Here is a 114245-nt window from a genome sequence, read left to right as displayed (position 1 = left end):
TCGACCGCGTGCCCAACCTCCCCGGGCAGAACAGTTAGGGCGCGTTCGGCTCGCTTGCGGCGCTCGAGCAGCCACTCGGGGTACAGCGACCCTTGCCGGAGCTTGGGGACCGCGACATCGAGGGTGCCGACGCGGGTGTCGAGGTCGCGGTGTCGGTAGCCGTTGCGGGAGTTGACCCGCTCCGAGGAGCGTTCGCCGTAGCCGGCGCCGCACACCGCGTCGGCCTGTGCGGAGAGCAGCGCGTTGACGAAGGTGGTCAGCAGGTCCCGCATCAGATCCGGGGATGAAGCGCCCCAGGTTCTCTGCCGGTCCTATACGGGTTGCGGCTCTCTGTTGAGAGTCGCGTAATGGGCCTGCTCGAACTCCACGGGAGTCATCATCCCAAGGGTCGAGTGCAGGCGTCTGTTGTTGTACCAATCAACCCAGCCGGCGGTGGCGTACTCGACGTCGCCGATGGTCCGGTAGGGACCCTGGTGGAAGATCGTGGTGCGGATGCACTCGGTCTTGTAGAGGCCGATGATGCATTCCATCAGGGCGTTGTCGTAGGCATCGGCAACAGTGCCGATCGAGGGCCGGATCCCTTCGTCGGCGAGGTGCTCGGTGAACGCGATCGCGGTGTATTGAGAGCCGGCGTCCGCGTGGCCGATCAGCTCGCCGGGCACGATCGGGTGGCCCTCGCGGCCGCGCTGCCACAGCGCCATTCGCAGCGGGATGTCGACGAGCTCCACGGCCTTGGTGGAGTCGATGTTCCACGCCACGATCCGCTGAGCGAAGACGTCGAGGATGAAGGCGACGTAGACGAACCCGGCCCACGTCCTGACATAGGTGAAGTCCATGACCCAGGTCCGGTTCGGCGCCACCGCGGTGAAGTCGCGGTCGAGCAGATCGCCAGCGCGGTTGCCGTCCTTGCCCGGGATGGTGGTCCGTATGCCCTTGGAGCGTCGAACCCCTTGCAGGCTTAGCGATCGCATCGCCCGATCCACCGCTCCCGGCGACGCATCGAGGCCGTGGCGGCGCACTGAGGTGATCATCTTCCGGCGCCCGTAGAGCCCTTCGGGGGTCATCCTGCGGACGCCTTGGTGGTCGACCTGCCACACGATGTCACGAACGGCGTTGATGACGCCTGCGTCGCTGACGACCCTGGGAGCGGGCGTGCGGTTGACGCGCGCCCACTCCCGATACGACCTCGCGGCGACCTGGCAGCCCTGCTCGCGCAGGACCCGACAGATCGACTCGACCGCGTGGCCTTCGGCTCGTAGCTCGTCGACGAACGCGACGATCAACGATTGCGGGGGTCGAGTTCCCCCGCGAAGAAAATCGAGGCCCGACGCAGGATCTCGTTGTCCTCCTCGAGCCGACGGACCTTCGCCTTCAGTTCCTTGATCTCAGCCAGTTCCTCCGACGTGGCCCCCTGACGCTGCCCGCCGTCGATCTGGGCCTGCGCAGCCCAGCGGCGAACCGTCTCCTTGCCCAGCCCCTCGCGGCGGGCGACGGCCTCAGCAGCCGCGGTCAGCGACGGGTACTCCGGCAGATGCTCCAGCACCTGCCGCACGCACCTGGCCTTCACCGCGGGATCGATCTTCTTCGGCATGCTGCTCATCCTCCTGGACTCAAACAGGAGCGGCATCAAACCTGGGGCGCTTCAGGATGCTTGGGACAGCTGCTCGTTCAGGAACTGGGCAGGGTCGATACTGGGCATGGCGGTCATCGGTGTGGTCCTTCTTCGAGTCGGTTTTCGCAGATCACTCGAAGGATCACCCGGTGGCCGTCTCTACGTCGGTAGGGACTCACTCACCGGGGCTGCTCGTACACCACTCTGCTGGACTCCACTGCGTCGTCCCCTTGCCCGGCATATCGCGAGTGTGAAGCCGGGCGCCACGACGCAGAGGATGCTTCGTCTCAGACTTTGCCGTCCCAGATGGCAAAGGTTCTGTGCGTAGATGTCATGACACCCGCGTAATCTCGGGTGTCATGACATCTACTCTGAGTAGTCCCCTCGGCGGCTCCCGATGAGCGCCTTCCGACGTCACCGCCACGCTCGCCGTGACGCCATTCGGGGACTGCTCGGCCTGCTTCTCGTGGTCGTCCTGGTCGCGGGAATTGTGTGGTGGCGCGGGGTGCCAGAGCCGGCCGACCCCGGTGTCGACACCTCAATGCCGATGACGTTCCAGCCGACGGTGGCGTTTGTCGGCGACTCCTACACCGGAGGGTCCTCGATGGGCGGCGTCGGAGCCGACGGTTTCCCGCAGGTGGTGTGTCGCGAGCTGGACTGCCATCCGATCCTCTTCGCCGTCGGCGGGTCCGGCTGGTGGCGCAAGAGTAAGGAGCGCATCACGTTCGGCGACATGCTCGACGACATCTGCAAGGCACTCCCGCAGGTGGTGTTCGTCGCGGGCGGCGCGAACGATGCCGACGGCCCCCCGGCCGTTGTCGACGACGGGATGGAGCAGTTCTTCGACAAGCTCGAGAAGTGCCTCCCGGCCGACACCGAGTTCGCGATCACCTCGCCGTTCTGGCGCGATGCCCCGATCCCTGAGGTTGAGCGACTGGCCGACGAGCTGGAGGCTCAGGCGGAGGAGCGGGGCTGGGACTACAAGTACATCTCCACCCTGTTCGCTGGCGTCGAGCACTCCTACATCGGCGAGGATCTGACTCATCCCGACGACGCCGGGCACCGTTACATCGCCGAGAATCTGGTGCCATTCCTGGCGCCGTTGATCCCGGAGCCGATGACCCTGACTGAGATCAGGGAGCGCGAGGAGAGCGTGTCCCGTCGCGGTTAACTGATCTTCTGGAGGACGGCGGTCTCGATCTTGCAGATGTTGCTTGCCGAGGCGGTGCCCCACTGAGCGGTGATCTTGAGGTCGTTGGCAATGGTGGTGTTCACGCCGATCTGCTTCGACGTCGCGGTCTGCACCTGGGAGGCGCTCGGCATCATCGACTGTCCGTGGACGGTGCCGTAGGCCGTACCCCCGGAGCCGGTGGAACGGATGACGCGTTCCAGTTCCGCCCACCACGCCTTGTCGGTCTGGGCGCCGGTCGCTGAGCCGTAGGACAGCGCGCCAAGGCTGGTGCCGCCGAGGCGTGCGCGCATGGTGAGGGTGCCGGAGGTGGCTTGGTTGTCGGTGTAGCCGGTGACGCGGAGGCGGTAGACCTCACCGGCCACCAACTCGCCCACACCGAGAGTGTGGACGTAGAGGTCGGTCTCGGTGGTGGTGTTGGTGACGGTGACCTCGGTCCCGCTGATGTCTTCGGCCAGCGGCGGGGTGCTGCCCTGTGGCCCCGCTGGGCCGACGGCGCGGCGGGGCGGGTCGGCGGGCAACAGGCGGGCGATGCGTGAGGTCAGCCAGTCGGCGAGGTAGTTCTGGCCCGCGAGTGTGGGGTGGGGCAGGTTGGCGCCGTTGATGTAGGTGTCGGCGTTCCCGTTCCCGGCGGGGCTGCTGGCGTTGCCGGAGCCGGTGAAGATCGGGTCCGTCAGCGTGTCGACCAGGGCGTCGGCGTACCCGTTGGCTCCGGCGAAGATCGCGTCCTGCACCGTGTTCCAGGTGGCGAGGCTGGTCGACTGCTCGACGAAGGGCCCAACGCAGATCAGCACCGCGTCGGGCAGTCCGGCGCGCAGCGCGGACCAGAACGCGGCCGAGGCGGTCTGGATGTCGCCTGCCGAGGAAGACCCGTCGTTGCGGCCGCCGGCCACGATCACGAGCTGCGGGGCTAGGTCGATGACGTCGTTCGTGAGGCGGTCGGCGAACTTCACGTTCCCGCCGGTCCCGGGGTTGATGTACCCGGTGCCGCCGACGCCGGACTCGATGAGGTTCTCGATGCCGAGGTGGCGGCCGAGGTGGCGGGCGTACCCCATGAGGGTCTGGTTCGCGCCCTGGGTGAAGGAGTCGCCGAGCACAACGCCGGTCGGGCCTTCAAGGGCGGGCTTGTAGAAGTAGTCAGCGGCGACGGCGCGGACTCCGGCGAAGGCACAGCCGAACTGCTCGACGGTGATCTCATGCAGGGTGCCGTCCAGGCCGGTGACCTTCACCCACCGCTGACCGGCGGTCAGGGTGAGCATCTGCTCGGCGGTGAACTGCCCATCGACTGAGATCCGGGCGTTCCCGCCGGTCCCGGCCGAGAGTAGTTCGACCTCGAAGTCGGTGGCGTCGGTGATGAACCGGATCGGGTGTGAGGGGTTCGTGGTGTTGGTGACCGTCTTGTGTGACGAGACGACGGAGTTGTACCAGGGGAACGAGTTGGTCGGGTGGACGGTGATGGAGTCCCCGCCGCCGATCGAGTCGACGCCGAGGTAGAGGAAGGGGGCGTCCGGGTCCACGGCAGTGCCTGCGCCACCGCCGCCGACCCTGGGACGGTGCCAGGTGCCGCCAGCGAGCGTCGCTGAGGTCTCGACCGTGACCGTGGGCGGCTCGGTCATCACGAGGTCGGCGTCACGGACGCGAGCGGCGGTCTTGATCGACGCAAGCGAGGCCGAAAGACTCGAGGACAACGATCGAGGCGCTGTCAGCCGGGTGGCCGACGCCAGGGCAAAGGGCTACCCCGCCCCGTCGCGGTCGCCTGCGACACTGAGGGCAACCGGTTTGGCACAGTCTGCGCACCCCAGGCGTGCACGCATCCGATCCGCCATATCAAGGATTGGGTGCCCCGGCGGACCATCGTGTTGGACCTCTGCTGACCCGAAGTGCCGTCCGCACTACCGCGGTGCTCGGATCGGCGACTTGGTTCTGCGCAACGAGGGCGATGGTGTTCGGGCTTGTTCGGAGTCGACGAGACCGACCGCCGGTGACGCACGGGCACGCCATGCTCAGCGGGTGCTCCCCACCCTGCGCCTCGCGCCCCGCTCCCGCCGTGGTCCCCGGATCGCCGGAGGGCTCGGCACCCTCGCCCTGGCGCTCCTCCTGCCGGCGCTCGCCGTCACGCCCGTCTCGGCGGATACGCCGATGGCAGTCCCGGGCTTCGAGCACGTCGACGTCGACCTCGAGCGGCCGACGCAGATCCACTCCGACGCCGCGGGGAACCTCTACGTCTACGACATGCCGCGCAACCTCATCCTGCGCATCACCCCCGCCGGGCTGACCAGCGTCGTCGTGGGCAACGGCGAGCAAGGCCTCATCCAGGCGGGGCCCGCCACCGCGACGCCGCTGGGGTGGATCGAGGACATGGCCGTCGGTCCCGACGGCACCCTCTACCTCGTCGACCACACCGCGTACGCCGTCGCCGTGGTCTCCCCGGCGGGTGACCTGCGGCTGGTCGGGGACCGATGGGGGACGACGAGCGGGATCGGCGTCGACGCCGCGGGCAACATCTACGTGGCCGACTGCGGCCGGGACGCGATCAGCCGGATCAGCCCCGACGGGACGACCACGGTGCTGCTCGACCGGGCCAGCGGCGTACCGGGATGGCGCGAGCAGTTCCACCCCGAGACCATCGAGGTGACCCCCGACGGGTCGGTGATCGTCGAGGACACCGGCAACTACGTGCTGGACCGCATCGCCCCCGACGGCACCACCACCATCGTCGCCGGCACCGGGGATGAGTGGGACCGGCCGCTGCCCGGCCCCGCCACCGAGACCACCGTCTACGTCCAGTCCATGACCGCCGCCCCGGACGGCACGTTGTACTTCCTCGGGCACGCCGAGGGCATCGGACGCATCACCCCCGACGGCGACCTGAGCCTGCTGCGCCTGCCCAAGGACGAGGACGGTCTCTCGGTGCGCGGCTACAGCATCGGGATGGCCGTCGACGGTCGCCTCGTGCTGCGGATCCTCGACGAGCCGGGGCTGTGGCTCGTCGACCCCGACGACCTGACCACCTACGACCCCCGGGTCCCCGAGGACCCGTGGGGCGGCAGGACGATGCCGACCTTCGGCAGCGGCTACCAGACGAGGGTCACCGCGGGCCGGACCTGGCGCGCGAACGTCGGCCTGTACGACGACGAGACCGGTCAGCCGGCCACCGGCACGGTCCACCTCGTGGTCAAGGGGAAGGCCCTGCCCCCCGTCGAGCTCGTCGACGGTGCGGCGAGCCTGAGGACGAAGCTGCCCTGGAAGCGCGGCACCCACACGGTCGAGGCGTACTACTCCGGCGACGAGTCGTTCCTCGAGAGCCGGCGGTCCTTCGAGGTGGAGGTCCTGAAGCGGAAGAAGCGCCACAGGTGACGGGTCCCGGTGCCCGCTCGTGAACTCGGACCGGGGGAGGGACCCGGCCGGTAGGGTGCCCCGGACGCCTCGAGATCGGTGGTGCAGTGAGCGACGTCGGTGAGCCCGCGCACCGGATCGGTGTCGCCAACCTCGACGCCGTCGAGCAGACCCGCACCTGGCTGGCGCTGGGTGGCCCCCAGGCCACCCGCACCCTCGTCGGCGCACTGCGTACGGCGCTGCTGCTGGCCGACACCGTGGTGCTGGACCGCAACCAGGTCTTCGAGGGCGTCTTCTTCATCGCGATGACCCCCGACCGGCTCGCGTGGGAGCTGGGGCTGCCCCCGGGCGCACCGCTGCCGCTGAGCGTGGGGCTGCTGAACAACGCCGAGGCCTCCCTGTGGCCGCGCCAGCAGCCGCCGTGGCTGACCGAGCACGGTGGGTCGTGGGCACTGGACGAGGCCGCCGTACGCGACCTCGACCGCAACTACCTCGCCGTCCCCGGCGACCGGCAGCGGGTCTCCTCCCCGATGATCGCCCTCACCGGGCGCTACGACGGCCAGGTGGCCGACGGCGGCCTCAGCGTCAACGCCCCCGCGCCGTCGCCGGCGTGGCAGGAGCAGACCGACCCTGCGTTCCTCCCGCCCCACCTGTGGTCGCGGGAGCCCCGCGACGACGTGCTCGCCGCCGAGACCATCCGGCGCGGCAGACTGGCGTGGCTGGAGGCGATGAAGACCGGCCGCGTGGCCGTCGAGCCGTGGGCCCGCGCCGCCCTGCAGATGGGTCCCGCGCTCGAGCGCGCCCTGCCCACGGACCCCGCCGTCCGGCGCCTCGCCATCGAGCTGCTGGCGCTCGAGGAGATCGTCGGGCACACGGAGGAGTGCGGCTGCGTCCACGCCGACCTCTCCCCGAGCACGAACGCCTCGGGCACGGACGCCTCGCGCGACGTCACGGCGTCCAGCGGGGTCTGCGGGCGTCGCCACGTCGGCCGGCGCTCGCTGCTGGTGCGCTGGCTCGACGGGCTGGACGTCCCCGAGCTGAGCCCGCCGCGCATGGGCTCGGCCTGGGAGGGCGCGACGTACGAGACCCGGGAGGCGGCCTTCCGGTGGTGGAGCACCGCCTACTACGACGCGATCTGCGAGCGCGACGGGCTGCGGATGCTGAACCTGCACGGGGTGGGCGCCGCCACCGGGGCCGAGGCCGCGCTCGAGGTCGCCTGGGGGCTGCGCCGCCCCGACCCCAGCCGCTGGGAGCGGGCCCGCTCCCGGCTCTCGCGACGCTCGGGCGGTGAGCAGGGCGACCTGGTCGTCGAAGGCGAGATGGTGCGGCACCTGCGCGACCTCGGCCCGTGGAAGTTCGCCTCACTGCGCGAGCAGGACGTCGTCGACCGGACCGAGCTGTGGAAGCGGCCCCGCAACCGCGACATGTTCGAGCTGGCGCTCGCCGTGCGCGAGGCGGCCGACCAGCACGAGAAACGGCTGCGGCGCATCGTCGTCGACCTGCGCCGGCTCCTCGTCGTGGCCGTGATCGCCGCCGCGTTCGCCTTCAAGGACGCCGGCTTCCTCCCCGACCGCGGCGGCCCTGTCGTCGCCTTCTGGCTGGTGCTCGGCATCCTCGCCGGCTTCCCCTGGGACGCCGCCCGGTCCCTGCTGACCATGTCGCCCGGCGACCTCGAGTCGACCCTGAGGATCCGCGAGTGACCGGCATCGGCGACCCCTCGTCGGGGGAGTGGCGCGTCGTGTGGCGCGGCGCCGGCGAGCGCCTGTTCGTCGAGCGACAGCACGGCAGCGACCACCCGCGGCACCGGTTCCGCTCCAACGGGCCCGGCGACGGCGCCGTCGTCATCGTGCGTGACGACGACGGGCGGGTGCTCCTGCTCGAGATCCACCGGCACGTCCTCGGTCGGACCCTGCTCGAGCTGCCGAGGGGGCAGGCCGAGGCCGACGACCCCGACCCGGTCACCACGGCCACGCGCGAGCTGCTCGAGGAGTCCGGGCACACCATGACCGGCGGACGGGTGCTCGGTCAGGTGTACCCGGACAGCGGCCTGTCCGGCGACGCGGTGCACGTCGTCGTCGCCACCGGGGTGACCCGCGGCTCGGCCGACGCCGCCGAGTTCCCCGTGCAGCACTGGCTCGACGCCGACGAGCTGGCTGCCGCCGTACGACGGGGGGAGCTGCGGGACGGCATCAGCCTCGCCGCCCTCGCACTCCTCAGGGCAACCGGAGCCTGAGGGTCACAGCGGCTCGGGCGGCATCATCACCGAGCGGCCGTCGGGGCCCATGGCCGGGAACGGCGCGGTGGCGCGCTTGAGGAGCCGACGGGCCTCGAGGTCGACAGCGGTCTCCGCCGCCGTGACCGGCAGGCCGGTGGCGGCCGACAGGTAGTCGCGCAGGCCGCGGAACTGCTCGACCTGGTCGACGCGGATGTGGCAGCCGCGCGACCGGCTGTCGGTGCGGTGACGGCCCTTGCCCACCTGGAACCTGACGGTCAGCTGGCCCAGGCCCATGGTGCCGGGGACCCGAGGGTCGGGCTCGCGCCAATCGATCCCGGTGATGTCGTCGACCGGCACCTTGGCCGTCGTGGACGTCGTGAAGGTCGGGTTGCCCCTCCGGTCGCGTCCGGTGACCCACCTGACGGCCTGGTTGGCGAAGTGCATCGAGTACGTCCTGCCGTCGAAGCGCTGCTCGATCGGGTTGTCCGGCATCAGTCGCAGCTTGCGCGGACCGTCGTAGGTGCGGACCTCGCCCAACCCCTCGAACGGCGGCAGCTGCGACAGCCCGAGCTTGGCGTAGGCCTTCTCCATGGTGGGGCCGGAGTCGTCACCGGGTGCCAGGTCGACAGTCGCGGGCGCCGCGAGCGGGGTGGCCGGTGCGGTCGGGGGTGCGGTGGCCGGTGGTGCCGTGCGGGCGGCGGCGGGGGTCGGGCTCGGTGCGGTGGGGAGCGGCTTGTCGCCGAGCACCAGGGCGGCGACCAGCAGGGCGCCGAGCAGCACCGCCCAGACGAACCCGATGACGATCCACACCAGCAGGAGGGCGACGAGGGTGACCGCGGTGCGGCGGCCGGTGAGCAGGGTGCGGCGCAGCACGGTGGCGGCGGGGCGGAGGGAGTCCATGGGCGTCAGCGTGGAGGCAATGGTGTCGCAGCGGGCGGTGCGCCGGGTTCCCGAACAAGTCCGAACGCGTCGGTCGCCGCCCTGGGGCGCCAGGTCGCCGTCGTACCAGGCCTGCTCGGTGGCGTGGTCTAGCCGTCCGGTGCGGCAGCGGCCCGCGGATGCGCACGCAAAGTAAAGTCCGCTCGTCCCCGTCGCCCCAGACCAGAGGTCCCTGATGCACCGTCGCCGGTCGGTCCGCGTGTTGTTGCTCCTGCTGGGGACCATGGTCGCCCTGGTGTCCGGTCTGGTCGCCACACCGGCCGTGGCGGCGCCCCCGGCGCCGCAGGTGGTGAGCTGGGCCGTCGACGGCAGGCAGGTGTTCGTCGACTACACCTACACGCCCACCGCGGGCGAGGACCTGCTCAGGTTCGAGGGCGTGATCGAGGTCGAGGGCCGACCCACCCGTGAGCAGGAGTGGCCGGCGGACACCCGGTGGCTGACCTGGGCGGACGGCCAGGCTGCGGACGGTGCACGGTTCACGATGTCGTTGCGGGCGGTCGACACCTCCGGGCCGGGGGAGTGGGCCGTCATCGAGGGCGCCCTCGGTGGTCGGCTCGCGGAGGCGCCGACCGGTCTGAAGGCCGCCAGCCGGGCACAGGACGACGTGATCGCCCTGTCCTGGGACCCGGCTCCCGGTGAGCCGGACGCCCGCTACGAGGTCGTGGTGCGCCTGGCCGTGCGGGGACCGTACGACGCGCAGCGGTTCGTCGTGGACGAGCCGCGCGCCGACGTACCCCACTCCCTGGGGCACACCCCGGGCAGCTTCGCGGTGAGGGCACTGACCGAGAGCGGGTACGGGTACCCGTCGCCGGAGCTGGAGTTCGTCCACGAGGACCAGTGGGCCGCGCCGGTGTGGATGCAGCTCAAGCCCCGGGCGGGTGGCTTCTTCGTGGCGTGGCGCAGCTTCAAGAAGAGCCACAAGACGGTCGGCCGGCCCGACTCGTGGCTGGTGGAGGTGGACGGGGAGCCCGTCGACTTCCAGACCGCCCGCACCAGGAAGGACACCGTCAAGGGCTTCGTGCGCGGCCTGACCCACGGCACCGAGCACGTGGTGACGGTGCGCGGCGTGACCGCCGCCTTCGGTCCGGGCCTGCCGATCTCCGCGACCGGGCGGACGTACGCCGCCCCCGAGCAGATGCCGGCGCCGCGGGTGAAGCCCGGACGGCGCGGTGGCGACCGGACCGTGCTCGTGTCCTGGGGCGACCCCTCCTGGGGCGAGGCGCCGCCGTGCTGCTTCCGCATCACCGCCGACGGCCGCGGCGCCGGCGGGGCGAGGACGACGATCCGGCGCTTCGTCGACGCCGAGCTGCGGCGTACGGACTTCGGGGTCGGGACGACGGGGCCGTGGCGGTTCACCATCGAGGCCAAGACCGGCAGCGGGTTCTCCCCGGTGTCCGCGGCCAGCGCGAAGGTGCGGGCGCGGTAGGTCGGGTCTCGACGCGCGCTCGTCGCTGGCGCTCCTCGCTGCTCGACCACCTGGGTGTGCGGTGGTCTCGACGCTTGCTCGACCACCTGGGGGAGGTGGTCAGAGGGTGTGGAGGGTCCTGAGGGCGGCGGCGACGCGGGGGACCTCGTGGACGCGGTAGATGCCGGTGCGGCCGAGGTGGGCGAGGACCGCGAAGAAGTGCTCGGCGGAGCGGACCTCCTCGCCCCACAGGTGGCGGGCCGCGGGGAGGGCGTGGCACAGCGGGAGGCCCAGCGCGCGCAGGCGGAAGGTCTCCAGCAGGACGTGGGACTGGTAGGCCACGCGGGCGTCCATCGTGGGGGCCCAGCGGAAGCCGAAGCCGATGCCCGGGTCGAGCGAGAGGCTGGTGACGCCGGCGGCGCGGGCCGCCGCGATGCGGGCCTCGAACTGCGGGGTCATGTGGGCGATCGGGTCCGCGCCCGGGTCGGCGTCGGGGTCGAGGTCGCGGGGGTGGGTGCCGCCGACGTGGCAGAGGATCACGCTGGCGTCGTACTGCGCGGCGAGGGCGAACATCTCCTCGTCGTGCGCCGAGCCGGTGAGGTTGAGGACCCGGGCGCCGGCTTCGAAGGAGGCCTTCACGACGCTGGGGTGGTAGGCCTCGACCGAGACGACGACGCCGTCCCGGGTCAGCCCCTCGATCACCGGGACCAGCTGCTCGACCTGCTGCTCGGCCGCGACGTCGGCGGCGTAGTCCTGGATCGACTCCGCGCCCACGTCGATGAGGTGCGCGCCCTGGGCGACCTGGAGCCGGCCGAGGCGCAGGGCGGCCTCGGTGCCGATGGCGACCGACTCGCGGTACCAGCTGTCCCTGGACAGGTTGACCACGCCCATGATGACCGGGTCGGTGTCGGTGTCGACCTCGCGGGCGGTGTCGGGGGTGGCGAGCCGGAACGGGGCGACCGGGGCGTCGAGCAGGTCGCCGTGCTCGGTCACCAGCGCCGCCAGGCGACGCAGGTCGATCACGAGTTCGCTCCTGCGTCCGCGCCGTCGTTGCTGCTGTCGCTGTCGCTGTCGCTGCCGCGGCCCGTGGCCTCGGCGGTGCGGGTGTAGCGCAGCATGAGGAACTCCTCGGCGGTCAGGACGTGCTGGAGCACCATCGCGCCCGGGTCGCTGACCATCGGCGTGCTCGGGGTGTTGTCGGTGCCGACCAGCATCGGGGCGATCGTGATGTCGGCCTCGTCCAGCAGCCCGGCCTCGGTCACCTGGTGCAGCAGGCCCGGCCCGCCCTCGCAGACGACCCGGCCCAGGCCGCGGCGGTGCAGCTGCTCGAGCACCTGCTCGGCGTCGACCTTCTCCCCGGGCAGCCGCACGACCTCGCAGCGCTGGCGGACGTCGTCGACCTTCGCCGGGTCCGCGGAGGAGGTGGTGAACACGATCGGGGTGACGTCGGAGTCGGTGAACCCGCCCGGGTCCAGCGGCAGGTCGAGGCTCCCGGACACCACGGCGAGCACCGGGGCCGGGGCCTGGCCGGCCTCGCGGCGTACGTCGGCGTCCTCGGCGCGCGCCCTCAGCGGGCCGTAGCCCTCGGCCTTCATCGTGCCGCCACCCACGAGGACGACGTCGGCGAAGCGGCGTACGGCGCGCAGCACCGCGCGGTCCGCGCCGCCCGACACCGAGCCGCTGAGCCCGTCGTCGCCCGCGGCCGCGCCGTCGAGGGTGCAGACCATCATCGCGCGGACGTAGGCCCGCTCGGTGGTGTCGGGCCACGGGTAGTGGTGGGAGAGGGCGTCGTCGTCGACCGGGCCCGGCTGGGGGCCGTGGATCATCAGCACGCCTGTGAATCTACGGGGGTGGGTCATGCCCGGCGGGGTGGTCCAGGCAGGGCGGTCCCTCAGGGCGGGTCGGGTCTCGTGGCTCGCTGCGCTCGCACCTCGACCGGCGGTGGTGGGTCGCTGCGCTCGCACCTCGACCGGCGGACCGAACGCGAAGTGCTACGCAGCGCTACACTCTGGGGGTGCGGATCATCACCCAGCGGGAGCTGCGCAACGACAATGCTGCGGTGATGCGTGACGTCGAGGCAGGGGAGTCCTTCCTGGTGACCAAGCACGGCAAGCCCGTGGCGCGGCTCGTCCCCGCGGGTGTCGACGAGCTGCCGGTGGCGCGCGAGGCGACCGTGCGTGGTGGATTCCAGGCACTGCCGCGAGTGCGTGTCGATCTGAGTACGGCCGAGGTGCTGGACGACCTGCGCGGGGAGCGGTGAGCACCTACGTCGACACCTCGGCGGCGGCGAAGCTGCTGGTCGAGGAGCCCCACTCGGCGGCCTTCGGTGCCTGGACCGACGACCACCCCGACGTGGTGGGGACCCTGTTGCTCGAGACCGAGCTCCGGCGTACGGCGCACCGGCTCGGTGTCGACCAGGGGGCCGTGAGCGAGCTGTTGCGTCGCTTCCGGCTCTTCGAGGTCACCGCGGGGACGTTGCGTGAGGCCGGCGCGCTGCCCGGTGCTCGGCTGCGCTCGCTGGATGCACTGCACCTCGCCGCCGCCCTGCGCTTGGGCTGCCAGGCGATCGCGACCTACGACGAGCGCATGGCTGACGCGGCACGTGAGCTCGGGTTCGACGTGGTGGCGCCGGGGGTGCCAGGCGGCGCGTGAGCCGCCGGGTCAGCGGAGCTCGCGGTCGCGGACGCAGTCGGAGCTGTCCGGGTCCCCCGACAGGCAGTCGCGGGGCAGGCTGACGTGCAGCACCCCGATGAGCGCGGTCGGGCCCACGAGGAGCAGGACCACCAGCCCGGTCCCGACGAGCCGGCGTCGGGGCGGGCGGACCAGCAGCGCGACGGCCAGGGCGAGGGCGAGCAGCACCCCGGCGTACCAGGCCCAGACGAGGGGCGGGTCGGCCGGGCCGCACATGAGCAGGGAGTACGGCGAGCCGGGCGCGGCCATCGGGCCCTCGTCCTCCCACTGCGGGCACGTGTCGTCGCGGGCGAAGAGCTGGAGGTCGGCGAGGAAGGCCGCGACGCAGCCGAGGAGGAGCGCGACGACGGTCAGGGCGCGCGGGAGGGTCCGAGACGGCATCGCGCCACCGTAGTGGAGGTCGACCGCACCGCTGGTCGTCTCCCCAGGGCCGCGGGCGCCTGAGTCTCGGCGCTGGGTTGTCGCCGGCGGCGACAGATCGGGCGCGGCTGTCGGTGGCCTGGGCCCGTGAGCGTGCCTGCCTTCTATGCCGAGCTGCGCGAGCTGCGGCTCGAGCGACTGCTCGACGCCTCGGTGGAGATCGTGGCCGAGGTCGGGTGGGACGCGCTGAGCATGACCGAGGTCTCGAAGCGGTCCGGGGTGCCGGGGCAGAGCATCTACAAGGAGGCCTCAGAGGTCGAGGACCAGCCGCGGGGACAGTGAACGCGAGACGCAGGTCATCATGGTCTTGCCGCAGGCCCGCTCCGCGCTGTTGAGCACCGCGTCGCGGTGGTCCGGGGTGCCCTCGACGACGTCGGCCTCGCAGGTGCCGCAGATGCCCTCCAGGCACGAGCCCAGCACGTCGACACCGGCCTCCTGGATCACCTCGAACACCGAGCGGTCCTCGGTGACGGTCACGGTGACGCCCGACTGCACGCACTCGACCTCGAAGGTGTCCAGCGCGTCGTCCGGGGCCTCGACCGTGGTCGCCTCGAACCGCTCGAGGTGCAGGGCGCCCTCGGGCCACGAGGCGCACCGCGACTCCACGGCGTCCAGCAACGGACCCGGGCCGCAGCAGTAGACCAGGGTGTCCTCGCGCGGGGTGCCGAGCACCGCGTCGAGGTCGAGCAGCCCGTGCTCGTCCTGCGGCCAGATGGTCACGCGCTCGTCGCCCTCGAGTTCCTCGAGGTAGGCCATCGAGGCGCGGGAGCGGCCGCCGTACAGCAGCTGCCAGTCCGCGCCGCTGGCCCGCGCCGCCCGCACCATCGCCAGGATCGGGGTGATGCCGATGCCGCCGGCGATGAACTGGTAGCGCGGAGCCTCCTCCAGGGCGAAGTGGTTGCGCGGCCCGCGCACCTGCAGGGTCGTGCCCTCGGTGAGCGTGTCGTGGACGAAGCTGGAGCCGCCGCGCCCATCGCGCTCGAGCAGTACCGCGACCGTCCACTCCCCGGGCTGGGCGGGGTCGCCGCACAGGGAGTACTGCCGGGTCAGCCCGTCGTCGAGCAGCAGGTCGACGTGGGCGCCGGGCTGCCACGCGGGGAGGGCCTCGCCGTCGGGGGCGGTGAGGGTCAGCTCGACCACGCCCTCGGCGGGGGTACGCCGCCGGGCGACCGTCACGTCGTGCAGCTCGGTGCCGGGGCGGGGCGTCTTGGCGCGCGGCGCCGGCTCCTCGGCGGGCGGGGTCTCGTGGCTCGCTTCGCTCGCACCGCGACCGGCGGGGGAGTCTTCGGCAGACCGGCGGTCGAGTCACATCTGGCGGTAGGGGCCCGGCTCGGGGCGCTCGTGGCCGTGGGGGGTGACCCGGACCATCATCGAGCTGTAGCCGCGCACGAAGTTCGACTGCACCCGCTCGGGCTCGGCCAGCACCTCGATGTCCTCGAAGCGCGCCAGCAGCTCCTCCCACAGGATGCGCAGCTGCAGCTCGGCGAGCCGGCTGCCCATGCAGCGGTGGGTGCCGATGCCGAAGGCGAGGTGGTGGCGGGCGTTGCGCCGGTCGATCACGAACGCGTCGGGGTCCTCGAAGCGGCGCTCGTCGCGGTTGGCGGCGGCGTACCACATCACGACCTTGTCGCCCTTGCGGATGAACTGGCCGTTCAGGACGGTGTCCTTCGCAGCGACGCGGCGCATGTAGGCCAGCGGGGTCTGCCAGCGCAGGACCTCGTGGATCATCTTCGGCACCAGCGAGGGCTCGGCGCGCAGCCGGTCGAACTGGTCGGGGAACTGGTTCAGCGCCAGCACGCCGCCGGACATGGAGTTGCGGGTGGTGTCGTTGCCGCCGACGACCAGGAGGGTCAGGTCGCCGAGGAACTCCATCGGCCGCTCGATGATGTCCTTGGAGTCCTCGGAGAGCTGCATGAGGGTGATCAGGTCGTAGCCCGGCTCCTCGCCCGCCGCGAGCCGCGCCGCCTTGTCGTGCCACAGTTCACTGAAGGCGCGCGCCACCTCGGCGGCCGCACGGTAGGTCTCGTCGATGTCCGGGGTACCGCCCGTGGCGCCGGCGCTGCCGGCCATCAGGTCGGTCCACTCCGCGAGCTTGCGGCGCTGGTCGTAGGGGAAGTCGAGCAGGGTGGCGAGCATGCGGGAGGTCAGCTCGATGCTGACCTGGCTGACCCAGTCGAAGGGCTCGCCGACGGGCAGGGAGTCGAGGACCTCCGCGACGCGGGCGCGGATGAGGGTCTCCATCTCCTCGAGGTTCTTCGGCGCCACCACGTCCTGGACCGCGGCGCGGCGCTCGTCGTGCCGCGGCGGATCGAGGGCGATGAACATCTCGATGTCCAGCCCCTCCGGCGGGGAGCCGAGCACGATCTGCGGCTCGGCGGAGAAGGTCTCGAAGTCCTTGTCGACGGTGACGATGTCGTCGTACCTCGTCACCGACCAGAACGGCCCGAACGGGCTCTCGGCGCGGAAGTGCACCGGGGCCTCGTCGCGCAGCCGGCGGAAGTAGGACTCCCACTTGCCCTGGCGCCACAGGAACGGGTTGCTCGTGTCGATCTCGGTCAGGTCGAGGTCCTCGACCTCGGGCAGCGGCGCCTCGGTGAAGCGCGGCTGGTCGTCACCGACCACCAGCCGCTTGGTGCGCTGGTAGAGGTGCAGCCCCTGGATCTGGCGCTGCATGGGGACCGTGACCTGGGCCTGTCGGACGGGCCTGGTCGACGGCCGGCCTGAGGACGGAATCCACGACTGTGTCGAGGATGCGCACGACGACCACCTACACGGGTTGAGGGAGCGAGTACGACGAAAGTAGAACAGACGTCCTCACTGACGAGAATCCCTAGCAGGTTGTCGCGGAGATGGCGCACGTCACCCCGCGGACGCGTCTCCTCGTGCCCGGCGCCCAGGCGAGGGCGGTGACCAGGTCGCGGGCCTGCTGGGCGCCGGGGGCGTAGCCGGGGGAGTAGGCGCAGCCGCGGTCGGTCAGGTCGCCGGAGCGCCGGTGCAGCTCCGCGGCGCACTCCTCCGGGGTGCCGCGCACCGCGAGGGTCTCGAGCATCCGCTCGTCGACCTTGGCGATCATCTCCATGATCGCGCCGGCCTTGGACGGCGCGTTGAGCTCGGGCTGGAGGTCGCCCCAGTCCTCGACGTCGAGGACGGGCCGGCGCGACGCCGAACGGACGGCGACCGGCGCGTCCAAGCGGTCGACGCCGATGACCGACACCCCAGTAGATACCCCCGAATCATGTGACGTTGTTTTGTGGTACGTTGTCTCGCGTCATAAGTCGAGGACGGAGATCAGATGCCTACCGAACTGCCCCCGCGCAGCCGTGTGACCATCATCGGCAGCGGCTTCGCCGGCTTGGCCACCGCCGTGCGCCTGAAGCAGGAGGGCCGACACGACTTCATCGTGCTGGAGAAGTCGCACGACGTGGGAGGTACGTGGCGCGACAACGACTACCCGGGCTGTGCCTGCGACGTCCCCTCGAACCTGTACTCCTTCTCGTTCGCTCCCAACCCGCGGTGGAGCCGAGCCTTCTCGCAGCAAGCCGAGCTGCACCGCTACCTGCGTGACACCGCTGTGCGGTTCGGCGTGATGCCCCACATCGTGTTCGACGCGGAGGTCCTCGGGGCGACGTGGATGGAAGACGACCAGGAGTGGGAGATCGAGACGCGCGCCGGAACTGTCCGGAGCCAGTTCCTGATCTCGGGTGCCGGGCCTCTCAGCGAGCCGTCCTACCCGGACGTTCCCGGGATTGAGGACTTCCAGGGCACGATGTTCCACAGCGCCCAGTGGAACCACGACCACGACCTGAGCGGCGAGCGCGTGGCGGTCTTGGGCACGGGGGCCTCCGCGGTGCAGTTCGTCCCGCACGTGGCGGAAGCGGCCCGTGAGCTCACCGTCTTCCAACGTACGCCGCCGTGGATCCTCCCGCGTCCGGACCGGAACGTCCCGGAGCTCCAGAAGCGGCTGTACAACACGGTGCCTGCCTTGCAGAAGGCAGTGCGGATCGCGGTCTACTGGCGGCAGGAGGCCATGCTGCCGGGGCTCGTTCACCGGCCTGGACTGCTACGAGCGGTCGAGAAGCTGGCCCTTGCCCACATGCACTGGAAGGTCAAGGACCCCGAGCTCCGCCGCAAGCTGACACCGGACTACAAGATCGGCTGCAAGCGGATCCTGATCGCGAACGACTACTACCCGGCGCTCACCCGGCCCAACGTCTCGGTGGTCACCGAGTCCGTCGAGCGGATCAACCCCCACAGCATCACCACCCGGGACGGTCGAGAGCACGCCATCGACACCCTCATCTTCGGGACCGGCTTCCACGTCACCGACACCTCGATCTCCGATCGGATTCGCGGTCGAGCAGGGGAGACGCTGTCCGAACGGTGGAAGGGAAGCCCTCAGGCCTATCTGGGGACCTCGGTGAGCGGCTTTCCGAACTTCTTCCTCCTGGTCGGACCGAACACGGGACCGGGTCACACGTCGGTGGTCTTCTACATCGAGTCCCAGGTCGCGTTCGTTCTCGATGCGCTGCGGACCGTCGATCGATCCCGCCTCTCGAGCATCGACGTACGTCGAGAGGTCGAGGACGACTTCAATCGCGAGATCGAGGAGCGGATGGAGGGCACGGTGTGGACGACCGGTGGATGCGGGTCGTGGTACCTCGACGCGAACGGCAAGAACTCCACCCTGTGGCCGGGCTTCAGCTTCGAGCTGCGCTGGCGGACACGCAAGTTCGATGTTGCTGCCTACACCACCCAGTCCGAGTCGTCCGCCACGGCAGTGGCGCGCGCCTCCTGACACCTCTGGCGCTGGGCTCGCCAGCGCGCAGAAAGGACGTTGTGATGAGGACTTTCGATGGCAAGGTGGCGGCAATCACGGGCGCCGCGTCGGGGATCGGCCGTGCACTGGCCGTCGACCTGTCCCGACGGGGTTGCGCCCTGGCGTTGTCCGACGTCGACGCGGCGGGGCTTGCGCAGACCCAAGCGCTGTGTCGCGACGGCGCGGCGGAGGGTACGGCTCTGGTGACCAGCGATGTCGTGGACGTGGCGAACCGAGCAGAGATGTCGGCCTGGGCCGAGTCCGTCGTGGGAGCGCACGGCAAGGCCAACCTGATCTTCAACAACGCCGGAGTCGCTCTGGGCTCGACGGTGGAAGCCATGACGTGGGAGGACATGGACTGGTTGATGGGGATCAACTTCTGGGGCGTCGTCCACGGGACCAAGGCGTTCCTGCCCCACTTGATCAGGTCGGGCGAGGGGCACGTCGTGAACGTCTCCAGCGTCTTCGGGTTGATCTCGGTGCCGACGCAGTCCGCCTACAACGCCGCCAAGTTCGGCGTCCGAGGCTTCACCGACGCGTTGTACATGGAACTGAAGGTCGCGCGGCATCCCGTATCGGCGACCACGGTCCATCCTGGCGGCATCAAGACGAACATCGTCAAGAATGCGCGCCTCCACGAGTCGTTGGGTGCCGCGGCTGACCTGGAGTCGACGCACGGGAGATTCCAGACCATCTCCTTGACCTCGCCCGAGAAGGCGGCGAGCGCCATCCTCACGGCTGTCCGACGCGATCGCCGCAGGGTCACCGTCGGCCCCGACGCCAAGGTGATCGATCTGTTGTCGCGGCTGCCCGCACCGCTGTACCAGCAAGCCCTCGTGCTCGGAGCACGGCGCGAGCTGACATGATCGCGAGGAGCCGCGTGTCGGGTTCGCGACGACCACGGTGCCGTGCTCGACAGTCAGCCTCGGCGCTCAGTCTGCTGGTGAGTCGTCGTCCCTCGCTGCCAGGCCCGCGGCGGGCCGGACATCTCCGCCTTCCCTACAATGGCTGACGTGAAGAGTGGCAGCAACGACCTGATGACCATCGACGCATTGGCGCTTGCATCGGGCATGACGGTACGCACTCTCCGATCGCACGCCTCCCGGGGCTTGTTGCCCTCGCCGATCATGCAAGGCCGCGTCGGTTACTACAACGGGTCACATCTGGCACGGTTGACCTTCATCAAGGAGATGCAGTCCGCTGGCTTCAGCCTGTCCAGCATCGAGCAGATCCTCGCCGGAGTTCCGGATGATGCCGGCGAGGCCATGTTGCACATCATCCGCGGGCTGTTGGCTCCCTGGGATGCCGAGCCCACCACCACCTACACCCCAGAACAGATCCTGAGCCTCTTCGGAGCCAGCGCCACGCTGGAGTCGTTGACCGAGTTCGGGGACCTGGTCGGGGCGGAGTTCGATCCCGACGGGAACGTCACGGTCACGGCCCCGGGGCTGCTGACGGCCGCAGCCGAGGCAGTGAAAGTGGGCCTGACGCCTCAGGGGGTCGCCGCAGCCGGCGAAGTCGTCGTCAACTCAGCGCGCGAGGTCGCGGCATGCTTCGTCCAGCTGTTCCGCGACAGCGTCTGGAGCCAGTTCGTCGAGGCTGGCATGCCCGAGGAGGACTGGAATCGGATCACCGGGATCCACGCGCGGCTGCAGCCGCTGGCCGTCCAGGCCTTCCTCAGCGCCTTCCAGGGTGCGATGACCCAGGAGGTCAGCTCGGCGCTCAGCGAGGAGCTGGGGTCGGGTGCCCACGATGTGGTGCAGCGGCTGCTGAGGGCCGATCTCGGTGCCCGCAACTAGCAGATCCGGGGTTCCGGGTCCCGGTCGGTGGCACCGACTGTGGACGGGGGAAGCCCCTCGCTCTGTCGCCTATGACTGACCACGACAGGGACGGGGACGACGGGCGCGCTGCCGAAGCGTGCCCGTCGTCCGCGCGATCCCGCTCAGATCGCGCTCGTCAGCTTCACACGCGGCCGCCCTGCTGACAGGCCGTGTGCGATCTCTGCGTCGTCGATGCGACGCCATGCCGGAAGATCCACGGAGTCGGGATGCCACTGGCGGAGCAGCTGACCCAAGTCCCCTGCAGGCGACACGGGTTCGAGAACGCCTGACGTCGCATCCTCGAGCACGCTGTTGACCGTCTCGCGCGCACACGTCTTGTTGGTGCCGATGAACCCGCGAGGTCCGCGCTTGATCCATCCGACGACGTAGGCCCCTGGCAGACCCTCGACCCGGCCGCGCACATGCGGCACGACGCCTCGGTCCGGGTCGAAGGGGAGACTCGCGATCGGCGAGCCCTGGTAACCGATGGACGAGAGGACCAGACCGGCGGGCAGGTGATCGGATGTGCCACCGGGCGGTGATCCGGGGCCGGCGCTGCGGATCTCGACCTCCTCCACCTGGTCTTGGCCGACGAACCGGTGCGGCGAGGACCAGAACTGAAGCACGATCCGCCTGGAGCTCGGCGCGGCCTGATGTTCGGTCGGCAGGCTCCGCAGCAGGTCAAGCTTGTGGCGAAGCTGCACGTCGGCCCACTCCGGGGCAGGCGGGATATCGCCTGCGACGACGACCTCGAGATCGCGTCGAGCCATGAGGCCCACCAACTCGGGCAGCGTGAACGCCGCGTGCTCCGGCCCTCTGCGCCCCAGCACCACGACCTCTTCGACCTTGCTCTGGCGAAGGGCGGCCAAGGCATGGTCAGCGATGTCGGTGCGGGCCAACGCGTCCGGATCGGTCGTGAGGATGCGCGCCGCATCGATCGCGACGTTGCCGTTGCCGACGATCACCACCCGGCGATGGCTCAGATCGACGTGGGCATCGCCATGGTCAGGGTGGCCGTTGTACCAGGCGACGAAGCGAGTCGCGCTGCTCACGCCCGGGAGATCGGCACCGGGTACCTGCAGGACACGGTCCTGCGACGCCCCGGTGGCGTAGATGACCGCGGAGTAGCGCGCCGCCAACTCCTCGTGGTGCACCGAGGTGCCCACGTCCACGCCCAAGGCGTAGTGAAACCCCGGCAGGTCCTCGATGTCGCGGAAGAGCTTGTCGACCGCCTTGGTCATCTGGTGATCCGGCGCCACCCCCGATCTGACCAGTCCGTAGGGGACGCTCAGACGGTCGTAGACGGCGACCTCCACCCCGTCCTGCTTGAGCAGCTCGTCCGCAGCGTAGAGACCTGCGGGGCCAGAGCCCACGATGGCCACACGCAACGGCTTGTTCGGGGGGTTCAGCCGGATCAATGTGGGGACGATGGCTTGGACTCGCCGCTGGGTGGCCGGATGCACCTCGTGGAAGAGGCGGTTGATCTCCACGAAGGGCAACTGGTCGACCGGGAGCCTGGTGTCGCGAGTGATCGCTCCGACCGGGCACGCCGCGACGCACGCGCCGCAGTCCACACAGGTCTTGGGGTCGATGTACAGCATCTCGGCCGACTCGAACAGCTCGTCATCCGGGTTCGGCTGGATGGCGTTGACCGGGCAGGCGAAGACGCAAGCGGCATCTCCACAGCACGCCTGGGTGATGACGTGGGTCACCGGCTCACGCCGCTCGGCGGAAGACGACCGCAGGCTCGCTGCGGAAACGTGACGGCCGGCCATCGATCTTGCACCAGCGCCACAACCGGCGAGACACCGGCGTCATGAGGCCACTGTCCTCGGCCAGCATCCGCACGTCGGCGAAGAGGTCGCGCAGTCGCTCCCGGGACTCCGGCGCCTGCCAGTACAGCTCCTTCATCACGTGGTCGGGGATGTCGAAGCGATCCCGGAAAGCCTTGGGCGGGACGAGGATGGCGTCGCCGAGGAACCGCATGATGAGCGGCAGAAGGGCCGCCGTGATGTGCCGCGCCTTCCGGCTGAGGTGGGGTGCACGAAGGCGCACGGCCTCGTGAGCGAAGGAGATGTGTCGGGCTTCCTCAGCGATATGGATCTCCATGACGCGTGACAGGACGGGCGGGAGCTCGGCGCCAGCCCTGAAGATCGACTTCTGCGTGTGGTCGATCGGCTCCTCGCCGGCAAGCACACCCAAGAAGAAGACCACCGGATACCGCGTGACCAGCATCGGCAGGACCGGTGCCAGCTTCCGCAGGATCCACGGCATGCCGTCGACGTCGGCGCCGATGCGGTTGACGACCTCTTGGAACATCTGCGTGTGGTGGCACTCTTCGGTGGCCTCGTGCATCAGGTACCGGTACTCCACCGAGCCGTTGGGCAGTGCGAAGACGTACTGCATGATGGACCGGATGAGCACGTTCTCGAACTGAAGGCCGACCTTGAGGATGTTCGCCTGGCGCCAGAGTCCGATCTCGATCTGCCGCTCCAGCGGCTGCTTGAGGTACCACTCGTGGCCGCCGAGCGGGTCCACCGCGGCAGGCAGGACCCATCGCTCGTCGTCCTGCCTGACCTGGAAGTCCTCGTCGTCCCACGGGATGTCCGCGAAGGCATCGAAGTGGCGGTCCACCGACGCCTGGCTCAGCGTGCGCAGCACGTCCTCGTAGTTCTCCTGGGTGACCTCAGTACTGAGTGCCTCGTTGAGGCTCATGGGCGTGAGACCGCGCCCGCTCTCAGGTGACGAAGAGCCGGGGGCGTGGTTGGCCAACTCGCGAGTTGACATGGTCTTCCTCCTCTGGGGACAGGTCTATGACGTGTTCGAACGTACCGCTAAATACTGTCACGCACAATGCTGACTAGTTTGTGGAAGGTGATTGACGTCTCTCCAGGCGTGTGACACCTTTTGACGTCGCACTAGAAGTCGTCACGTTCTGACGGGCGCACGAGGTTGCAAGGAAGGGACGGCACACGTGAAGACGCAGGTGGCTCTCGCCGGCTTGGGGATCGCGGTGGCACATCGTGCGGCGCGCGGCAAGGTGCTCCGGGCCAGGACGCAGCCGGACAGGGATCTCGTGAGCAACGGCGCTGGTCGTCCTGTGAGGCAGTCCTTCGTCCACGCGCCCGACGGAGCGCGGCTGGCGGTCAACGAGTGGGGTGACCCTCACGCCCCCGTCACTGTCGTGCTGCTGCACGGGTGGACCCTGTCGTCGCGCCTGTGGTCACGACAGATCGCCGTGCTCAGTCAGCATGCACGTGTCGTCGCCTACGACCATCGCGGCCACGGCCGGTCGGACCGTGGCCTCGCGGAGAGTTGCACGCTCGACCAGCTCGGGGCGGATCTCGCCGCCGTCGTGGACACGGTGGCGCCGGAGGGGCGGCTGGTGCTCGCGGGTCACTCGATGGGGGGCATGACCCTCATGCACCTGGCTGAGCAACGGCCTGCTCTCGTGGTCGAACGCGTGGACGGTGTCGTGATCGTCAGCTCCAGCGCCGGGGAGTTGTCCAAGTCGGACTTCGGCCTCCCAGGCCCCTTGGGAGTCGGCGTACGCGTCCTGGGACCCAGTGTCATGGCGATGCTCGGTCGCCTCGAGTCCTGGGCAGAACGACACGACGCTCTCGCCCCAGAGCTGTGGCTCGCCATCCGAGCGCTGTGCTTCGGACGAGGAGCCCCTGCCCATCTCGTGGACGAGATGCTAGCGGTGGTCCAGGACGTTCCGCTCGGGGTCGTCTCGGCGTTCTACGCCGGGCTGGCGCTGCATGACGGCACTCCCGGTCTGCGCGCACTGATGGACACCCCCACCACGATCCTGGTCGGAACCGAGGACCGGCTGACGCCGGTGTCCCACAGCATGCGGATCGCGAGGGCACTGCCCCAGGCCGAGCTGACGACCTTCGAGGGCGCGGGGCACATGCTCACCCTGGAGCGAGCCGACGAGGTGGCCGACGCGATCTGTCGACACATCAGCCGCAGGCCGGCGGCGGACGAGGCCGGTGACCACCTTGTCGCGCGATGACGGCGAGCCGATGGACGCTCGCCGGTGGGGGACGGTCCCGCTGCTGGCGGGCCCCGTGGGGGGACCTGGCCTGGTCTCGCCGGCGATGACTGCCACGCTCCGTGGCGTCGAGCCGGCGCGGTGGGACCGGTGACGCACCTCGTGCTGGCGCCGCTCGCCGGCGCCGGAGGGCTGTTCGCCATGTTCGTGGACGTCGCCCGTGCCACCTTCCGACGCCCCTTCGCCGCACGGGAGTACGTCGACCAGACGTGGTTCGTGGCGCGAGTCACCACCCTGCCCACCGCCTTGGTGGCCATCCCCTTCGGTGCGGTCATCGCCCTGCAACTGGGCAGCCTCACCAGACAGCTGGGGGCGCAGTCCTACACCGGTGCAGCCTCCGCATTGGCCATCATCCGGGAGGCGGCGCCGATCGCCACCGCGCTCCTCGTCGCCGGTGCGGCCGGGACCGCGATCTGCTCCGACCTGGGAGCCCGAAGGGTCCGAGAGGAGATCGATGCCCTCGAAGTCCTCGGGATCGACCCCGTCCAACGCCTGGTGGTGCCCCGGGTGCTCGCGGCCATCACGGTGGCGGTGCTGCTCAACGGCTTCGTTGCCTTCGTCGGCATCGTGGGCGGGTACTTCTTCAGCGTGGGACTACAGGGCAGCAGCGCAGGCTCGTACTTCGCCGGATTCGCCACGCTGGCTCAGTCCAGCGACCTCTACGTCGGAGCTCTCAAGGCGGCGATCTTCGGCCTGATCGCGGGTGTGGTGGCTTCCTACAAGGGCCTCACCGCCAGTGGGGGGCCCCAGGGCGTCGGTGATGCGGTCAACGCCGCGGTGGTGCAGACCTTCCTGTTGCTGTTCTCCGTCAATTTCCTGATCACAGCCGTGTACACCGAGATCGTGCCCCCGAGAGGTCGATGACCCATGGTCAGCGCTGCTCCTGCTCGCTCGAGACCAGGCATCCCCCGAGTCGCACGCCGAGCGATCGGAGGACTGGACGAGCTGGGAAGACTGACATCCTTCACCTGGGCGGTCGTGCGTGCCATGCCCCTCTCCATCACGCGCTATCGCATGGAGACCCTCCGCCTGGTGGGAGACGTCGCACTGGGCAGAGGCGCTCTGGCGGCTCTGGGCGGGAGCGTGGGTGTCGTGGTGGCGATGTCCTTCTTCACCGGCATCGAGGTCGGTCTCCAAGGCTACGAGGGGCTGGACCAGATCGGAGCCTCCGCCCTGACGGGCTTCATCTCGGCCTACTTCAACACCCGGGAGATCTCGCCGCTGGTCGCCGGCGTCGCACTCTCGGCGACGGTGGGCTGCGGGTTCACCGCGCAGCTCGGAGCGATGAGGATCTCGGAGGAGATCGACGCTCTCGAGGTGATGGCAGTCTCCCCGATCCCGTTCCTCGTCGCCTCCCGCGTGTGGGCCGGGATGCTGGCGGTGGTCCCGCTGTACTTCGTTGGCCTCCTCGCGTCGTACCTGAGCACACGATCGGTGGTGACGCTGGTCTACGGCCAGTCCGAGGGAACCTATGACCACTACTTCCACCTGTTCCTCCCGCCCGAGGACATCGCCTGGTCGGTCTTTAAGGTCCTGGTCTTCGCGGTGATGGTCATCCTCGTGCACTGTTGGTACGGCTTCACCGCCTCAGGTGGACCTGCGGGCGTGGGGATGTCCGTGGGACGCTCGGTCCGCTTCGCCATCGTCGCCATCGTCGTGCTCGACTTCCTTCTCAGCATGGCCATCTGGGGATCGACGACCACCGTCAGGATCGCCGGATGAGCAACTCCCGAGGCTCGATCCGCTACCCGCTGCTCGGACTCCTGGCCCTGTCCATGGGGGTCGCCGGAGTCGGCCTGACGTTCGCCAGCTACCAGAAGGTCTTCGCCGACACCGTCATGGTGGAGGTCCGACTGGAGAGGGCCGAGGAGCAGCTGGACCGGCAGGCGGACGTCAAGGTCAACGGCGTTCGGGTGGGCGAGGTCAAGGAGCTGTCACCCACTGCGGAGGGTGATGTCCTGCTGTCCGTCGCCCTCGACCGGGAGCTCGCCGCGAAGGTGCCCGCCGACGTCACGGCCAGGCTGGTGCCCAAGACCCTGTTCGGTGAGAAGTACGTCGAGCTCGTGCCCCAGGGCGCCGACGACTCCATCCGCGCCGGCACGGTCATCGCCCAGGACACGACTCGTCGTTCGGTCCGCCTCCAAGAGGTGTTCGACTCCCTCGACCCGCTCCTGCGCACCGTCAGGCCGGCGGATCTCAACGCTGCGACGTCGAGCCTCGCCTTCGCCCTCGCCGGCAACGGAGCCGACCTGGGCCGGACCCTGGACTCGGTGGCCGCGTACGCCGGCAGCGCCCGCACGTTCCTTCCCGATCTCGAGGCGGATCTCACGCTGCTGGCGGACGTGGCGGCCGTCTACGCACGAGTGGCTCCGCGTCTGCTCGGCATCACCGGGGACGCGGTCACCACGATCAGCACCGTGCGGGACGAGATCGGCGATGTGGCGGCCTCGCTCCGCGGAACCAGCGACGTCTCCGGGCGGGTGCGGGTCCTGCTGGAGGAGAACGAGGAGACGCTGGTAGGTCTGATGGAGAGTCTTCGTCCGACGTTGGCGCTGCTGGAGGAGTACTCCCCGGAGTTCGACTGCGTCTTCAACGGCGCCAAGCTGGCCATCCAGCGCATCTACGACGTCTTCGGGGGTGACGACGGCCCGTTCGTCATCCGCGGACGGCTGCGTCTCGGCCAGACCCGCGGCGTGTATGCCCGAGGCTTCGCTCCCAACGAGCCCCTGCAGGCCAAGCTCCTGGAGGACCTCAAGGCCTTCGGGCCATCGTGTCCGGTCGTGACCGACGAGGCGATCGGGGGCACACCCAACGCGGACATCCCCGCGCCGGCGTTGGCGTTGATCGGTTCCTATCGCGGACTGCTCGGACTCCCCGCTACTCCGCTTGATACGGGGCAGCAGCAGGAGCAGGAGCAGGAGCAGGACGGCGAGCGCGATCCTCTCCCCGGCCTCGATCTTCCCGAAGGCCTCCTGGACAGCCTCGACCTCCCACTCCCCGAGAGCAGCGCAGAGACCAGCGACGGCCTGCTCTCGCCCTTCTTCGACATGGTGGCGAACGTCACCTCCGGCCTGCGGACGAAGGAGGACCAGTGAGACCCCGCTTCCGGAGACCGCCGGCATCGACCCTGGGACTGATCGGCTTCCTCGCCCTGACCTTGGGGACGACCGGCATCCTGTTCTCCACCATCGCCGGCACCAATCCGAGAGACCCAGTGCCCTACCGTGCCGTGTTCGCCGACGCCACCCGGGTGGTTCCCGGCGACGAGGTGAGGATGTCCGGCGTCCGGGTGGGCCGGGTCCTTGACGTGGCGCTCGACGTCGACCAACGTGCCGTGGTCGAGTTCACGGTCGACGAATCAGTGCAGTTGCCCCTGCAGACGCGCGCCGAGCTGCGCTATCGCGATCTGGTCGGAGCCCGATACCTGAGCCTGGTCGTCACGCCAGGCACCGCGGCGGACGACCTGCTGCAGCCGGGCGGGACCATCCCGCTGGGCAGGACGAAGGCGGCCCTCGACCTGACCGTCCTGCTCGACGGTTTCCGACCGATCTTCAACGTCCTCGACCCGGAGCAGGTGAACCAGTTGGCCCTCCAGGTGGTGCGCACGCTGCAGGGTGAGGGCGGAACCGTCGCGTCGCTGGTCGCCAACACGGCCACCCTGACCCAGGATCTCGCTGAGCGCGACGTGGTGATCGGCCGCGTGATCGACAACCTGAACGTGGTGCTGGACACCGTGGACGATCGCGGTGACGGCCTGCGGGCCCTGGTCGACCAGCTGGGCCGATTGTCCTCCGGCCTCGCAGAGGACCGCCTCGTGATCGCGGGGGCCCTCGACGGGATCGCGGACCTCAGCGCGTCCACTGCGGACCTGCTCCAAGAGGCACGTCCTCCACTCACTCGAGACATCGCGTCGCTGCGTGCGGCTGCATCGGCCTTCGCCGACACCAAGGACCAATTGCAGGAGCTGGTGGACCTGCTCCCGATCAAGCTCAACTCCTTCACCCGGGCCGCAAGCTACGGCGGCTACCTCAACTTCTTCGTCTGCCAACTGGACATCACCTTGACACTGCCGAACACGCCGTCCATCACGGCACCTGGACTCCGCAACAACGAAGCGCTGTGTCGGCCATGAGGAGAAGGAACCTGCCACTGTTCGGTCTGGTCGGCATCATGGCGCTTGCCCTCATGGTGGGTGCTGGTCTGTCGGCTGGCCGGATCAATGGTCTCTTCGGGAAGAGAGAGATCGTCGTGGAACTGGCTCATGCTGCCGGGCTGAAGACAGGCGACCCCGTCAGGATCTCCGGGGTGAAGGTTGGAACGGTCAAGGACCTCGCTCTCACCGACGAGGTGGTGGCCGTCTCGCTCGAGGTCGACGACGGCGTCGAGCTGGGCGGCGCCACCCGCGCTGCCCTGAAGGTCGAGACGCTGCTGGGCACCGAGTACATCGCCCTGACGTCCGCAGGAACCGGCGAGCTCGAGGGCGGCAAGGTGCCGATCGAGCGCACCGAGGTGCCCTTCGACCTCCAAGCCGTTCTCGGTGGACTCACCCGGCGCGTGCAGGACATCGACACTGATGTCCTTGCAACCTCGTTCCGTGCCGTCACCGAGGTGCTGAATGGCGCCTCGCCCCAGACCCGGCAGGCGCTCGACGGTGTGGCGTCGTTGTCGCGCGTGGTCTCACGGCGCGATCAGGAGCTGCAGAACCTCGTACGCAAGTCTGCTTCCGTCACCCGGATCTTGGCGGATCGCTCGCAGACCATCAGCGCCTTGGTCCGCGACGCCGGCGCCTTCTTGTCGGTCTTGGAGCAGCGACGCCTGGCCATCGAGCGACTCCTCGACGCCACGCAGCGCCTGGCCCAGGAGATCACAGCCACCGTGAGGGCCACCCGTGAAGACCTCGGCCCTGCGCTGAAGGAGCTGCAGACCACGGTTGCGACGCTGCGCCGCAACAAGGGCGACCTGGAGGAGAGCGTGCGCTTGTACGCCCCGCTGTTGCGCTACTACACGACCGTGCTGGGCAACGGTCGCTGGTTCGACGCCGCCCTCTTCGGCCTGACCCCCCAGGTCTTCCCCGACCCCCCCCAGCAGGATGGAGCCGACCGGTGAGCATGGAGGAGCGGTGGGCGCGAGGCCGCAGGATCGCCGTGTTGCTGGTCGTGGGTGTCCTCGCGACCGCCGGAGCTGTGGCAGCCGCCCCCGCCGTGACCGGCAGCGGCGCCGAGTACCGAGCCGTCTTCCCACGGACCGTCGGCCTGTACGTGGGCAGCCAGGTGAGTGTGCTGGGGGTCAAGGTCGGCGAGATCACCGACCTCGAGCCCCAAGGGACCGCGGTCCAGGTGAGCTTCACCGTCGACGACGACCTGCGTATCCCAGCCCAGGCCCGGGCGGTCGTGGTCGCCCCCACGCTGGTCAGCGACCGTCGGCTGGAGCTGACGCCCGTCTACAGCGGTGGCCCGGCGCTCGAGCCGGACAGCGAGATCCCCTTGGAACGCACTGCTGTCCCGGTGGAGGTCGACGAGGTCCTGGAAGAGGTGCAGGACCTGTCCACAGCACTCGGCCCGCGTGGGGCGAACCGGGACGGAGCCCTCAACGATCTCCTCCAGGCGGGTTCACGGACCTTGAAGGGCAACGGTTCGCGGCTCAACGACACCGTGACCGAGTTCAGCCGCGCCGTCGCGACTGCCTCGGGGACCGGCAATGACCTCGCCTCGACCCTGACCAATCTTGCTCAACTGACCCGGGCGTTGGCAGCCAGTGATGCCCCGGTGCGCCGACTGGCCTCCACGCTGGAGGCAGTCTCCGGCAGCCTGGCGTCGCAACGTGACGCTCTGGTCGGAACGGTGGATGGACTTGCCGTCGCGATGCAGGAGGTCCGCTCGCTCGTGAGGGACAGCGGTCCGGCGCTGACGCGCAACATGGCTGGTCTCCTGGATGTCACCCGCACCATCCTCAAGGAGGAGCAGGCCCTGCGCGAGACACTCAACCTCGCGCCGGTGACGCTGCAGAACTTCATCGGGACCTTCGACCCGCAGACGTCCGCGCTCACCGCGCGCATCGCCGTCAACGGCACCCTGACGACGGACCCGAGCCTGGTGCTCTGCCAGCTCATCTCCAGCAACGGCCTGGGTCGGCTGTGCCCCATCGTCAACACGCTCGTCGATCCGGTGGAACCGTTGCTCCAGGGGCTGCCCCAGCCCCTCGGTGAGGGCGCCGAGCTCGGTGACGGAGTCGTCGAAGGCTCGGGAGGACGACGATGAGACGATGGCTGATGGTCGCCGTCGTGGCCGCGCTGACCACCAGCGGATGCTCACGGGCCCCCCAGCTCCAGGACGTGGGGCTACCGGGGTCGCGGGTCCAGGACGGCTACGAGATCTCCGCGGTCTTCGACGACGTCCTGGACCTGGTCCCGCTGGCGACGGTGAAGCTCGACGGCGTCAAGGTGGGAGTGGTCAGCTCCGTCGAGCTCGCCGACGACTACGCGGCCCGAGCGGTCCTGACGATCGAACCGGCCGCGGAGATCCCTCGACAGGCCACGGCCAGCATCGAGCAGACCAGCCTGTTGGGCGAGAAGTACATCGAGCTCGAGAGTCCTGCAGCCGGACCGCCGGATGCGATGAGGGAGGGGGAGGTCATTCCTCTGTCCAGGACGGGCGCCGGAGTGGAGGTGGAGACACTCCTCAGCGGGGCATCGGCCCTGCTCAACGGCGGCGGGATCGGCCAGTTGGAGGTCGTGACCCGCGAGCTGAACCTGGCGCTGCAAGGCCGCGAGAAGACTGTGCGGACCGGGCTGCGCGACCTGGACGCCGTGGTGGCCACCCTCAACGGCCGTCGGGGCGACATCGTGCGCGCCATCGACGGCCTGGACCAGTTCAGCAGGACCGTGGCCGCTGACCGCGGGGTGGTCGAGAGCGCCCTCGATGAGCTGCCCTCGGGCATCGAGGCGCTGGCGGGACAGCGGCGCGCCCTGACCCAAGCCCTCGCCGAGCTCGACGGCCTCGGTCAGGTGGCGAGCCGGGTCATCGGGCGCACGAAGGCCGACACGGTGGCCAACCTGCGCCTGCTGGACCCGATCCTCACTGAGATCGCCAAGGCAGCACCGTCGTTCTTCGACACCCTGGACACGTTGTTGACCTACCCGTTCGCCCGCAACATCTACGGCGGGATCGCCGGGGACTACGTGCAACTGTCGGGCGAGCTGGAGATCGACCTCGCCGCGCTGCTGCGCGATGGCTTCGGGCCCGGACCAGCGCTGGGTGACCCTGAGCCACGCATCCAGTGCGGCCAGTTCGGCTCCAACTGTGTGCGGGGACCCCTCACTCCGGTACCCGAATCAGCGGGTCGCACGAAGCAGTCGAGTCCGCCTCCCGACGTCATGGGCGGGCGCGAGCTGCTCGAAGGGCTTGGAGGTCTGGGGCGATGAGCCATGGTCGTTACCGCCTGCGTCTCCTGGTGTTCCTGGTGATCGCCTCGCTCGGTACCACCATCGTGGGCGTCCAGTACGTCGGGCTGGATCGCTACCTGTGGAACCGTCCCATCCAGGTGCGGGCCACCACCGCCCACGCCGGAGGCATCTTCCCCAACGCGGAGGTGACCTACCGGGGCGTGGCGGTCGGCCGGGTGGACGCTGTGGAGCTGACCGACGACGGGGTCTCGATCGTCATGGCGCTCGAGCCGGACAGCGAGGTCCCCCGCGATGTGCGAGCCGTGGTGGAGAACCGCTCCGCGATCGGGGAGCAGTACGTCGACCTGCAGCCGAACCAGGTCGGCGAACCGTTCCTGGCCGACGGCGATGTCATCGAGCGTGGGGAGACCGACATCCCGCCGCGTCTCGACGGGGTCCTGCTCAGCGTGCAGGAGCTCGTCGAGTCGGTGGACAGGCGGGCGCTGCGGACGGTGGTGGCCGAGGTCGGCAAGGGTCTGGGCGGGCTCGGCCCAGAGCTCAGGACCATCGTGGAGGAGACCGACAACATCGTCGAAGACCTCACCATCGCGCTGCCTGACACGCGTGAGGTCCTCAGTAACGGCCGCACCGTCCTCGGCACCCAACGAGACACCTCACGCGCCCTCGAGGCGTGGGCCCGGGACCTGGAGCTGGTGACCGACGAGGTCGCAGCCGCCGATGACTCGGTCCGGTCACTCATCCGGGAGACGTCGGCCACCCTCCCCGACGTCATCGACCTGGTGAAGGACAACGACCAGCAGCTACCGTTGCTCATGCAGGACCTGCTGACTGTCGGCGACATCGTCGAGGCGCGCCTGGACGGCGTGCGGGTCTTCCTCGTCGCCTTTCCCCGGCTCGTCCAGAACACCTTCAACGTGGTGCAGGGCGACGGCTTCGTGCACTTCGACGTGGCCTTGGACTACTCCAGCGGCGTGTGCACCTCGGAGGGGTACTCCGGCACGGTCAAGTCCGTGCAGGCCGAGCCGGTCGAGCAGTTGGGCAACCCGGACAAGCGCGCGAACCTGAACGCCTACTGTGCCGAGCCGCCTGGCAGCAGCACCACGGTGCGTGGATCGCAGAACGTCCCGAAGCTCCCCGGCGACACCTACGACCCGGCAACCCAGAAGGTGGACAACCCACGCCTGGGCAAGCTCGGCCCCGACGACGTACCGACTCGGTCCTACGAGGACGGTGGCCGCTCGGAGAAGAGCACCTACGCCTCTCTCCCCGGGTCCGTGGTGCTCAACCAGCGGACGGGGGTCGTCAGCGGTCCCGACGGTCCCCTGCTCGTCCTGGGGAGGATGGATGCACCGGAGAGCCAGGCCGTCAGCTGGCAGGACCTGTTGGTCGGCTCCCTGTCCCGGCGGGGGTCCTCGTGAGGTCGCCCAGGCTGCGTGCTCGACCGCTGGTGGTCCTGGTGGTGCTGGTGGTGGGGTCCTGCATGGTCGTCGCAGCGTGGAGTGGCCTGAGCCTGCGTTCCTCCACCCACGACGCCGACGACCGTGACGCCGCGCTCGAGGCTGCCCGCAGGGCTGCCCAGACCTTCACCACGTACGACTACCGAGAGCTCGACGGCAGCTTCGACGCTCTGCTGGCCCTGGGAACCGAGAACTTCCGTTCGAGCTTCGGCGAAGCGGTGAAGCAGCTGCGACCCATCATCAGGCGTGAGAAGGCGCGGTCGTCCGGCGAGGTCGTGGCGACAGCGCTCGGCGACTCCACTGGTGACGACTCCGTGATGGTGCTGGTGGCGATGGACGTGAGGGTGGACAACCGTTCGGCACAGCAGGGTGAGGAACGCCGGTTCAGGCTGCGGCTCGCCTTGCAGCGCATCGAGGGCGAGTGGCTCCTGGACGAGATTGCGACGGTCACGTGAAGCGAGTGGCTCAGCACGACTCCGAGAAGGAGGTCCGCGACATGCCCGGCCCGGGGCCCAGACAGGCTCAGGTCCTGTCCACGTGGCGAGTGGTGGTGACACTCCTGCTGGCTCTGGCGTGCGTCGGCACCGGTCTCCTGGCGCGGACTGCCGTCGAGGCGTCCACGCGCGAGGACCGACGCCAGGACGCTCTGGAGGTCGCGGAGCAGGCTGCCGCGGCGATCTTGAGCTATGACCACGCCCGGCTGGACGAGGACGTCGAAGCAGCCCGGGCCTTTCTCACGCCGAGCTTCGCTCGGGAGTACGCCGAGTACACCGGGTCGACAGTCGAACCGAGGGCCAGGAGGTACCGCGCCGTGCTCACGACCGAGGTACTGGCCTCCGGGCTGGAGACGATCGAGGGCGAGGAGGCCACGGTCCTTCTCTATCTCAACCAGACGACTCGCAGCTCGCAGCTGGTGGCGCCCAGGCTGGACGTCAGCACGGTCGAGATCAGACTCGTCTGGACCGACGGACAGTGGCTCGTGGCAGGTGTGGAACCGATCTGAGCCACGGCGACAGACTCGGCCGGGACGACTCGCGGGTGGTGTCACGGGTGCGCTCGCCTGCTCGAGCGTCGGGTGGGCGGAGGTCGAGGGCGATGGCGCCGACGATGGCGACGACCCAGATGCTCGCGATGGTGACCGCGCTGGTAGAGGTGCAGCGCCTGGACCTGGCGCTGCATGGGGACCGAGACCTGCGCCTGCTGGACGGCGGGCTGGACGGCGGGCCTGACGACGGAGTCGACGACCGTGTCGAGGATGCGCACGACGACCACCTACGCCGAGAGAGAGGGAGCGGGTACGACGGAAGGAGAACAGACGTCGTCGCTGACGACAATCCCTAGCAGTTTGTCGCAGAGGTGGTGCGCGTCACCCCGCGTCCTGTGCTCAGGCGAACTCAGTCGGGTCTGGTGAGGACGTCCAGCAGCTCGTGGTTGACGAACAGGAGCTCCCTGCCGACCTTGGTGTCACGAAGCAGGCCGGCGGTCACCAGGGCGTGCAGCCAGGTCGAGGCCGTCTGTCGCGAGACGTCGCAGCGCTCGGCGACGGTGTTGATGCGGCAGTAGGGCTGTTCGAACAGCACCGCCAGGAACCGAGCGTCGCGGCCGCCCGGTGTTGCAGTCCTGGCCCGCTCGGCGATGTCGTCCTGACAGGTGCGGATGGCGGAGATCTTCCGGGTGGTCGACGTGGCGGCGTCGTGCACCACGTCGAGCATGTACAAGACCCAGTCGGTCCAGGCGCCCTCCGCAGTGACCGCCCTGAGCAACCGGTAGTAGTCGTTCTTCCGCGCGATGATGGCGCGCGAGAGGTAGAGGACGGGGTCCTCGAGCAGGCCGGCCTCGATGAGCATGAGGATGTTGATGGCACGGCCTGTGCGTCCGTTGCCGTCGTGGAACGGGTGGATGGCTTCGAACTGGTAGTGCGCGACGGCCATCCGCACCAACGGGTCGAGGTCGTCCTCGGCGTGGACGAACCGCTCCCACTCCGTCAACTTCTCGCGGATCAGGTCGGCGCCCTCGGGTGGCGCGTAGACGACCTCACGAGTGGCGGGGTTGGCGATGCGGGTTCCCGGGACGGCACGCACCGCCATGTCCCGTCCGTGGAGCTCGGAGCAGATCGCGGCCGCCGTACCTGCTGTCAGTGGCCGGTGTCTGATGGAGGCGAGGCCTGCGAACAGTGCGCTCCGATAGCGCAACGCCTCCTTGGTCGCGGGGTCTCCTCCGCCCGAGTCGACGTGCTTGAAGAGCTCGTCGGCCGTGGTGACGATGTTCTCGATCTCCGAGCTCGCCTGTGCTTCCAGCAGTGGCAGGGCGTGGATGAGGATGCGCGGGTTCGGGAGCAGCTGCCCGGCCTGCGCCAGGGTGGCCAATGCGGCCCGCGCCTCGATCGTGGCCTTGAGGACGGCCTTGGGCTCCAGGTCGACGCCTGCCGGTGGCGCGGCAGGCAGCTCGTTATAGGGCCGGTCGGCATCCCATGGCATGTGTTGGCTCCTTCGACGCTTTCCCGAATCGTGTTAGAAAGCGAGCCAGAACTTAACACGTTCTGATGATGTGTCACCTGAGGTGACACATCACGCTCACCCCGTCACCGTCACCGTCACCGTCACCGTGACCAGGGCGGTGACCAGGTCGCGGACCTGCTGGGCACCGGGGTCGTAGCCGGGGAAGTAGGCGCAGACGCGGTCGGTCAGGTCGCCGAAGCGGCGGTGCAGCTCCGCGGCGCACTCCTCCGGGGTGCCGCGCACCGCGAGGGTCTCGAGCATCCGCTCGTCGACCTTGGCGATCATCTCCATGATCGCGCCGGTCTTGGACAGCGCGTTGAGCTCGGGCTGCAGGTCGCCCCAGCCCTCGGCGTCGAGGACGGGCCGGTACGCCGGGGTCGAGCCGTAGAAGGCGAGCAGTCCGCGCACGCCGAGGTCGGCGCGCTCCTGCTCCTCGGGCGTGCGGCCCATGGCGAGGATCGCCTGGGGGTAGACCTTCAGGTCGGTGGGATTCTCGCGGTCGCGCAGGCCCTCCTCGATCGCGGGCAGCGTGTTGCGCCGGACGTGGGTGTGGGAGTGGAACGGCATGACCAGCAGGCCGTCGGCGACCTGGGCGGCGGTGCGGGTCATCAGCGGGCCGAGCGCGCCGAGGAGCACCGGCGGGACGCCGTACGGGTTGGGGCCGGGGTTGAACGTGGGCGGCATGAGCGTGTGCCGGGTGAACTCGCCCTCGAACCGCAGCCGGGTGCCGTCCTGCCACGCGGTGAGGATCGCCTTCGTGGCGAGCACGGCCTCGCGCATGCGGGCGGCCGGGCGCGACCAGGTGGCGCCGTACCGGTTCTCGACGTGGGGCTTGATCTGGCTGCCCAGGCCCAGGCGGAAGCGGCCCTTGCTGAGCAGCTGCAGGTCGTACGCCGCGTGGGCCAGGTGCATCGGGCTGCGCGGCGTCGCGATCGCGACGTTGGTCATGAGGTCGACGTCGACCCCGGCCGTCGCGGCCGCGACCAGCGGGAAGAAGACGTCGTGGGGGCCCTCGAAGGTGAACAGCCCCTCCACGCCGGTCGTGGCGAGCTCGGCCGCGCGGGCGGCGGCGGTGTCGGGGCGGGCGTCGAGCTGGATGTCGAGGAGCACGGGGTGATCGTGGCAGAGGCGCGGGTCGGGTGTAGCGGGGTTCGCGGTGCGGTCGCGGGGGCGCTGTGGAGAGCCGGGTGCCGCACGTCTGGCTGCGGCGTACCGTGGAGGGCATGAGCCACCGGGCGAGCGACGACGAGGTCCGCGACCAGGCGCGCCAGGAGCGCGACGAGGTCGTGGATGTCGATCACGCCACGGCGATGGCGGCTCTGGACAAGATCCGGAAGCGGGACGCCGAGCTCCTCGAGCGCCTGGCCCGGTGAGCCGGCGGCGTACCGGTGGACGACTCGCGGGCCTGGGTGGGTGCCCGGCGGTTGTCGCCCCACCGGGTCTCGGCGACGGCTCGCTGGGACCCGTCCTCTCGGCATCGGATGCGGCTGGCGCCGAATCGTGCTCGAAGTAGCGCCGAGTCACGCTCGAAGCGGCGGCGGGTCAGCGTCGAGGTTGCGCCGGGTCAGCGGGGGGGGGGGAGGGTCGGGCGGCGGTCGAGGGCGATGGCGCCGACGATGGCGACGACCCAGATCCCGGCGATGGTGAGCAGGGCCCGCTCGAAGCCGGTCTCGCCGCCGCCGTACGCCGCCATCAGCGCGACGGAGACCGCCGAGCCGGCGGTGAAGCCGAGGTAGCGCAGCACCTGGTTGAACGCCATCGCCGAGCCGGTCTCCGCGGCGGGGACGTGGGGGACCATCAGCACCGCGAGGCTGGAGAAGGTGAACCCGGAGCCGAGGCCGCCGAGCGCCATCACCGCCAGCGCCTGCCACAGGTGGTCGTGCCACACCGCCAGCGCCAGCGTCGCGCTCATGAACATCAGGCTCCCCGCCGGCAGCAGGACGCGGTGGCCCACGCGCGCGAGCACGAGGCGGGCGAGCTGGTTGCCGATCACCGACATCAGGGAGTACGGCACGAGCACCATGCCGGCCGCGAGCACGCTCTCCCCGAGGCCGAAGCCGGGGGAGTCGGCGCGGACCAGGACGACGACGAGGGTGAGCAGGGAGTACATCCCGAGGCCGGCGACGACCGCCACCAGGTTGGGCGCGGCGATGCCGGGGCGCACGGCCAGGCGGAGGTCGACGAGGGGGAACCTGCTGCGCAGCGTGTACGCCGTCCAGCCGGCGAGACCGAGCACCCCGAGGGTCCCCAGGCCGATCGTCCGGCCGCTGGTCCAGCCCCACACCTCGCCCTCGGAGACCGCCAGCAGCGTCGCCAGCATCGCGACCGTCAGCCCCGCGGCCCCGACCCAGTCGACGCGGCCGCGCTCGTCGCCCGGGGCCGGTGGCACGAAGCGCCACGCCAGCACCAGGCTGAAGGTCGTCAGCACCGCGCCGAGCAGGTAGGCCGCGACCAGCCCGCCGAGCTCGGCCATCAGCGCGGTGAGGGGGTACCCCAGCCCCGCGCCCGCCACCATCGTCACGCTCAGCAGCGCGATCGCGCGGGAGGTCTGCTCCCCGGTCGTCTCGTCCCTGGCCACCGCCATCGCCAGCGGCAGGAGCGACATCCCGATGCCCTGCAGCGCCCGGGCCGCCACGAGCACGCCGAAGCTGCCCAGTGGCACCGACGCCGCGGCCAGGATCGTGCCAGCCAGGACCGTTGCCAGGCCCGCGAGGATGGTCGGGCGGCGTACCCTCCCCGCCGCGAAGCGGCCCACCACCGGGGTGCTCACCGCCCCCGCGAGCAGCGCGGCCGTCAGGCTCCACTGCGCGGTCGTGAGGCGGACGTCGAAGTGCTCGACCACGCTCGGCACCAGCGGCGCCCCGAGGCTGCTGGTGATCGCGGTGATCGTGGTCAGCAGGGCGAGGGTGGTGAGGAGGAGGGGGCGGGGCGCCGGCGGGAGGTGTGGTCTCGACGCCCGCTCGTCGCTGGCGCTCCTCGCTGCTCGACCACCGAGTGCGGCCGACGTCTGGTTGTCCACGTCAAGCACGGTAGGTGCTCAGGCCGGTGGGGGCAGTGTCCGCGGACCGCTCTAGGGTGATGGGGTGAGCGAGGACACATCTCGGACGGTCCCTCCGATGCTCTGGCAGCCCGAGCCGTGGGAGGCATCCCGGTTGGGCCGCTTCGCCCTGCGGCTGGAGGCCGACTACGGCGTCGACCTCGGCCGTGACTACGAGGCGCTGCGCACGTGGAGCCTGGAGCACCTCGACACCTTCTGGCTCGAGGTCTGGCGCGAGCTGCGGCTCCCCGCGGCGCCCGAGCCGACGGTGGCGCTGGCCGACGAGCGGCTGCCGGGAGCCGTGTGGTTCCCCGAGGTCACCACCAACTACGCCGAGGCGATGCTCGCGCTGCCCGGTCGCGCCGACGACGACGTCGTCGTGGTCTCGCGGTCCCAGTCGCGCGAGGAGCGGACCTGGACCGCCGCCGAGCTGCGTCTCGACGTCGCACGCGTCCGGGCCGGCCTGGTCTCGCTCGGTGTCGAGCGGGGCGACCGCGTGGCGGCGTACGCCCCCAACGTGGGGGAGACCCTCGTCCTGCTGCTGGCGACCGCCTCGCTGGGGGCGATCTTCTGCTCGGTGGCGCCGGAGTTCGGCACCCAGTCGGTCGTCGACCGGCTCGGGCAGATCGAGCCGAGGGTCCTGCTGGTCGTCGACGGCTACCGGTACGGCGACAAGCCGGTCTCCCGCGAGGCTGAGGTCGCCGAGGTGCTGGCCGCGCTGCCGACCGTGACCGGGGTGATCCACCTGCCCTACCTCGACGCCGCCTCGACCGGCCCGGCCGGCACCGCCTCCCGCCACACCGTGCTGTGGGCCGACCTGCACCCCGACCTGCGCGAGGTCGTGGCGTTCGAGTCGGTGCCCTTCGACCACCCGCTCTACGTGCTGTTCTCCAGCGGCACCACCGGGCTGCCCAAGCCGATCGTGCACGGCCACGGCGGCATCACGCTCGGCCACGCGGCGGCGCTGGCGCTGTTCACCGACCTGGGGCCGCAGGACCGCTTCTCGTGGTTCTCCACCACCGGCTGGATGATGTGGAACTACCTGGTCTCCGGGCTGATGGTCGGCTCCACGATCGTGCTCTTCGACGGCAACCCCGCGCACCCCTCGCTGATGGCGCAGTGGGAGCTGGCCGCCGAGACCGAGCTGACCTACTACGGCACGTCCGCGCCCTTCCTCATGGCCTGCCGCAAGGAGGGGCTGACGCCCGGGGCGTCGCTCGACCTCTCGCGGCTGCGCGGCATCGGCTCGACCGGCGCCCCGCTGCCTGCCGAGGGGTTCCGGTGGGTGCACGAGGCGGTGTCGTCGACCGCCCAGCTCGGCTCGATGTCCGGCGGCACCGACGTGTGCAACGCCTTCGTCGGCGCCACCCCGCTCACGCCGGTCTGGGAGGGCGAGATCTCCGCGCGGCTGCCCGGCATCGGGGTCGAGGCGTACGCCGAGTCCGCGCTCGGTGCCGGTGACTGGGCACCGGTGGTGGGTGAGGTCGGCGAGCTCGTCGTCACCCGTCCGATGCCCTCGATGCCGGTCGGCTTCTGGGGCGACGAGGACGGCTCGCGCTACCACGCGGCGTACTTCGAGGAGATCCCCGACGTGTGGCGGCACGGCGACTGGGTGACCGTGACCTCGCGGGGCTCCCTGGTGATCACCGGCCGCTCCGACGCGACGCTGAACCGCGGTGGCGTGCGGCTCGGGACCTCGGAGTTCTACCGCGTCGTCGAGGAGCTGCCCGAGGTGCGCGACTCGCTGGTCGTTCACCTCGAGGACCCCGCCGGCGGGGCGGGGGAGCTGGTGCTCTTCGTGTCGCTCGCGCCGGGGGTGTCTGCGTCCGAGGACCTGCCGCGCACGATCGCAGGGGTGCTGCGCCGCCGGCTCTCCCCGCGCCACGTCCCCGACACGCTGCAGGTCGTCCGCGCCCTGCCACGCACCCTGTCGGGCAAGAAGCTCGAGGTCCCGGTCAAGAAGATCCTCCGCGGCGCCTCGCCGGAGGACGTCGTGGCTGCCGGAGCCCTCGACGACCCCTCCGCGCTGGCCGACATCGCCGCCTACGCCGCCTCGCGGGGCTGATGCCTCTTCTGTCCCTGGCGTCCCAGGAGTCGCACTGCGGGGATACTCCGCATTCTTTTTCACCCTTACTGCGCAGTAAGGGTGAGATCGAATTCGTCGTATCCCGGCCGCACCCCATCTGACAGGCCCGCCTGTCTAGTCCGGTACGCCGCTGGCCGACCGAGCAGGGGAGTGACCCGCGACACCCTCGTGCCACGCGTGACCTGACAGTCGACTGACACCTCCGCGACCGGGTGGCCGACCCCGGTGGCGGCCCGGGGAGCGGTCGGATTGATACGGGCTCTTTACGGCCCGATACCCCCATGAGTACGTTCCGGCCCGGGTGGGAGACCCGTCCTCCACCCGTCGGCTGGGGAGGGAACCCACCTCGCTCGGCCGTGTGCTCCCTCCATGTCCGACCTCCCCCCACAGGAGCCCTCCGTGCTCGCTCGTCCCCTCCTGCGACGACCCCTGCCCAGACGCCTGCCGCGACCCCTCGCGGCGACCGTGGCCGCGCTCGTCGCCGTCCCCGGACTCGCCCTCCTCCCGATGGCCCCGGCCCATGCCGCCCTCAACAGCCCGACCGCCGGCTCGACCCAGTCCGGCGTCGTGTCGGTCCGGGAGGCGAACGGCGCCTCCAACAACTGCGTCGCCGGCCAGGGCTCGCCCTACACCCGCTTCCAGGTCACCCGCGCCGACGGCACCGTCGTCGGCTCCGACCAGCAGTCCGGCACCGGCGCCAAGACCTACGCCTGGTCCTCGGTGGGCCAGCCCCGCGGCGCCTACGTCGCCCGCTCCTGGACCCGCTCGGCGGAGAAGTCCGGGTTCCTCAACCTCGGCTGCAGCAACCGCTCGGAGGTCGCCCAGCCGACCGTCTCCTTCACCGTCGACAACCACGCCGCCGTCGCGCTGAGCCTGCCGGCCACCACGGTCACCGGCGAGGACCTCACCGTCGGCGTGCAGACCTCGATCGTCGGCAGCGGCGTCACCGGCCAGCCCCTCGGCGGCCGCGAGGTCACGCTGACCCTGCCCGGCGTCGAGGACGTCGAGCCGGTCGTCGTCGCCACCGACGGCACCGGTGCGGGCACCGCCACCATCGACCTCCCCGACCTCGCCACCGGTGAGCTCACCGTGGCCGCCGAGGTCACCACCGACGACCTCTACACCGGCGACGCGACCACCGCGACCACGCAGCTGACCGCTCGTGCCACCCACGTCTTCTACCGCGGCCACACCCGCGGCCAGCCCGGCACCGACGCCCAGCTCGTCGGCCGTCTCGTCGACGTGACCGCCGACTCCGACCGCTACGGCGAGCGGGTCCCCGGCCGCACGGTCGTCCTCGCCCTCGGCGACGACGCCGCCCCCGCAGTCACCGACGACGACGGCGACGCCCGCCGCCAGGCGCCGGTCACCGGAGCCTCCCGCGTCACCAGCGTCTCCGCGACCTTCCCCGGCGACGACGTGTACGCCGGCAGCTCGGAGACCCTGAAGTTCTACGTCGGTGATGCCGCGGCCGAGCCGGCCCCGGTCGTCGCCACGCCCGTCCAGGGCAACGCCACTGGCCTGGTCGGCTGGCTGGGGGGCCTGCTCGGCCCGGTGGTCACGATCATCGAGACGATCGTCTCCCCGGTCGAGAACGCCGTCGGCGTCCCCGCCGTCTCCGGGCTGCTCGAGGCGCTCGTCCCGACCCTGCAGGACGGCGCCGGCACCCTGGGCGCCGGCATCGACGAGGCCCTGGCGACCATCGACCGCGAGGTCCTCTCCCGCACCCCGCTCGGCGACCTGTCGAGCACCGCGCAGTACACCTGGCGCGCCGTCAGCATCGGCGAGGGCGGCGTCGTCCGACGCGAGGAGTTCGGGGCCGTCATCGGCGTACCCCAGCTCCTCGACGTCACCGGCGACGGCACCGCCGACCTGATCGCCAACATCCGCTTCTCCGGAGTCGGTCTCAGCAGCACCGACGGCTTCTCGGCCACGCCGCGGCTGGAGATCGTGCGGATCGGCGACGTCAGCCAGCAGCTGCCGCTGAGCCTGCAGGCCGTGCTCGACCTGGCCGGCGGTGAGGAGGAGTACCGCTTCGGCTACGACACCCGGGACTCCAACGCCCCGCGTGACTTCGCCGCCGACCTGGTCCTGGCCGACGGCGGGGTGACCCTCCAGGTCGCCAGCTCCGGCGAGGACGCCCTCGACGTGACCGGCGCGATCGTGCCGGCCGCCGCCGACGGCCAGCCCGCGACCACGCCCACGGAGCCCGCCGACCTCGAGGCCCCGCTCCCCGCGCCCCCCGCGCCGGCCGAGCAGCGCTTCGCGATCAGCTTCGACTCCGCGCCCTCGCAGGCCGCCATCGGTCTCGACCTCGGGTCGGACTCCCGGCTCGCGGCCCGCTTCAGCACCGACCGCCCCACGGCCGTCGGGCTGTCGATGACCGACGACTCCGGCGCCGACCGGGTCTTCCTCGCCGACGGGCTGATCGACGACGTCGACGGCGAGGTCGGCATCCTCGTGGACGGCGACACCGACAGCGGCCTGACCGCCGAGGTCACCAGCCCGACCGGGCTGGAGCAGCTGTCGCTGCGCGCCGTCGAGCTCGACGCCGGCCGTACCGCCTCCGACGTGCGCCTCGCGCTCACCGACGTGCCCGACACGGTCAGCTTCGCCCTCGACGCCGCCGGCGCCGGGGCGCTGACCGCCAGCGGCGCGATCGGCGTCTTCGAGGCCGGCTACGCGTCCGGTCGGGAGCTCGCGCTGCTCGACGACCCGGCGTACCTCCGCCTGGACCAGCTGGGTGACGCCTCGTCCGTGGCGCTGCGCCTGCCCGGCTTCGAGGGGCTCTCGCTGGACCTGACCGACGACCTCGCGATCGGCCTCACCACGGCGCCCACCCCGCTGCGGGCGCTGGCCGACCTCGACGGCCTCGAGCTCGACGCCCGCGTCCTCGACGCGCCGCACCGGCTCGACCTGGCCCTCGGGCGCGACGGTGCCGTGCGGATCGCCGGCTCCGACCCGATCTCCGAGGTCCTCGTGGACGCCCACGACGACGCCGGGATCTTCGACGGCTCCACGGACCTGTCCCTGCGCCTGGTCGACGTGCCCAGCCTGCTCGAGGTCGGCGTCAGCGACGGCGGTGTCTCCTTCGGCACCGGCGGCGAGCCGATCGGCCTGCTGGAGGTCTTCGCCGACAGCGGTACGCCGGTGGACCTGCCGGCCGACGCCGACGGCCTGGTCCTGCGCAGCTCGCCCACCGGCACCCAGGTCGCCGGCCGGGTCACCGGCCTGCGCACCATCTCGGCCTCGCTGGACGGCCTGCCCGAGGTGCTGCTCGACACGGTCGCGGGCAAGGTCTTCGGCATCGAGGTGGTCGAGACCGACGCCGGCGGCGCCGAGACCGGTCGTCTCACCGCGTCGATCGACCACCTCGTGCCGAACGTGCGGCTCGGGCTGGTCGACGACGGCTCCGGTGCGACCCGGCTGCGGTACTCCGCCGACGAGCCCACCAACGCGCTGACCTTCGACCTCGGCGACCTGAGCGGCTCCATCAGCAACCCGCTGCCGCGGGCGCTGGAGGTCTGCCAGGCCGGGGACGAGGCGTGCCTGCCCGAGGTCGGTCTCGCCGACCCCACCCTCGGGTCGGTGCGGCTGTGGGCCGACGAGACCACCACCCTTGACATCGTCGACCCCAGCGGCTCGATGAACGTCAACGGCCTGCGGCTGCGGGTGCTGGACCTCACCGGCTCGATCGACGGCGACACCGGCGGCCCGCTGTACCTCAACACCACCGAGTACGGCGAGGGCTGCGAGACCGGGTGCGCCCGGCCGATCGAGGGCGGCTCCATCACCTCCGAGCTCGACTCGGTGAAGCTGACCTTCGAGCCGGGCAACGGGTTCAACGCCGACCGGGCGCTGACCAACCTGAAGGTCGACAAGATCCTCGGCGTCCCGGTGGGGCTGTCGGGGCAGAGCGGGACCGGCGCGATCACCTGCGTGCCGGCGACCAAGATCCAGGTCAGGGTGCTGGACCTGCTCAACGTGTCCATCAAGGACGCGCTGTGCAACGTCCCGCGCACGAACTGACCTGAGGACCCGGCCCAGGCGCCGGGGTCCGGGGCAGGCGGCTCCCTCCGCCCGCTCCGCACCCCGGCGTCTCGGTCGCGTGCGGTGGGGTCACTCCTGTCCCAGGGGTCACATCGGCGGGGTACTCCGCATTACTTTTCACCCTTACTGCGCAGTAAGGGTGAGAAGTGATGCGTCGTAACCCGGCCGGCGCCCTCACGCAGCCGGCAGGCTCACGCGGAAACCAGCACCCCCGAGGGCCGCCTTCTCGTAGTCGATGGTGCCGTTGTTGGCGGTGAGCAGGTCGCGGACGATGTAGAGCCCCAGGCCCGAGCCGCGCTGGGAGCCGGTGCGGGCCTCCTGGGCACGGCTGTAGCGCTCGAAGAGCTGCGGCACGAAGCGCGGGGGCACCCCGGGGCCGTCGTCCTCGACCAGGATCTCGACCCGCCGGTCGTGGACCTGCGTGGTCACGCGCACGTGCGGTCCGCCGTACTTGCGGGCGTTGCCGATCAGGTTCGTCATCACCTGCTCGAGGTGCACCGGATCCACCCAGGCGACGGCGGGGACGAGCCCGGAGGTGTCCACCTCGAGCTCCTGCTCGTTCATCTCCGCCGCGCTCAGCGCCGCCTGCACCGCGGTGCCGACGGCGTCGCGCACGTCGAGCGCGGTGGGCCGGGCGGTCAGTCGCCCGGAGTCGATCGACTCGGTGGTCAGCGCGTTCTCCAGGAGGTCCACGATCGTCGTGGAGGCGCGCTCGATGCGCCGCGCGATCGAGGTGACCTCGTCGTCGTACGGGCCGGTCGACAGCAGCTGCGCGAACCCGGCGATGACCGACGCCGGCGTGCGCAGGTCGTGGGCGAGCATCGCGGTGAAGTCCTGCAGCGCCTGCACCTGCTTCTTGTGCGAGGTGATGTCGAGGATCTGGGAGATGAAGTAGAGCGGCTCGTCGTCGAGGCCGCGCACCAGCGCCACCGAGAGCAGCGCCCACACGGTGCGACCGGTGCGGGTGAAGTAGCGCTTCTCCATCTGGTACGACGTGATCTCGCCGGCGAGCGTCTGCTGCAGCAGGCCCAGGTCGAGGTCGAGGTCCTCGGGGTGGGTGATGTCCTGGAAGGTCATCGCCAACAGCTCGACCTCGTCGTACTCCAGCATCTGCAGCAGGGCGCCGTTGACCTGACGCCAGGTGCCGTCGAGCTCGACGATCGCCTGGCCGATGGGGGCGTGGGCGAAGGTGAGCTCGTTGCGGGCCAGCTGCTCGCGCAGGGCGCGCTGGTAGGCGCGGTCGCTCTGCTCCATGCTCCTCACCCACCCCCGGGTGTCCACGGGCCACGGTGTGGCCGTCCCTGGGGATCGTAAAGGTGGGGTCGGCGGCCGTCCCCGAAACCCCACCGCCTTCACTTTGCGGGGCGCCGGGGCGGGGAGTTGACCCCACCGTCACCCGTACGCCGCGTGCGGACCATAGGGTCGGTGCCATGCACCTCCTCGACTGCCCCACGCAGGACTACGCCTGGGGGACGGCCCAGGACATCCCGTTCTTCCTGGCGCGGCCCTCCACCGGGGCGCCGGTGGCGGAGGTCTGGATGGGCACCCACCCGCTGGGGCCGGCGATGGTGGCGGGTCCGCACGGGACGGTGCCGCTCTCGGACCTGGCCGGCGAGCTGCCGTTCATGATGAAGATCCTCTCCGCGGCCCGACCGCTCTCGATCCAGGTGCACCCCAACGCCGAGCTGGCCCGCAAGGGCTTCGAGGCCGAGGAGGCCGCCGGCGTCCCGCTCGAGGCGCCGCACCGGCTCTACAAGGACGCCAACCCCAAGCCGGAGATGGTCTACGCGCTGACCGCCTTCGACACCCTCGTGGGGTTCCGGCCGACCGCGGAGATCCTGCGGATCCTCTCGCCGCTGGACCACCCCGTCGCGCAGCGGATGGTCGACCAGCTCACCCGCAACCCCGGCTTCCACGGCATCGTGAAGATGCTCGAGCGGCTGCTGATGGAGCCGCCCTCGGTGCACGAGGTCCACCAGATCGTGGCGCTGTGCCACGCCCGCCTCGGGCTCGGCCTCGACATCAAGCGGGCCTACACCTCGGTCGTGGAGATCGCCCCCCACTACCCGGGCGACGTCGGCGTCATCGTCTCCATGCTGCTCAACCGGCTCACCCTGCAGCCCGGGGAGGCCGCCTACCTCGGCGCCGGCATCATCCACGCCCACCTCTCCGGCATGTGCGTGGAGGTCATGGTCAACTCCGACAACGTGCTGCGCGCCGGGCTCACCCCCAAGCACCTCGACCCCGCCGGCGTCGTGGCCAGCATCGACGCCGAGATGTCCCGCCTGGCCCGGGTCACCCCCGAGCTGGTCGGCGCCAGCGTCGACGTGTTCGAGCCCGGCGAGGGGGAGTTCGGCCTCGCGGTGGCCCAGACCTCACCGGCGGACCGCGACGGCGTGGAGCTGCCCGAGCTCGACGCCCGCATCCTGGTCTGCACCGGCGGCGAGGTCGAGCTGACCAACGCGCACGGCGAGACGCTGCGGCTGACCCGCGGCGCCGTCATGTACGCCGGCCCCGAGGACGGCGCCCTGCGCGTGCGTGGCACCGGCGAGGTCGCCCAGGCCTACCACCCCGCCCAGGAGGGCCGCCGCCGCCGGATGCTCGACCTGGTCTGAGACGCCGCGCGGGCTGGGCGGCCGGCTAGGCGACCGGGGTGCCCGTGGGCTCGTCGGCCACGGGCCTCGGCGCGCGCTCACGACCCAGCACCACCGCGGCGGCCAGCCCGGCGAGCACCACCAGGTCGAGCCAGTAGAGGACCCGGTCCAGGCTGAGGTCGGCCCGCAGGTCCATCAGCAGCGGCTGGTCGTTGACGTAGAGCAGCCAGCTGAGCAGGTGGTAGGCCGCCAGCGCGGCGCCGAGCACCCCCGCGAGGGTCCCGACGCGGGCCCAGGCGCCCGCGCGCCAGCGCTCCGCGCACACGATCGCGAGGGCGGCGTACGCCAGCACCCGCAGCACCTCGTGGACGAAGTACTCCAACGGCATCCCGAGAACCATGCCGTCAGGCTCTCACGGGGCTCAGCCGCGGGCGGCCTTGCGTGCCCGGCTGGCGATCTTGGCCCGGTCGTTCTGGTCGAGGATCACCTTGCGGATGCGCACGGAGTCCGGCGTCACCTCGACGCACTCGTCCTCGCGGCAGAACTCCAGGCACTGCTCGAGGCTGAGCTTGCGCGGCGGGATGAGCTTCTCGAAGTTGTCGGAGGTCGCGGACCGGATGTTGGTCTGCTGCTTCTCCTTGGTGATGTTGACGTCCATGTCGTCGGCGCGGGAGTTCTCCCCGACGATCATGCCCTCGTAGACCTCGGTGGTCGGCTCGACGAACATCGTGCCGCGCTCCTGCAGCGAGGTCATGGCGTACGCCGTCGCCGCGCCCTTGCGGTCGGCGACCAGCGAGCCGGAGTTGCGCGAGCGGATCTCGCCGGCCCACGGCTCGTAGCCCTCGGAGATGTGGTGGGCGATGCCGGTGCCGCGGGTCTCGGTGAGGAACTCGGTGCGGAAGCCGATCAGGCCGCGCGCCGGGACGACGAACTCCATGCGCACCCAGCCGGTGCCGTGGTTGGTCATCTGCTCCATGCGGCCCTTGCGGGTGGCCAGCAGCTCGGTGATCGCGCCGAGGTACTCCTCCGGGGCGTCGATCGTCAGCCGCTCCATCGGCTCGTGGACCTTGCCGTTGATCTCCTTGGTGACCACCTGCGGCTTGCCCACGGTCAGCTCGTAGCCCTCGCGGCGCATCTGCTCGACCAGGATGGCCAGCGCCAGCTCGCCGCGGCCCTGGACCTCCCACGCGTCGGGGCGGTCGGTCGGGAGGATCTTGAGGGAGACGTTGCCGATCAGCTCGGCGTCGAGGCGGTCCTTGACCAGGCGGGCGGTGACCTTCGAGCCCTTCACCCGGCCCACGAGCGGGGAGGTGTTGGTGCCGATGGTCATCGAGATGGCCGGGTCGTCGACGTGGATCAGCGGCAGCGCGACCGGGTTCTCCGGGTCGGCCAGCGTCTCGCCGATGGTGATCTCGGGGATGCCGGCGATGGCGACGATGTCACCGGGGCCGGCGACCTCGCCCGGCTTGCGCTCCAGGCCCTCGGTGATGAGCAGCTCGGAGATCCGGACGTTCTTGACCTCGCCGTCGCGGCGCATCCAGGCCACGGTCTGGCCCTTCTTCAGCTCGCCGTTGTGGATGCGCAGCAGCGCCAGGCGACCCAGGAACGGGCTGGAGTCGAGGTTGGTGACGTGCGCCTGCAGCGGCGCGCCCTCGGTGTACTTCGGGGCCGGGATCGTCTCGATGATCGTGCGGAACAGCGGCTCGAGGTCCTGGCTGTCCGCGGGGAGCGTGCCGTCCTCGGGCTGGGTGAGGCTCGCGACGCCGGCCTTGCCGGAGGCGTAGACGACCGGGAAGTCCAGCGCGTCCTGGGAGTGCGACTCGTCGAGCAGGTCCATGAACAGCTCGTAGGTCTCGTCGACGACCTCGGAGATGCGCGCGTCGGAGCGGTCGGTCTTGTTGACCACCAGGATCACCGGCATGTCGGCGTTCAGCGCCTTGCGCAGCACGAAGCGGGTCTGCGGCAGGGGGCCCTCGGAGGCGTCGACCAGCAGCACGATGCCGTCGACCATCGACAGGCCGCGCTCGACCTCGCCACCGAAGTCGGCGTGGCCGGGGGTGTCGATGATGTTGATCGTCATGCCCTCGGGGGCGGAGGGGCCGACGTACTTCACCGCGGTGTTCTTCGCGAGGATCGTGATGCCCTTCTCGCGCTCGAGGTCACCGGAGTCCATGACCCGCTCGGCGACGCCCTCGGCCTGGTGGGCGCTGAACGCGCCGGCCTGGTGGAGCATCGCGTCGACGAGGGTGGTCTTCCCGTGGTCGACGTGGGCGACGATGGCGACGTTGCGAAGCTGGGCGGAGCGGGTCTCTGGCACGGGCCACGAGTCTAGGTCCGCGGCGCGGATACGCCGATTCCACGCCGGACCGGTGGGCGCTCGGGCCCGGGTTCGTGCGGCGTACGGCGGCGTACTGGTCTCATGGAACTGGCGCTGGTCTCACGGAGTTCCGGTCGACCAGCGCCGGTTTCACCACCCGGGTGGTGAAACCGCCACCTCAGCCGGCCAGCGAACCGCCGAAGATCTGCCACGCCAGAGCACTCTTGGCGACCAGGCTCAGCACCAGGTAGGCCTTCTCTCCGAAGCCGTAGCTCGCCCAGGGGCCGACCCCGCGGTACTGCAGCCACTGGTTGAGGCCGAAGCTGGAGAAGAAGACGAACAGGCTCACCACGATGCCGTAGACGAAGCCCGGGACCTCTGGGGCGCCGGCGGTGCTGACCACGATCGCCACCCACGGCGCGAGCCCCACGACGGTGCCGGCCCAGAACGGCAGCATCGTGCGCACCGGCTCCCCGGGCGGGTTCACCGCCTCCTGGACCCAGCCGAAGAGGATCATCGCGACGTTGGCGCCGGCGATGGCGATGACCGCACTGATCTCGGTGATGCCGTTGTAGGAGGCGATGAGCAGGATCATCAGCGTCGCGCTGAGGGAGTACTCCACCCAGCGGAACCGGTTGATCCCCGCCCGCAGGTCGCGCTCGTAGAGCCCGCGCGCCAGCGTCGCCGTGAGCCCGTGGTCGACCGCCGCGAGCAGCAGGAACGCGGCCACGGCCCAGCCGATGCGGACGTCGAAGAGCGCCTCGCCCGCCGGCGGGGTGGTGCCCGGCGGGCCCTCGGGGAAGGTCTCGACCACGCTGATCGCGAAGTCGCCGGCCAGCAGCAGCACCAGCACCGCCTGGGCGGCGTGGAGCACGGTGAGGCCGATGTTCCACCGTCGCAGGGAGGCCAGCATCGTGTCGTCGGTGCCGGTCGCGGTGCTCGGGGCGCCGGGGGTGCCGGCGTGGGCGCCGGGTGTGGGGGTCATGGCCTATCGGTACCCATTTGCGGCGCGTTCGTGCAAGTGGCCACTTCACCCGCTCACATCGGTCCGCGAGGACCTACCGTCGCAGGATGGGAACTCCTCGGGTCGTCCTGGCCACCGGCGTGGTGGTCGGGCTGCTGGTCGGCACGCTCGCTCCGGCGTACGCCGGAGACGACCGGCCCCCGAAGGTCGGTCGCAAGAACCTGCCGACCGTGGCCCGCGTGGCGCAGCTCTACCCGGTGCTGGAGGGCGGGTCGCGGTTCACCACCCGTGGCGGTCGGCAGGTGCTCGCCCACGCGGCCGACGACTGCGTCGGGACCTCCCTGGTGGCGATGGCCGACCGCGGCACCCGGGTCAACTACGACACCGCCGACGAGCCCGTGCCCGCGGACGAGGACACCCCGCGGGTGGGCGGCTACCGCTTCGCCAGCGTCGCTGCGGCCAAGGCGGTGGTGACGGCCCTCGAGGAGTACGCCGAGCGCTGCGCCGGCCTGCACACCGACGCCGAGGACCACACCGCGGAGCTCACCCGGCTCGACGACCCGGCCCACGGCGACCAGGCGGTGGCGCTGCGCGTCGACGTCACCTGGCCCGACGACGGCGACGGCGGCGGCTACCAGTCCCTGCAGCTGGTCGTCCGCGACGGACGCTCCCTCAGCGAGACGGTCGTACGACGCGTCGAGGGCGTCCCCGACCTCGACACGGCGCTCGCGCTGAGCCGGGTCGCCTGGCGCCGGCTGCGCTAGACCGTCGGGCGGGACCGGTCCGCCGGGACCGTCGTTGCCCCTAGGCTGACGAGGGTGACGTTGGCTGGGGGGCCGCGTGATCACGCGCGGACACGAGCTCTCGCGTCGGCGGTGGCCGGCGCACTGGTGGCGACCTCGACGGTCGCCTCGATGACGGTCGGCGGGCTCGTCCCGGCCGCCGCGGACGACCCACCACCCGCAGCCGCCACCTCGTCGGGCCCCGCCGGGCCGATCGCGGTCGCGGTCAACAGCCGCGGGACGTCGTACGCCGGGTTCGCGCAGGGCCGGGGGCTCGTGCGCCTGGGGGCCGACGGGAAGGCCCGCCGGCCGCTCGCGGTGCCGGGGGAGAACCCCGTGAACGGGCTGGCCGTCGACGCCCGCGACCAGCTGTGGGTCGACGACGGCGAGCGCGTCTCGCTGCTGGACCGGCGGGGGCGCCTGGTGCGGACCTTCGCGCACCGCCCGGTGCTGGCCTGCCCTGCGGAGGAGGGGGACGCGCGGCGCTACGGCGACCTCGCGCTCGGCCCCGGCGCCGTCTACGTCGCCGACCGGTGCCGGGCGACGGTGTCGGAGTACTCCCGCTCCGGGGTGCTGCGCGCCACCGTCGTGCTGCCCGGGGGTACGCCGGCCAGCGGCCTGGCCTTCCTCCGCGCCGGCCAGGGGCGACCCGACCGGTTGCTGGTGACCGTCCCGGACCGTGCGCGGCTGCTGGTCTTCGACGCCTCGCGCTTCGGCGACGGCGCCCGCCCGCTGCAGGTGCGCAAGGTGCGCCGGGTCGGCGGCGGCGAGCGGCCCCAGCCGACCGGCGTCGTGGCCGACAGGTTCGGTCAGGTGGTCGTGGCCGACGCCGCCAACCAAGTGCTGCTCTTCCTCGACGGCGACAACGACTTCTCCCTCTACCGGGTGCGTGGCGTGCCCGGCCGCGGCGGCTCGGGCGTCGGGCGGCTGCGCAGCCCGGCCGCGCTGGCGCAGTCCGGGCAGGACGGCAGCGGCATGGCCGGCAACCTGTGGGTCGCCGACACCGGCAACCGGAGGGTCCAGCGCTTCGACGTGGGCTCCTACACCTGGTTCGCGCGGACGGTGCGTGCACCGGACGTCGAGCCGCTGGCGGTCACGCCGCAGCCGTGCGCCGGTGCGGTCTCGGTGCGGGTGAACGCCGGCGAGGCCTGGACGCGCACCCCGCAGGTGACGGTGCGGGTCGTGGCACCCGCGGACGCGACCGGCCTGACCTTCCTGGGCTCCGCGACCCCGGAGCCGGTCGCGCTGCGCGAGGACTGCGACTACGACTGGCTGCTGGCCGCCGGCAACACCGACGTGCAGGTGCGCATCGACGGCGGTGCGCGGGACGGCGAGGTGCTCAGCGACCGCATCGGGCTGGACACCCAGCCGCCCCGGGTGCGGTCGGCGTCGGTGCGCTGGGTACGCCGGGACCAGCGGTGGGAGCTGAAGGTGCGGGCCGTGGACCGGGCCGGCCCGGAGGGCACCACGGGGGCCTCCGGGATCAGTGGTGCGCACACGGTCCTGCACTCCGGGCGGCGCAACGGGTCGGCCGGGACGGTGCGGGTCGTCGACGGTCGGGCGGTCGGGCACACCCGGGACGGGCGGTCGCTGGCTTGGGTGCGGGTGCTGGACCGCGCCGGCAACGCCAGCGACTGGGTGCGGGTCGAGCGGCGCTGACGCGGCCGCCACCGGCTGGCCCGCCCCGGGGCCGGTGCGCCCGAGGGGTGAGCCGCGGGCGGCGTACCGTCGCAGGCATGGGGAACCTCGCCACGACCCGACGTGTGGACCTGACCGACCTGCTGCACTTCGTGCGGCCGCTGCACCACATGACGCTGGTGACGTTCCGCCGCGACGGGCGGCCGCAGCTCTCGCCGGTCACCGGCGGCGTGGACGGTGACGGGAAGATCGTGGTCTCGACCTACCCCGACCGCGCCAAGGCCGTGAACCTGCGCCGCGACCCGCGCTGCTCGGTCCTGGTGCACGGGCAGGAGTGGGACGACGCCTACGTGCAGGTCGACGGCGAGGCGGCCGTGCTCGACATGCCGTCGCAGGCGGCCGAGGACGGGCTGGTGGAGTACTTCCGCTGCATCTCCGGGGAGCACCCGGACTGGGAGGAGTACCGCGCCGCCATGCGCCGCCAGGGCAAGTCGCTGCTGCGGATCACCCCCACCTCCTGGGGTCCCATCGCCACCGGCGGCTTCCCGCCGGACCGCGCGCCGCAGGGCTGAGGCCCAGCCCGTCCCTCGCGGCCCCAGGGGCCTCAGGCGTCACATGGGTCACGCGCCGGGGCTACTCCGCATTCTTTCTCACCCTTACTGCGCAGTAAGGGTGAGAAGTAATTCGTCGTATCCCGGGGCCCTCAGCCCAGCGCGCGGTCGAGGGCGGCCTCGACGTGCAGGCTCGTGCAGGGGAAGACGGGGATGTCGGCGTCGGCCTGGCGCACGAGCAGCTCGAGCTCGGTGCAGCCGAGGATGACCCCGCCCGCGCCGGCGTCCCACAGGTCCTCGATGAGACCGACGACCGTACGCCGCGACTTGGTGACCACGCGGCCGTGCACGAGCTCGTCGTAGATGATCCGGTTGACCGTGTCGTGGTGGTCGGCCGGCGGCACGTGGACGGTCAGGCCGTGCGAGGCCAGCCGGTCGGTGAAGAAGGAGCGCTCCATCGCGAACGTCGTGCCCAGCAGCCCGACCTGGCTGACGCCGGCGGCCTTGCAGGCCTCGGCGACCACGTCGGCCAGGTGCAGCACCGGGATGCCCACGGCCGCCTCGACCTGGTCGAAGACCCGGTGGAACGTCGTGGTGCACAGCAGCAGGAAGTCCGCGCCCGCGCGCTCCACGCCCTGCGCGGCCTCGACCAGGATGCGCGCGACGCCGTCCCAGTCCTCGGCCTCCTGCAGCCGCGTGACCTCGGCGAAGTCGACCGACGACAGGATCGTCTTGGCCGACGCCAGGTCGCCGACCCGCTTCTCGACACCGGTGTTGAGGAGTTCGTAGTAGGCGGCGCTGCTCTCCCAGCTCATCCCGCCGATGAGTCCGATCGTCTGCACGGGCGGCAGTCTTCCACGCGTCGTACGACGGCGAGGCACGTGTCCGTGACCCGGCTGGGTCTCGACACGCCCGTCGCGACCTCGTCCCTCGGTCGCGGGGCTCGCTGGACCAGCACCGGCCCTCCACCGGACCAGCCCAACGCTTCGCTCAGGGCTGCCGGTGGACCTTGTGCTGGGCCGCCTGGGCGCGGGGGCGGATGACCAGCTCGTCGATGTTGACGTGCGGGGGCCGGGTGACGACCCAGGCGATGGCGTCGGCGACGTCCTCGGCGACCAGCGGCTCGCGGACCCCGGCGTACACCGCGTCGGCCTTCTCGCGGTCCCCGTCGAAGCGCACGAGGGCGAACTCGTCGGTGCGCACCATGCCCGGCGCCACCTCGCAGACCCTGATCGGCTGGTCGAACAGCTCCAGGCGCAGCGTCTCGGTGACCACCTGGGTGCCGTGCTTGGCGGCGGTGTAGCCCGCGCCGCCCTCGTAGGCGATCCGGCCGGCCGTCGAGCCGACGTTGCAGATGACGCCCGCGCCCGAGGTCTTCAGCGCCGGCAGCAGGGCGCGGGTGACGAGCATCAGGCCGATGACGTTGACCTCGTACATCGCCCGCCACTGCTCCGCGTCGGCCTCGGCGACCGGGGCCGAGCCGAACGCGCCGCCCGCGTTGTTGACCAGCACGTCCAGTCGCTCCCCGACGACCTCGGCGAGCGCCGCGACCGACTCCTCGGAGGTGACGTCGACGGTCAGCGGCGTACCCCCGATCTCCTCGGCCAGCGCCGTCACCCGCTCGGTGCGCCGCGCCGCGCAGTAGACGTGGAACCCCTGCTCGGCCAGGGCTCGCGCGGTGGCGGCGCCGATGCCGCTGCTGGCGCCGGTGACGACAGCGGTGCGGCGGGTGTCCGACTCGGTGTGGGAGGTCATGGCGCCATCGAACCACCCGGCCCCGGACGCTGCGGGGACGGCTCTGGTCCACCGGTCGCCGGTGGTGCACCATGGGGCAGCGCCCGAGCCGGGTCGGGCGCGGCCGTCATGGGGCGGCGGACGGGCCGAGCGGTCCGTCGCGGAGCGTCGGGAGGACGTGTGCGCGTGCAGGTCGGGACCGTGGTCAGCGGTGTGGGGGTGCTGGGTGCCGTGGCGTGGGTGGCGCGCTGGGCGACCGACCTCGACCCGCTGCTGTGGGTGGGCGCCGCGCTGCTGAGCGTCGTCGCCGTCGCCGCGGGTGCCGGCATGGTCAAGCCGGTGCCGCTGCGCGTGGTCGTCGGCGTGTGCCTGGCGCTGCTGTGCTGGTCGCTGGGTGCCGTGGCCGGACTCGACGGCGCCCCGGTCCGCGCCGGCGTCGCCGGCCTGGTGCTGCTGGTCGTCATCCCGGTCGCCTGGGAGCGGGTACGCCCGGTCGGCCCCGCGCCCGCGGCTGCTCGAGACAGCACCCGGGCCGGGCGGGCCGCCGGCGGCAGGCGGGCCGCCCCCGAGAAGCGCCCGGGCAGCCACGCCCGCTGAGCAGGCCGCCGTCCCGACGGCCGGACGCCCACCCCGGGGGTGGGAATGCCCCGGGGCGGTCCGGTGTTCACTGGTGCTGACGCCGGGTCCGTCCGGCGTCCACCTGTAGTCCAGCCCTGGGGGAGCCTGTGAGCCCTGATGTCGCCCGGCCCGTACGCCGGCTCGCGATGATCAGCCTGCACACCTCCCCGCTGGACCAGCCGGGCACCGGGGACGCGGGCGGCATGAACGTCTACGTCATCGAGCTCGCCCGCCGCCTGGCCCGCCAGGGCATCGAGGTCGACGTTTTCACCCGTGCCACCTCCTCCGCGCTGCCGCCGGTCGTCGAGGCCGCCGACGGGGTGCAGGTCCGTCACGTCCACGCCGGCCCCTACGAGGGGTTGTCCAAGGACGAGCTGCCCGGCCAGCTGTGCGTCTTCGCCCGCGAGGTGCTGCGCACCGAGGCCGCCCAGCCGCGCGGGCACTACGACGCCGTGCACTCCCACTACTGGCTCTCGGGCCAGGTCGGGGCGCTGGCCCGCGACCGGTGGGGCGTCCCGCTCGTGCACACCATGCACACCATGGCCCGGGTCAAGAACGAGTCGCTCGCCGAGGGCGACACCCCCGAGCCCGAGGCCCGGGTGATCGGCGAGCAGCAGGTCGTGGAGGCCGCCGACGTGCTGGTCGCCAACACCGACATCGAGGCCAAGCAGCTGATCAACCTCTACGACGCCGACCCCGGTCGGGTCGAGGTCGTCCACCCCGGCGTCGACCTCGAGGTGTTCCGGCCCGCCCCGCAGGCCGCGGCCCGCGCCGCGCTGGGCCTGCCCGCCGACGCGCAGGTGGTGCTCTTCGCCGGTCGCATCCAGCCGCTGAAGGCGCCCGACGTGCTGCTGCGCGCGGTCGCGGTGCTGCTCGAGCGTGAGCCCGCGCTGCGCGACCGGCTCGTGGTCCCCGTCGTCGGCGGGCCCTCCGGGTCGGGCCTGGAGCACCCGGAGTCGCTGGCCGAGCTGACGGCCGCCCTCGGGCTCGGTGACGTCGTGCGGTTCGTCCCGCCCGTGGCCCAGTCGCAGCTGGCGCAGTGGTACGCCGCCGCGACACTCGTCGCCGTGCCGAGCTACAACGAGTCGTTCGGGCTCGTCGCGGCGGAGGCGGGGGCATGCGGTACGCCCGTGGTGGCCGCGGCCGTGGGCGGGCTGCCCACCGTCGTACGCGACGGGCGCAGCGGGCTGCTCGTCGACACCCACGACGACGCCGACTGGGCACACGCACTGGGGCGGGTGCTCACCGAGCCCGGCCTGCACGACCGGTTGGCGGCGGGCGCGGCGGCGCAGGCGCGGGAGTTCAGCTGGGACGCGACGGCCACCGCGATGCTGGAGACCTACGAGCGGGCCCGGCAGCTGATGCGGGCGGAGGTGACGGCATGAGCCGGCAGGAGCGTGAGCAGGTCATCGAGGTCGTGCGGGGCTACCTCGCCGACAACGAGCTCGAGGCCGACGAGGTCTCCGACGGCGTCTTCTCCTTCGCGCTGCCCGGCGAGAAGAAGCTGCAGACGCCCGTCCGACTCGACGTCGGGCCGCACGCCCTGGGCGTGCACGCCTTCGTGTGCCGGCGCCCCGACGAGAACCACGAGCGCGTGTGGCGCTGGCTGCTCGAGCGCAACCTGAAGATGTACGCCGTCGCGTTCGCCTGCGACCACCACGGCGACATCTACCTCGACGCCCGGCTGCCGCTCGCCATCGCCACCCCCGAGGAGCTCGACCGGCTCCTGGGGTCGGTGCTGAGCTACGCCGACGACTCGTTCAACGCGATCCTCGAGCTCGGCTTCGCCTCCTCGATCCGCAAGGAGTGGGAGTGGCGCAAGCTGCGCGGAGAGTCCACCCGCAACCTCGAGGCGTTCCGCGGGTGGCTCGAGGCCGAGGACGCCGCGAGCGGGCCGTCGGGCGCCGCTCAGGGCTGAGCGCCTCGTCCGTCCCAGGGGCCCCAGGGGTCACGTCGGAGGGGTAGTCCGTATTCTTTCTCACCCTTACTGCGCAGTAAGGGTGAGAGAGAATGCGTCGTATCCCCGCCGCCTCACCCCACCCGACCCACCGGACCGACCCCACCACCGAGGTTCAGCTCGTGGGCGGGGACGGGGCGGCCGAGGTGGTAGCCCTGGACCAGCCGCACGCCGAGGGTCCGCAGGACGGCGGCCTGGGTCTCGTTCTCCACGCCCTCGACGACCACCTCGACGGGTGCGGTGTCGAGCAGGCCGAGGACGGCTCGCAGCAGGTCGAGGTCGGCCGGGGAGTCGTCGATGCGGCTGACCAGCGAGCGGTCGACCTTGACGGTGTCCACCGGCAGGTCCAGCAGCTGCCCGATCGAGGACCAGCCGGCACCGAAGTCGTCGATCCCCAGCCGCACCCCGAGGGCACGCAGCTCGTCGAGGGTCGCGCGCACCTCGCGGTCGCCGATCATCAGGTCGGTCTCGGTGAGCTCCAGCAGCAGTGCGGTCGGCGGGAGGTCGTGCCGGCTCAGTGCCCGCGCCACGGCGGTGGCGTACGACGGTGAGCGCAGCTCCACGGGGCTGACGTTGACGTGGACCGTCACGAACCGGTGCGACCGCCACCAGGCCGAGGCCTGTCGCAGGGCTCGGTCGAGCACCCACTGGCCGAGCGGGTGGATCAGCCCCGAGGCCTCGGCGACCCCGATCGCGTCGGTCGGGGTGACCATGCCGCGCTGGGGGTGGCGCCAGCGCAGCAGTGCCTCCACGGCCGTGACCCGGCCGGTGCGCAGGTCGCGGACCGGCTGGTAGGCCAGGGAGAGCTGGGTGTCGGGGTCGGTGAGGGTCTCGGCGAGGTCGCCGGTGAGGCTCAGGGCGCGCACCGCCGGGTGCTCGGCGGACGTCGGGTCGTGCCAGCGCACCCCGCCGGGGGAGCGGCGGTCGGTGTCGAAGACGGTCTGCCGCACGTCCTCCAGGGCCTGCTGCGGCGGGTCGCCGTCGAGGCCGCGCAGGCCGATCGTGACCACCGGCCAGACGCGCGCGTGGGTGGTGGTGACGAACCCCTGGCAGACCTCCTGCAGGGCCTCGCCCACCGCGCTGCGCTCGGGGCGGTCGCACACGACCGCCGCCAGGGCCCCGCCGAGCGGGGAGACCGCGAGCAGGTGGACCTCGTGGCCCAGCGTGAGCATCCGCTGCGCCAGGACCGAGGTGACGGTGCCGAGCACCTCGGCGCCGAGCACGTCGGCGATCTCGGTCGCGTTGCCCACCGACAGGGCGACCAGCACCGAGGTGCGGCCGCGGCGGGCGGCCTCCTCCTGCGCGCGGCGTACCTGACGCAGCAGGGTGCGGCCGTGGCCCGGCAGGGTGACGGCGCCGTCGTGGGGTCGCGGCAGCGGGACCACCGCAGCCGGCTGGGACGGGGAGAAGGGCACGGGGGCAGGCTGCGCGGGCGCGGCTCGGTGCGCGCGGCTCGCCTCCATCTGGTGCCCCCATGCATCGACGTATGGCATGACGGTCCCCGAACGACCGCCGAGGGACACAGTGACGGACCTCGAAACCTCCGTCTCCGGTCGTCTAGACCGGTGCGCCAGGTGTTTCAGGCGTGACGGATGTGACTGACGGGCAAGATTTTGCTTTGTCGCCCTGTCACTCCCGTGGGCCCCGGGGAGCCGCTCGTCCCGTCCGCGTGCGGAGCGGTCAGGCCAGTCCGGTGAGGGAGAGGTAGGCGCCCGTGACCGGGTCGCCGGCGAAGAGGCCGACGGCGGCGCCGAGCAGCATGAAGGGGCCGTGCGGGAGCCGGGCGCCGCGGCGCAGCCGGCCGGTGGCCAGCAGCAGCCCGCCCACCAGGGCACCCAGGACGAAGCCGGCCATCAGCCCGACCAGCGCAGGGCCGAGACCGAGCGCCCCGAGCGCGACCGCGAGCACGGGCGCCAGTGCCACGTCGCCGAGGCCCATGCCGCGGCCACCGGTGAGCAGCCACGCGCCGCCGTACACGCCGACCCACGCCGCGACGGCGACCAGCAGCTCCCACAGCGGCGCCGCGGGCGACGCTCCGAGCTGGTCGACGACGACACCGGGCAGCGCCAGCGCCAGGGCCACGCCGGAGATCGCGAACGGCAACCGCTGGTGCTCCAGGTCGATCAGCGCCAGGGCCACGCCCGCGGCGGCCACCGGCAGCACGGCCAGCGCGACGGCGACGTCCTGCAGGTGCAGGGCCACGGCGACGAGGAGCGCTGCGGTGCCGGCCTCGACCAGGGGGTAGCGCACCGAGATCGGGGTGCGGCAGTCGCGGCAGCGACCCCGCAGCAGCAGCCACGAGAGCACGGGGACGTTGTCGCGACCACGCACCGGCTGTCGGCACTGCGGGCACGCCGAGGGTGGGTGCACCACCGAGAGGCCCAGCGGCACCCGGTGCACCACGACGTTGAGGAACGACCCGATCGCCAGCCCGAGCGGGGCGACCAGCCCCACCACGAGCGGCCAGGGCAGGGTGGCGGTCATCGTCCGGTCACCCGGCCAGTCCGGCGGCGGCGAGCCGCTCGCGCTGGTCGGCGGGCAGCAGGTCCAGGAGCGGCTGCGGCAGCGCCGAGGGCACGCCGGCCCCGTCCGCGCCGGCCAGGTCCGCGACACCGGAGAGGTCGGAGAGGTCGCCGAGGTGGTCCAGGGGGGCGAGCAGCGCCCGGACCGAGCCCGCCGTGCGCACCAGGCCGAGCGCGGCCTCGCGGCAGGCGCGCAGCGCGGCCACCGGCTCCTCCAGGCGTACGTCGGAGACGGCCCGGGCCAGGTCCACCCCGTGTGCCCCCAGGGCCGGTCGGAGCACCTGCAGGTCGGCGGCCCACTGGGCCAGCACCGCCCCGGTGGCATCCCCCGTGGCCGCCAGCTCGCGCGACAGCGCGGCGTAGGCCGTCGACGCCCCGACGGGGGGCGCCACGGGCTGCCCCGGGCCCGAAGGGCCGGGCTCGAGCGGCGTGGACGGGTCGACCGGCGGCACCGCCGCCCGCTCGGGTGCGGGGTCGACGGGCTCGTCCACAGGCTGGGTCGAAGACGGGTCGGACGCCCCGTCCGGCACACGGCCGGCCGGGCGGTCGGACGGGCGGGCGACCCGCTGCTCGGCGTCCCACTCCGCCAGCGTGCGGGTGAGCACGTCGACCTGGCGTCGCAGCACCCGCACGTCGGGGTCATCGGCCTGCGGGGGCAGGGCCTCGACGTCCTCGAGGTCCCGCACCTCGGCCAGGCGGCGGCGGCGCACGGAGAGCACGAGGTAGGTCGAGAGCAGCACGGCGAGCACGCCCAGGCTGCTGGGGACCACCCAGGCGGCGAGCTCGGGGGTGAGGGACGGGGTCACGTCCGGTGTATCGGCCCTGGCCGAGCGGCTCTTGAGGGGCGGCTCTTGAGGGGCGGTCGGACCCGGCTGGGAGCGGGCTCAGCGCCCCAGCAGCCGGGAGCCCTCGCGGTGCCACTCGGCGGCCCAGCCGGCGACGTCGTCGAGGGCGAACGGCTCACCGAGCAGGTAGCCCTGGAACGCGCCGCAGCCCAGGCCGCGCAGCCGGTGCACGGTCTCGGTGGTCTCGACGCCCTCGGCGACCACCCGCACGTCCAGGCCGCGGGCGGCGCTGATCATGGCGCGGCACAGCCGCTCCGCGTCGGGGTCCGCGGCCACGGCCCGCACCAGGTGCGGGTCGATCTTGATCTCACGCACCGCGGGCAGCTGCCACAGCGAGGTCAGGGAGGTCTGCGCCGAGCCGAAGCCGTGCACGCTGACCCCGCAGCCCAGCTTCCTCAGCCCCTCCAGCAGCGCGGTGACCTCGGCGGTCGCGCGGGGCGCGGGCTCGGTGATCTCCAGGACCAGGTCGTGCGCGTGGACGCCGGACTCCTCCAGCAGCCGACCCAGGTCACCCAGCAGCCGGGTGCCCATCATGCTGCGCGCCGAGACGTTGACCGCGACGGTCGCGCCGGGGGCGCTGCGCTGCAGCGTCGGCAGGTCGGCCAGGGCACGGCCCAGCACCCACCGGGTCAGGTCGGCGATCACCGCGCTCCGCTCGGCGCGGGGCAGGAACAGGTCGGGCAGCAGCAGCCCGCGCTCGGGGTGCTGCCAGCGCACCAGCGCCTCGAAGCCGGTCACCGCACCGGTCCACCCGTCGACCTGCGGCTGGTAGTGGACCACCAGCTCCTCGCGCCGCAGCGCCCCGGCCAGCTCCTCGGGGCCGGTGCCGTCGGAGGTCGCCCGGTCGCCGCCGGGGCGGCGCCAGCGCTGGGGGGAGGACTTGGCGTCGTACATCGCGGAGTCGGCGGCCTGCAGCAGGTCGGCGACGGTGCGGCCGTCGTCGGGGTGGACGGCCAGGCCGATGGAGGGGGTGATCGACCAGCTGACCTCGTCGAGACGGATCGGCTGGGACAGCTCGGAGAGCAGGTCCTCCGCACGCCGCTCGAGGGCGGCGGCATCGGGAGCGGCGATGAGCAGGGCGAACTCGTCGCCGCCCAGTCGCACCGCGAGGTCCTCGCCGGCGGCGATGGCCCGGGCCCGCTGACCGATCTCGACCAGCACCCGGTCGCCGGCGTGGTGGCCCAGGGTGTCGTTGACGGCCTTGAAGCCGTCCAGGTCGAGCAGCAGCAACCCGGCCTGCCCGCCGGCCTGCTCGGCCTCGGCGATCAGCCGCGGCCCCTCGGCCGAGAGCACCTCGCGGGTCGCCAGGCCGGTGAGGGGGTCCAGCTGCCCGGCGCCGCCGGGCAGCAGGCGCATCAGCCGGGGTACCCAGCGCCGGCCGCGGACGGGGTCCCGGAAGGTGATCACCACCTGGTCCCACCCCCGCGCCCTGGCGACGAGCAGGAAGCAGACGCCCAGCAGCGCGACCAGGGCGACGGCGAGGACCGCCACCCGGTGGTCGGCCGCTGCGTCCATGTCATCCTGCCTGACTCGTCTCGTCCAAGGCCGGTGAGGGGACCGGCGGCGCGACGTAGGTCGCGCCGGAGATCGACATGGTCAGGTTAGAGGAGTCCCCGTCGGCGGAGAGGGAGACAGACCGTACGAGGAACGCGCGGTCCAACCGCTCCAGACCACGCAGCATCCGCCGGGCCTCGTCGTAGCCGCCCTCCAGCGTCATCGCGACGGTCTGCACCGCGAGGTCGGAGGGTACGGCGGCAGGGGCCGCGCCGGGGTCGGACCCGTCCTCCGTGGGGCTCGGCGGCGGTGCGGGCGCGGCCAGCGGTGCGGGGGCCGAGGGGCTCAGGGTCGTGATGTCACCGGGGGCGTAGCCGGCCTCGCGGGCGATCTCGCCGATCTGCTCGAAGAACCCGGGCTGGTCCGCGGTCGGGGGGAACAGCGCGGCGAGCCGCTCCTCGGCGCGCTCGGTGTCGCCGAGGTCCTCGGCCTTGGCCTGCAGCCGGGTCAGCTGCAGCGCCAGCAGTGCGGAGCGGTCGGCGGCGGCCTCGGCGGCCTCGCGCTGCTCCCCGACGTGGGCCAGCGTCGGCCCCAGGAGCAGCACCCAGCCCAGGGCCCCGGTGAGCAGCAGGACCAGCGAGCCGATGACGGCGGTGGCGGAGGTGGAACGGAGGTTCACTCGGACCCCTCCCCGGTGGTGTCCCCGGTGGTGTCCTCGGTGGTGTCGCCGCTGGCGTCCTCGGTGAGACCCGTGAGCGACGCGCGGTCGTCGTAGCGGCCGGTGAAGACCTTCGGCGTGAGGGCGACCGAGCCGCTGAAGGTGACCGACGAACCCTCGTCGGTCGTCGTCGTGGTGATGAACGGCTCGGAGAACTCCTTGGCAGCGGCCAGCTCGATCACCAGCCGCCCCACCGTGGCGCGGTCGGCGGCGGTGCCCGAGAGGGTCACGCAGCCGATCACCTCGAGCACCGCGAACGGGTCGGGACCGGGGCACCCGGCCGCCACCAGGCCGCGGGTGACCTCGCCGATCGTGCCGTCGGGGGCGATGGTGACCCCGACGCCGGTGGGCAGGTCGACCGAGAGCGACTCGATCCGCGCTCCGGCCGGGGTCGCGTCGGCCAGCGCCTCCAGCACCTGGGAGAAGGCGACGTCGGTGACCATCTGCTGCTGGACCGCGCGGGCCCGCCGGTCGACCCCGTCGACGTAGGTCTGCACCGGTGCCAGGTCGGCGATCCGGCCCTGCAGGCTCTCGGCGGTGGCCTCCTCGCCCCGCAGGTCGGCCTCCACCTGCGCCAGCACGACCCGCTCGTAGGACCAGGCGCCGGCGATGACGACCACCAGGGCGAGCAGCCCGAGCGCGAACCGCTGCCGCCAGCGGCGTACCCGCAGCTCCTCGTGGACCCACGGCGAGAGCAGGTTGACGCTGCTGACGACCTCGACCCGGGTGTCGGCGGGGGCCCGGTCCTTGAGGGTGATCATGCGATCGCCCCCAGGCAGAGCGCGGCCGGCACGACGTAGGCGTCCGACGGGCGCTCGGTGGCGTCGTCGGTGCCCTTGCCCCTGCCCCCGGGGGGAGTGGTCGCGCCGTCGACGACGGAGGAGAGCGTGAGCGGGCGGACCGGGAGCCCGAGCGTGCGGGAGCAGGTGTCGAGGAAGGACGGGTGGGCGGCACCCGCGCCGGTCACGGCGACCGAGCCGACCACGTGCTCTGCGTCGGAGTCGGAGTAGAAGTCCAGCGTCGCCCGGATCTCGTTCACCAGCCGGGTCGTGGCGTGCCGCAGCGTCGCCTCGTGCTTGATCGCCGCCTCACGCTTGAGCCGCTCGGCCTGGTCCCACTCCATGCCGGTCGCGGCGACCAGGGTGTGGGTGAGGCCGTCCCCGCCGAGACCCGCGGCCACCCGCACGAAGTGCGGCACGCCGGCGGTGTGGACGGCCACGGCGACCTTGTCCGAGCCGACGTCGATGACGGCCTCGGTCCGCGGGGGCGGCAGCTGGCCGGGGCGACCCTCGGCGGCGGCCTGGGCCAGTGCCTCGCGGCGGCTCGCGGCGGCCGCGGCGCGCACCAGGGCGAGGGGCGCCAGGTCGGCGGTCCGGGCGCGCAGGCCCGCGGCGCGGACGGCCCGCACCATCTCGTCCACGGCCCCGCGGGCTGTGGCGACCAGCAGGATGCGCACCATCCGACGCTCCTGGCCGGACTCGTCGCGCCGGGTGACCTCGCCGAGCAGCACGTGGTCGAGGTTGGCGTCGTCGACGGCGACCGGCAGCAGCTCGGCCACCTGGTAGCGCAGCGCCCGCTTGAGGTCGGCCGGCGGCATCCAGTCCAGCTCGATCTGGCGCACCAGCACCGACCCGCTGGAGACCCCCAGGCGGACCTCGCGGGTGGAGAACCTCCCTGCCCGCCACAGCTCCCGGCACGCCGCCGTCACCTGGTGCGGGTCGGCCACGACCCCGGTCTCGACCGCGCCACGGCCCAGCTCGATCGAGCCGTGCCGGCGCAGGGTCGGGTTCTTGCCGCGCAGCTCGACGGCTCGGACGGCGGTGCGCCCGATGTCGAGTCCGACGACGGTGCTGGCCATGGTGCTCCCTGCTGTGGGGTCGGGTGGTCGCCGGTGGGTCCGCGGCGGGTCTGGGTCGTTGCAGGGGAGGTGTCGGACCCGGGTCGGTGCGACTTGAGGGCTGCCGCGGACCGGTGCGGACCAGCGTCGTACCCGCGGTAGGTGAGGGGCGTCCTGGCGGTGGGACGGCGCTCAAGGTGCGGGTCGCGGCTGCCGAGACCCCCGGTGCCCGGGCCGCCACCCGGTTCACCCGGCCGCAGCCGGCACGCACACCCAGCACGCCCACCCAGGAGGAGCCGCCCATGGAGAGCGCACTGCGCGACCTGCTCCAGCAGGTGGTGACGCTGGACGCCTCGGACCTGCACCTGCGGGCCGGGGCGGTGCCGAAGGTACGCCGCTCGGGGGCCCTCGAGCCGCTGCCGGTGCCCGCCGCGGGACCCGACGACCTGGCCCGGATGCTCGCCAGCGCCATGACGCCCGACGTGCTGGCCACCTTCGAGCGCGACCTCGAGGCCGACTTCGCGATCGCCGCGGAGGGCATCGGCCGGTTCCGCGTCAACGCGTTCCGCTCCCGCGGCGCGGTCGGCGCGGTGCTGCGCCGGATCGGGGAGGACCCGCTGCCGCTCGACGCGCTCGGCATGCCCGAGGCCGTAGGGCGGCTGGCGCTGCGTCCCCGAGGGCTGGTGCTGGTGACCGGGCCCACCGGCTCGGGGAAGTCCACGACCCTCTCGGCGATGGTCGACCTGGTCAACCGGACCCGGCCGGTGCACGTGCTGACGCTGGAGGACCCGATCGAGGTCGTCCACCACGACAAGCAGGCCACGGTCACCCAGCGCGAGCTCGGCTCCGACACCCGCGACTGGTCCAGCGCCCTGCGCGCCGCGATGCGCCAGGACCCCGACGTCATCCTCATCGGCGAGCTGCGCGACGCCGAGACCGTGCGGGCGGCGCTGTCGGCCGCCGAGACCGGGCACGCCGTGCTGAGCTCGATGCACACCACCGATGCGCGGGAGACGGTGCTGCGGCTGGTGGAGTTCTTCCCCAGCCACGAGCAGCCGCGGGTGCGGGCCGCCCTGGGCGCGAGCCTGGAGGGGGTCGTCTGCCAGCGGCTGGTGCCGCGTGCCGACGGCGCCGGTCGGGTGTGCGTGGTCGAGGTCGGGGTGCGCGACGCGCGGTTCGCCGAGGCCGTGGCCGACCCCGACAAGACCCACGACCTGCCCGAGGTGCTCGCCGAGGGCAGCTGGTCGGGGATGCAGACCTTCGACCAGCACCTGCTCGCGCTGGTCCAGGCCGGGACCGTCGACGTGCGCACCGCGACGATGGCGGCCTCGAACCCGCACGACTTCGGTGTCATGCTGCGGCGTACCGGATGGACGCCTGCCCCGGAGGGAGCACGATGAGCGAGGACGCACCCGCGCTGGAGAGCCTCGGGCTCGAGGAGCTGCGGCAGTACCGTCAGCGTTTGCGTGACGAGGAGGACCGGGTCTCCTACTGGCGCCGGGTCGTCCACGCGCGGATGGACCTGCTCACCGCGGGCCGCTCCACCGCGGGGTCGATCTCGGTCGACGAGCTCGTCCGGGTGCTCGGCGACACCGGCACCGGCGCGGCCCGGACGGCGCTGATGCGCGTCCGCGCGGCCGAGCCGCTCCCCGACGTACCCGACCTCACCGAGGTGTGGGTCGCCCCGCGCTCCGCCGCCGACGCCGCCCGCCAGCTCGCCGCGCTCGAGCACGCCGAGCAGCAGCTCACCGGCTACCGCACCGCCCTCTTCGCCCGCATCGACGCCGCCGGGGTCGAGCTCATCCGCCGCTACCGGGCCGACCCCACCCTCGCCCTCTCCGTCCTCGGCTGACGACCCGGCGGGGGTCTCGACGCCCGCCTCGTCGCTGGCGCTCCTCGGCTGCTCGACCACCGTCGGGCACCCTCGGCAGGTGGTCGAGCAGCGAGCGCCAGCGAGCGGGCGTCGAGACCACCCAGCGGTCCCCTCAAGGTCGCGTACGCCGCAGCCGAGACCTCTCCCGTGGACACCGCCTCGCTGACCCGACCGGACGGCCGACCCGAGGGCCGGCGCGGCCCGGTGGTGGAGGAGCTGCTCGCCCAGGGCAAGGTCACCCCCGCCCAGGTCGAGGAGGCGCGGGCCCTGGCGGGTCCCGGCGGGGAGGTGCTGCCGGCCCTGGTGCGGATGGGCGTGGTGGACCGCGCCGAGCTGCTGCGCTGGGGTGCCGAGGCCAGCGGGGTGGACTTCCTCGAGCTGACCGACCTGCCGCTGGACGCCGCGGCGACCGCCCTGCTGCCAGGCGACTTCGCGCGCCGGGCCGGGATCATCCCGGTGGGCTGGCGCGACGGGGAGCTGGTGGTGGCCGCGCCGGTCCGCCTCGTCCTGGACCTGTCCCTCAAGGACGACGTGGCGCGACTGACCGGTCAGCGCGTCCGGTTCGCGCTGGCACGCTCCGCGGAGATCCAGCAGCGGCTGAACCAGACCTACCGAGCCGAGGGCGAGCTCGCCGACCTCAGCATCGACCTGTCCCACGACGTCGAGGACACCGACGACGACCTCGACACCTTCACCGAGGTGGCCGAGGACGCCCCGGTGGTGCGGTTCGTGAACCTTCTGATCACCCAGGCGATCGCCGACAAGGCCTCCGACATCCACCTCGAGCCGACCGAGAAGGACCTGCGGGTCCGTTACCGCATCGACGGCGTGCTGCGCGACGCCCACCGCGCCCCGCGGAGCATCCTCGGCGGGGTCGTGTCGCGGCTGAAGATCATGGCCGACATGGACATCGCCGAGCGGCGGATCCCCCAGGACGGGCGGCTCTCGGTCAGCCACCTGGGGCAGACCATCGACCTGCGCGTCGCGACCCTGCCGACGGTGTGGGGCGAGAAGGTCGTCGCGCGTGTCCTCGACAACTCCAACACCCGGCTCGGCCTGGCCGACCTGGGGTTCAGTCCCGGCAACTTCACGCGGTTCGAGGCGTCGTACACCAAGCCCTACGGGATGATCCTGGTGACCGGCCCGACCGGGTCGGGCAAGTCGACGACGCTCTACGCCACGCTCAACATCCTCAACCAGCAGCACGTCAACGTCATCACGGTCGAGGACCCGGTGGAGTACCGCCTGCCCGGCATCAACCAGGTGCAGACGAACCCCAAGGCCGGCCTGACCTTCGCCTCGGCGCTGCGCTCGATCCTGCGCTCGGACCCCGACATCGTGCTGATCGGTGAGATCCGCGACCACGAGACGGCCAACATCGCCGTCGAGGCTGCGCTCACCGGTCACCTCGTGCTCTCGACGCTGCACACCAACGACGCGCCGTCGGCGGTGACGCGGCTGGTGGAGATGGGCATCGAGCCGTTCCTGGTGGGCTCGGCGCTGGACTGCGTGGTCGCCCAGCGGCTGTGCCGCTCGCTGTGCGAGCGGTGCAAGGAGGCCTACGTCCCCGGTGCCGAGGCGCTCGCACTGGTGGGGTTCCCCGTCGAGCCGGGGGAGGCCGACGACCTGGTCCTGCACCGTCCGAAGGGCTGCTCGACCTGCGGTGGCACCGGCTACCGCGGCCGGATGGCGCTGCACGAGGTGATGCCGATCGACGAGCAGCTGGAGAAGCTCACGGTCCGTCGCTCCAGCGCCGACGAGATCACCCGGGCCGCGCGCGAGGGCGGGATGGGCTCGCTGCGGGAGGACGGCTGGCTCAAGGTCCGCCACGGCCGGACCTCGATCGAGGAGGTGCTCCGTGTCGTGGGGTGAGGAGTGGGCCCCCGAGGCCCCCGCGCCGCTGGTCGACCTCGACGCCCTGCTCCGGCACGTCGCGGAGGGCGGTGGCTCCGACCTGCACCTGACCGTCGGCGCACCGCCGACGGTCCGCGTGCGCGGCGAGATGACGCCCGTCCCCGGCACCGCGACGCTCACCGCCGAGGACCTCCGCGAGGCGTTGTACGCCGTCATGACCGAGCGTCAGCGCCAGGTGCTCGAGGAGACCCGCGAGCTCGACTTCGCCTACGCCGTCCCGGGGCTGGCGCGCTTCCGCGTCAACGTGTTCTGGCAGCGCGAGGCGGTCGGCGCGGTGATGCGGTTGATCCCGTGGCGGATCACGCCGCTGGAGGACCTCGGCATGCCGCCGGTCGTGGAGACCTTCGGCCACCTCAAGCGCGGCCTGGTGCTGGTCACCGGGCCGACGGGGTCGGGCAAGTCCACGACGCTGGCGGCGATGCTCGACCAGATCAACCGGACCCGGCGCGGGCACATCATGACCATCGAGGACCCCATCGAGTTCCTCCACCAGCACCAGGGGTGCCTGGTCAACCAGCGCGAGGTCGGGGCCGACACCAGGGACTTCCGCAGCGCGCTCAAGCACGTGCTGCGCCAGGACCCCGACGTCATCCTGGTCGGCGAGCTGCGCGACCTGGAGACCATCTCGGTCGCGCTGACGGCCGCCGAGACCGGCCACCTGGTGCTCGCCACGCTGCACACGCAGTCCGCGCAGGACACGGTGAGCCGCGTGGTCGACGTGTTCCCCTCCGGCCAGCAGCAGCAGGTCCGTACCCAGCTCGCCGCCACCCTGCAGGCCGTCGTGTGCCAGACGCTGGTGCCCACCGCCGACGGCACCTCGCGGGCGGTCGCGGCCGAGATCATGGTGTGCACGCCCGGCGTGCGCGCGATGATCCGCGACGACAAGCTGCAGCAGATCCCGGGCGCGCTCCAGGCCGGTGCCCGGCACGGCATGCAGACGCTGAACGCCCACCTCGCCTCGCACGTGCGGGCCGGGCGGGTCTCCCGCGAGGCCGGGCTCGAGCACTGCTCGGACCGCGAGGACTTCCTCTCCCTCGTCGGGTCGAAGAGCACGCTGGCCGCCGGGACGATGGTCTCCGGGAACGGCACCGCCGGAAGCAACGGCGCCGCGCCCGCGGTCGCCGCACCCACCTCCTCCTGGTCCTAGGGGTCGCACGCACGATGGGCACCAACACCTACGCCTACAAGGTCCGCGACACCACCGGCCGCTTCCGCGAGGGCAAGGTCCGCGCGGGCTCGGAGAACGCGGTCGCCGAGAAGCTGCTCGGGATGGGCTACGTCCCCCTCGAGGTACGCCGCACCGGCACCGGGCTGCAGAAGGAGATCTCCTTCGGCCGCAGGAAGGTCACCACCAAGGACCTCGCGATCGCCGCCCGGCAGCTGGCCACGATGGTCGATGCCGGTCTGTCGCTGCTGCGGGCGCTGACGATCCTCGGCGAGCAGGTCGAGAACCCCGAGCTGCGCCGGGTGCTGGTCAAGGTCCGCCAGGACGTCGAGGCCGGCCACAGCCTCTCCGCGGCGCTGGCGGCGGAGAAGCTGGTCTTCCCGCCGTTCATGATCTCGATGACCCGCGCCGGCGAGAGCGGCGGCTTCCTCGACGGGGCACTGCGCCAGGTCGCGGAGACGTTCGAGGCCGACGTGAAGCTGCGCTCGCAGGTGAAGTCGGCGATGACCTACCCGGTCGTCGTCTTCTGCATGGCGATCCTGATGTGCATCGGGATGCTGATCTTCATCGTGCCGATCTTCGAGAAGATGTTCACCGACCTCGGCGGCGACCTCCCGGCCCCGACGAAGGTGCTGGTCATGCTGTCGGAGTCGATGAAGTACGTCCTGCCGGCCCTCGGCGTGCTCGGCTTCGGCGCGGCGTTCTGGTGGCGCCGGCACGGACGCGACGACAACGTGCGCGAGGTCGTGGACCCGCTGAAGATGAAGCTGCCGATCTTCGGGCAGCTGACCACCAAGATCGCGCTGGCCCGCTTCACCCGGAACCTCTCCACGCTGCTCTCGGCCGGCGTCCCGGTGCTGGCCTCCCTCGACATCGTCGCCGACACCTCGGGCTCGGTCGTGATCGCACGGGCCGTCCACGACGTACGCAACTCGGTGTCGCAGGGCGAGACCATCGCCGGTCCGCTCGCCCGCCACGACGTCTTCCCGTCGATGACGGTGCAGATGATCGCCTCCGGCGAGGAGGCCGGCGCCGTGGACCAGATGCTGCGCCGGATCTCGCAGTTCTACGACGAGGAGGTGCAGGCGACCACCGAGGCCCTCACCTCGCTCATCGAGCCGCTGATGATCGCCTTCCTCGGCGTCGTCGTGGGGTCGATGATCATGGCGCTCTACATGCCGATGTTCTCGGTGTTCGACCTGATCCAGTAGGTCGCCCGGCGGGCGCGTCGGGCCGCGGGCTGCGAGGTTCGACTGATGTCAGTCCAACCTGTCGGTGTGCGGTCGAAGGTTCGACCGCACACCCGAAGGTCTGACTGGTGTCAGTCAGACCTTCCGGCCAGCCGACGCGTCCAGCCCCGGGTGGCGGTCCGTCCTCACCGACCCCGCAGTCGTCAGCGGTCGATCTCGCGGTAGTTCGTCAGCGTCAGCGTGGTGTCGACCAGGCTGGGGGAGAGGTTCTGCACGAAGCACTCGTCCAGGGAGATGTCGACGGTGCCGGTGAGGTCGATCTGGTCGGCGTAGATCGTGCCGATCATGTCCGCGTTGCCGTTGGCCTTGAAGACGTAGCCGTACGGCGCCCCCGAGGTCAGCACCAGGTTGGCCACCATGTCGTGGTTGCCGTTGAGCCGGGCGTCGCCGCCGACGATCACGATCACCAGCGACTGCACGGGGCAGCCGCTCACCGCGGGACGGGTCCAGCCGTCGAGGTCCTTGAGGTCGACGAGGCGCTGGTTGGCCGGTTGCCCCTCGAGGTCGAAGAAGACCACCAGGTGCGGGGCCGCAGCGGACCAGTTCGGGATCTGCCCCGAGGTGTAGGACGCGGTTGTGAAGTAGGTGCCGGTGGTCTTGGCGACCGCCCGCAGCGTGTCGAGCTGGGTGTCGGTGAACGGCTTCTCCGGGATGCTGAAGAGCGTCCGCAACGCCTTCTCGTCGCGGATCCACGAGCCGTCCACGTCGACGGTGCCGTCGCCGTCGAGGTCGCGCGCACCGTAGAACTCCGGGTACGACGTCACCGCACCCGAGCAGCCGGTCGAGCCCAGGGGCCCACCGGCCGCGTCCTGGTCGAAGTGGAAGTCGGCGTCGCTCGAGCAGGCAGGCGGGTGGATCGAGCCGTTGCTCGGGCCGCAGTTGCGGTTGGCCGCGTTGGAGGTGGAGATGTGCTGCGCCGAGTGCACGGCCGCCGGGATCTTGTAGGCGACGTCGGTGCCGGAGATGTTGATGTGCTTGCGCGACCACACGCAGCCGGTGGTGATGATGGACTCCTGGAACACCGCCCCGTTGCCGCCGCCGTGGAAGCTCTTCGCGAAGAGCGCCATCGGCAGCCCCAGCGGCCGCGTCCCGATCGCGACCTCGGCCTCGATCGTGCGGCGGCCGTCGCGCGCGACCCCGGTGGAGTGGATGACGTAGCGGCCCGGGTTGTGGGCCGGCAGCGGCGCCTTGGCCTCGACCCACACCCGGTACGACGCGCCGCCGGGCAGTACCACCGTGGTCGGGTTGCTCTCCGACCCGTAGCCGCCGCCGGGGCAGGTCGGCGAGCAGGCGATCGACCCCACGCCGTACGTGCGCAGGTGCGCCGAGGCCTGGGCCAGGCCCGCGTCGGCGGCGTCGAGGGCGGCGCCGGAGTCCTGCGAGAGCCGGGTTGTGCGCAGGTTGTTGACGGTGACCGTGAGGATGGTGGTGCCGACGATCATCACCAGCGTCGTGGCGAAGAGGGTGAGGATGAGCGCGGCGCCGCGGTCGCGCGGCTCCCGTCGGTCCACCGGCCGGGCGGTGCGGGTCATGCGGTGACTCCTCGGTTGCGCATGTCGGCCTGCACGGTGAAGCGGCGCTCGGTGTCGCCGTCCCTGACCAGCAGCTCGACGGAGACCAGGTCGATCAGTGGCAGCTCCGCAGCGTCGGGGGCGCCGTTCTTGTTGCCGATGGAGGACTGGTCCAGCTCCTGCCACGTGGTCGTGCCGTCCCCGTCCAGGTCCTGGATCCAGGCGCTGGAGCGCAGCCGGATGTCGGCGGCCACCACGCCCCCGGCGAGCACCTGCACGGTCGAGCCGCCGCCGGAGAGCGTGAGCTCCCGGGTGCTGGACTTCCAGGTGTAGGTGAGCCGCTCGGGGTCGGCGGGGTCGTCCTCGACGCTGCCGTCGCCGTCGAAGTCGACCCCCACGGTCAGCGACACGACCTTGCCGTCGGCGACCTGGGCGCCCGACAGCTCGGAGGCCTGGCGGAACTCCCGCGACATCCGCTCCACCGCGAGCCGTGCCTCGCCCACGACGTTGCCGGACTCGCGCACGTCGTCGGCGACCCGGCTGCTGCCCATCGCGAACCCGATCAGCACCGTGCCCAGCGCCGCGAACAGCGTCATCGCGACCAGCATCTCGATCATCGTGAACCCGCCGTCCCGCGGCGGGTCGTGGCGTACGTCGGGGGCGCCGGCGCCGGTGCGTGCGGTCATCGCCGGTCCTCCGCGGTGCAGCCGACCGACCCGACGGTCAACGAGAGCGTCGAGAGCGGGTCCACGACCCGGTTGCCGCTGCCGTCGAGCACGGGGGTGCCGTCGGAGGCCACCCGGTGCCGCAGCGGCACGGTGACGAGGTTGAAGACCGCCGGCACGCTGACGCGGGTGGTGCGACCGGCGGCGACCTTGGTGATGCCGCTGCTGACCCGGGCGACCGACCACGACTCGATCCAGGTCGAGAGCGGGGTGCCGCCCACCGAGAGCGTGCTCGGGTCGGGGAGGGCGGTGTCGCCGGACGCAGTGAAGGTGCCGGCGCCGACGGGGCTGTAGCCCGACCCGTTCCAGTACTGCAGACGCAGGTCGAACGCGGCCGTCGCGGTGAGGGCGGTCCCGTCCACCTCGCAGCGGGCGGCAGCGCCGGCGAGCTTGACCTTGACCAGGGGGTTGTCACCCGTGCCGCGGGGGAGGACGGCGATCTCGGCGGTGCGGGCGGTCGAGCACGCCCGGGCGCCCGTCGCCGTCGTACGCGCCCAGCCGCCGCCGGCGATGCGCAGCCCGTTGCCGGAGTCGGTGACGGTGCAGCCCGACCCGATGCCGAAGGAGAAGTCGGCGCTGCGCAGCCGGAGCAGGGGGTTCGACAGGCCCAGGGACGTGCGGAAGAGGGCCCCGCTGCCGGCGCCCATCCGCAGCGCGTAGCCCTCGCCGGTGCTCGGGGTCTTGAGCGCGACCTCGAGCGGGGTGGTGGGGCTGCCGATGCCGGGCAGGCCGCCGGTGGTGGTCGGGGTCCAGGTGGCGGTGCGGTCGCCACCGCCCCAGCAGACCAGGTCGCACCCGGCGGCGGTGAGCTGCCCGCCGGCGTTGCTGCTCCAGGTGGGGGCGGTGTCCGGCGGAGCGGTCAGGGCGGTGCGGGTGGCACCGCCGTTCTCCCCGGTCGCGGCGCTGGAGGTCACGCCCGCGGCGGAGACCTCCACGCGGCTGCCCGCCACCAGCGACGCGTCGAGGTGCACCAGCCCGCTGGAGACCGCCACCGCGTTGCCCTCGGTGTCGCTGGGGCCGGGCAGCATCGTGCTGGCCTCCATCGCGACGGAGTCCGAGGTGGCGCGCACCCGCGTGGTGGTCTGGTAGCTGCGGGAGACCTGGGTGTACGTCGTCACCGGCCGTGACGTGCTCGGCCGGTCGGCCATCACCGTGACCGTGAGCCCGACCTGGCCGCTGGCCGGCTGGTCCTTGCCGACGGTCTTGGTGTCGTAGGCGGTCACGGGGCTCTTGGGCTGGGGCGGCGTGGCGGCGTCGAGGAACTGGGTGTCCACGACCACGACGAACCCGGCGAGGTCCGGGTCCGGGGCGATGCCCTTGGCGGCGTACCCGCCCACCCGGCGCACCACCCGGTAGAACGGCCCGGACGCCGGCTCGTAGCCGCAACGGGCGCTGCCCGAGACGTAGCCGGTGCTCTCGACCGGCGGCGGCACCCAGCGCTCGCCGTCCCGGCAGGCGGGCGCCTGGGCGGGGGCGGTGAGGTCCTGGAAGTAGCGGTCGAAGAGGTCGACGTACTGCCCGGCGTTGGGCTGGACCTGGAAGGGCAGGTTGCGCAGCCGCTCGAGCTCCGAGGCGGCGAGCGCGCGGCCCTGGCTGCCGACGCGGGCGACGTCGTTGGCGCGGATGCCGCTGATGAGCTGGGGGAGGATCGCGACCATCAGGGTCATCACGATCCCGAGGGCCACGACGACCTCGACGAGGGAGAAGCCCTCGTCGGTCGTGGGCCGCCGGTCAGCTGACGGAGACACGGCCGGTGAGCCCCTCGACCTTGAGCTTGGTGCGGGGGCCGCCGTCGCGCTGGACGTAGAGCTGGCCGGGCGTGGCGGTGCCGCGGGAGGTGAACGTGACGCCCGGCTCGGTGTGGTCGGTGCCGTGCTGGAAGAGCGGCGCGTCGATGTCGACGCCGCCCGGCGCGGTGCGGGCGGCCTGCAGGACCGTCGTCGCGACGTCGCAGCGGCCCTCCAGCACGGTGTAGGTCTCCGCGGCGGCGTCGAAGCGCACGCAGACCGAGCCGCCGGTGGTCACCGCGCGCTGCTGGGCCTGGCGCATCTCGGCACGCAGCTCGGTGAGGAAGCCGTCCTGCTCGGAGGCCCTGGCCCAGCCCTGCCACCCGCTGACCGCGATGGCCATCAGGGTGCCGGCCAGCGCGATGGTCACGATCATCTCGATCATCGTGTAGCCCGCGTCGACGGGCGTGCGGGCACGGCTCACGGGAGGGGTCTCGGGGCGCTGACCTGCGGACTTGAGCGCGACACGCGCTGGTCTGGACCGGGCTCAAGACACGTCCCCGGTGCCCCGACGCCCTTCCTGGTATTCCTCGCCGTCACCTCGCGTGGCGGCACCCTCCCCCATCCCCGTCGAAACGGAGAACCCCCATGCGTATCCCCCAGTCCAAGCAGGACAAGGGCTTCACCCTCATCGAGCTCCTGGTCGTCGTGGTGATCATCGGCATCCTGGCCGCGGTGGCCATCCCGGTGTTCCTCAACCAGCGTCAGAAGGCGGTGGACTCGGGTCTCAAGTCGGATCTGAAGAACGCTGCGACTGCGATCGAGAGCTACGTCGTCGACAACCCGCAGGTGGCCATCCCCGGGGACACCGCGACTGACGGGGGCTCTGGGACGACCGTGCTGACCGACTTTAACGCTTCGCCGGGCAACATCATCACCGTCACGGCTGGCACGGCGATCGGCTCGTACAAGATCACCGGCGAGAACGCGAGCTCGAGTGAGGGGGCGGACAACTGCCTCACCTACGACTCGGAAGCTGGGGGGCTCCAGCCGGGCTGGGTTGCCTGCTGATCCACCGGTGGGGCGTCGTCAGGCGCCCGGCCCTCGGGTCGCCCCCGGCACACGCCGGGGGCGACCTGCCCCTTCCCGGCTCGACCTGACTCGGACAGGAACGTGATGAGCATCGAGCAGCACCCCGGCCCCCACCCCGAGCGGGAGCCCGCCCCTGCACAGACCCCGGTTCCCGCCGACGCCGGCGCGGCCCTGGCCCGCCTGCTGCACGGCCTCACGACCGCTGTCCTGGCGCTGCCGACCGAGGTGCCCCGGACTGATGACGACCCCGGGTCGGCCGAACCCGACGAGACCCCCGCGGCCCCGGTCCGCGAGCGGCGTACCGGCAGCCTGCTCTCCGAGCTCTCCTTCCTCGACGACTGACCCGACCGCGGCCGGACCCGCAGCCCAGGTCACAGGTCGGTCACCGAGGGCCCACCTCCCGCACCTGCGGCGCCGGCGCTGGTAGACAAGCCCCGTCATGACGACGGGGGAGCGGCTCGAGGCGAGCGAGGACCTGTGGGCGGCGTACCGCGCCGAGCCCACCGAGGCGGTGCGCCACCAGCTGGTGCTGCAGTACTCCCCGCTGGTGAAGTACGTCGCCGGCCGCGTGCGCGTGCACCTGCCGGCCACCGTGGAGTCCGCCGACCTGGTCTCCGAGGGCGTCATCGGGTTGATGGACGCCATCGACCGGTTCGAGCCGGAGCGCGGGTGGGAGTTCCCGACCTACGCCGTGCCCCGCATCCGCGGCGCGATCCTCGACTCGATCCGCGCCGCCGACTGGGTCCCGCGCTCGGTGCGCAGCAGGCTGCGGGCCGTCGACGAGGCGCGTACGACGCTGCAGCACCGCCTCGGCCGCAGCCCCGAACCCGAGGAACTGGCCGCCGAGGCCGGGCTGAGCGTGCCCGAGCTGCGGGGGCTCCTCGAGCGACCCACCCACGTCGCGGCCGCCGGTGACGACGAGCTCGCCGAGGTCGACGACTCCGGTCCCGCGATGGACGAGGCGTTCGAGGACGAGGCGACCCGCGAGACCCTGAAGTCCGCGGTCAAGCGCCTGCCCGAGCGTGACCAGATCATCGTGGCGCTCTACTTCTTCGAGGGGTTCACCCTCGCCGAGATCGGCCAGGTGCTCGACGTGACCGAGTCCCGCGTCAGCCAGCTGCGCACCCGGGCCCTCAAGGCGCTGCGCGAGGAGCTGGCCACCGCGCTCGCGGAGTAGGGGACGCGGCGGGATACGACGCACTACTTCTCACGCTTACTGAGCAGTAAGGGTGAGAAGTAATGCGGACTAACCCGCCGATCCGTCCCACACGCCCCACCAACCCCAGACGAAGCAGCAGCCTCACGCAGGGGCAGGAGCGTCGGCTCGCGCCCTGGGCTTGCGCCGGGCGACGGCCACGCCGACCAGGGCCAGCGCGCCACCGGCGTACGCCATGGTCGGGGGCGTCTCGCCGAGGGCGAGCCAGCCCATGACGATGGTGATCGGCGGGACGAGGTACGTCGTGACGCCGAGGTTGGAGGCCGACATGTGCTTGAGCGCGAAGGCGTAGGTCGTGAACGCGATCGCGGTGGGGAAGACCCCGAGGTAGACCAGCCACCAGACGCTGGAGGCCGGCGCCCCACCGAGCTCGTCGAGCAGGCTCGGCGCGAACGGCAGGCACACGACCGCGCCGACGGTGCAGGCCAGCCAGGTCACGTGCACGGCCTGCAGCCGCGCCACCAGCGGCTTCTGCAGGATCAGGCTGATGGAGTAGACGACCGCGGCGAGCAGGCACAGGAACACCCCGAGCACGTCGTGGCCGGCCGACTCGCTGGTCGAGACGCTGATCAGCGCCACGCCGCCGAAGGCGAGCGCGAGACCCAGCCCGAGGTACGCCGTGAAGCGCTCGTCGAGGAACACCGCCGCCAGCACGGCGATCAGCACCGGCGAGAGCTGGATCAGCATCGCGGCGGTGCCGGCGTCGACCCGCTGCTCGCCCTCGTTGAGCGCCACGTTGTAGACGCCGAACCACAGCACGCCGATGGCGACCAGCGAGACCCACTCGCGCCGGGTGGGGCGCGGCACGCCCCGGCTGAGCGCGACCACGCCGAGCACGGCCGCGCCGACGAGCAGCCGGCCCAGTGACAGCGGCCCGGCCGAGAAGTCCTGGCCGAGGTGCCGGATCGCCACGAAGGCGCTGGCCCACAACAGCAGGGTCGTCCCGACGGCCGCCAACGGCAGCCAGGTGGGGACGTCACCGGCGCCGGACGGGGCGGGTTGGGCGGGTGCCGGGGTCGCGGTCGATGTCATGGGTGAAGCCTAGGGACGCCCATGGACATCCGTCGCGCGGGTTTCGGTCGCGGATGTGCCGCCCGCGGCGGGGTGAGGCAGCCGGATCACGACGTACTGCAGGAGAATCGGCCCGAGAACCTGCAGAACGTCGTGGTCGGCGACGTCAGAGGTCCAGCTTGTAGCCCAGGCCCCGCACGGTCACGAGGTACTTCGGCTCGGACGGGTCCGGCTCGAGCTTGGCCCGCAGCCGCTTGACGTGCACGTCGAGGGTCTTGGTGTCCCCGACGTAGTCCGAGCCCCAGACCCGGTCGATGAGCTGACCGCGGGTGAGCACCCGGCCGGGGTTGCGCAGGAACATCTCCAGCAGCTCGAACTCCTTGAGCGGCAGCCGCTGCTCGGTGCCGTCCACGGTCACGACGTGCCGCTCGACGTCCATCCGCACCGGCCCCGCCTCCAGCGTGGAGGGCGACAGGTCCGGCTCGGTGCCGCGCCGCAGGACGGCGCGGATGCGGGCGACCAGCTCGCGGGGGGAGTAGGGCTTGGTGACGTAGTCGTCGGCGCCGAGCTCGAGGCCGACCACCTTGTCGACCTCGTCGTCCTTCGCGCTGACCATGATGACCGGCACGCTGGAGGTCGCCCGGATCTGCCGGCACACCTCGGTGCCGGGGATGCCGGGCAGCATCAGGTCCAGCAGCACGATGTCTGCCCCGTTGCGGTCGAACTCCGTCAGTGCGGTGTTCCCGTCCGCGGCAATGGCCACCTCGAAGCCCTCCTTGCGCAGCATGTACGCGAGGGCATCGCTGTAGCTCTCCTCGTCCTCGACGACCAGTACCCGTGTCACGGGCTGTCCTCCTGTGTCTTTCTCTCCGCTCCGAAGTGCTGGGGCAGCGTCAGGGTGAACGTAGAGCCCTGACCCTCTGCTGACCAGACCCGGACCTCGCCGCCGTGGGTGGCGGCGACGTGCTTGACGATGGACAGGCCGAGCCCGGTGCCTCCGGTGGAGCGGTGGCGAGCGGGGTCGACCCGGTAGAAACGTTCGAAGATGCGGTCCAGCTCGTCGGCCGGGATGCCGATGCCCTGGTCGACCACCGAGATGTCGACCGAGCCCTCGTCCACGCGCGTGGTCACCAGGACCGTCGAGTCGTTCTCGGAGTAGGACACCGCGTTGCTCACCAGGTTGCTGACCGCGGCCAGCACCTGCTGCTCGTTGCCGAAGACCTGCAGGTCGGAGGTGCCGCCGACCATCACCTGGATGTTCTTGGTCTCGGCGTCCATCCGGCTGGTGTCGACGGCGGTGGAGATCACGTCGTCGAGGTGGACGGCGACCGGGGCGTCGAGCGGGTCGTCGGCCTGCAGCCGGGAGAGCTCGATGATCTGCTGGACCAGCTTGCCGAGCCGCTCGGACTCGGTGAACATCCGGTCCGCGAAGCGGCGCACGGCCTCGGGGTCGTCGGCGGCGTCCTGCATCGCGTCCGAGAGCAGCCGGATCGCGCCCACGGGCGTCTTCAGCTCGTGGGAGACGTTGGCGACGAAGTCGCGGCGCACCTCCTCGACGCGCTTCTCACGGGTCCGGTCCTCGACCAGCGCCAGCACCAGCCGCGAGCCCAGCGGCGCCACGCGGGCCGTCACGTAGCGCGAGGGCACCCCCGGTCGGGCCATGAGCAGCTCGGTCTCCCGGATCTGCCCGTCCCGGCGTACCTTGCGGACCACGTCGGCCAGCTCGGCCGAGACCAGCTTGCTGCCCCGCACCAGCCCCAGCGCGTACGCCGGAGCAGACGCCTTGAGCACCTCGTCGCTGTCGTCGACGACCACGGCGCTGGACCGCAGCACCGAGAGCACCGTGCCGACCCCGTCGGGGACCACCGGCTGGGCGTACTCCGGGATGGTGCGCTGCTGCCGATCGCTGATGTGCCACGCCAGCACCGCGCCGCCGGCGACGATCGCGCCGATGACGGCTGCGAGGGCTGCCTGGAGCGTCGGGTCCACGGGGGGAAGCGTACGCACGGGTTTCACCCGGGGTTCAGCCGTGGACGCCGACGTAGGCAACGTTCACCCCGCGTTCACGGGTCCACCCCGTCCGGTCACCCGCCTCTCCTAGGGTGGGGCCCATGCGTGACGTCTTCCACGAGCAGCTCGACGCCGTCTTCGGCGACCTCGCCACCATCTGTGGGCAGGTCGAGACCGCGGTGTGCCAGGCCACGAAGTCCCTCCTCGAGGCCGACGTCGAGATCGCCGAGCAGGTGATCTCCGCCGACGTCGACATCGACCGGGCCCGCGTCGAGGTCGAGGAGCAGTGCTTCGAGCTGCTCTCCCTGCAGCAGCCGGTGGCCGGTGACCTCCGGGTCGTGGTCGCCGCCCTGCGGATGGTGACCGAGCTCGAGCGGATGGGCGACCTGTCCGTGCACGTCGCCAAGATCGCCCGGATGCGCGTCCCGGACGTCGCCGTGCCGGCCGAGATCCAGCCGACCGTCTCGCGGATGGCCGAGGTCGCCCGCGACATGGTGGCGCGGGTCGAGCAGATCATTGTCCACCGCGACGTCTCGGCGGCGATCGAGCTGGGCCGCGACGACGAGATCATGGACCAGCTGCGCCGCGCCAGCTTCACCCAGGTGCTCGGCGACGACTGGACCCACGGCGTCGAGGCGGCCGTCGACATCGCGCTGCTCGGTCGCTACTACGAGCGCATCGCCGACCACGCGGTCTCGATCGCCAACCGCGTCGTCTTCGTCGTCACGGGTGAGGACCCGCGGGCCGCGGCGAGCGAGGCCTGAGCGGAGGGTTCGCCGGGAGGTTCATCGGGGCGCCGATGGACCTCACGCACCCACGCCGCAGGTGCGTCGGCGCGCCGTGAGCTTCATCGGGGGGCCGCTGAACCTCCGCGGCGAGCCGAAGGTCTGACTGACGTCAGTCGAACCTTGCAGAGTGCGGTCGAAGGTTCGACCGCACAGCCACAGGTCTGACTGATGTCGGTCGAACCTGGCAGAGTGCGGTCGAAGGTTCGACCGCGAGGCAGAAGGTCTGACTGACAACAGTCAGACCTTCCCCCGCACGCCCTACTTGCCCTGGTTGGCGACCGCGGCGGCAGCGGCGGCAGCGGCGTCGGGGTCGAGGTAGCGGCCACCCTTCTCCACGGGGGAGAAGGCGTCGTCGAGTTCGTAGACCAGCGGCATGCCGGTGGGGATGTTCAGGCCGGCGATGTCCTCGTCGGAGATGCCGTCGAGGTGCTTGACGATCGCGCGCAGGCTGTTGCCGTGGGCGGCGACGAGCACGGTCTTGCCGGCGGCCAGGTCGGGGACGATGTCGGACTCCCAGTAGGGGACCATCCGGGCGATGACGTCCTTGAGGCACTCGGTGGCCGGGAGGTCCGGGCCGAGGTCGGCGTACCGCACGTCGGAGGCCTGGGAGAACTCGTCGTCGAGCTCGATCGGCGGCGGGGGGACGTCGAAGGAGCGGCGCCAGAGCATGAACTGCTCCTCGCCGTACTGCTCGAGCGTCTGCTTCTTGTCCTTGCCCTGCAGCGCGCCGTAGTGGCGCTCGTTGAGGCGCCAGGACCGCTTGACCGGGATCCAGTGCCGGTCGGCGGCGTCGAGCGCGAGCCCGGCGGTCGTGATGGCCCGGCGCAGCAGCGAGGTGTGCACGACGTCGGGGAGGATGCCGGCCTCGACCAGCTGCTCACCGCCGCGCTTGGCCTCACCCTGGCCCTTCTCGGTGAGGGGTACGTCGACCCAGCCCGTGAAGAGGTTCTTGGCGTTCCAGTCGGACTCGCCGTGCCGCAGCAGGACCAGGGTGTACGTCACGCTCAGTGCTCCCCGTCCTCAGAGCCCTCGGCGTGCTCCTCGTCGGAGTGCTCGCCCTCGGGGTGGTAGTTCTCGTAGCGACCGTCGGCGACCGGCTCGAGCGGCTCGCAGTCGTACTCCTCGCCGTCGGTCTCGCTGGCGTCGAAGCCGTCGAACTCGTCGCAGTCGGTCACGACCGGGACCTGCATCTCGACGGTCTCGCCGTTGTCGAAGGCCAGCTGGACGCCGACGAAGTTGCCGGCCTCGAACTCACCGGTGACCAGGATGCCGTTGCCCTCGGCGGAGAGGTTCTCGAAGCCCAGGCGCGGGATCTCGCGGGGCTCGAAGTCCTCGAAGGAGATCGTGGTGTCGCCGACGGGGCGGATCGCCTCGAAGGTGATCGCCTCGCTGCCGGAGTTGTTCGACAGACCGGCGATGAAGGTGCCGGAGCCGGCCGCCTTGGACACGATGACGGCGGAGAGCACGTCGACGGTGGCGTCGCGGTCGATGGGGCCGGCGGCCGGGGTGTAGACCCGGTCGGTGGCGTAGTCGAACCCGCAGGAGGACAGGGTCGTGGCCAGGGCGATGGCGCTGGCGGCGACCGCGAGCGAGCGGCGCAGATGCATGTCGGAAAGCCTTCGGGTCGTTCTGGATCCGGCGGCGACAGCCTAGCGGTGTCTAGGCGTGCAGGCCGACCAGGGTTCCGGTGATGATCATCCCGGCCGCCACGAGCGCCAGGTAGGTGGTCGTCAGGGCCAGCAGTCGGGCGGCGCCGATGCGCATGCCCAGCCGCAGCGGCAGGTAGGTCCAGCCGTCCTCGTGGTCGGCCACCAGCCCCCACAGCGAGGTCAGCAGGTGCACGCCGATGCCGAGGAGCGCCGCAAGCGCCGTCATCGCCGGCTGCGGGGCCGCCCCGCCGTCGTGGTTGCCCCAGCCGCCGAAGGAGAGGAACGCCGGGTAGAGCGCGAACGCCGCGGCCCACGGCACCCAGCTCAGCAGTCCGGTGCGCAGCGTGTAGTTGCCCAGCACGCCGATCGCCACGGACACCAGGTAGAGCAGGCCCGCGGTGATGCCGTTGGACAGCGAGAGCGGGACGAGGAGCAGGACGGCGCAGGCCACGGCGAACCACGCCGTGCCGGGGTCCAGCCGCCCGTCGGCCACGGGCTTGTCGGTGCGCCCGTGGCGGGCGTCGCGTCGGCGGTCGACCAGGTCGTTGTGCCAGCCCAGCAGGGCCTGGCCGACCAGGACGGTGACCAGCACCAGCCCCAGGTCGCGGGTCGGGCGGTCGGCCAGCGCGGCGGCGATGGAGAGCAGGAGGGCCGTGGCGACGGCCTGGCGCGGGTGCGCCGCGCGGACCAGGAGGAGCGGGGTGGCGTCGAGGAACCTGCGCCGCGGCACCGCCGGTGGCGGAGGGGGTACGTCGTCGTCGGCCGTCGAGGCGCCCGTGCGGCCGCCCGTGGAGCCGCCCGGGGGGCCGGTCGGCCGCTCGGCCTCGTCGGTCAGCGTCGTACCCCGTGGGGTGTCGGCGTCCGCGGAGGCCGCCGGGGTCTCCTCGGTGGTCGAGCCGACGTCGGTCCCCGAGGGGGTCGCCTGGCGGTCGCGTCGTCGCAGCCTAGGTCGAGCCATGCCCCGCAGTATGGCTGCCCGGGGCCCCCGGGACGCGCGTTTCCCCAGCACAGGGCGGGTTCCGGGCCGCCCGCGGGCCGGTGGCGGGGTCCCCCGTGGGGGTGGCCGGAGGCGGGCGCGCCGGGCTGTGACAGGGGCCTGCCAGCACGGCCTCGCGGCATCTGTCAAGCCCTTGTTAGCGCTCTGACCTGCACAAACGCGGTCCGACACGCCGAAAAGGCGTGTTAAGATAGCGGCCTAGGAAGGGGAACCTGACATATGACTTTCACCGTCGGCGAAACGGTTGTCTACCCGAATCACGGGGCCGCCATCATCGAGGACATCGAGATGCGGAAGATCAAGGGAGAGGACCGGCAGTACCTCGTTCTGAGGATCGTCGCACAGCAGGACCTGGTGGTCCGTGTGCCCGCCTGCAACCTGGACCTCGTGGGGGTCCGCGACGTCGTCGACAAGGAGGGCCTGGACCGCGTCTTCGACGTGCTGCGTGCCGCTCACGTCGAGGAGCCGACCAACTGGTCGCGTCGTTACAAGGCCAACCTGGAGAAGCTGCACAGCGGCGACGTCATGAAGGTGGCCGAGGTCGTCCGCGACCTGTGGCGCCGCGAGCGTGACCGTGGCCTGTCGGCCGGCGAGAAGCGGATGCTGGCCAAGGCGCGCCAGATCCTCGTCTCCGAGCTGGCCCTGGCCGAGCACACCAACGAGGACAAGGCCGAGGCCATCCTCGACGAGGTGCTCGCCTCCTGAGGCAGCCCTCACCACAGCAGCACTCGAAGCCCCCGGGACGGCCCCGGGGGCTTCGTGCTGTTCCGGGGCCTGGGACGTCATACGAGCAGCGGGAGGGGACGTCCGCTCCGCATGACGTCCGCGGGGCGGCTAGCGTGCAGGACGTGCTGTACGACGAGGACGGATCGCTCGGGGTCGTGGTCGAGACCGATCGCGGGTCACTGCCCTTCGTGCTGCTGCACGGCGAGGCGCTGGTCGCCTGCGCGGCCTGGGCGCTCGGGGAGGCTGGGGTCACCCAGGTCGACCTCGGCACCGGGTGGGCCGCGCTGGTCGAGGCCGAGGAGCCGGTGGTGCTCCACGACCCCCTGTGCCCGATGACGCCCGCGGACTTCATCGCCGCGTGCGTGGAGCGGTGCGCCGCGACGCAGGCGGTCGTCGTCGGCGTACGCCCCGTGACCGACACGCTCAAGAGCGTCGACGAGGACGGTGTCGTCGAGGGCACGGTGGACCGCGAGACGGTGCGCCAGGTGACCTCGCCGATCGTGCTGCCCGCCTCGGTCGTGGCGGCCCTGGAGGGGCTGCCGAGCACCGACTTCGCGACCCTGGCGACCGAGCTGGCCGCCCGTTACCCCGTGCTCACGATGCAGGCCCCGCCCGAGGGGCGTCGGGTCGGCGACGAGGACGACGTGCGCGTCCTCGAGGCGCTCACCGCGCGCTGAGCAGCGCCTCGGCCAGGGCGAGGTCCTCGGGCCAGGTGACCTTGAGGTTGGCCGCGGTCGACGACACGGCCACGACCGGCAGCCCGGCGTACCGCTCGAAGGTGGCGGCGGTGTCGGTGCCCTCGAAGCCGTCGTGCTCGGCGGCGCGGTAGGCCGCCAGCAGCGGGCGGGCGCGGAAGGCCTGCGGGGTCTGGACGCCGACGAGCCCGGGCGCCACGGAGGTGAGGTCGGCGCCCACCAGGGCGTGGGTCGGCGTGGCGGGCAGGGCGCCGCCGTGCCGGCGGGCGGTGGCGACCACGGCGTCGAAGAGGGCGGGCGCGGCCAGGGGCCGGGCTCCGTCGTGGACGACCACGACGTCGGTGCGTCCGGCCTCCACGTGGCCCGCGACCGCCCGCAGCGCGGCCCACTCCGAGCCGTGGCGCGAGGAACCGCCGGGGACCAGCGCCACCTCGGGGCCGCCGTCAGCCGGGAGGTACGCCGACAGCGCGGACGCGACCTCGTCCTGCTCGGCGGGCGCGGTCACCACGACCACCCGGTCGACGCCCGTGGCGGCCAGGGCGTGGGCGAGGGACCAGGCCAGGAGCGGCCGCCCCGCCAGCGGCAGCAGCACCTTGTTGACCCTTGCCCCGACCCGGTTGCCGGCCCCGGCGCCGAGCACGACCACGGTCACGCCGGGCCGCGGCGGGACCGGCGCTGCTGAGGGGGTCGCGGGCGCGGGGCAGGTCACCGGCGCAGGGTAACGGGCAGCCCCGGGAGGAGTTTTCACGGCTGTTACATGCAGAAACCTCGGTGGTACCCGGCGCCTCCTACGTTCGGATCGCGAAGGAGGTCCGATGCGCCACGGCAGCAGTGCGGTCCGCGGGGTGTCCCCGGGAGGACGGCCATGACCCCTCGGCAGCGTGACACCGAGGAGTGGCACGCCGTGTGCCGGCTCGACCAGCTCGAGGTCGAGCGCGGTGCCACCGCCCTGGTCCACGGGCAGGCGGTCGCGATCTTCAAGATGCCCGACGAGACGGTCTACGCGCTGGGCAACCACGACCCGTTCGCGAAGGCCTCGATGATCGCCAAGGGCATCGTGGGCCGCCGCGGCGACGTGCCGTTCGTCGCGTCCCCGCTGCACCGGCACGGCTTCGACCTGCGCACCGGCAAGTGCCTCGACGACGTGCACGTCTCGGTGCCGGCGTACGACGTGCGGGTGGTCGACGGGGTCGTCCAGATCGGGCACCGGAAGGCCGACGCCGCCTGAGCCGGCCGATGAACCGTGCCGATCAGCCGGCCGCCCGGGCCCGCTCGACGGCCGCCACGAGCTCGGCCGAGACCGCCTCGTCACGCTCCAGCGGCAGGTAGTGGCCCGCGCCCGGCAGGACCAGCATCCGGGCCCCGGAGATGGCCGAGGCCAGCCGGCGGGCGTGCGCGGGCGGGGTGAGCACGTCGGCGCTGCCGACCATCACCGTCGTCGGGACGTCGTCGAAGGCCTTCAGCCCTGCGGTGCGCTCGTGGCCCATGATGTCGCGGTAGAAGCCCGACATCGTGGCCGGCGAGCAGCTGACGAGCTGGTCGACGACGAGGCCGGCGTCGCGCAGCCGCAGCGGCGAGCCCATCAGGAAGCGGTTGACGATCATCCGCTCGATCGAGGGGGTACGACGCCGCTCGGCGCGGCTGAGCAGCCGAGCCCGGGTCGCGAGGACCCGCGGCAGCCGGGCGCGCAGGAACGGACCCATCTCCGGCAGTCCCAGGGTGACGGTGTCGAGGTGGCCGGAGGAGGTCGCCACGAGGACCAGGCCGGCCACGCGCCCGACCAGGTCGGGCCGCTCCTCGGGCAGCGCCATGATCGTCATGCCGCCGATCGAGTGGCCGGCCAGGACGAGCGGTGCCTCGCCGGCGTACGCGTCGACGACGTGGCCGAGGTCGCGGGCCAGCCGCGAGACCGTGCAGTCGCGCTCCGGCGCGACCTCGGAGCGACCGTGGCCGCGGGCGTCCCAGGTGACCCGCCGCAGGTCGGGTCCGTAGGTCGCCAGCAGGTGCCGCACCTGGTAGTGCCAGTCCTGCTCGTCGGCGGTCCAGCAGTGCGCCAGCAGCAGCGTGACGGGGGCGTCCTCGCGGCCGTAGGTCGTGACGTGCAGCCGGGCGCCGTCGTCGGCGAGGAGGCTGTGGGTGGCGGCGGTCATCGGGGCACCTCCGGTGCGGTGGGGGCGATGAGGGCGGTGGCGATGGCGGCGACCCCCTCGCCGCGGCCGGTGAGGCCGAGCCCGTCGGTCGTGGTGGCGCTGACCGTGACCGGGGCCCCGACGGCGGCGGAGAGCGCGGCCTCGGCCTCCGCCCGGCGGGGACCGATCTTGGGTCGGTTGCCGACCACCTGCACCGCGACGTTGCCGATCTCGAAGCCGGCGGCGCGCACCCGGCTCGCGGTCTCGGCCAGCAGCGTGGAGCCCGCGGCGCCGGACCACTCCGGCTCGCTGGTGCCGAAGTTCGAGCCGAGGTCGCCCAGGCCGGCGGCGGACAGCAGCGCGTCGCACGCGGCGTGGGCGGCGACGTCGGCGTCGGAGTGCCCCTCGAGGCCGTGGGTCTCCTCCGGCCAGGCCAGGCCGGCCAGGTGGAGGGGCACGCCGGGGACGAGCCGGTGGACGTCGGTGCCGAGGCCGACGCGGGGGAAGACCAGGGGGGATCGGTCGCTCACCCCGGGGAGGGTAGTCGTCACCGGACCGTCACACCTGCCGTCCCGGTCGGTGGAGCACCCTGCGTCATGATGGCGGCATGGCTCCCCGACCCACGCCCCAGCAGCGCGCCCTCGTGTGGCCGCTCGCGGGGCTCGTGGCCGGAGCGGCCGGCATGCTCACCAGCTACGCCGCCGCGATGGTGCTCACCATCCGCGAGGCGCCCGTCGTGGCGATCGCGGAGCTGGTGGTGCGGTCCACGCCGGGTCCGGTGGTCGCCTTCGCGCTGAAGTTCCTCGGCGCCTGGAACAAGACGCTCCTGCTCTCGGTCATGGCGGTCCTCACCGTCGTGCTCTTCTGGTACGTCGGTGCCTGGGCCCGTCGCCGGTGGTGGGTGCCCGTCCTCGTCTACTCGCTGATGGCCACGCTGGCGGCCGTCGCGGTGCTGCTCTCGTCCGACTGGTCCGGCGTGGACCTGCTGCCCGTGGCGGTCGGCTACGTCACCTGGCTGGTCGTGCTGTCCCTGCTGACCGAGCCGCTGCGGCGCGCCGAGGCGCCGCCGCGGTCCGAGCCCGGCCCGACCGACGCGGCGGCGTACGCACGGGGTCGGCGGCAGTTCCTCGTGCGTGCCGGGCTGCTCGGTGCGGCCGCGGTCGTCGCGGGCGTCGCCGGTCGGCTCGTCGGCAGCGGGCGACGGCACGTGGAGGAGACCCGGCGGCTGCTGCGCCTGGACGTGCGGGCGCCCCGGGTCCCGGTGGGTGCCCACCCCGACGTGCCCGGGCTCAGCCCCTGGCAGACCCCGGTCGAGGACTTCTACCGGATCCACACCGCCATCGTGGTGCCGGCCATCGAGCCCTCGGACTGGTCGCTGCGCATCCACGGGATGGTCGAGCGGGAGGTCGTGCTGGGCTACCAGGACCTGCTCGACCGGGGCCTCACCGACGCCTGGGTGACCCTGTGCTGCGTGAGCAACCCGGTCGGCGGACCCCTGGTCGGCAACGCCTGGTGGAGCGGCGTGCGCACCGCGGACCTGCTGGCGGAGGCCGGCGTGCTCGACGGTGCCGACGCGGTGCTGCAGACCTCGAAGGACGGCTGGAACTGCGCCACGCCGCTCGAGGCCCTGACCGACGACCGCGACGCGATGCTGGCGCTGGCGATGAACGGCAGCCCGCTGCCCATCGAGCACGGCTTCCCCGTCCGCACGGTCGTGCCGGGCCTCTACGGGTACGTGTCGGCGACCAAGTGGGTCGTGGACATGGAGGTCACCCGGTTCTCCGACGTCGACGCCTACTGGACCCAGCGCGGCTGGGGCGAGCTCGGCCCGGTCAAGACCGCCTCGCGGATCGAGGTGCCGCGCTCCGGCACCACCGTGGCCGCCGGCCCGCTCCGCGTCGGCGGCGTCGCCTGGCACCAGCACACCGGCATCTCCGCCGTCGAGGTCTCCCTCGACGGCGGGCCCTGGCAGCCGATGGAGCTGGGGCGGGTCCCCAGCGCCGACACCTGGGTGCAGTGGGGCGGCACCATCGACGTCGGCCCCGGCGACCACCTGCTGCGGGTGCGCGCCACCGACGCCGACGGGGTCGTGCAGACCCCGGTCGAGCGCGACGTGCTCCCCGATGGGGCCACGGGCCACGACCTGGTCGACTTCTCCGCCGAGTCGGCATGACCGCGCCCGGGCAGGACTTCGCCGGCCGCCGCGGGGCGGCGCTGGTCGTCGGCGGCAACGGAGGCATCGGCGCACGGGTCGCGGCGATGCTCGCCGAGCGGGGTGCCACGGTCGCGGTCACCCACCGTCGTACGCCGGCCGAGGGCGTGGCCTCCCACCACCTCGACCTGGGCTCGCCCGACGCGGCCGCGCAGGCCGCGCGGGTCGTGGCCGACGTGCTCGCCGAGCACGGGGGGCTGCACACGCTCGTGCACGCGGCCGGGCCGCACGTGCCGATGGTCCACCTCGGACGGGTCTCCGCGGAGGAGATGGCCGCCCAGCTGCACGACGACGCCGGCGGGTTCTTCACCGTCGTCCGCGCGGCGCTGCCGGCCCTGCGCGAGAGCCACGGCGCGGTCGTCGCGGTCACGACGGCCGCCACCACCCGCTTCCCCAAGCGCGACGGGCTCTCCTCGGCACCCAAGGCGGCCGTCGAGGCGATGGTCCGCGCCCTGGCGGTGGAGGAGGGGCGCTACGGCGTACGCGTCAACGCGGTCGGCCCCGGGATGCTCACCGACGGCATGGCCGCCCGGCTCATCGGCTCCGGCGAGCTCTCACAGGAGGCCCTCGACGTCACCCGCCGCAACATCCCGCTCGGCACCTTCGGCACCGCCGACGACGTCGCCGAGGCGGTCTGCTTCCTCGCCTCCGACCGCGCCGGCTTCATCTCCGGCCAGAAGCTCGACGTCGACGGCGGCTACGGGGCCTGATCGGTCGCCGGGAGGTCTCGACGCCCGCTCGCTGGCGCTCGCCGCTCGACCACCCGAGGGTCAGTCGCGCAGGACGTAGGCGGTGCCGGTGGAGGCGTCCAGCCACGCGCGCTCGAGCTGGCCGCGGTCGTAGGTGCGGCGCACGCCGGCGGGGGAGTCCGCGGCGGGGTCGTTGACGACCACGTCACCGTCGGCGGTGAAGCCGACCACCACGAGGAGGTGGCCGTTCGAGGCGCTGATCGGGGCGCCGGAGAGCTCGCCGGACCCGAAGGCGATCGAGACGATCACCGGCACGCCGTCGGCCACGAGCCGCTCGACCGCGCGCAGGTCCGGCAGGCGGGAGACGTCGGCCCGGCCGACCAGCCGGGCGGCGTACGCGACGTTGAAGGACCAGTTGCCGGTGCCGTCGTAGCCGTGGTCGAAGGTCGAGCGCGCGGCGTGGTCGACCCACGGGGCCGCGTGGCCCTCGGGGACCCAGGCGTAGTCCTTCTCCTTCGGCAGCGCGTCGTAGTAGCCCAGCACCATCGACACCGAGGTGGGCGAGCACCACGCCTCGCCGCCGTTGCCCCACTGCGGGTAGTGCCCCTGGTGGACCATCTGGCTGTAGCGCGGCACGTCCAGCACGGCGCCGCCCGCCCGGGCGACCTTGCCGGGCTTGGATGTCGCCGGGCTGCTGGAGGGGCGCCGCGACGTGGTGGCCGCGACGTGGCCGACGCTCGGGGGCTTGGTGCTCGCACCGGTACGCCGCAGCAGCGACACCCGCAGCCGCCAGCGCTCCAGGCCGGCCGAGGAGGCCGTGCGCCAGGTGTCGGTCGCGACCCGGGCGAGGTCGTCGTCCTGGCTGCCGAGGCTGGTGCGCTCGGAGTACCTGTCGCCGTAGGCCCAGCGACCCAGGCTGTCCCACGAGCTCTTGCGCCCCGAGGCGTCGCGTCCTCGCACCTCGACCTCGATCATCGAGTCGCCCGGCGTCTTGGCCTCCCACGACGCGACGAGCTCGGTGAACCCGAACCCGGGGCGGGCCCAGCGCGAGACCCAGCGCCCCACGTCGTACGTCGTGCCGTCGACCCGCGTCGTGGTGACGGGACTCTTCAGGAACACCCGACCCCGGCGTACGACGGTGCCTGCCGTGCGCCCGTCGACGAGCTGCTCGCCGGTCCAGCCGGTCAGGTCGCTCTGGATCTTGCCGGCCGCACGGGCCTCGGCCGGCGCCCCGGAGGCGAGGACGACCGGCGCCCAGGGGGCGGCCAGGGTGAGCACTAGGCCGGGGAGCAGGGAGGGAAGCAGGCGACGCACCGCACGAGGGTACGTCACTCCCGTCACATCCGTCACAGGTCGCGCGGGGGGTGGTCAAGGGGTCGCGGGCGCGGGCCCCGCGCGCGAGGGTTCGGCCCCACGGCCCGGGCGTCCCTACGATGGGCGGGTGAGCATCCGGCTGTACGACACCGCGACCCGCGAGGTCCGTGACTTCGTCCCCCTCGAGGAGGGGAAGGTCGGGGTCTACGTCTGTGGCCTCACCGTCCAGTCCGAGCCGCACGTCGGTCACGTGCGCTCCGCGGTGAACTTCGACGTGCTGCGACGCTGGCTGACCCACCGCGGCCTCGAGGTCTCCTTCATCCGCAACGTCACCGACATCGACGACAAGATCCTCACCAAGGCCGCGGCCCAGGGGCGCCCCTGGTACAACCTGGCCTACGAGATGAAGCGCGAGCTCGACCGCGCCTACGCCGCGCTCAACGTGCTGCCGCCGACCTACGAGCCAGCCGCCACCGGGCACGTCCCCGAGATGCTGGAGCTCATCGAGCACCTCATCGCCCGGGGCCACGCGTACGCCGCCGAGGACGGCTCGGGTGACGTCTACTTCGACGTGCGCAGCTGGCCGGAGTACGGCGAGCTGACCCACCAGCGGATCGACGACATGGAGGCGGCCGAGGACGCCGAAGCCCGCGGCAAGCGGGACCCTCGTGACTTCGCGCTGTGGAAGGGGTGGAAGAAGGCGACCGAGCCGGAGACCGCCGCCTGGCCGAGCCCGTGGGGCCCGGGGCGTCCCGGCTGGCACATCGAGTGCTCCGCGATGGCGGGCAAGTACCTCGGGCAGGCCTTCGACATCCACGGGGGCGGGGTCGACCTCCGCTTCCCCCACCACGAGAACGAGCTGGCCCAGTCCCGCGCGGCCGGTCACGGCTTCGCGTCGTACTGGATGCACAACGCGTGGATCACCACCGCCGGCGAGAAGATGTCCAAGAGCCTCGGCAACAGCCTGCTGATCCCCTCGGTGCTCCAGGAGCACCGCGGCATCGAGCTGCGCTACTACATGGTCGCCGCGCACTACCGCTCGATGGTCGAGTTTTCCTTCGAGGCGCTCGGGGAGGCGGCGGTCGCGTTCCGGCGCATCGAGGCCTTCGTGCAGCGTGCGGTCGAGGAGCTCGGCGAGCTGCCCGAGCCCGGGATCTCGTGCGCGGACTTCGTCGAGGCGATGGACGACGACCTCGGCACCCCGGCGGCGGTCGCCGCCCTGCACGAGGTGGTGCGCGAGGGCAACAAGCTCCTCGGCACCGCGAACCCCACCGCGCTGCGCGGCACCCTGGCCTCGGTCCGCGCGATGCTCGACGTGCTGGGCCTGGACCCGGCCGACCCCGCCTGGGGCCCGGCCGCGAGCGGCGACGAGCGGCTCACCGCCGTCGTCGACGCCCTGGTCTCCGGGCTCCTGGACCAACGCGCCTCGGCGCGCGCCGAGAAGGACTTCGCGACCGCCGACGCCATCCGCGACCGGCTCAAGCAGGCCGGCGTGGAGATCACCGACACCCCCGACGGACAGAAGTGGAGCCTCGCCTGATGGCAGGTAACAGCCAGCGCAAGGGCGCGATCAAGAAGACGGGGAAGGGCAACCCGACCGCCGGGTCCGGCGGCCGCGTGCGCCGTGGTCTCGAGGGCAAGGGCCCGACCCCGAAGGCCAAGGACCGCCCGTACCACGCGGCCCACAAGGCCGCGAAGCGCGCCGAGAAGGCCGGCCAGCGTCCCCGGCGCAAGACCAACGACGCCGAGTGGATCGCCGGGCGCAACCCGGTCGTCGACGCGCTGCGCGAGGGCGTGCCGGTCAACGCGATCTACGTGGCCGAGGGCGCCGAGCGCGACAACCGGCTGCGCGAGGCCTTCCAGCTCGCGGCCGACGGCGGGATCAGCCTGCTGGAGGTCAGCCGCTACGAGCTCGACCGGCTCACCCAGGGCGCGGTCCACCAGGGCCTCGCCGCGCGCATCCCGGCCTACGAGTACGCCCACCCCGACGACCTGCTCGAGCTGGCCGCCGAGGCGCGCGAGAAGCCGCTGATCGTCGTCCTCGACTCGGTCACCGACCCCCGCAACCTCGGTGCCGCCGTGCGCAGCGCGGCCGCCTTCGGTGCCCACGGCGTCGTCATCCCCGAGCGTCGCGCCGCCGGCATGACCGCCGCCGCGTGGAAGACCAGCGCCGGTGCCGCCGCCCGCATCCCGGTCGCCCAGACCGTCAACCTCACCCGTCAGCTCAAGGCCTACCAGGAGGCCGGCCTGATGGTCGTCGGCCTGGCCGCCGACGGCGACGTCGAGCTGCCCGCCCTGGACCTCGCCGACGGGCCGCTCGTGCTGGTGGTCGGCTCCGAGGGCGACGGGCTCTCCCGCCTCGTCGCGGAGACCTGCGACATGCTCGTCTCGATCCCCATGGCCAACTCCGTGGAGTCGCTCAACGCCGGTGTCGCCTGCGGCGTCGCGCTGTACGCCGTGGCGAGAGCGCGGGACTGACCGGGGTGAGCCCCACCCAGTCCGGCGCACCGGGGACCGAGGGCCCCACCCCCGACGGTGGCGCCGCCCCGGCCCACGGCGGGCCGGCCCGACCGCGCCGCACGCTCCTGCACCGCACCGGCCGGGGGCTGCACGGCCTGGCGCTGCTCGGTGCCTGGGCGGGGCTGGCGGTCCTGGCCGGGCTCACGCTGTTCCTCGGGTCCTCCCGCGAGCTGACCCTGGCCAGCCACGACGCGGTCGTCCAACCGACGCTGAGCCGCCACGTGGTGGTGCGCACCGGCCCGGTGCTGCCCGACCTGCGCCTGGGCTCCGGTGCTCCGCTGGGTGTCGACATCACCCTGGGCAAGACCGACGCGACCTCCACCGAGGAGCTGGTCGACCGCTACGCCGTGATCGCCTCGAGCCCCGAGGGCGCCCAGGCCCGGGTCCAGGAGGCGGTCGTCGACATGGCCACCCGGGCCGCGCTGCGCGGTGCCGCCGTGGGGGCGGTGCCGGTGCTGGTGTGGGTGCTGGTCGGGTCCGCGCGCCGGCGCGAGCTGCTCCGCGGCGTACCCACCCGGCGCGGCGCGGTCGCGGTCACCGCCGTGGCGGCGGTCGGGGTGGCGTGGTGGCAGCCGTGGACCCCCGACGTCGACCAGGTCGACGACGACCGCACCTGGGTCACGCTGGCGGAGTTCCTGGGTGACGACGTGCCCGTGCCCGAGGAGCTGGTCGGGGTGGAGGTCCGCGGTGACGTGACCACCAACCAGACCCGCCGCCTGGTCGAGAGCGCGGTCAACACCTACGAGAAGTCCCGCGGCTTCTACGCCGATGCCGCCGAGGAGGCGGGCACGCTGGAGCTGCGGATGCCCGAGGAGGACGAGACCGTCGTCGTCTTCGTCTCCGACCGGCACGACAACATCGGCATGGACCGCGTGGCGCGCGCCGTCGGCGACCGGGTGGGGGCCACCGCGGTCTACGACGGCGGCGACGACACCTCCACGGGCAGCACCTGGGAGGCCTTCTCGCTGGACTCGGTCAGCGCGGCCTTCGAGGGCTACGACCGGTTCGGTGTCGCGGGCAACCACGACAACGGCGACTTCGTGGCCGACTACCTCGCCGAGCACGGCTGGACGATGCTCGACGGCGAGGTCGTCGAGGGTCCCGGCGGCAGCACGCTGCTGGGGGTCGCCGACCCGCGCTCGAGCGGCCTGGGCAGCTGGCGCGACGAGACCGGGCTGTCCTTCGAGGAGGTGGGCGGCCGGCTGGCCGACGTCGCCTGCGAGGCCGGTGAGGACGGGGAGCCGATCGGCACGGTCCTGGTCCACGACGTCAACCTCGCCACCGAGACCCTCACCCGCGGGTGCGCGGACCTGGTGCTGGGCGGGCACCTGCACGTCGAGGAGGGTCCGGAGGCGATCACGGGCCCCGAGGGCCAGGTGGGCTACCGCTACACGATGGGCACCACCGGCGGGGCGGCGTACGCCTTCGCGCTGGGCAGCAAGCCGCGTCGGGTCGCCCAGATCACGCTGGTCACCTACCGCGAGGGGCGCCCGGTGGGCCTGCAGGCGGTCTTCCTGCAGACCAACGGCCGGTGGGACCTCGGGGACTACACCGAGCTGACCCGGCCGGAGGAGGCGGCGCCCGACGTGGAGCTCCCGACCCCGAGCCAGCGCCCCGACTCCGGCCCGGCGACCGGCCCGTCGCGTCCGGGCAGCTCGCCCGACCCGGGCGACGACATCGACTGACGCCGAGCCGGCGCATCAATACGCCGGTTCGGCGTGCCTGTCGTGCCGAGCCGGCGTATCAATACGCCGGTTCGACGTGCCTGTCGTGCCGAGCCGGCGTATCAATACGCCGGTTCGGCGGGGTGGGACCCATCGGGACACGGACTAGAACTTGTTCTCGTGACCTGCGTCACCTCGGCCCCCGTGGGTCGTTGAGCAGCCAACGCGTCCACGAGGAGGTCCGGTGTCCCGGTCCCGCACCAGGGTCGCGACGGCCTCCGTCGCGCTCGCCATGCTGCTGCTCAGTGCCTGCGGCTCCCAGCTCGCCCCCGGCGACGTGGTGGCCGCCGGTGGCACCACCGGCGGGGGAGGCGTGGTGGTCGGCGCCGACGGACAGCCGGTCGTCACCGGCGACGACGGCATGCCGGTCACCACCGGCACCGACCCGGGGACCACGAGTGGGGGTGACACGTCGGGGGGCGACACCGGCTCGGACTCCGGCCCCGGCCCCCAGGACGGCTCAGACCCCGGTCCCGAGGAGGGTCCCGACGGTCCGCCGGTCAAGGCCGGCTCCTGCGACGGGTTCAAGAACGGCCCGGGCATCACCGACACCACGATCACCATCGGCAACTCCTCGGACATCTCGGGTCCGGTGCCGGGGCTGTTCGAGTCCGCCCAGGACGCCACCAAGGCCTTCGTGGCCTACTTCAACAAGTCCAACCCCGACGGCATCTGCGGGCGCACGCTGGTGCTGAAGAACTACGACTCCCGCACCGACGACCCCACCGACCAGCGCAACCACGTCGACGCCTGCGAGAACGTCTTCGCGATGGTCGGCTCGATGTCGGCCTTCGACTCCGGCGGTGCCGCCGTCACCGAGGAGTGCGGGCTGCCCGACCTCCGCTCGGCCGGTGTCACCGGGGCGCGGCAGAAGTGCGCGACCTGCTTCGGTGCACAGTCGACGATCGCCGGCGAGGTCAACAACGTGGTGGCCGACCACGTCCTGAAGAACTTCCCCGACGCCGCCCAGAACGCCGCCTCGCTCTACATCAACGCCGGCGCCGCCGCCGAGAACGGCCAGCTGCAGCCCAAGGCCATGACCAAGCGCGGGATGCGCTTCACCGTCGTGCGCGGCATCGAGGTCTCGGAGTTCAACTACGCGCCGTACGTCCAGCAGCTCAAGGACGAGGGCGTCGGCTACGTCCAGATCACCGGCGCGATCCCGCAGTTCGTGCGTCTGGCCCAGGCGATGACGCAGCAGGGCTACGACCCGGACGTGTTCATGATCGACCCCACGGCCTACGAGCCGGACTTCATCTCCCAGGGCGGCAAGGACGTCGAGGGCGTGACGATCTACATGAACTTCGTGCCCTTCGAGGAGGCCTCCTCCAGCCCCGAGACGAAGCTCTACCTCGACTGGCTGCAGGCGACCAAGCCCGGCGCGACCCCGGACTTCTTCGGCGTCTTCTCCTGGTCCGCGGCGAGGCTGTTCGTCGAGACCGCCGCCAAGCTCGGCGGGGACCTGAACCGCGCGAGCCTCGTCGACGCGATCCGCAAGACCGACAACTGGACCGCCAACGGCCTGCACGCCCCGCAGCGCGTCGGGCCCAAGCACACCGGCGAGTGCTTCCGGCTGATCCAGGTCAAGGGCGGCAAGTTCGTCCCGCTGGGCAGCACGAAGTACACCTGCAACGGGATCACCACCGTCAGCTGACGCACCAGCCGCGGGTCCCGCGCCGTCGGCCGCAGGACCTCAGTAGTCGGTGGGGCGGTCGGTGAGGTGGCCGGTGGCGCGCTGCAGCAGCTCCCGCAGGGGTACGCCGCCGGGCGCATCGGGCGCGGGACCAGCCGTCCCCGGCGTACCGGCCCCCGGGGTGCCGGCCCACTGCCGGATCGCCCACCGCCACAGCGCGACGGCCACCGCGGCCGCGACGCCGGCCTGCTCGTCGGGCTCGCCGAGCCCGCGGCGCGCGGCGAGCCCGCGGGCGAGGGTGATCTCCCAGGCGGTGAGCGTGTCGGTGGTGCGGCCGCGCAGCGCCGAGGACGTCGCGACGGCGGCGGCCCGCAGGGTGACGCGGTGCCGCTCGGCCTCGAAGTCGATGGCGATCCCCTGGAGCGCGCTCACGGCGGCGGCCAGGTCGTCGGCGTCCGCGGGTGCCTCGCGCACCAGGCGGGCCAGTCGCTCGCGACGCTCGGCCCAGCCCATGTCGAGCACCTCCTCCTTGGCCGCGAAGTAGCGGAAGAAGGTGCGGGGAGAGACCTCGGCGCGCTCGGCGATCGCCTCCACCGTCGTCGCGTCGAAGCCGTCGCGGGCGAAGAGCACGAGCGCGGCCTCCTCCAGGGCCTGCCGGGTGCTGCGCTTGTGCCGCTCGCGACGGCCCGGAGGTGGGCCGGGCGAGGTCGCGCCGACCCCGGCACCAGTCGCAGGACCGGCCCCGGGGCCAGGCCCGGGACCCGCGGACGCGCCACCGGCGTCGGTCGGGTCGACGGCGCTCACCTCAGTCCCCGGACATGGCGGCCCGGACCCGCTTCTCCTCGGTCGGGACCTCGAAGGTCGCGGCCGCGCCGCTGCGCATCACCACGCGATCCAGGTCGCCGGTGAACGGGAACGGGGTGGCGTAGTCCGAGCACAGCGGGAGGCCGCGGTCGTGCCCGATCGTGAGCCCGACGGCGGCCGAGGAGAGCTGGGGGAGGAAGAACGTGCCGCGGACCGTGCCGGTCGCCACGACCTCCTCGTCGATGCTGAGGTCCAGGCGCTGCGGGCCGTCGGCGTCGGCGGGCCGGAAGTCCAGCCCGACCACGTGGCTGCCCGGCCCCACGGCCACCTCGGACTGCACCCGGTCGGTGTGGTCGAGCAGCGCGAAGCAGGCGGTGGGGCGGCCGTCGAGCAGGTAGAGCCCCCAGCCGCCCTGGGAGTCCCCGATGGCGGCGAGCACGCCCTCGGCGTGGGCGTCCGGCACGTCGAGGTGCGCACGCAGCGAGAACCCACCTCCGGCCGCCGGCAGCATCGGCTCGATGACCGGCGAGCCACCGGGGCGGTAGGTCGCCTCAGGCGGGGGCGGGAACTCGCCGGGGTGCAGGTGCAGCATGGAGTTCGGGAACTCGAAGAGCGGCAGCACCTGGTTCCGCCCGGCCTCGGCCCACCACAACCCCTCCATCCGCCGCACCAGGTCGGGGTGCTCGGCGGCGAGGTCGTGGTGCTCGGAGAAGTCGGTGCGCAGGTCGAAGAGCGACCAGGTGTCGGTGGCGTGGTCGAAGCTGCCGGTGAGGTGCTCACGCTCGCCGAACTGGTTGGCGACGTGGTCGGTCACCGCCTTCCAGCCGTCGAGGTAGAGGCTGCGCGAGCCCATCATCTCGAAGTACTGCATCCGTCGGTGCTCGGCAGCGTCACCGTCGCGCAGGCTGGCGAGGAAGGACGTGCCGTCCACGGGCTGCTGGTCCACGCCGTCCACGGCGTCCGGGACGGTGGCGCCGGCGGCCTCGATGATGGTCGGGAACAGGTCGACCGCGTGCGTGAACTGCCCGCGCACGGCACCCGGGTCCGGCACCGCCGAGGGCCAGCGCAGCACGAGCGGCGCCCGGACCCCGCCCAGCCAGGAGTAGCGCTTCCACAGCCGCAGCGGGGTGTTGCCCGCCCAGGCCCAGCCCCAGGGGTAGTGGTTGGAGGCGTCGTGACCGCCGAGGTCCTCGATCTGGCCGAGCGCGGTCTCCTCGTCGGGCTGCAGGCCGATCCAGCCGGCCGCCTCGTTGGGGGTGCCGGTCGGGCCGCCCTCGGCGCTGGCGCCGTTGTCGGACAGGATCATCACGACGGTGTCCTCGGCGACCCCGATCTCCTCGAGGAAGTCGAAGAGCCGGCCGAGGTGGTGGTCGGTGTGGGACATGAACCCGGCGAAGACCTCCATGTAGCGGGCGTAGAGCCGCTGCTGGTCCGCCGAGAGGGTGGACCACTCCGGCACCCACGCCGGGCGGGGCGTGAGCACGGTGTCCTCGGGCACCACCCCGGCGGCGGCCTGGCGGGCGAACACCTCCTCGCGGTAGGCCTCCCAGCCGTGGTCGAAGGCGCCGCGGTAGGGCTCGACCCACTCCGGCGCCACCTGGTGCGGGGCGTGGGCGGCCCCGGTGGCGAGGTAGGCGAAGAAGGGCTTGCGGGTCGTGGCCTGCTGCTGGTCCTGGATCATCCGGATCGTCTCGTCGACCAGGTCCTCGGTCAGGTGGTAGCCCTCCTCCGGCGTGGCCGGCGGGTCGACGTGGTGGTTGTCGCGCACCAGCTCCGGCGCCCACTGGCTGGTCTCGGAGCCCAGGAACCCGTAGTACTTCTCGAAGCCGACGCCGAGCGGCCACCGCTCGAAGGGGCCGGCGGCCGAGGTCTCGGTGCGCGGCACCAAGTGCCACTTGCCGACGGCCATCGTGTTGTAGCCGGTGTCCCTCAGCACCCGGGCCAGGGTCGCAGCGCTGCGGGGGAGCCGCCCGGTGTAGCCGGGGAAGCCGAGGGCGGCCTCCTCGGTCACGCCCATCCCGACCGCGTGGTGGTTGCGTCCGGTGAGCAGCGCCGCCCGGGTGGAGGAGCACACCGCGGTCACGTGGAAGCGCTGGTAGCGCAGACCCTGCTGGGCGACCTCGTCGATGCGGGGGGTCGAGATGCCCGAGCCGAAGCAGCCGAGCTGGGCGAAGCCCACGTCGTCCAGCACGATCATCAGCACGTTGGGGGCACCCGGAGCCGGTCGGGGGTAGGGGACCGGGCGGGACTGGGAGTCCAGGGCGGAGTCGACGACGTGCTGGGGCGGCAGCGGGCTCATGGCCGCACAGTAGGGCCGCGACCAGCGATCTGTCAGTCCTCTGACACTTTGAGCCGGCCCCGCGACCGAGAAGAACTAGAACGTGTTCCACCAGTCGAGACGGTCTATACGAGTCGGGGCGGCACACCTTTGCATGTGTGCGACGCGTCACCTTCCGATGTGGCGGTCGTTACCCAGTAGGACACGTTCTAGTTCTCACCCCTGGAGGTCAGGTGACCGTCGTGCGGTCCCCCCGCTTCGCCCCCCGCGCCCGGCGTACGTCGATGACGATCGCCGCGTCCGGCCTGGCCCTGCTCCTGGCCGCCTGCGGCTCCCAGCTCGACCCGAACGAGGTGGCCGTGGCCGGCGGGACCGTCGGCTCCGGCGGGGTCGTGGTCGGGGCCGACGGCGAGGTGATCAGCGCCGACGGTGGCACCAGCGGCTCGGTCGACGGCTCGACCGGCGGCAGCACCGGCTCCACCGGCGGTGGGTCGACGGGCTCCAGCGGCTCCGGCGGCTCCTCCGGCTCGGGCAGCGGCTCGGGCAGCGGGTCCTCCGGCGGCGACGACTCCGAGGAGCCGATCCCGACCGGCAGCTGCGACGGCTTCAAGAACTCCACCGGCATCAGCAACGACACCATCACCATCGGCAACGCCTCGGACATCTCCGGCCCGGTGCCCGGGCTCTTCGAGTCCGCCCAGGACGCGGTGAAGGCATTCGTCGCCTACTACAACCGCAGCAACCCCGACGGCATCTGCGGCCGCTCGCTCGCGTTGAAGAACTACGACAGCCGCACCGACGCCAGCGCCGACCAGCGCAACTACGTCGACATGTGCGACAACGTCTTCGCCGCGGTCGGCTCCATGTCGGCCTTCGACTCCGGCGGCGCGAAGACCGCCGACGACTGCGGGCTGCCCGACATCCGCTCGACCGCCGTCACGGGAGCGCGCTCCTCGTGCAGCAGCTGCTTCGGTGCCCAGTCCACCGTGGCCAACCAGTTCCAGAACGCCGTGCCGGACTTCTTGAAGAAGACCTTCCCCGAGGCCGCGCAGAATGCCGCGATGGTCTACCTCAACGCCGGTGCGGCCGGCGAGAACGGCCAGCTCCAGCCCAAGGCGATGAAGGCGCGCGGGATGAAGTTCGTCTACGAGCAGAGCGTGGACACCGCGGAGTTCAACTACGCCCCCTACGTCCAGGGCCTGAAGAACAACGGCGCCCGCCACGTGCAGTTCCTCGGGGGCATCCCGCAGTACGTCCGTCTCGCCCAGACCATGCAGCAGCAGGGCTACAAGCCAGACGTCTACGTGGTCGACCCGACCGCCTACCACCCCGACTACCTCAAGGGCGCCGGGAGCGCGGCCGAGGGCACGGTCGCCTTCATCAACTTCGTGCCGTTCGAGGAGGCCTCGAGCAACGCCGAGATGCAGCTCTACCTCCAGTGGCTGCAGCAGACGAAGCCGGGAGCCACGCCCGACTTCTTCGGGCTCTTCGCCTGGTCCGCGGCTCGGCTCTTCGTCGAGCAGGCCAGCGAGCTCGGCGGCAAGCTCACCCGGCCCGCGCTCATCCAGGCGATGCGCGGGGTCACGAAGTGGACCGCCAACGGCCTGCACTCCCCGCAGGAGGTCGGCCCGAAGCGCACCGGTGACTGCTGGCGCTTCGTCGAGGTCAAGGGCGGCAAGTGGGTGCCGATCGGCGGCACCAAGTACACCTGCTCCGGAATCACCGAGGTCAACTGATGAGCTCCTTCCTCGCCTTCACCGTCTTCGGTCTGGTCTCCGGCGCGGCGTACGCCATCGCCGCCTCCGGGCTGGTGCTGACCTACTCCACCACCCGGGTGTTCAACATCGCCCACGGTGCGCTGGGCATGCTGCTGTCCTTCGTGTTCTGGGACTTCAGCGTCCGCCAGGGGATGCCGACGCCGTTGGCGCTGGCCCTGGTGCTGCTGGTGGTGGCCCCGGCGATCGGCTGGTTCCTCCAGCGCTTCGTCGCCCGCGGCCTGGGAGATGCCCCGGTGTCGGTGTCGCTGGTGGTGACCGTGGCGATCCTGGTGGCGACGCTGGGCCTGGCCCAGCAGGTCTGGCCGCCGGAGGCGCGCTCGGTGCAGCCCTTCTTCGCCGGCACCTCCTACGAGATCTTCGGCTTCTTCATCACCGCCCACCAGGTCCTCACCATCGTGCTGTCCCTCGTCGTCGCGATCGGCCTGTACGCCCTGCTCAACCGCACCCGCATCGGCACCGCCATGCGGGCCTCGGTGGACAACCCCGAGCTGCTCAAGCTCTTCGGCGGCCAGCCGGAGCGGGTCGCGGCGCTCTCCTGGGCGATCGGTACGTCGCTGGCCGCCCTGGCCGGCGTGCTGCTGGTCTCCACGATCGGGCTGGACTACTACGCCCTGCTCCTGCTGGTCATCAACGCCTTCGCCGCGGCCATCCTGGGCCGGTTGAAGAACCTGCCGCTGACCTTCGTCGGCGCGATGTCGCTGGGCCTGATCACCTCCTACGCCTCGGGCTACCTGCCCACCGAGGGCCTGCTCAACTCGGTGCGCAACGTCGTGCCCGCGCTGTTCCTCTTCGCCGTGATCGTCGCGATGCCCCAGGCGCAGCTGCGCATCGGCCAGGTCAAGGGCATCGTCTCGGCCCCGCTGCCCAGCCCGTTCAAGGCGCTGGGCTGGTCCGGTGCGCTGCTGCTGGGCGTGATGCTGCTGGCCAGCGGCATGAGTGAGGCCAACCTGCTCCTGGTCGGCACCGCGGCGACGTACGCGATCGTGATGCTCTCCATGGTGCTGCTGACCGGGTACGGCGGGCACGTGTCGCTGGCGCAGATCACCTTCGTCGGGGTCGGTGCCCTGGCCTACGTCAAGGTCGACCAGCCCAACCTGCTCGGCGTGCTGATGGCCGGTCTGGTGGCCGCCGGCGTGGGTGCCCTGGTGGCGCTGCCGGTGATCCGGCTGACCGGTCTCTACCTCGCGCTGGCCACGCTCGCCTTCGCGGTGATCATGGACAAGATGATCTTCCAGGCCGACTTCGCCTTCGGCTTCAACGGCTCGCTGAACGCCGAGCGGCTCTCCATCCTCACCTTCCAGGTGGAGACGACCGGCGCCTACGTCTGGGTCATGGCGCTCTTCTTCGTGGTCATGGGCCTGGGGCTGCTCGTCGTGCGGGCCGGTCCGCTGGGCCGGATGCTCGTCGCGCTGCGCGACAGCCCCGCGGCCTGCGGCACGCTCGGGCTGGACCAGCGCTGGTTCCGCGTCGGCCTGTTCGCCGTCTCCGCCGGCATGGCCGGGGTGGCCGGAGCGCTGTACGCCGGCCTGCGCGGCACCGTCGGCGCGGCCGAGTTCCAGTTCTTCGGCTCCTTCACGCTGCTGCTGCTGGCCGTGGTCTTCGGGGTCACCTCGGTCACCGGAGCCGCCCTGGGCGGCATCGGCCTGATGATGCTGCCGGTCCTGCAGGCCGACTACCCCGGCATCGCCGGCCTGTTCTTCGTCGTCATCGCCGTCGGCGCGATCCTGCTGGCCCGCGACCCCAACGGCTTGGCCAACCAGCTCTTCCGCCTCGGCAACATGCTCGACCGCCGCTACGGCACCCGGGTCCGTGAGCGGATCCCGGTGCTCCCGGTGCCCGGCGGATCCCTCGGCGGCATGCGTGAGCTGGCCCGGGCCGAGCACGACGCCAACGCCCAGGCCGACCACACCCTCGACACCGTCGGACTCGGCGGTGCCCCAGGTCCCGACGGGACCGACGGCCGGAAGGAGACCGCTGGTGTCCAGTAGTCCTGTCCCCCAGGGCGGCGGCCACCGTGCCGACCCCCGCGGCGGCCCGCTGCTCGAGGTCGACCACGTGGTCGTCCAGTTCGGTGGCGTGACGGCCGTCAACGAGGCCTGCTTCACCGCAGACCCCGGCACCGTGACCGGCCTGATCGGGCCCAACGGCGCCGGCAAGACCACCTGCTTCAACGTCATCTCCGGGCTGCAGCGACCCACCCGGGGCAAGGTGCGCTTCCAGGGCAAGGACGTCACGTCCATGCCGGTGCACCGGCGCTCCAAGCGCGGCATGGGCCGCACCTTCCAGCGGCTGGAGGCCTTCGGCTCGCTGTCGGTGCGCGACAACGTGCGGGTGGCCGCCGACATCCACCGCGGCGTGCTGGCCGGTCTGCTGCCCGGCGGCGGTCGCGGCAAGGACATCGACGCGCTGCTGGAGCGGGTCGGGATCGCGGCGTACGCGAACGAGCGCGCCGACTCCATCCCCACCGGCACCGCACGCCTGCTCGAGCTGGCCCGCTGCCTGGCCGGGGACCCCAAGCTGCTGCTGCTCGACGAGCCGTCCTCGGGTCTGGACGAGACCGAGACCGACGCCTTCGGCGACCTGCTGCGCGACCTGGCCTCCGAGGGGCGGGCGATCCTCATGGTCGAGCACGACATGGACCTGGTGATGGCGGTCTGCGACACCATCCACGTCCTCGACTTCGGCTCGATCATCGCCTCCGGCGACCCGGCCGCGATCCGCCGTGACCCGGCGGTCCAGAAGGCCTATCTCGGCTATTCCGACGAGGACGGCGTCGATGAGGGCCACACTGTGACTGACCTGCCGGCTGTGACTGACGACACACTCGTGATCCCGGCGGTCCGGGAAGGAGCCGAGGCATGAGCGGTGTGCCGATCCTCGAGATCGTCGACCTGCACGCGGCCTACGGCCGGATCGAGGTGCTGCGGGGCGTCGACCTGGTCGTGCCCAAGGGTGCGGTGATGGCGCTGCTCGGGCCCAACGGCGCGGGCAAGTCCACGCTCGTGAAGGTGATCTCGGGTCAGAAGAAGCAGACCTCCGGCGACATCCACCTCGGTGGGGTGCACGTCAAGGCCTCCGGTCCCGAGGAGCTCGCGCGGCTGGGCCTGTGCACCATCCCCGAGGGTCGCTCGGTCTTCCCGAACCTCACGGTCGAGGAGAACCTGCTGCTCATGTCGTACGCCGGGGTGCCGGCCGAGGCCGTGCTCGAGACCGCGTTCGCCTACTTCCCCCGGCTCAAGGAACGCCGCAAGCAGCTCGCCGGCACCATGTCGGGTGGCGAGCAGCAGATGGTCGCGATGTCGAGGGCGTTGGCCTCCGACCCCGCGCTGCTACTGCTCGACGAGCTGTCCATGGGTCTCGCGCCACTGATCGTGGACGAGCTCTACGAGACCGTCGGTCGGATCACCGAGACCGGCGTCTCCATCCTGTGCATCGAGCAGTTCGCCCGCACGGCGCTGAAGATCTCCGACTACGCCGCGGTGATGTCGGGTGGGCGCGTCGTCGCCACCGGCGAGCCCGGCGAGATCCTCGAGACGATGTCCGACGTCATCCTGGGAGGTGCCGCATGAGCGGCCGACGTACATCCACCACCCGCCCGGCCGTCCGGTTCGGGGCCGGCCTCGCGGCCGCCGCGCTGGTCTCGCTGGCGCTGCCGGTCACGACCGGCTCCGCGGCCCCGGCCGCAGGTCCCGTCGCCGCGGGATCGGTCTCCGCCGTCGCCGGTGCGGTGCGCGCCGCGGACCCTGAGTTCGCCGGGTACGCCGCCACCACCATGGCCACGCCGGTCCGGGTGGAGATCTTCGAGCCGACGATCCCGATCCCGGCGAGCCCGCAGGCCGAGTTCAACCTCGGCTACTCCATCGTCAAGGCCGACTCCTCGACCTCGCGTGGTCGGGCGTCGTACTTCTGGCCCGGCGACGCGGTCGGCGAGGGCTTCAAGACCATCGTCGAGAACCTCGGCCTGCCGCCGGAGCTCGCCGGCCCGATCGCCGAGCAGGGCTACCCGGTGCAGGTGAACTCGAACCACCCGGCCGGGCCCGCCTCGGAGTCCAGCGAGGACTTCCCCGGCAGCATCTCGCGCACCAGCGCCTCGGCGGAGAAGACCACGGCCCTGGCCGGGTACTCCACCGACTGCCGGCTCGGGCAGCCCGACGCGGCGCCGGCCGACGAGGGCGGCGAGGGCGGCGAGGACGAGGGCCCGATCCCGGGCCTGCCCGGACTGCCGGACCTGCCGTTCCCGGGCATCCCCGGGCTGGGCCAGTCGCTCGCCTCGACGCTCGACCAGACCGTCACGACACTGACCGGCGGCGCGCTGCCGGGCACGGGTGCCCAGGGCGCGAAGGGCGCTGCGGGCTCCAAGGGCACTGCGGGCGCCAAGGGCGCCAAGGGCGTCAAGGCGGCCGAGGACGAGGTCGAGTGCCCGATCCCCGCGCAGCTCGCGGCGGTCGTCGACGTCGGCGGCATCGGCGCCAGCTCGACGGTGACCCGGGGCGTCGACGACGACGGCGTCGAGCGCGTCAAGGCGGTCTCCCGCTCGGCGGTCGGTGAGGTGAGCCTGCTCGGCGGCATCATCACCCTCGACGGGATGGTCTCCACCGCGCGTACCACCAGCGACGGCGACAAGGCCGTGGTCAAGGGCGTGACCGACTACGGCACGCTCACCATCGCCGGTCAGCGGTTCCGCTACGGCACCGACGGCTTCGAGGCCGCCGGCACCCCGCAGGACCTCCCCGGTCTCCCGGCCGACCCCAACCAGGCCCTCGAGGCGCTGGGCGTGCAGCTGCTGCTGCCCCAGCCGACCGAGGAGCGCGAGGGCGACAAGGGCACGGTCGCCGTCGGCGGCCTGCAGGTCGTCATCGACGCCACGGTGCTGCGCACCCAGCTCATCAACGGCGGGCTCCCGATCGACGCGATCGCCGACGCGATCGCGGGGCTGCCCTTCCCCGAGGAGGCCGGCCAGCTCAAGAGCCTGCTCGGTGCGGCGCTGAACCTCTCCCCGAAGTTCGTCATCACCCTCGGCAACGCCAGCGCGGTGGTCGACACCAGCCCGGAGATCGAGATCCCGGACGTCGACCCCGGCGACACCGACAACGACCCGAGCAGCCCCGTCGACACCGGATCGGGTGCCGGGTCCGGCGGCGACCTCGGGACCGGCGGGGGCGACCTGCCGGCCAGCGACCCGGCCCCGTCGGGCGGCGAGCCCGCCATCGGCGACACCGGCACGCTCACCGACGCCGGTCCGGTCGGAGCGGGCCTGCCCGAGCTGTTCTCCATCCCCGGGGCGCTGTTCTTCGGCGGCATCCTCGGCGCCACCGTGCTGGGGTCCTACCTGCGCCGGCTCGGTCTGCTCGCCCTCGGGGGCGGAGTCAGCTGCGCCCACGGCCTGGAGTCCGGCCTGCCGGACCTCCGCAAGGCCTGACCCTCCCGCCCCTCCTCGTCCCCCTGCTCGAAACGGAGTCCCCGATGACCGACACCACCGTCTCCGCCCCCGCCTCCGGGTCCCGCCTCGGCGCCGGCGCCGCCATGCCGCGCGCCGGGTCGCGCGGCACGGGTGCGGCCCCGCTGGTCAACAACAACTACCGGCTGCTGCAGGTCGTGCTCTTCTGGGCCGGCGCCGTGCTGCTGCCGCTGGGTCTCGTGGTGATCGTGCTGGGCTGGTACGGCGCTGCCAACACGCCGTACGAGTACGACCAGATCTCCTACCTCGTCTCGGGTGGTCTGCTGGGCCTGGGCCTGACCTTCACCGGTGGGTTCCTCTACTTCGGGGCGTGGCTGGCCCGGCTCGCCGACGACGGCCGGGAGTCCTCCAAGCGGCTCGCCGACACCCTGCTGGTGCTCGCCGACGTCACCTCGCGCGCCGCCGCCGTCTCGGCCCCCGTCACCGACGCCGCGGCCCTCCCGGTCGTCGCCGGAGACGGCACCACCCTGCACCGCCGCGACTGCTCGCTCGTCGCCCACCGCGACGACCTGCGTCCCGCTGGCCCCGACGCCGCCCACCTCACGCCCTGCCGGGTCTGTAAGCCCTAGCCAGGCGCCTGTTTCACCACCCGGGTGGTGAAACAGGCTCTGGTCGACCGGAACTCCATGAGACCAGCGGCAGTTTCGGTCACCCAGCAACGGGTCGGGCATCGGCCATCGCCAAGAACGCTCGGATCCGCTCGATGGTCCTGGCAGGGTGGCGTACTACGTCGTCCCAAGTGATCCTGATGACGAGCCAGCCAGCCTCGCGGAGGCGGTCCTCGCGCCGCTTCTCGCGTACGACGGCGTCGAGTGCCGTTTCGCCGTCCCGCAGGTCGCTGGTGAGCTTGCGCAGGCCGTCGAACTCGAGCAGGGCCATCTTGTTCGGCCACGCGAAGTCGGCGCGAGCCAGCCAGCGCCCGTCGGTGCCGGTGATGTCGAGCTGAGAGACCGGGTCCGGGAGGTTGCTCTCGTGGATCAGCAGACGGGTCAGCGTCTCACCGGGTGACTCGGCGCGGTGGTCCGTCAAGGCGAGAAGGTGCATCAGGGGAAGCGAGCCTGGCCACCTCCCCATGCCGATGGCCCTCTGCCGCAACTCGTCGGTGGTGGTGAGTCCCTCATGGAGGAACCAGTCCAGCACGCAGAGTGCCGAGGGGCGTGGCAGCGTCAGGCAACTGTCCAAGGCGGTGCGGGTCGGGCTCGTCACCCAGTGGTCAGCGACGCGGCTCACGTCGTTCACGAGACAGGCCCCGCGATGGTGGACGATCCCGGCCTGGTGCCGGCCGGCCTCTCCGTCGAGGTGCGTGAGGTGCACGGCCTCAGGTCGCACGCTCACCAGCGGTGCACCCCACCAGAGGACGGCACTGGCATGTGAAACAGCAACGTCCTCGTCGTACTGGCGGCACACCGCCTTCACCAAGAGGAGATGTCGCCGCTCCTGCGTCGAGCACTCCCAGAGGGAGGCCAGGCAGTAGGCGCCGTGTCGGATGCGCCTCAAGGCGCCTCCGACCACTTGTCTTCGCAGTGCCTTGTCGTCGTAGCCCGCCGAGATCACGTCGCGGCGAAGCAGAATGCCGTCTGGGTCCACGAGCTCCATCACCATGTGCGTGAGCCTGCGGTCTTGCATGCCCAACTGGGGGCGATCGTGGGGTGCAGGTGGACGACGTGGCTGCGCGGAGGCGATGTGGGCACCTGGCGGGCCGTCTCCGGCAGTGGCGCCGAGGGGCGCTGGTCTCGTGAAACTGTCGCTTGTCGACCGGAACTTCATGAGGCAAGTGCCGGTTTCACCACCCGGGTGGTGAAACCGCCCCGCAAAGCGACCGGCGTGGGCCTCACTCGGCGGCGAGCGCCTCGTCGGGCTTGGAGCGCAGGACGGTGTCGATGTAGTCCTGCGCGGTGTCGAAGATGTCGGCCTCGTGGCCGGCCCGCTCGGAGAGGTACCACCGGTGCTCGAGCACCTCGTGGAAGAACTCCGCGGCCTCGAGCCGTCCACGCAGGTCCGTGGGCACCATCGAGGTGACCGGCTCGTAGATCTCGGTCAGCCAGCGTGAGGCGACGATGCCGCGGTCCTCGCGGCCCAGGTCGTGGTGGGCGGTGTACGACGCCAGGTCGTTGAGCAGGCGCCGGGCCTGGGCGTCCTCCACGTCCAGCCCGGTCAGGGCCTGGAGCTCGCGCCGGTGGTGGCCCAGCTCGACGACCCGGGGCTGGATGCGGACCTTGTCCCCGTCGAGGTCGGTGACGATGTCGAGCTCCTCGACGTCGAAGCCCATCTCGTTGAGGCGCTCGATGCGCTGGCCGATGCGCCACATCTCCTCGGTGGTGAACTCCTCCTGCCCGGTCAGCTCGCCCCACAGCTCGTCGTAGCGGCGCTGCAGCAGCTCGACGACCTCGTGCGCCTCGACCTCCCCGGCGACGGCGTTGCTGGCCTGCAGGTCGAGCAGCTCGGCGAAGACGTTCTCGGTGCCCACGGTCACGTCGTGCTCGCGCAATCGGTCGGAGAGCTGGTCCTTCAGCTCCCCGGTCTCCGCGTCGACGAGGTAGGCCGCGAACCCGCCCGCGCTGCGCCGGAACAGCACGTTGGACAGCGACACGTCGCCCCAGTAGAAGTCGGCCAGGTGCAGCCGCACCAGCAGCACGACGAGCGCGTCGACCAGCGAGGGGAGGTTCTGCGCGGTGGCGCCGTGGCTGAACAGGCTGCGGTAGGGCAGGGAGAAGCGCAGGTGCTCGGTGAGCAGGCAGGCCGGCAGCGGCTCGCCGTCGGGGTCGGTGCGCTCGGTGACGACCCCCAGCGGCACCACGGCGGGCAGGCCCATCCGGTGCAGGTCGCGCAGGGTGCGGTACTCCCGGAAGGCGATGTCCTCGACGGTCTCCTTGACGGCGTACACCCGGCCGCCCTGGCGCACGATGCGCACGACGTGCCGGGACAACCCTCGCGGCAGCGGCACCACGACGTCGTCGCCCCACTCCTCGAGCGGGGTCGACCAGGGCAGGCGCACCAGGTCGGGGTGGGGGCGCGCGGCGACGATCCGCATGCCCGGCAGCGTACGCCGAACGCCCCTCTCAGAGGCGCCAGAGCGTGACCGACGGCCCGTCCGTCGACCCGTCGGGCTCGGTCGACAGGATCAGCTCGGGGGTGCCCGGCAGGCCGAGGTCCAGCGGCGCCCCGGCGGCCCGGCGGGCCACGACCAGCACGTCGCCCTCGGGGTGCTCGCGCAGGAACGCCAGGCAGTCCTCGTCGACGTGCGCCCACCGCAGCCCGCCGTGCACGAGCGCGGGGTGCTCGGCGCGGGCGGCGGCCAGGGCGGCGTACGTCGCCAGGGTCTGCTCGTCCCACTGCTCGCCGCGGTGCCAGGGCATCGGGCGCCGCGAGTCCTCGCCGAGGACGCCCTCGAGGCCGATCTCGTCGCCGGCGAAGAGCATGGGGACGCCCGGCAGCGTGAACTGCAGGCCCGCCGCGACCCGGTGCAGCACGGCCGAGCCGGTGAGCGTGCGGATGCGCGCGGAGTCGTGGGAGCCCAGGATGTTCCACGACTGGCAGGTGGCCCGCCAGCCGTAGCGCGCCAGCCACTCGCGGAGGGTGCGCTGCACCAGCCGGCCGCCGCGTCGCGCGACCGGCACCGGCCGGCCGAAGGCGCGGGCGGGGGAGTCGAGGTCGCGCAGCCACGACCACACCGGCCAGGAGAACCCGGAGTAGTTCATCGTCCCGTGCCAGCCGTCGCCGTCCAGGTCGCCCGACGCGTCGTGGTTGTGCTCGCCGATCACCCAGGCGTCCGCGCGCTCGGCCTCGGCGGTACGCCGCACCCCGCGGGCCACGTCGTGGTTGACGTCGACCGGGCCGAGCCGGCCGGTCATGTTGGCGACGTCGATGCGCCAGCCGTCCAGGCCGATGGGTGGCCGCATCCACCGCGCCACCACCGACTCCGGGCCCTCGACCATCGCCGCGCGCATCTCGGCGCTGGTGTGGTCGAGCTTGGGCAGCGTGTGGTGGCCCATCCAGCTCTCGTAGCCGCCGTCGGGCAGGAAGCAGTACCAGTCGCGGGTGGGGGAGTCGGGGTCGGCCAGGGCCTGCTGGAACCACTCGTGGGTGTCGCCGGTGTGGTTGGAGGTCAGGTCGCCGAGCAGCCGCATCCCGCGGTCGTGCAGGGCGTCGGCGAGGCGGGCGTAGGCGGCGTCCCCGCCGAGCAGGTCGTCGACCCGGTCGAAGGTCGAGGCGTTGTAGCGGTGGTTGCTCTCGCCGGGGAAGACCGGCGTCGTGTAGAGCACCGTCGCCCCGGTGGCCTGAACGTGGTCCAGGTGCTCGGTCACCCCGTCGAGGTCGCCGCCGAAGAGCTGGAGCGGGGTGCGGGGGTCGCTGCCCTCGAAGACCACCTCGTCGTCCCAGTCCGCCGGCACCGCCCACGCGGGAGTGGGGCGGTCCTCGGCCGCGGCGCTGCGGGCGAAGCGGTCGGGGAAGACCTGGTAGACCACGGCCTCGCGACCCCAGGCGGGGGCCGGCGCGTGCGTGCTCACCCGGAAGTCGAACGCGTCGGAGCCGTCGTGCTCGACCAGCCCCGCGGCGGTCAGCCACTGCTGGCGGCCTTCGGCGAGAAGGAGGAGGAAGCGGTAGTGCGTCACCGGGCTGTGCACGAGCAGGTCGGCGTGCCACCACGTCGTGTCGCCGTCGCGGGACGGCCGGGCCTCGTGGAAGACCGGCTCGGCGTCGTACGTCGTGCGCAGCCAGACCTGCGCCACGTCGCCGGAGCGGGTGCGCACCCGGACGCCGACGGTGCCGTCGAGCGCGGGCACCTCGGTGTCGAGGTAGAGCGGGGAGCCGTCGTGGTGGGGCTCGTGGAGGAGGCTCATGGCGACATGCTCCCCGACCCACCGGGTTCGTGGGGGAGCAGGTGGTTGCCGCCACACTAGAACGTGTTCTAGGTTTCGGGTGTGAGTGAGAGAGTCGTCGTCGTCACCGGTGCTGCCTCGGGCATCGGCTTCGCCACCGCCGAGCGCTTCCGCGACCTCGGGGACACCGTGTTCGGGCTCGACATCGCACCGACCGTGCCCGAGGGGGTCACCTACGTCGAGTGCAACGTCGGCTCAAAGGCCGCCGTGGACGCAGCGATCGCGACCTGCGCCGCCTCGGGCCGCATCGACGTGCTGGCCAACGTGGCCGGCGTCGTGCAGTTCGGCCGGTTCGAGGGCGTGAGCGAGGAGGTCTTCGACCGGACTCTCGACATCGACCTCAAGGGGCCGTTCTTCCTCATGCAGGCCGCGTTGCCCCACCTGCGCGCCGCGGGCGGCAACATCGTCAACGTCTCCTCGGTGGCCGGTCGGATCCCGCAGCCCTACTCCGCGGCGTACTCCGCGGCCAAGGGCGGGCTCACCCAGCTCACCAGGGCGCTGGCGCTCGAGCTCTCCCCGGAGGGCATCCGCGTCAACGCGGTCTGCCCCGGCACCGTGGCGACCCCGCTCGTGGACGGCGTCGCGGCGTCGTACCCCGCCGACCTCGACGCGCGCGTGCAGGACCGGCTGCTGATGATGCTGCCGGGCGCCGCCATCACTCCCGACGAGATCGCGTCCTCCATCGTCTACCTCGCCTCCGCCGAGGCGCGGATGATCACCGGCTCGGTCGTCGCCTTCGACGGGGGCATGGGCTGAGGCCCTCCTCGCGCGACTAGGATCGCCCGCGTCGCTCTCGGGCGACTCGCCGCGTTAGCTCAGTGGTAGAGCGCCCGCCTTGTAAGCGGACGGTCGGGAGTTCGACCCTCCCACGCGGCT

General features: G+C 72.0%; 103 protein-coding genes, 1 tRNA gene and 2 pseudogenes (1 of these 106 only partly in view). 60 read left to right on the top strand and 46 right to left on the bottom strand.

Annotation, left to right across the window (positions count from 1 at the left end; translation table 11 throughout):
* Positions 1-38, top strand: the 3' portion of a protein-coding gene (locus BKA05_RS15175) for an IS481 family transposase (protein ID WP_179532176.1). It extends 976 nt beyond the left edge of the window; 38 of the gene's 1014 nt are visible here — the last part of the coding sequence; its start codon lies off the left edge, out of view; the stop codon is at positions 36-38.
* Here the strand turns inward: BKA05_RS15175 and BKA05_RS15170 are convergent.
* A pseudogene (locus BKA05_RS15170) lies at positions 36-287 on the bottom strand (transposase); the annotation flags it as partial. The gene BKA05_RS15175 and the pseudogene BKA05_RS15170 sit on opposite strands and share 3 nt — an antisense overlap.
* A gap of 24 nt (positions 288-311) precedes the next feature.
* Positions 312-1591 (bottom strand): IS3 family transposase gene (locus tag BKA05_RS15165; RefSeq protein WP_179530774.1). Its coding sequence is split into 2 segments (ribosomal slippage): positions 312-1318 and positions 1318-1591, totalling 1281 coding nucleotides; the frame shifts between segments, so codons are not numbered across the junction.
* A gap of 418 nt (positions 1592-2009) precedes the next feature.
* Here BKA05_RS15165 and BKA05_RS15160 point away from each other — a divergent pair.
* Positions 2010-2783, top strand: coding sequence for an SGNH/GDSL hydrolase family protein (locus tag BKA05_RS15160; RefSeq protein WP_179532175.1), 774 nt, complete (start codon positions 2010-2012; stop codon positions 2781-2783).
* On the opposite strand, the gene BKA05_RS15155 is transcribed toward BKA05_RS15160, so the two are convergent.
* A complete protein-coding gene (locus BKA05_RS15155; RefSeq protein WP_179532174.1) occupies positions 2780-4489 on the bottom strand; it encodes an SGNH/GDSL hydrolase family protein in 1710 nt (569 codons plus the stop codon). The two genes, BKA05_RS15160 and BKA05_RS15155, sit on opposite strands and share 4 nt — an antisense overlap.
* Before the next feature lie 322 nt (positions 4490-4811).
* Between BKA05_RS15155 and BKA05_RS20370 the strand changes: the two genes are divergently transcribed.
* The 3 genes from BKA05_RS20370 to BKA05_RS15140 all read left to right on the top strand — a co-directional run bounded on the left by BKA05_RS20370 (position 4812) and on the right by BKA05_RS15140 (position 8370).
* Positions 4812-6158 carry an Ig-like domain repeat protein gene (locus BKA05_RS20370; RefSeq protein WP_179532173.1) on the top strand — a complete coding sequence of 449 codons (1347 nt, stop codon included), beginning with the start codon at positions 4812-4814 and terminating at the stop codon, positions 6156-6158.
* Between the two features lie 86 nt (positions 6159-6244).
* Positions 6245-7837, top strand: coding sequence for a hypothetical protein (locus tag BKA05_RS15145; RefSeq protein WP_179532172.1), 1593 nt, complete (start codon positions 6245-6247; stop codon positions 7835-7837).
* Positions 7834-8370 (top strand): NUDIX domain-containing protein, encoded by a 537-nt coding sequence (locus tag BKA05_RS15140; RefSeq protein ID WP_179532171.1) that lies wholly within the window; start codon positions 7834-7836, stop codon positions 8368-8370. The genes BKA05_RS15145 and BKA05_RS15140 overlap by 4 nt, the downstream gene beginning before the upstream one ends.
* A 3-nt stretch (positions 8371-8373) precedes the next feature.
* Here the strand turns inward: BKA05_RS15140 and BKA05_RS15135 are convergent, their stop codons facing one another.
* Positions 8374-9252: a hypothetical protein gene (locus BKA05_RS15135; protein WP_179532170.1), complete on the bottom strand. Its 879-nt coding sequence runs from the start codon at positions 9250-9252 to the stop codon at positions 8374-8376.
* A 214-nt stretch (positions 9253-9466) separates the two neighbouring features.
* Between BKA05_RS15135 and BKA05_RS15130 the strand changes: the two genes are divergently transcribed.
* The gene (locus BKA05_RS15130) at positions 9467-10717 is read left to right on the top strand and encodes a hypothetical protein (protein WP_179532169.1); all 1251 of its coding nucleotides are present in this window, start codon (positions 9467-9469) and stop codon (positions 10715-10717) included.
* Positions 10718-10816: 99 nt separating this feature from the next.
* On the opposite strand, the gene BKA05_RS15125 is transcribed toward BKA05_RS15130, so the two are convergent.
* Both BKA05_RS15125 and BKA05_RS15120 read right to left on the bottom strand, forming a co-directional pair.
* On the bottom strand, positions 10817-11719 hold the full coding sequence (locus BKA05_RS15125) for a dihydropteroate synthase (RefSeq protein WP_179532168.1): 903 nt from the start codon (positions 11717-11719) through the stop codon (positions 10817-10819).
* On the bottom strand, positions 11716-12522 hold the full coding sequence (locus tag BKA05_RS15120) for a pyrimidine reductase family protein (protein ID WP_246290360.1): 807 nt from the start codon (positions 12520-12522) through the stop codon (positions 11716-11718). Before BKA05_RS15120 ends, BKA05_RS15125 begins: the two co-directional genes overlap by 4 nt.
* A gap of 188 nt (positions 12523-12710) precedes the next feature.
* On the opposite strand from BKA05_RS15120, the gene BKA05_RS15115 reads away from it, so the two are divergent.
* Both BKA05_RS15115 and BKA05_RS15110 read left to right on the top strand, forming a co-directional pair.
* The gene (locus BKA05_RS15115) at positions 12711-12956 is read left to right on the top strand and encodes a type II toxin-antitoxin system Phd/YefM family antitoxin (protein ID WP_343045700.1); all 246 of its coding nucleotides are present in this window, start codon (positions 12711-12713) and stop codon (positions 12954-12956) included.
* On the top strand, positions 12953-13348 hold the full coding sequence (locus tag BKA05_RS15110; protein ID WP_179532166.1) for a PIN domain-containing protein: 396 nt from the start codon (positions 12953-12955) through the stop codon (positions 13346-13348). Before BKA05_RS15115 ends, BKA05_RS15110 begins: the two co-directional genes overlap by 4 nt.
* Positions 13349-13357: 9 nt before the next feature.
* On the opposite strand, the gene BKA05_RS15105 is transcribed toward BKA05_RS15110, so the two are convergent.
* On the bottom strand, positions 13358-13768 hold the full coding sequence (locus tag BKA05_RS15105) for a hypothetical protein (protein ID WP_179532165.1): 411 nt from the start codon (positions 13766-13768) through the stop codon (positions 13358-13360).
* A gap of 126 nt (positions 13769-13894) precedes the next feature.
* Here BKA05_RS15105 and BKA05_RS15100 point away from each other — a divergent pair, with 126 nt between their 5' ends.
* Positions 13895-14089: a TetR family transcriptional regulator gene (locus BKA05_RS15100; protein WP_179532164.1), complete on the top strand. Its 195-nt coding sequence runs from the start codon at positions 13895-13897 to the stop codon at positions 14087-14089.
* Here the strand turns inward: BKA05_RS15100 and BKA05_RS20510 are convergent.
* A pseudogene (locus BKA05_RS20510) lies at positions 14057-16565 on the bottom strand (cytochrome P450). The gene BKA05_RS15100 and the pseudogene BKA05_RS20510 overlap by 33 nt on opposite strands.
* Positions 16566-16637: 72 nt before the next feature.
* Positions 16638-17021 carry a hypothetical protein gene (locus BKA05_RS15085; protein WP_179532162.1) on the bottom strand — a complete coding sequence of 128 codons (384 nt, stop codon included), beginning with the start codon at positions 17019-17021 and terminating at the stop codon, positions 16638-16640.
* Between the two features lie 108 nt (positions 17022-17129).
* Between BKA05_RS15085 and BKA05_RS15080 the strand changes: the two genes are divergently transcribed.
* From BKA05_RS15080 to BKA05_RS15070, 3 genes are all read left to right on the top strand, one after another.
* Positions 17130-18602 carry a flavin-containing monooxygenase gene (locus BKA05_RS15080; RefSeq protein WP_343045698.1) on the top strand — a complete coding sequence of 491 codons (1473 nt, stop codon included), beginning with the start codon at positions 17130-17132 and terminating at the stop codon, positions 18600-18602.
* Positions 18603-18646: 44 nt separating this feature from the next.
* On the top strand, positions 18647-19489 hold the full coding sequence (locus tag BKA05_RS15075; RefSeq protein ID WP_179532160.1) for an SDR family NAD(P)-dependent oxidoreductase: 843 nt from the start codon (positions 18647-18649) through the stop codon (positions 19487-19489).
* A gap of 147 nt (positions 19490-19636) precedes the next feature.
* On the top strand, positions 19637-20422 hold the full coding sequence (locus BKA05_RS15070) for a MerR family transcriptional regulator (protein ID WP_179532159.1): 786 nt from the start codon (positions 19637-19639) through the stop codon (positions 20420-20422).
* A gap of 143 nt (positions 20423-20565) precedes the next feature.
* Here BKA05_RS15070 and BKA05_RS15065 read toward each other — a convergent pair whose 3' ends face one another.
* Together BKA05_RS15065 and BKA05_RS15060 are read right to left on the bottom strand one after the other, a co-directional pair.
* Positions 20566-22155, bottom strand: coding sequence for an FAD-dependent oxidoreductase (locus BKA05_RS15065; protein ID WP_179532158.1), 1590 nt, complete (start codon positions 22153-22155; stop codon positions 20566-20568).
* A gap of 4 nt (positions 22156-22159) precedes the next feature.
* Entirely contained in the window at positions 22160-23158 is a 999-nt protein-coding gene (locus BKA05_RS15060) for an AurF N-oxygenase family protein (RefSeq protein ID WP_179532157.1), read from the bottom strand.
* Between the two features lie 259 nt (positions 23159-23417).
* Between BKA05_RS15060 and BKA05_RS15055 the strand changes: the two genes are divergently transcribed.
* The 12 genes from BKA05_RS15055 (at position 23418) to BKA05_RS15000 (ending at position 34700) form a co-directional block, all read left to right on the top strand.
* Entirely contained in the window at positions 23418-24461 is a 1044-nt protein-coding gene (locus BKA05_RS15055) for an alpha/beta fold hydrolase (RefSeq protein WP_179532156.1), read from the top strand.
* A gap of 129 nt (positions 24462-24590) precedes the next feature.
* Positions 24591-25364 carry an MlaE family ABC transporter permease gene (locus tag BKA05_RS15050; protein ID WP_425489724.1) on the top strand — a complete coding sequence of 258 codons (774 nt, stop codon included), beginning with the start codon at positions 24591-24593 and terminating at the stop codon, positions 25362-25364.
* A gap of 3 nt (positions 25365-25367) precedes the next feature.
* Complete coding sequence (locus BKA05_RS15045) at positions 25368-26222, top strand: MlaE family ABC transporter permease (RefSeq protein ID WP_179532155.1); 855 nt, start codon at positions 25368-25370, stop codon at positions 26220-26222.
* Positions 26219-27595, top strand: a complete 1377-nt coding sequence (locus BKA05_RS15040; protein ID WP_179532154.1) for an MCE family protein — start codon at positions 26219-26221, stop codon at positions 27593-27595. The genes BKA05_RS15045 and BKA05_RS15040 overlap by 4 nt, the downstream gene beginning before the upstream one ends.
* Positions 27592-28632, top strand: a complete 1041-nt coding sequence (locus BKA05_RS15035) for an MCE family protein (RefSeq protein WP_179532153.1) — start codon at positions 27592-27594, stop codon at positions 28630-28632. The genes BKA05_RS15040 and BKA05_RS15035 overlap by 4 nt, the downstream gene beginning before the upstream one ends.
* Positions 28629-29606 (top strand): MCE family protein, encoded by a 978-nt coding sequence (locus BKA05_RS15030; RefSeq protein ID WP_246290354.1) that lies wholly within the window; start codon positions 28629-28631, stop codon positions 29604-29606. The genes BKA05_RS15035 and BKA05_RS15030 overlap by 4 nt, the downstream gene beginning before the upstream one ends.
* Positions 29607-29608: 2 nt before the next feature.
* Positions 29609-30757, top strand: coding sequence for an MCE family protein (locus BKA05_RS15025; protein WP_246290353.1), 1149 nt, complete (start codon positions 29609-29611; stop codon positions 30755-30757).
* A complete protein-coding gene (locus BKA05_RS15020) occupies positions 30754-31920 on the top strand; it encodes an MCE family protein (protein WP_179532150.1) in 1167 nt (388 codons plus the stop codon). The genes BKA05_RS15025 and BKA05_RS15020 overlap by 4 nt, the downstream gene beginning before the upstream one ends.
* Positions 31917-33320: an MCE family protein gene (locus tag BKA05_RS15015; protein WP_179532149.1), complete on the top strand. Its 1404-nt coding sequence runs from the start codon at positions 31917-31919 to the stop codon at positions 33318-33320. The genes BKA05_RS15020 and BKA05_RS15015 overlap by 4 nt, the downstream gene beginning before the upstream one ends.
* A gap of 62 nt (positions 33321-33382) precedes the next feature.
* Positions 33383-33814 (top strand): hypothetical protein, encoded by a 432-nt coding sequence (locus BKA05_RS15010; protein WP_179532148.1) that lies wholly within the window; start codon positions 33383-33385, stop codon positions 33812-33814.
* A 95-nt stretch (positions 33815-33909) separates the two neighbouring features.
* On the top strand, positions 33910-34362 hold the full coding sequence (locus BKA05_RS15005; protein WP_179532147.1) for a hypothetical protein: 453 nt from the start codon (positions 33910-33912) through the stop codon (positions 34360-34362).
* 104 nt (positions 34363-34466) lie between these two features.
* On the top strand, positions 34467-34700 hold the full coding sequence (locus tag BKA05_RS15000; protein WP_179532146.1) for a hypothetical protein: 234 nt from the start codon (positions 34467-34469) through the stop codon (positions 34698-34700).
* Between the two features lie 53 nt (positions 34701-34753).
* Here BKA05_RS15000 and BKA05_RS14995 read toward each other — a convergent pair whose 3' ends face one another.
* Both BKA05_RS14995 and BKA05_RS14990 read right to left on the bottom strand, forming a co-directional pair.
* A complete protein-coding gene (locus BKA05_RS14995; RefSeq protein ID WP_179532145.1) occupies positions 34754-35836 on the bottom strand; it encodes a Fic family protein in 1083 nt (360 codons plus the stop codon).
* A 96-nt stretch (positions 35837-35932) separates the two neighbouring features.
* A complete protein-coding gene (locus tag BKA05_RS14990; protein ID WP_179532144.1) occupies positions 35933-36967 on the bottom strand; it encodes a TIGR03617 family F420-dependent LLM class oxidoreductase in 1035 nt (344 codons plus the stop codon).
* 113 nt (positions 36968-37080) lie between these two features.
* Here BKA05_RS14990 and BKA05_RS14985 point away from each other — a divergent pair, with 113 nt between their 5' ends.
* Complete coding sequence (locus BKA05_RS14985) at positions 37081-37230, top strand: hypothetical protein (protein WP_179532143.1); 150 nt, start codon at positions 37081-37083, stop codon at positions 37228-37230.
* 191 nt (positions 37231-37421) lie between these two features.
* Here the strand turns inward: BKA05_RS14985 and BKA05_RS14980 are convergent, their stop codons facing one another.
* Positions 37422-38876, bottom strand: coding sequence for an MFS transporter (locus BKA05_RS14980; RefSeq protein ID WP_179532142.1), 1455 nt, complete (start codon positions 38874-38876; stop codon positions 37422-37424).
* Between the two features lie 97 nt (positions 38877-38973).
* Here BKA05_RS14980 and BKA05_RS14975 point away from each other — a divergent pair, with 97 nt between their 5' ends.
* Positions 38974-40959 (top strand): acetoacetate--CoA ligase, encoded by a 1986-nt coding sequence (locus tag BKA05_RS14975; protein WP_179532141.1) that lies wholly within the window; start codon positions 38974-38976, stop codon positions 40957-40959.
* Positions 40960-41379: 420 nt separating this feature from the next.
* Positions 41380-45009: a hypothetical protein gene (locus BKA05_RS14970; RefSeq protein ID WP_179532140.1), complete on the top strand. Its 3630-nt coding sequence runs from the start codon at positions 41380-41382 to the stop codon at positions 45007-45009.
* A gap of 195 nt (positions 45010-45204) precedes the next feature.
* Here the strand turns inward: BKA05_RS14970 and BKA05_RS14965 are convergent, their stop codons facing one another.
* Entirely contained in the window at positions 45205-46284 is a 1080-nt protein-coding gene (locus BKA05_RS14965; protein ID WP_179532139.1) for a sensor histidine kinase, read from the bottom strand.
* A 176-nt stretch (positions 46285-46460) separates the two neighbouring features.
* Here BKA05_RS14965 and manA point away from each other — a divergent pair, with 176 nt between their 5' ends.
* Entirely contained in the window at positions 46461-47645 is a 1185-nt protein-coding gene (manA, locus tag BKA05_RS14960) for a mannose-6-phosphate isomerase, class I (RefSeq protein ID WP_179532138.1), read from the top strand.
* Between the two features lie 25 nt (positions 47646-47670).
* Here the strand turns inward: manA and BKA05_RS14955 are convergent, their stop codons facing one another.
* The 3 genes from BKA05_RS14955 to heR all read right to left on the bottom strand — a co-directional run bounded on the left by BKA05_RS14955 (position 47671) and on the right by heR (position 50926).
* Positions 47671-48024 carry a hypothetical protein gene (locus tag BKA05_RS14955; protein WP_179532137.1) on the bottom strand — a complete coding sequence of 118 codons (354 nt, stop codon included), beginning with the start codon at positions 48022-48024 and terminating at the stop codon, positions 47671-47673.
* Positions 48025-48045: 21 nt separating this feature from the next.
* Entirely contained in the window at positions 48046-49941 is a 1896-nt protein-coding gene (typA, locus tag BKA05_RS14950) for a translational GTPase TypA (protein WP_179532136.1), read from the bottom strand.
* Positions 49942-50119: 178 nt separating this feature from the next.
* The gene (gene heR / locus BKA05_RS14945) at positions 50120-50926 is read right to left on the bottom strand and encodes a heliorhodopsin HeR (protein ID WP_179532135.1); all 807 of its coding nucleotides are present in this window, start codon (positions 50924-50926) and stop codon (positions 50120-50122) included.
* 86 nt (positions 50927-51012) lie between these two features.
* Between heR and BKA05_RS14940 the strand changes: the two genes are divergently transcribed.
* From BKA05_RS14940 to BKA05_RS14930, 3 genes are all read left to right on the top strand, one after another.
* Positions 51013-51669, top strand: coding sequence for a hypothetical protein (locus BKA05_RS14940; protein WP_179532134.1), 657 nt, complete (start codon positions 51013-51015; stop codon positions 51667-51669).
* A gap of 111 nt (positions 51670-51780) precedes the next feature.
* A complete protein-coding gene (locus tag BKA05_RS14935; RefSeq protein WP_179532133.1) occupies positions 51781-53346 on the top strand; it encodes an NHL repeat-containing protein in 1566 nt (521 codons plus the stop codon).
* Between the two features lie 77 nt (positions 53347-53423).
* Entirely contained in the window at positions 53424-53897 is a 474-nt protein-coding gene (locus BKA05_RS14930; protein ID WP_179532132.1) for a PPOX class F420-dependent oxidoreductase, read from the top strand.
* Between the two features lie 131 nt (positions 53898-54028).
* Here the strand turns inward: BKA05_RS14930 and BKA05_RS14925 are convergent, their stop codons facing one another.
* Positions 54029-54718 (bottom strand): amino acid racemase, encoded by a 690-nt coding sequence (locus BKA05_RS14925; RefSeq protein ID WP_179532131.1) that lies wholly within the window; start codon positions 54716-54718, stop codon positions 54029-54031.
* A gap of 148 nt (positions 54719-54866) precedes the next feature.
* The gene (locus tag BKA05_RS14920; protein ID WP_179532130.1) at positions 54867-55631 is read right to left on the bottom strand and encodes an SDR family oxidoreductase; all 765 of its coding nucleotides are present in this window, start codon (positions 55629-55631) and stop codon (positions 54867-54869) included.
* A 165-nt stretch (positions 55632-55796) separates the two neighbouring features.
* On the opposite strand from BKA05_RS14920, the gene BKA05_RS14915 reads away from it, so the two are divergent.
* From BKA05_RS14915 to BKA05_RS14905, 3 genes are all read left to right on the top strand, one after another.
* On the top strand, positions 55797-56207 hold the full coding sequence (locus BKA05_RS14915; RefSeq protein ID WP_179532129.1) for a hypothetical protein: 411 nt from the start codon (positions 55797-55799) through the stop codon (positions 56205-56207).
* A gap of 128 nt (positions 56208-56335) precedes the next feature.
* Complete coding sequence (gene mshA / locus BKA05_RS14910; RefSeq protein ID WP_425489723.1) at positions 56336-57613, top strand: D-inositol-3-phosphate glycosyltransferase; 1278 nt, start codon at positions 56336-56338, stop codon at positions 57611-57613.
* Positions 57610-58146, top strand: coding sequence for a type III secretion system chaperone family protein (locus BKA05_RS14905; protein ID WP_179532128.1), 537 nt, complete (start codon positions 57610-57612; stop codon positions 58144-58146). Before mshA ends, BKA05_RS14905 begins: the two co-directional genes overlap by 4 nt.
* A 113-nt stretch (positions 58147-58259) precedes the next feature.
* On the opposite strand, the gene BKA05_RS14900 is transcribed toward BKA05_RS14905, so the two are convergent.
* From BKA05_RS14900 to pilM, 7 genes are all read right to left on the bottom strand, one after another.
* Positions 58260-59600, bottom strand: a complete 1341-nt coding sequence (locus BKA05_RS14900) for an EAL domain-containing protein (protein WP_179532127.1) — start codon at positions 59598-59600, stop codon at positions 58260-58262.
* A gap of 265 nt (positions 59601-59865) precedes the next feature.
* Positions 59866-60669: a prepilin peptidase gene (locus tag BKA05_RS14895; protein WP_179532126.1), complete on the bottom strand. Its 804-nt coding sequence runs from the start codon at positions 60667-60669 to the stop codon at positions 59866-59868.
* 7 nt (positions 60670-60676) lie between these two features.
* On the bottom strand, positions 60677-61513 hold the full coding sequence (locus BKA05_RS14890) for a hypothetical protein (protein ID WP_179532125.1): 837 nt from the start codon (positions 61511-61513) through the stop codon (positions 60677-60679).
* A gap of 78 nt (positions 61514-61591) precedes the next feature.
* Entirely contained in the window at positions 61592-63067 is a 1476-nt protein-coding gene (locus BKA05_RS14885; RefSeq protein WP_179532124.1) for a putative bifunctional diguanylate cyclase/phosphodiesterase, read from the bottom strand.
* Position 63068: 1 nt separating this feature from the next.
* Positions 63069-63725, bottom strand: coding sequence for a hypothetical protein (locus BKA05_RS14880; RefSeq protein WP_179532123.1), 657 nt, complete (start codon positions 63723-63725; stop codon positions 63069-63071).
* Complete coding sequence (locus tag BKA05_RS14875) at positions 63722-64525, bottom strand: PilN domain-containing protein (protein ID WP_179532122.1); 804 nt, start codon at positions 64523-64525, stop codon at positions 63722-63724. The genes BKA05_RS14880 and BKA05_RS14875 overlap by 4 nt, the downstream gene beginning before the upstream one ends.
* Positions 64522-65622: a pilus assembly protein PilM gene (gene pilM / locus BKA05_RS14870; protein ID WP_179532121.1), complete on the bottom strand. Its 1101-nt coding sequence runs from the start codon at positions 65620-65622 to the stop codon at positions 64522-64524. Before pilM ends, BKA05_RS14875 begins: the two co-directional genes overlap by 4 nt.
* Before the next feature lie 281 nt (positions 65623-65903).
* On the opposite strand from pilM, the gene BKA05_RS14865 reads away from it, so the two are divergent.
* The 5 genes from BKA05_RS14865 to BKA05_RS14845 all read left to right on the top strand — a co-directional run bounded on the left by BKA05_RS14865 (position 65904) and on the right by BKA05_RS14845 (position 71764).
* Positions 65904-67001, top strand: coding sequence for a type IV pilus twitching motility protein PilT (locus BKA05_RS14865; protein ID WP_179532120.1), 1098 nt, complete (start codon positions 65904-65906; stop codon positions 66999-67001).
* Complete coding sequence (locus BKA05_RS14860) at positions 66998-67453, top strand: RsiG family protein (protein ID WP_179532119.1); 456 nt, start codon at positions 66998-67000, stop codon at positions 67451-67453. Before BKA05_RS14865 ends, BKA05_RS14860 begins: the two co-directional genes overlap by 4 nt.
* Positions 67454-67621: 168 nt before the next feature.
* Positions 67622-69346, top strand: a complete 1725-nt coding sequence (locus BKA05_RS14855; RefSeq protein WP_298754908.1) for a GspE/PulE family protein — start codon at positions 67622-67624, stop codon at positions 69344-69346.
* Complete coding sequence (locus tag BKA05_RS14850; protein WP_179532118.1) at positions 69333-70535, top strand: PilT/PilU family type 4a pilus ATPase; 1203 nt, start codon at positions 69333-69335, stop codon at positions 70533-70535. The genes BKA05_RS14855 and BKA05_RS14850 overlap by 14 nt, the downstream gene beginning before the upstream one ends.
* Before the next feature lie 14 nt (positions 70536-70549).
* The gene (locus BKA05_RS14845) at positions 70550-71764 is read left to right on the top strand and encodes a type II secretion system F family protein (RefSeq protein WP_179532117.1); all 1215 of its coding nucleotides are present in this window, start codon (positions 70550-70552) and stop codon (positions 71762-71764) included.
* Between the two features lie 182 nt (positions 71765-71946).
* Here the strand turns inward: BKA05_RS14845 and BKA05_RS14840 are convergent, their stop codons facing one another.
* From BKA05_RS14840 to BKA05_RS14825, 4 genes are read right to left on the bottom strand one after another with little or no spacing between them, the layout of a single operon-like run.
* A complete protein-coding gene (locus BKA05_RS14840) occupies positions 71947-73335 on the bottom strand; it encodes a hypothetical protein (RefSeq protein ID WP_179532116.1) in 1389 nt (462 codons plus the stop codon).
* Positions 73332-74000: a PulJ/GspJ family protein gene (locus BKA05_RS14835; protein ID WP_179532115.1), complete on the bottom strand. Its 669-nt coding sequence runs from the start codon at positions 73998-74000 to the stop codon at positions 73332-73334. The genes BKA05_RS14840 and BKA05_RS14835 overlap by 4 nt, the downstream gene beginning before the upstream one ends.
* Complete coding sequence (locus tag BKA05_RS14830; protein WP_179532114.1) at positions 73997-75787, bottom strand: type IV pilus modification PilV family protein; 1791 nt, start codon at positions 75785-75787, stop codon at positions 73997-73999. The genes BKA05_RS14835 and BKA05_RS14830 overlap by 4 nt, the downstream gene beginning before the upstream one ends.
* Positions 75771-76250 carry a GspH/FimT family pseudopilin gene (locus BKA05_RS14825; RefSeq protein ID WP_179532113.1) on the bottom strand — a complete coding sequence of 160 codons (480 nt, stop codon included), beginning with the start codon at positions 76248-76250 and terminating at the stop codon, positions 75771-75773. Before BKA05_RS14825 ends, BKA05_RS14830 begins: the two co-directional genes overlap by 17 nt.
* A gap of 164 nt (positions 76251-76414) precedes the next feature.
* Between BKA05_RS14825 and BKA05_RS20090 the strand changes: the two genes are divergently transcribed.
* From BKA05_RS20090 to BKA05_RS14810, 3 genes are all read left to right on the top strand, one after another.
* Positions 76415-76837: a type IV pilin protein gene (locus tag BKA05_RS20090; RefSeq protein ID WP_179532112.1), complete on the top strand. Its 423-nt coding sequence runs from the start codon at positions 76415-76417 to the stop codon at positions 76835-76837.
* Positions 76838-76942: 105 nt separating this feature from the next.
* Entirely contained in the window at positions 76943-77200 is a 258-nt protein-coding gene (locus tag BKA05_RS14815) for a hypothetical protein (RefSeq protein ID WP_179532111.1), read from the top strand.
* A gap of 97 nt (positions 77201-77297) precedes the next feature.
* Positions 77298-78035 carry a FliA/WhiG family RNA polymerase sigma factor gene (locus tag BKA05_RS14810; RefSeq protein ID WP_179532110.1) on the top strand — a complete coding sequence of 246 codons (738 nt, stop codon included), beginning with the start codon at positions 77298-77300 and terminating at the stop codon, positions 78033-78035.
* A gap of 123 nt (positions 78036-78158) precedes the next feature.
* Here BKA05_RS14810 and BKA05_RS14805 read toward each other — a convergent pair whose 3' ends face one another.
* The 3 genes from BKA05_RS14805 to BKA05_RS14795 form a co-directional block, all read right to left on the bottom strand.
* The gene (locus BKA05_RS14805) at positions 78159-79106 is read right to left on the bottom strand and encodes a DMT family transporter (RefSeq protein WP_179532109.1); all 948 of its coding nucleotides are present in this window, start codon (positions 79104-79106) and stop codon (positions 78159-78161) included.
* Positions 79107-79251: 145 nt separating this feature from the next.
* Complete coding sequence (locus tag BKA05_RS14800; protein ID WP_179532108.1) at positions 79252-79929, bottom strand: response regulator; 678 nt, start codon at positions 79927-79929, stop codon at positions 79252-79254.
* Complete coding sequence (locus tag BKA05_RS14795) at positions 79926-81074, bottom strand: sensor histidine kinase (protein WP_179532107.1); 1149 nt, start codon at positions 81072-81074, stop codon at positions 79926-79928. The genes BKA05_RS14800 and BKA05_RS14795 overlap by 4 nt, the downstream gene beginning before the upstream one ends.
* Before the next feature lie 122 nt (positions 81075-81196).
* Between BKA05_RS14795 and phoU the strand changes: the two genes are divergently transcribed.
* Positions 81197-81859, top strand: a complete 663-nt coding sequence (gene phoU, locus BKA05_RS14790; protein WP_179532106.1) for a phosphate signaling complex protein PhoU — start codon at positions 81197-81199, stop codon at positions 81857-81859.
* 282 nt (positions 81860-82141) lie between these two features.
* Here the strand turns inward: phoU and BKA05_RS14785 are convergent, their stop codons facing one another.
* The 3 genes from BKA05_RS14785 to BKA05_RS20085 are packed head-to-tail and all read right to left on the bottom strand — an operon-like array spanning position 82142 to position 84490.
* Complete coding sequence (locus tag BKA05_RS14785) at positions 82142-82885, bottom strand: phosphoglyceromutase (protein WP_179532105.1); 744 nt, start codon at positions 82883-82885, stop codon at positions 82142-82144.
* Positions 82886-82887: 2 nt separating this feature from the next.
* Positions 82888-83490, bottom strand: coding sequence for a hypothetical protein (locus BKA05_RS14780; RefSeq protein ID WP_179532104.1), 603 nt, complete (start codon positions 83488-83490; stop codon positions 82888-82890).
* Between the two features lie 52 nt (positions 83491-83542).
* Complete coding sequence (locus tag BKA05_RS20085) at positions 83543-84490, bottom strand: UbiA family prenyltransferase (RefSeq protein ID WP_179532103.1); 948 nt, start codon at positions 84488-84490, stop codon at positions 83543-83545.
* A 258-nt stretch (positions 84491-84748) separates the two neighbouring features.
* On the opposite strand from BKA05_RS20085, the gene BKA05_RS14770 reads away from it, so the two are divergent.
* Together BKA05_RS14770 and BKA05_RS14765 are read left to right on the top strand one after the other, a co-directional pair.
* Positions 84749-85234, top strand: coding sequence for a CarD family transcriptional regulator (locus BKA05_RS14770; protein WP_179532102.1), 486 nt, complete (start codon positions 84749-84751; stop codon positions 85232-85234).
* A 134-nt stretch (positions 85235-85368) separates the two neighbouring features.
* Complete coding sequence (locus BKA05_RS14765) at positions 85369-85932, top strand: 2-C-methyl-D-erythritol 4-phosphate cytidylyltransferase (RefSeq protein ID WP_343045697.1); 564 nt, start codon at positions 85369-85371, stop codon at positions 85930-85932.
* Here the strand turns inward: BKA05_RS14765 and BKA05_RS14760 are convergent.
* Positions 85919-86659 (bottom strand): IspD/TarI family cytidylyltransferase, encoded by a 741-nt coding sequence (locus tag BKA05_RS14760; protein WP_343045696.1) that lies wholly within the window; start codon positions 86657-86659, stop codon positions 85919-85921. The genes BKA05_RS14765 and BKA05_RS14760 overlap by 14 nt on opposite strands.
* 156 nt (positions 86660-86815) lie before the next feature.
* Between BKA05_RS14760 and nirD the strand changes: the two genes are divergently transcribed.
* The gene (gene nirD / locus BKA05_RS14755) at positions 86816-87178 is read left to right on the top strand and encodes a nitrite reductase small subunit NirD (protein WP_179532101.1); all 363 of its coding nucleotides are present in this window, start codon (positions 86816-86818) and stop codon (positions 87176-87178) included.
* 22 nt (positions 87179-87200) lie between these two features.
* Here the strand turns inward: nirD and BKA05_RS14750 are convergent, their stop codons facing one another.
* Both BKA05_RS14750 and ispF read right to left on the bottom strand, forming a co-directional pair.
* Positions 87201-88100, bottom strand: a complete 900-nt coding sequence (locus tag BKA05_RS14750; protein ID WP_179532100.1) for an alpha/beta fold hydrolase — start codon at positions 88098-88100, stop codon at positions 87201-87203.
* Positions 88097-88609: a 2-C-methyl-D-erythritol 2,4-cyclodiphosphate synthase gene (ispF, locus tag BKA05_RS14745; RefSeq protein WP_343045695.1), complete on the bottom strand. Its 513-nt coding sequence runs from the start codon at positions 88607-88609 to the stop codon at positions 88097-88099. The genes BKA05_RS14750 and ispF overlap by 4 nt, the downstream gene beginning before the upstream one ends.
* A gap of 77 nt (positions 88610-88686) precedes the next feature.
* Here ispF and BKA05_RS14740 point away from each other — a divergent pair, with 77 nt between their 5' ends.
* On the top strand, positions 88687-90252 hold the full coding sequence (locus BKA05_RS14740) for a molybdopterin-dependent oxidoreductase (RefSeq protein WP_179532099.1): 1566 nt from the start codon (positions 88687-88689) through the stop codon (positions 90250-90252).
* Positions 90249-91001, top strand: coding sequence for an SDR family NAD(P)-dependent oxidoreductase (locus BKA05_RS14735; protein ID WP_179532098.1), 753 nt, complete (start codon positions 90249-90251; stop codon positions 90999-91001). Before BKA05_RS14740 ends, BKA05_RS14735 begins: the two co-directional genes overlap by 4 nt.
* Positions 91002-91061: 60 nt before the next feature.
* On the opposite strand, the gene BKA05_RS14730 is transcribed toward BKA05_RS14735, so the two are convergent.
* Entirely contained in the window at positions 91062-92294 is a 1233-nt protein-coding gene (locus tag BKA05_RS14730) for a C39 family peptidase (RefSeq protein WP_179532097.1), read from the bottom strand.
* A 127-nt stretch (positions 92295-92421) separates the two neighbouring features.
* Here BKA05_RS14730 and cysS point away from each other — a divergent pair, with 127 nt between their 5' ends.
* From cysS to BKA05_RS14710, 4 genes are all read left to right on the top strand, one after another.
* Positions 92422-93834, top strand: a complete 1413-nt coding sequence (cysS, locus tag BKA05_RS14725) for a cysteine--tRNA ligase (RefSeq protein WP_179532096.1) — start codon at positions 92422-92424, stop codon at positions 93832-93834.
* Positions 93834-94772, top strand: a complete 939-nt coding sequence (gene rlmB, locus BKA05_RS14720) for a 23S rRNA (guanosine(2251)-2'-O)-methyltransferase RlmB (protein ID WP_179532095.1) — start codon at positions 93834-93836, stop codon at positions 94770-94772. The genes cysS and rlmB overlap by 1 nt, the downstream gene beginning before the upstream one ends.
* A 5-nt stretch (positions 94773-94777) precedes the next feature.
* A complete protein-coding gene (locus BKA05_RS14715) occupies positions 94778-96499 on the top strand; it encodes a metallophosphoesterase (protein ID WP_179532094.1) in 1722 nt (573 codons plus the stop codon).
* Positions 96500-96722: 223 nt separating this feature from the next.
* Positions 96723-98192, top strand: coding sequence for an ABC transporter substrate-binding protein (locus BKA05_RS14710; RefSeq protein ID WP_179532093.1), 1470 nt, complete (start codon positions 96723-96725; stop codon positions 98190-98192).
* Between the two features lie 39 nt (positions 98193-98231).
* Here BKA05_RS14710 and BKA05_RS14705 read toward each other — a convergent pair whose 3' ends face one another.
* Positions 98232-98975 (bottom strand): TetR family transcriptional regulator, encoded by a 744-nt coding sequence (locus BKA05_RS14705; RefSeq protein ID WP_179532092.1) that lies wholly within the window; start codon positions 98973-98975, stop codon positions 98232-98234.
* A gap of 1 nt (position 98976) precedes the next feature.
* Positions 98977-101274: an arylsulfatase gene (locus BKA05_RS14700; protein ID WP_179532091.1), complete on the bottom strand. Its 2298-nt coding sequence runs from the start codon at positions 101272-101274 to the stop codon at positions 98977-98979.
* Positions 101275-101495: 221 nt separating this feature from the next.
* Between BKA05_RS14700 and BKA05_RS14695 the strand changes: the two genes are divergently transcribed.
* Genes BKA05_RS14695 through BKA05_RS14670 form a run of 6 tightly spaced genes read left to right on the top strand, consistent with a single transcriptional unit; the run spans position 101496 to position 109058 of the window.
* The gene (locus BKA05_RS14695) at positions 101496-102989 is read left to right on the top strand and encodes an ABC transporter substrate-binding protein (protein WP_179532090.1); all 1494 of its coding nucleotides are present in this window, start codon (positions 101496-101498) and stop codon (positions 102987-102989) included.
* Positions 102989-105019, top strand: coding sequence for an ABC transporter permease (locus BKA05_RS14690; RefSeq protein ID WP_179532089.1), 2031 nt, complete (start codon positions 102989-102991; stop codon positions 105017-105019). Before BKA05_RS14695 ends, BKA05_RS14690 begins: the two co-directional genes overlap by 1 nt.
* Entirely contained in the window at positions 105009-105893 is an 885-nt protein-coding gene (locus BKA05_RS14685) for an ATP-binding cassette domain-containing protein (RefSeq protein WP_179532088.1), read from the top strand. The genes BKA05_RS14690 and BKA05_RS14685 overlap by 11 nt, the downstream gene beginning before the upstream one ends.
* Entirely contained in the window at positions 105890-106600 is a 711-nt protein-coding gene (locus tag BKA05_RS14680; RefSeq protein WP_179532087.1) for an ABC transporter ATP-binding protein, read from the top strand. The genes BKA05_RS14685 and BKA05_RS14680 overlap by 4 nt, the downstream gene beginning before the upstream one ends.
* Positions 106597-108450 carry a choice-of-anchor P family protein gene (locus tag BKA05_RS14675; RefSeq protein ID WP_179532086.1) on the top strand — a complete coding sequence of 618 codons (1854 nt, stop codon included), beginning with the start codon at positions 106597-106599 and terminating at the stop codon, positions 108448-108450. Before BKA05_RS14680 ends, BKA05_RS14675 begins: the two co-directional genes overlap by 4 nt.
* Positions 108451-108494: 44 nt before the next feature.
* Positions 108495-109058: a hypothetical protein gene (locus tag BKA05_RS14670; RefSeq protein ID WP_179532085.1), complete on the top strand. Its 564-nt coding sequence runs from the start codon at positions 108495-108497 to the stop codon at positions 109056-109058.
* A 79-nt stretch (positions 109059-109137) separates the two neighbouring features.
* On the opposite strand, the gene BKA05_RS14665 is transcribed toward BKA05_RS14670, so the two are convergent.
* The 3 genes from BKA05_RS14665 to BKA05_RS14655 all read right to left on the bottom strand — a co-directional run bounded on the left by BKA05_RS14665 (position 109138) and on the right by BKA05_RS14655 (position 113330).
* Entirely contained in the window at positions 109138-110091 is a 954-nt protein-coding gene (locus tag BKA05_RS14665; protein ID WP_179532084.1) for a type IV toxin-antitoxin system AbiEi family antitoxin domain-containing protein, read from the bottom strand.
* Positions 110092-110320: 229 nt separating this feature from the next.
* Positions 110321-111520, bottom strand: a complete 1200-nt coding sequence (locus tag BKA05_RS14660) for a DUF4032 domain-containing protein (RefSeq protein ID WP_179532083.1) — start codon at positions 111518-111520, stop codon at positions 110321-110323.
* A 28-nt stretch (positions 111521-111548) separates the two neighbouring features.
* Positions 111549-113330 carry a glycoside hydrolase family 13 protein gene (locus tag BKA05_RS14655; protein WP_179532082.1) on the bottom strand — a complete coding sequence of 594 codons (1782 nt, stop codon included), beginning with the start codon at positions 113328-113330 and terminating at the stop codon, positions 111549-111551.
* An 81-nt stretch (positions 113331-113411) separates the two neighbouring features.
* Between BKA05_RS14655 and BKA05_RS14650 the strand changes: the two genes are divergently transcribed.
* Positions 113412-114125 (top strand): SDR family oxidoreductase, encoded by a 714-nt coding sequence (locus tag BKA05_RS14650; RefSeq protein ID WP_179532081.1) that lies wholly within the window; start codon positions 113412-113414, stop codon positions 114123-114125.
* A gap of 48 nt (positions 114126-114173) precedes the next feature.
* Positions 114174-114245: transfer RNA gene (locus tag BKA05_RS14645), tRNA-Thr, on the top strand.

This window comes from Nocardioides marinus, from assembly GCF_013408145.1.
In the GTDB taxonomy this organism is placed as follows: Bacteria; Actinomycetota; Actinomycetes; order Propionibacteriales; family Nocardioidaceae; genus Nocardioides; species Nocardioides marinus.
The sequence above is the reverse complement of the archived record's forward strand: the minus strand, read 5'-3'. Positions and strand labels throughout refer to the sequence as shown.

What these genes read in the sequence shown, in the direction of transcription:
- BKA05_RS14955 (WP_179532137.1), bottom strand. Translation starts at nt 48,024, where the DNA reads ATGGTTCTCGGGATGCCGTTGGAGTACTTCGTCCACGAGGTGCTGCGG.
- BKA05_RS14995 (WP_179532145.1), bottom strand. Translation starts at nt 35,836, where the DNA reads ATGCCATGGGATGCCGACCGGCCCTATAACGAGCTGCCTGCCGCGCCA.
- manA (WP_179532138.1), top strand. Translation starts at nt 46,461, where the DNA reads ATGCACCTCCTCGACTGCCCCACGCAGGACTACGCCTGGGGGACGGCC.
- BKA05_RS15120 (WP_246290360.1), bottom strand. Translation starts at nt 12,522, where the DNA reads ATGATCCACGGCCCCCAGCCGGGCCCGGTCGACGACGACGCCCTCTCC.
- BKA05_RS15130 (WP_179532169.1), top strand. Translation starts at nt 9,467, where the DNA reads ATGCACCGTCGCCGGTCGGTCCGCGTGTTGTTGCTCCTGCTGGGGACC.
- rlmB (WP_179532095.1), top strand. Translation starts at nt 93,834, where the DNA reads ATGGCAGGTAACAGCCAGCGCAAGGGCGCGATCAAGAAGACGGGGAAG.
- BKA05_RS14835 (WP_179532115.1), bottom strand. Translation starts at nt 74,000, where the DNA reads ATGACCGCACGCACCGGCGCCGGCGCCCCCGACGTACGCCACGACCCG.
- BKA05_RS15010 (WP_179532148.1), top strand. Translation starts at nt 33,383, where the DNA reads ATGGTCGTCGCAGCGTGGAGTGGCCTGAGCCTGCGTTCCTCCACCCAC.
- BKA05_RS14920 (WP_179532130.1), bottom strand. Translation starts at nt 55,631, where the DNA reads ATGACCTCCCACACCGAGTCGGACACCCGCCGCACCGCTGTCGTCACC.
- pilM (WP_179532121.1), bottom strand. Translation starts at nt 65,622, where the DNA reads ATGGCCAGCACCGTCGTCGGACTCGACATCGGGCGCACCGCCGTCCGA.
- nirD (WP_179532101.1), top strand. Translation starts at nt 86,816, where the DNA reads ATGACCCCTCGGCAGCGTGACACCGAGGAGTGGCACGCCGTGTGCCGG.
- BKA05_RS14750 (WP_179532100.1), bottom strand. Translation starts at nt 88,100, where the DNA reads ATGACCGCCGCCACCCACAGCCTCCTCGCCGACGACGGCGCCCGGCTG.
- BKA05_RS15040 (WP_179532154.1), top strand. Translation starts at nt 26,219, where the DNA reads ATGAGCAACTCCCGAGGCTCGATCCGCTACCCGCTGCTCGGACTCCTG.
- BKA05_RS14690 (WP_179532089.1), top strand. Translation starts at nt 102,989, where the DNA reads ATGAGCTCCTTCCTCGCCTTCACCGTCTTCGGTCTGGTCTCCGGCGCG.
- BKA05_RS14860 (WP_179532119.1), top strand. Translation starts at nt 66,998, where the DNA reads ATGAGCGAGGACGCACCCGCGCTGGAGAGCCTCGGGCTCGAGGAGCTG.
- BKA05_RS14985 (WP_179532143.1), top strand. Translation starts at nt 37,081, where the DNA reads ATGAGCCACCGGGCGAGCGACGACGAGGTCCGCGACCAGGCGCGCCAG.
- BKA05_RS14740 (WP_179532099.1), top strand. Translation starts at nt 88,687, where the DNA reads ATGGCTCCCCGACCCACGCCCCAGCAGCGCGCCCTCGTGTGGCCGCTC.
- BKA05_RS14805 (WP_179532109.1), bottom strand. Translation starts at nt 79,106, where the DNA reads ATGACATCGACCGCGACCCCGGCACCCGCCCAACCCGCCCCGTCCGGC.
- BKA05_RS14815 (WP_179532111.1), top strand. Translation starts at nt 76,943, where the DNA reads ATGAGCATCGAGCAGCACCCCGGCCCCCACCCCGAGCGGGAGCCCGCC.
- BKA05_RS15020 (WP_179532150.1), top strand. Translation starts at nt 30,754, where the DNA reads ATGAGACGATGGCTGATGGTCGCCGTCGTGGCCGCGCTGACCACCAGC.
- BKA05_RS14845 (WP_179532117.1), top strand. Translation starts at nt 70,550, where the DNA reads ATGGGCACCAACACCTACGCCTACAAGGTCCGCGACACCACCGGCCGC.
- BKA05_RS15135 (WP_179532170.1), bottom strand. Translation starts at nt 9,252, where the DNA reads ATGGACTCCCTCCGCCCCGCCGCCACCGTGCTGCGCCGCACCCTGCTC.
- BKA05_RS15000 (WP_179532146.1), top strand. Translation starts at nt 34,467, where the DNA reads ATGGCGACGACCCAGATGCTCGCGATGGTGACCGCGCTGGTAGAGGTG.
- BKA05_RS14975 (WP_179532141.1), top strand. Translation starts at nt 38,974, where the DNA reads ATGCTCTGGCAGCCCGAGCCGTGGGAGGCATCCCGGTTGGGCCGCTTC.
- BKA05_RS14885 (WP_179532124.1), bottom strand. Translation starts at nt 63,067, where the DNA reads ATGGACGCAGCGGCCGACCACCGGGTGGCGGTCCTCGCCGTCGCCCTG.
- BKA05_RS14655 (WP_179532082.1), bottom strand. Translation starts at nt 113,330, where the DNA reads ATGAGCCTCCTCCACGAGCCCCACCACGACGGCTCCCCGCTCTACCTC.
- BKA05_RS15015 (WP_179532149.1), top strand. Translation starts at nt 31,917, where the DNA reads ATGAGCCATGGTCGTTACCGCCTGCGTCTCCTGGTGTTCCTGGTGATC.
- BKA05_RS15105 (WP_179532165.1), bottom strand. Translation starts at nt 13,768, where the DNA reads ATGCCGTCTCGGACCCTCCCGCGCGCCCTGACCGTCGTCGCGCTCCTC.
- BKA05_RS14675 (WP_179532086.1), top strand. Translation starts at nt 106,597, where the DNA reads ATGAGCGGCCGACGTACATCCACCACCCGCCCGGCCGTCCGGTTCGGG.
- BKA05_RS14940 (WP_179532134.1), top strand. Translation starts at nt 51,013, where the DNA reads ATGGGAACTCCTCGGGTCGTCCTGGCCACCGGCGTGGTGGTCGGGCTG.
- BKA05_RS14840 (WP_179532116.1), bottom strand. Translation starts at nt 73,335, where the DNA reads ATGACCCGCACCGCCCGGCCGGTGGACCGACGGGAGCCGCGCGACCGC.
- BKA05_RS14895 (WP_179532126.1), bottom strand. Translation starts at nt 60,669, where the DNA reads ATGACCGCCACCCTGCCCTGGCCGCTCGTGGTGGGGCTGGTCGCCCCG.
- BKA05_RS14780 (WP_179532104.1), bottom strand. Translation starts at nt 83,490, where the DNA reads ATGCATCTGCGCCGCTCGCTCGCGGTCGCCGCCAGCGCCATCGCCCTG.
- BKA05_RS14735 (WP_179532098.1), top strand. Translation starts at nt 90,249, where the DNA reads ATGACCGCGCCCGGGCAGGACTTCGCCGGCCGCCGCGGGGCGGCGCTG.
- BKA05_RS20090 (WP_179532112.1), top strand. Translation starts at nt 76,415, where the DNA reads ATGCGTATCCCCCAGTCCAAGCAGGACAAGGGCTTCACCCTCATCGAG.
- BKA05_RS14680 (WP_179532087.1), top strand. Translation starts at nt 105,890, where the DNA reads ATGAGCGGTGTGCCGATCCTCGAGATCGTCGACCTGCACGCGGCCTAC.
- BKA05_RS14905 (WP_179532128.1), top strand. Translation starts at nt 57,610, where the DNA reads ATGAGCCGGCAGGAGCGTGAGCAGGTCATCGAGGTCGTGCGGGGCTAC.
- BKA05_RS14865 (WP_179532120.1), top strand. Translation starts at nt 65,904, where the DNA reads ATGGAGAGCGCACTGCGCGACCTGCTCCAGCAGGTGGTGACGCTGGAC.
- BKA05_RS15160 (WP_179532175.1), top strand. Translation starts at nt 2,010, where the DNA reads ATGAGCGCCTTCCGACGTCACCGCCACGCTCGCCGTGACGCCATTCGG.
- BKA05_RS14665 (WP_179532084.1), bottom strand. Translation starts at nt 110,091, where the DNA reads ATGGTGATGGAGCTCGTGGACCCAGACGGCATTCTGCTTCGCCGCGAC.
- heR (WP_179532135.1), bottom strand. Translation starts at nt 50,926, where the DNA reads ATGACCCCCACACCCGGCGCCCACGCCGGCACCCCCGGCGCCCCGAGC.
- BKA05_RS15025 (WP_246290353.1), top strand. Translation starts at nt 29,609, where the DNA reads ATGGAGGAGCGGTGGGCGCGAGGCCGCAGGATCGCCGTGTTGCTGGTC.
- BKA05_RS15045 (WP_179532155.1), top strand. Translation starts at nt 25,368, where the DNA reads ATGGTCAGCGCTGCTCCTGCTCGCTCGAGACCAGGCATCCCCCGAGTC.
- BKA05_RS14770 (WP_179532102.1), top strand. Translation starts at nt 84,749, where the DNA reads ATGACTTTCACCGTCGGCGAAACGGTTGTCTACCCGAATCACGGGGCC.
- BKA05_RS14660 (WP_179532083.1), bottom strand. Translation starts at nt 111,520, where the DNA reads ATGCGGATCGTCGCCGCGCGCCCCCACCCCGACCTGGTGCGCCTGCCC.
- BKA05_RS14810 (WP_179532110.1), top strand. Translation starts at nt 77,298, where the DNA reads ATGACGACGGGGGAGCGGCTCGAGGCGAGCGAGGACCTGTGGGCGGCG.
- BKA05_RS15075 (WP_179532160.1), top strand. Translation starts at nt 18,647, where the DNA reads ATGAGGACTTTCGATGGCAAGGTGGCGGCAATCACGGGCGCCGCGTCG.
- BKA05_RS14930 (WP_179532132.1), top strand. Translation starts at nt 53,424, where the DNA reads ATGGGGAACCTCGCCACGACCCGACGTGTGGACCTGACCGACCTGCTG.
- BKA05_RS14700 (WP_179532091.1), bottom strand. Translation starts at nt 101,274, where the DNA reads ATGAGCCCGCTGCCGCCCCAGCACGTCGTCGACTCCGCCCTGGACTCC.
- BKA05_RS15030 (WP_246290354.1), top strand. Translation starts at nt 28,629, where the DNA reads ATGAGGAGAAGGAACCTGCCACTGTTCGGTCTGGTCGGCATCATGGCG.
- BKA05_RS14670 (WP_179532085.1), top strand. Translation starts at nt 108,495, where the DNA reads ATGACCGACACCACCGTCTCCGCCCCCGCCTCCGGGTCCCGCCTCGGC.
- BKA05_RS14965 (WP_179532139.1), bottom strand. Translation starts at nt 46,284, where the DNA reads ATGGAGCAGAGCGACCGCGCCTACCAGCGCGCCCTGCGCGAGCAGCTG.
- BKA05_RS15060 (WP_179532157.1), bottom strand. Translation starts at nt 23,158, where the DNA reads ATGAGCCTCAACGAGGCACTCAGTACTGAGGTCACCCAGGAGAACTAC.
- BKA05_RS14875 (WP_179532122.1), bottom strand. Translation starts at nt 64,525, where the DNA reads ATGATCACCCTCAAGGACCGGGCCCCCGCCGACACCCGGGTCGAGGTC.
- phoU (WP_179532106.1), top strand. Translation starts at nt 81,197, where the DNA reads ATGCGTGACGTCTTCCACGAGCAGCTCGACGCCGTCTTCGGCGACCTC.
- BKA05_RS20085 (WP_179532103.1), bottom strand. Translation starts at nt 84,490, where the DNA reads ATGGCTCGACCTAGGCTGCGACGACGCGACCGCCAGGCGACCCCCTCG.